The sequence below is a fragment of the Olsenella uli DSM 7084 genome (assembly GCF_000143845.1).
In the GTDB taxonomy this organism is placed as follows: domain Bacteria; phylum Actinomycetota; class Coriobacteriia; order Coriobacteriales; family Atopobiaceae; genus Olsenella; species Olsenella uli.
The window spans coordinates 173,015-288,357 of the sequence record NC_014363.1; the positions used below are offsets into that span (position 1 = coordinate 173,015).

Below are 115,343 nucleotides of genomic sequence, written 5' to 3' on the forward strand. Positions count from 1 at the left end.
GGTGCTCATGTGCGTGCTGGGCAGGACGGAGACGACTCGGCTCAAGGCCATCGTTGCCGACATCGATGCGGAAGCCATCGTGATCGTCTCGGAGGTGCATGAGGCCTTTGGCGAGGGCTTTAGCCGGATTGGTGGCTAGCCGAGATGCGATTTACGGGGTATGGCGAAAGCCCCTCGTCGACTCGTGGGGCCCATGATTCGTGAGCCCCATGACAAATGTACGGTCATTCTTGCGGTCACGTGAGGCGACAAGTCGTTTCAAGTTACAGTAGGGCAGACCCCATCACCTGTGGTCCGGGGCCATTCGTCCCCGGAAGGCTATCGGCGGCGCATGCCGTCTGGCGAAAGGAGAGCGTGCATGAAGTTCTTCATCGACACTGCCGACCTCGACGAGATCCGCGAGGCCGCCAGCTGGGGTGTCCTCTCGGGCGTCACCACGAACCCCAGCCTCTACGCGAGGACCGGCGGCAGGCTCGCCGACTTCGAGCCCCACGTGGTCAGGATCTGCGAGGCCTGCGAGGGCCTGCCCGTCTCGGCCGAGTCCACCGCCGAGACCACCGAGGGCATGGTCGCCGAGGGCCGCCGCCTCGCCGCGCTGGCCCCCAACGTCGTCGTCAAGCTCCCCGTCTGCGAGGAGTCGCTGCCCGCCTGCCACGCGCTCGCCGCCGAGGGCGTCCGCGTCAACATGACCCTCGTCTTCTCCGCCCCCCAGGCGCTGCTCGCCGCACGCGCGGGCGCACGCTACGTCTCGCCGTTCGTCGGCCGCTTCGACGACGTCGCCGACGACGGGCTGGCCCAGCTCGAGACCGTCGTCGACGCCGTCAGGAACTACGACTACGGCTGGTGGGACGAGGAGGGCGGCCCCGAGATCATCGCCGCCTCCGTGCGCACCCCCAACCACGTGACCCAAGCGGCCCTCATGGGCGCCGACATCGCCACCGTGCCCCTCGCGGCGCTCAGGAGGTGCGTCCGCCACCCGCTGACGAGCGAGGGCCTGGCGAAGTTCGCGGCAGATTGGAAGAAGGTCACCGAAGGCTAGCCCCTAGGTCCCTGTCCCGCCTTCTGCCTGAAGATTGTCTGACGCTTAGCCCCAGTTTCTGTGTGCTCCACCACGAGCAGAGAAGGGGGTGGCGGGTGCTTTGGTAGACTGTCAGGAAATCTGTCCGTTGCGCGATATAGAAAAAGGAGCTTTTGTGGCCAACCACTTTCGCAGCAGCGAGCGACAGGGGGACGAGGACCTGGAGCAGCAGGTCCCGCTGACGCAGCAGGATGGTCAGGAGGCGTCTGCCGACCAGTCCGTCGTGCAGGCTCAGCCAGCCGGTCAGTCTTCCTTCGACGCATCACAACCAGAATCGACATATTCAGGTCCGGCTCACTCGGCGCACCTCTCGGCTGCATCGTCTGCCGATTCGACGGCAGCGTCTTCCGATGACGTTGCCCCCGCCATGTCTGGACCGGCCTCTGTGGGGCAGCCAGACTCCGGTGACGTATCCGCTCCCATGAGCCAGTCCGTCTCATACGGGCAGCCCTCCCCGCAGGGGCAACCCGACACCACTTCCCAGGCGCCATTGCAGGACGCGGGCATCGTCGTCTCCGAGAAGGCGGCCCAGGAGCGGGACATCACCTCCCAGCAGGGATTCACGAGCGTCTTCGCGCCCCTGCAGGATGACCCCGCCCCGGTAGTGTCCCGTACGGGCAAGCCGACCATCTCGCTCAGGAGCGTCACCCTCATCTATCCGGCCCAGCCCAACAAGCCGGCTCTCGAGGACGTCAGCCTTGACATCTACCCCGGCGAGTTCGTCTTTGTGGTGGGGCACTCCGGTTCGGGCAAGTCGACCTTCCTCAGGCTCCTCACGCGCGAGCTGCGCGCCACGAGCGGCAAGGTCAACGTGGCCGGCCAGGAGCTTACGTCCCTGCGCAACTGGAAGGTCCCGTACCTGCGTCGCCAGATCGGCACGGTCTACCAGGACTTCAAGCTGCTTCCCGACAAGACCGTCTACGAGAACGTCGCCTTTGCGCTTGAGTGCATCGGCAAGCCCCGCTCCGTCATCAAGGCGCAGGTCCCCGAGGTCCTTCGCCTCGTCGGTCTGGCCGAGAAGATGGACAACTATCCCGACCAGCTTTCTGGTGGCGAGCAGCAGCGCGTCTCCGTCGCTCGTGCCATGGTCAACCGACCGCCGCTTCTGGTCTGCGACGAGCCGACGGGCAACCTCGACCCCGCGATCTCGTTGGGCATCATGAAGCTGCTCGACCGCATCAACCGCACGGGCACCACCGTCGTCATGGCCACCCATGACCGCGAGATGGTCGATTCCATGCGCAAGCGCGTCGTCGCCCTCGAGGGCGGTCACGTGGTGCGCGACCAGGAGAGGGGAGGCTACGGCTACTATGGTGCTCTCTAATCTTGGCTATTCCCTGCGTGAGGCGGGTCGCCACTTCCGGAGGAACTGGTCGACGGTCCTCGGTGCCATCGTGACCATCTTCCTGTCGCTGTTCGTCATCGGCCTGTTCGTCCTGGGCTCCGCCCTTGTCGGCAACATGGTGGGCAACGTTGAGGATCAGGTCACCATCCAGGCATTCCTGTCCGACGATGCCTCGCAGGGCGACGTCGATGCCCTCCAGGCGAAGATCGAGGGCTGGGGTACGGTGCAGTCCGTGACTTACAAGAGCAAGGAGGAGGCCCTCGAGGAGTACAAGCAGATCATGAGCAACCGCAATGCGGCTGACGCGGTGGCCGCTCTTGACGGCGAGAACCCCGTTCCCGCCTCGCTCGTCATCAACCTCACGGATCCGAAGGACGTCGAGTCGGTCGCCGGCGACCTCATTGCCGACAAGGGCTTCGAGAAGGTCGCGGATGACGCCGATGACCCCGCGTCCTCGGTCCAGTACGGTCGCGAGACCGTCGAGAGGCTCTTCTCGGTCACCTACTACCTGCGCATCGCGGCAATCGCGTTGGTCGTGATGCTCGCGTTCATCGCCTTCGTCTTCATCAACAACACGATTCGCCTTGCCATCTCGGCCCGCCGCCGCGAGATCGCGATCATGCGCCTCGTAGGCGCCTCGAATGGCTTCATTCGTGGGCCGTTCATGATGGAGGGCATGCTCGAGGCCCTCATCGGCTCCGCACTGGCGGTCATCGTGCTCAGCGCAGGCATGTCCGTCGTCATTCCCCGGCTTCAGAACAGCTTGCAGTTCCTGTCGTTTGACCTCCCACTCAGCGTGCTCGTTCTCACCCACGTGGCGCTGGTCGTCATAGGGCTGCTCATCGGTCTCTTCGGATCGATGATCGCCATGAGGCGTTACCTCAAGGTCTAGTGCGCCACAGAAGCATGACGCGCTCGCGAGGGGGGCGGTGCGGCCATCCAGCCGTGCCGCCCCTCTTGATGGGGGCATTCGTGGCATATGGGAGGCCCGCTGTGGTCGGGGTCCGTTACGAGGGGGGCATCGTGTCACGTAAGCACGCGCGCCGCAACGGCAGAAGGCGTGACGCCCTGCGGCGCCGCCAGCAGGGGGACGTCCTGACGGGAACGATCCACGTGTCCCGCCCTGGGGTCGCGACGGTGGAGACGGCCGAGGGCGTCTTCGCCGTGGGGCGTGGCGGCATACGCGAGGCCATGAGTGGCGACGAGGTCCAGGTGAGCCTCTCGAGCCGTCGGGGCAGGGAGAGGTTGGCCTACGTGCAGGGGGTCGCCCGGCGTGCCACGGCCACGTTTCTCGGCACGTTTCGCCGGGCTGAGCCCCTGGGCGTCGTAGTCCCTCTTGACGCTCGCATCCGACGTGACTTCTTCGTGCTTCCCACAGACGACAGCGCACATGCGCTGGACGTTGCGGACGGCGATGTCGTGGCCGGCCGCATCCTGGAATATCCTACGCGCAAAAGTGCCGGGGTTGTGACCATAGAGCGTCGCGTGGGCTCTCCGGTCGAGCTTGACATGGGCATCGAGGCAGTCGTTGCCTCGTATGGCCTGGTGGTGGAGCTTGCTTCGGCGGCACTCGAGCAAGCCGAGAAGATCGCGCCCAACGTGGCCGAGACCCTAGCCCTCGACCCTGGTCGCCGCGATCTCAGGCAGTCCTGCGTGATCACCGTCGATCCCAGTGACGCGCGCGACTTCGACGATGCCATCGGGGCACGTCGCCGCGCAGACGGCTATGAGCTTGAGGTCCATATTGCCGACGTCACGAATTACGTGTCCTGGGCCTCGCCCATTGACGAGGAGGCCCGCAGGAGAACCTGCTCGGCATATTTGGTTGACCGCGTGATACCGATGCTTCCCGAGCGCCTGTGCGACGACGTGTGCTCCCTCAAGCCGCAGGAGGACCGACTCTGCATGAGCGTGATCGTCCGCCTGGACCGCCGAGGCGAGGTGCTGGGGGCCGAAGTCCTGCGTACGGCCGTGCGCTCAAAGGCCCGGCTGGACTATGCGGCAGCCGACCGTCTGCTTGCAGGCGAGGCGGCACCGGACGACCTTCCTTGCGACAGCCGCTGGCGGCGCCCGGTCGCCGAGAGCCTTGCCGTGCTGGACGAGCTTGCGTCCCTGCGCCGAGAGCGGCGCGCGCGAAGGGGTTCCATCGACTTCGTGACGCGGGAGGCCAAGGTCATCCTGGACGCCGCCGGCCATCCCAAGGGCGTCAGCGTACGCGAGAGGACGCGTGCCACGAGTCTGGTCGAGGAGGCGATGCTGCTTGCCAATGAGTCTGTAGCCAAGCTCATCTCGGATGCAGGGCTGCCCTGTGCGTACCGCGTGCACGAACGTCCCTCGCCCGAGGAGCTCGAGGCGACGATTCCCGTGCTGCGCGAGTTGGGTTTGGTGCGAGGCTCCCAGGACCGTGCGGTCATCGCTGGCGACCCGCGCGCCATTCGCGCGGTCCTGGAGGCGGCGCGGGGGACGACGGGGGAGGTGCTGGCGAACTCAGTGCTCCTGCGGGCCCAGAAGCGTGCCGTCTACCTGCCGCATAACGACGGCCACTATGCGCTTGCGGCACCTGCGTACTGCCACTTCACCTCGCCCATCCGACGCTACCCCGACATCATCGTGCATCGTGCGCTGAAACTCCTGCTCGCGCGTGGGGAGGCGGGTCGCCCTGGAGGGGAGCGAGTCGCCCTGGGCTGTGTGCAGCGTGAGACGGAGCGCATCCTGCCGCAGCTGTGCCGGACCTGCTCCGAACGCGAGAGGGCGGCGGATGCGGCGGCGCATGCGTCCCAGCGCGTCAAGATGGCCGAGCTGTATGCCGCCCGCGTGGGAGAGGACTTCTCGGGAGTCGTCGTGGGCGTCGAGCGCTACGGCCTCTTCGTGATGATCGAGGAGAGCCGTGCCGAGGGTCTCCTGCCAACACGGTCACTTGGCAGCGAGCGCTTCATCTACGACGAGAGCCTCATGGCGCTTACTGGCGAGGAGAGCGGCGCCTGTTGGCGGCCAGGTCGGCGTATCGCCGTGCGCGTGGCGAGCGTGGACGTGATGCAAGGCCAGATAGACTTCGCGCTGGCGGGAGATGCCAGCGCATCGGGAACCCCTCGCAGGGGTAGGCTACACTAGGTCGGACGCACGGACGGGCCTCTGCCTGCAGGAGGAGCCACATGAACCAGACGAGCATGACCGATGACCTGATCGAGGCCGAGAGCCTGCTGCTCCAGGGGCAGGGCGAGCTCGCCCAGGAGCTGCTCTCGCGGCTGGCCGAGGACGCCGAGGAGTACGTCGATCGCAACTGCCCCACGACCGACGAGCTCCAATGGTTCAGCTTCCCGACGCTGTTCGAGAGGCTCGCCTATCGTCGCGTCGAGAGCGACCCACGCGAGCTGCGCGATCCCGGCGAGCCCATGGACCGTCTCTATGCCGACCTCGCGCTTGCCTGTGTTCACGTGGGCGACTACGGCATGGCCGTCGAGGCCCTTCGCCATGCCGTGCGCTGGAACCCGATGGGCTGCGAGCACCGCCTGAACCTGGCGGACCTGTACTACAACGAGGGCGACGTGCGGGAGTACCTGGCCCTCTCGTTCTCGGTCTTCGAGCGCGCGAGCGACGTGCGCCACCTTGCGCGGGCGTTCGCCAACTTTGCGGACTACTTCATCGTGTGCGAGAAGCCCCAGGCCGCCGCTGCCGCACTGCGTGCCGCACGGCGCCTCGACGCCAATGACGCGTCGCTTGCGGCCGCCCTCGACCAGGCGGCTGGCACCGACCACGACCCCGACCTCGTCGACGACCAGGAGTGCCACGACATCCTCGCCCAAGAGGGCCTGCCGGACGGCGCAAACGCCGAGATTGCCGTCTGCCTGCTCCTATGCGCCACCGATGCGGCCCGGTCCGGACAGCGCGACGTGGCGACGGACCTCACCGTGCGCGCTCGTGACCTGGTGGGAGATGACGCGGCGAAGATGCTGCTCGAGGCCATACGGGCGGATGACGAGGAGGGAAGCGATGGCAACGCACGCTAGCGCGAGCAAGTCTGGCCGCGGCAAGGGACCTGAGAGGGACAAGAAGACCATCTCCCGGAACCGCACCGCCCGCCATGACTACGAGATCGGCGAGACCTGGGAGGCGGGCATCGAGCTCACCGGCACCGAGGTCAAGAGCATCCGCGAGCGCCCGTGCCAGATTACGGACTCGTTCTGCATCGTCCGTGGTGGCGAGCTGTTCTTGGTGGGGGTCCACATCCACCCCTACTCCAACGGCGGGGTGTGGAACGTCGACCCCGACCGCCGCCGTCGGCTGCTGATGCACCGCCGCCAGATCGACCTGATAGACCAGAGGCTGCGCACGAAGGGCTCCTCCCTGGTGCCGCTCGAGCTGTACTTCGACGAGCGCAACCGCGTCAAGCTCCGTGTGGGCCTGGGCAAGGGCAAGAAGCTGTATGACAAGCGCGCCGACATGGCGCGACGTGATGCGAACCGCGAGATCCAGCGCGCGCTCAAGGAGCGCAGCCGGTGACTCGCGCCCGCTGCCATGCCGTGGCGAGGGGGTGGGGTTTTCCACTGCCCGTCGTCGTACGTCAAGTAGCCCACATGGGGTTCTTCTCGTCATCTAAAAACAGGGCCCTGAAGGACCCGCACTACGCTACCCTCTGAGTACCGGAAAAGGGGATTGCCTCGCGACATGGGGCGCAAGAGGAGAGGAACAAAGATGGCCGAGGAGAAGAAGACCTACAGGTTCGTCTGCACCGTCTGTGGCTTTGAGGTCGAGGTCGACACGCCCGAGCTGCCCGAGGACTATGTCTGCCCCGTCTGCGGCGTGGGTCCTGACATGTTCGAGCTGGTCGAGGAGTAGGTCCGACGGGCTCGAGGCATGAGCCCCGGGCCCGCTTCCCTTGCGGGCGTCATGTCCTTAGGCGGCGAACTTATCCTTGCGGAGCCGTTGCGCATCTCTCGCCGTCGTACTGGACTACCCAGGCCATCGGCAAGGCCTTTGCCCTGCAGCTCGCCTATACGGACGGCAGTGCCTCATATGCCGAGTGCGTGACGTTTTGCCAACGCGGCGTCGCCACGGCGTAGACTGCAGGCTATGAGACGCGCGCGCCAGACATCGGAGAGCCTCGAGCTATGCTTCCTTCTCGCCCTTTCGGGCGGGCTCATGGATGCGTACTCCTATCTTGCGCGTGGCAAGGTCTTCGCTAATGCCCAGACCGGCAACATGCTGCTCTTTGGCGTGGCCTGTGCCGACGGGGACCCCGAGCGCATGCTGCGCTACTCGCTGCCTGTCCTGTTCTTTGGCGTGGGCATTGCCGCCGCTCAGCTCACGCGCCATTTCTGCCACGAGCGTCACGTGCACTGGCGCCAGGTCTGCACCGCCGTGGAGGTCCTTCTCCTCGTCGTGGTGGCGCTCATCCCCGAGGACCACAACCTCGTGGCCAATGGGCTCACCTCCCTTGCCTGCGGCATCCAGGTGCAGAGCTTTCGGGCGTTCCACGGTCGCGCGCTGGCCACGACCATGTGCATCGGCAACCTTCGCGCGGGCACGCAGGAGCTTGTCAGCTACCGACTCACGCGCTCACGCGACCAGCTTGAGGGCATGGCCATCCACTACGGTGTCATCATCACCTTTGTGGCGGGCGCGATCATCGGCAGCCGCATGATCGCCCTCGTCGGCCTGCAAGCGATCCTTGCGAGCCCGGTCCTGCTGGCCATTGCCCTTGCGCTGATGTTCTGGGACCGAGAGGGAGCGGGCAACTCCCTGACGGGAGTTTGGGCGGCTGGCGAAGCGGCGGCGAAACGACAGCGACGCGATTAGTTTCTCCCTCGTACAAAACTGGGTATACTGTGCTCGCTGGTCGGTGGGCCGGCGTGTACGTTGACAGCTCGCATGGTGGCAGCAGCCCCATCGCCTACATGGGGGTGACTGGTTTCGACAGGGTAGGTCTGAGGTGGGCAGCAAGCCGTGGTCTCCTCGCCACGTAAAACTGGGGTGCCGTCAAATTTAATTGACAACGATTCTTACCAGGGCTCTTACGCCCTCGCCGCTTAATCTAAAAGTGGCCGTCTAACCAGGGGATTCTCCCGCTCCTGGGGTGACGTCATCCAAGGGAGATGCTCCTTGGGACGTAGTTGGTATGCCCGAGGCCAAGCCTGAACCAGCTGGGACGCAGAACGTGGGTCACGGGATGCGATGCGTCCGAGATCCAACCGGTGACTGAGCTTGGAGACACCTGCCAGGGATTTGCTTTGGACCGGAGTTCGACTCTCCGCACCTCCACCATGAAGGCTCTGCCCCTCATCTGCATCCGTGCAGGTGGGGGCTTTTCCTTTGCCGCGAATGCTGCTGAGCTACGCTCATAACGTCGCATATCCTCACGTAGGCTGTCATGGCGTTAGCCAATGGATAGGCAATGAGCGCCGCCTAGACCCTCGGCACCACGACCGCCATCCCGCGTGCCGTGTCGCTCCCGTCAGGACGGACATAGCGCCGGTAAGTGGTGATGATGTCCGAGTGCCCCAGGATGCGGGAGAGGTCCTCCACGCGCCCGCCCGCGTGGAGGTAGGACGTCGCGAAGCTGTGTCGGCAGTTCTCGACCGTCACGTGCGGCACCTCGCGCCCCTCCTCGTCGCACCAGCGCATAATAAGGAGTGAGCAGCAGCATCCAAATCGCCGTACACGACTGGGCGCTTTCGATATGGTCGTCAAAGAGGTTGGCGGGCCAATCGCCGAAGCGTGCTGACCATGCCGTGAGCGTACGAGCCGCTGTGACCTTTCACCCGACTTCGCCGTCTGACGCCGTTGCAAGGCCAAAGCTATAAAACCTCAGTTCAGGATCCACGTCAAGCACTTTTGACATGGGGGCGGGCCCTCTGTCGCCCCTATTTGATGGACAATCGCCCCGCACGGCCGTACCGTGTCCCCAAGGAGTCCAAGGAGGGGTCGCATGGAGATAGGGCAGAGGATGCGGGCGCTTCGCCAGGGGGCGGGCCTCACGCAGGACGAGCTGGCCGAGAGGCTCTATGTGAGCCGGCAGACCATCTCCAACTGGGAGACGGGTAAGTCCTATCCCGACGTGGAGAGCGTGTCCCTGGCCTGCGACCTCTTCGACGTGTCGGCAGATGCGCTGTTGAAGGGGGACATCATGGAGATGGGCAAGAGGGTCTCGGAGGAGGATCGCAGGCGCCTGCGCGAGGACGGCTGGCTGTTCGCCGTGCTGCTGGTGGCGGGCTGCGTGGGGCTGTCCTTCTCGCTGGCCCGTCTGGACTGGCTCTTCGTGGTCGTGTCGCTGATGGCCTTTGGTGCGGCGATCTTCCTGAGCACGCGCCTGGAGCGTGACAAGGAGGGCCATGACGTGCAGACGTTCCGCGAGGTCCTGGCCTTCTCGCGCGGCGAGGGCGTGGACGAGATACGCGACGCCCGCAGCAAGATGGGCAAGGTCGCGAGCATCGTCGTGCGTGTGCTCGTGGGGGCGGCGGCTGGCGTTGTCATAGGCGTGGTCGCGGGCAGGGTGGCAGGGATGTTCGTTTCGGCCCTGCCATAAGTGTCACAGGAGATACGCTGTCGAGAAGTCCAATCAGCAAGGAGTGCCCATGTACGACGCGCAAGGCCCCGCACTCGCGCTCGAGCACTAATGAACGACGATGCCAAGGCAGATGAGTGACGACAAGGAGCGACTGTATGTATTTTGATGACCTATGTAGCTCGCTCTCCAGACTCCCAGAGGTCGAGGCGATCGCCCTGGGCGGGTCGCGTGCGGGGGAGTGCTACGACGAGACCTCGGACTACGACCTCTATGTCTACTGCGCGCCCATACCTTCAGAGGAGGCCCGAAAGGCATTGCTGGGCGAGTGCTGCGCATACATGGAGCTCTCCAATAGCTTCTGGGAGCTGGAGGACGACTGCACCTTAAAGGATGGCGTCGACATCGACATCCTCTACCGTGACCTCGGCGCGTTCGCGCGTGAGCTCTCATCGGTGGTCGACGACTGCGTCGCACGCAACGGCTATACGACCTGCATGTGGCACAACCTGTTGAACAGCCGCGTGATCTTCGATCGTGCGGGTGACTATGGTCGGCTCCAGGAGCGCTACTCCGTAAGGTATCCCGAGCGACTGAGGCGAAACATCATCTCTCGGAACATGCGGCTGCTCACGGGAAACCTCCCCTCCTATGACAGTCAGATCCTGAAGGCCGTCCGCAGGGGTGACCTTGTCAGCGTCAACCACCGGACAGCAGCCCTCATGGAGTCGTACTTCGATGTCATCTTCGCCCTGAACGGCATGACGCATCCTGGGGAGAAGAGGTTGGTCGCCAAGGCCCTGGAGGGAGCGGATGTCCTGCCGGATGGGTTCGAAAGGGACGTCAAGGCCCTATACCAGGACCTGTTCAGCAGTCCCGCTGCGGTTGAGGGCGATGTCGGCAGGCTCGTGGGCAACCTCTCGTCGTGCCTTCTCGCCGCAGGTTATGAGGTGTAAGGAGTCCATACCCGCCTCTTTCGGCATGGTGCGGTCCCCGCTGCTGGGGGATAATCATCCCATTCGGCAGTCGGGACAGCGGGAGGCAGCGATGACCCAGGGAAATGCTCTGGTGCTTGAGGGTGGCGGCTTTCGGGGCATGTTCACGGCGGGCGTCCTGGACGTCCTCCAGGAACAGGGCATGTACGATTTCGCCAGCGTCTGGGGCGTCTCGGCGGGGGCCATCAACGCGGCAAGCTTCATGAGCCATCAGATCGGTCGCACCATGCGCATCATGCTGGCCTTCCGTGATGACCGCCGCTTCATGAGCCTCTGGTCGCTGGCCACCACGGGAGACCTCGCCGGTGGCGAGTTCATGTACGAGGAGATCCAGAACAACCTCGACCCCAGCGACGACGCGACCTTCAATGCCAACGAGACCCGGATGTTCGCCGTGGTATCGGATGTCGTCTTCGGCACCCCAGCCTACCTGCCGTGCCGTCGCTTCCCGGAAGATGTCGCCAACGTCCGGGCGTCGGCGTCCATGCCACTTGTCTCGCGCATGGTGGACATCGACGGCCATCGCTATCTCGACGGCGGCACCACCGATTCCATCCCCTTCGAGGTGGCCCTGGGCATCGGCGCGCCATGCGAGATCGAGGGACACGTCCCGGCGAGGCGGGCCCTCGTCGTGCTGACACAGGACCGCTCATACGAGAAGAGCGGCGCAGACGAGCAGCTGTCCGTGCGTTCCCACCGCTACGATGGCTACCCCTACTACATCGACGCGCTGCTGGGCCGTGCCGAGAGCTATAACGCCAAGCGCGAGCGCCTCTTTGACCTCGAGCGTGCTGACGAGAGCCCTGTGCTCGTGATTGCCCCCGAGAAGCCGGTTGAGGTCTCCACGAATGGCGGCGATGGCGGCGAGCTGCTGGACCTGTATCTGCAGGGACGTCGGCAGGCTGCCGATCGCCTGCAGGAGATCGCCTCCTTCCTTGGCGAGGGATAGCCCTGCTCGGCAGTTGCGTGTGCGGCATGGGGCGAGCGCTTTGGCACTCCGGCGCCGGCAGAGTCGGGGCGAATCTCCTCGGGACGTGCCCCGACGGCGTATGCCAAGCCGATGGCTCTCGTGTATGACCTGTGATGTGACGGGGCTTTTTCTCCACCCCGGCAAAACCGTTGTATACTCGGAAGGCTTTTCCACTGAGCCCCGTAACCTCAAAGGAAAAAGCGTTTCGTTTAGTAGCACATGGAGGAGTCAAGTGACTAAGTCGACTCATTACGCCAAGCCAGGCGAGGTCGAGCGCAGCTGGGTGCTCATCGACGCCGATGGTGCCACCCTTGGTCGCCTTGCGACCAGGGCCGCCATGATTCTTCGTGGCAAGAACAAGCCCCAGTACACCCCCAACACCGACACCGGTGACTTCGTGGTCGTCATCAACGCCGATAAGGTCCAGCTTACCGGCGTCAAGGCAGACCACAAGTCCTACTGGCGCTACTCCGGCTGGCTTGGTGGCCTCAAGACCGAGTCCTTCAAGGAGGCCATGGAGAAGCATCCCGAGCGTGTCGTCGAGCACGCCATCAAGGGCATGCTCCCCAAGACGACCCTCGGCCGCAAACAGGGAACCAAGCTCAAGGTTTACGCTGGTCCCGAGCACCCGCATGCCGCTCAGAACCCCGTCAAGATTGATCTGGAGGCTTAGACCGATGGCTGACAACACCGCTGTTTACACCGGCACCGGCCGTCGCAAGGAGGCCACCGCGCGCGTGCGACTGGTCCCCGGCACCGGCAAGGTCACCGTCAATGGCCGCGACGCCCTCTCCTACTTTGGCCGTCAGCAGCTCGTTGACAACGCAGTCGCCCCGTTCCGCGTCACCGACACGGTGGATCGCTTTGACGTCCTCGCCAACTGCGATGGCGGCGGCATCAACGGCCAGTCCGGGGCACTCCGCCTGGGCATCGCCCGCGCGCTTCTGGAGGCTGGCGAGTACCGTGCCGATCTCAAGAAGGCTGGTTTCCTCACCCGTGACGCCCGTGCCGTCGAGCGCAAGAAGTACGGCCTGAAGAAGGCTCGCAAGCGTCCGCAGTTCTCCAAGCGCTAGGGCCCTGGACCGGACGTCCTGGCACCTCTGGTGCCTTGGGACGCGGGCCCTGCAGGCTGGCAGCCTGATGACGCCCTTGTCGCTCGCTCGTAGCCTTACGGCATGTTCGGGGCCACTTCGGTGGCCCCTTCTTGTTAGATTTCATAGAAGGGAGCTGTAAGGTCCGTGCCTGACAAGAGGAAGAAAAACAGGCTGCTCCCCTCGCCTCGCCGCCTGCCGCCGGACTCTGCTGCCTCCTGTCGGGTTTCGCCGCCTGCTAGAATCTAGCCGACCGCGCCCTCGTCGCCGACCTTGTCCGGCAGGCGACCGCGCCTGACGACCCAGACACAGACTGGAAGGACCTCTCATGAAGTACTTTGGAACCGATGGCTTTCGCGGCCGTGCCAACGAGGGGCTCAACGTTGACCACGCCTTCAAGATAGGGCGCTATGTGGGTTGGTACTACGGCGCGCGCCGGGGCCGCAAGGCCCGCGTCATCCTGGGCAAGGACACGCGTCGCTCCAGCTACATGTTCGAGAGCGCGCTGGTCTCGGGTCTCGTGGCCTCGGGAGCGGACGCCTACACGCTTCACGTCATCCCCACTCCGGGCCTTGCCTTCGAGACGGCCGACGGAGGCTTCGATTGCGGCATCATGATCACGGCCTCGCACAACCCCTATTCCGACAACGGGATCAAGCTCGTAAACACCGAGGGCTACAAGATGGACGAGGACGTCCTCGAGAAGATCGAGGACTACATCGACGGCAAGCTGGAGGTTCCGCTCGCAACAGGTGACGCCATCGGCTGCACCGTCGACTACATGCAAGGGCGTAACCGCTACATCGCCCACCTGATCGCCTCCTGCGGCTTCTCGATGCAGGGCGTCAAGGTCGGCCTGGACTGTGCCAACGGCGCGGCGTCTTCGGTCGCCCGTCCGGTGTTCGACGCTATGGGCGCCGAGACCCACGTGATCAACAATGCCCCCAACGGCTTCAACATCAACGTCGACTGTGGTTCCACCCACATCGAGCGCCTGCAGGACTTCGTCGTGCGCAATGGCTTGGACGTGGGCTTTGCTTACGACGGCGACGCGGATCGCTGTCTGGCGGTGGACGAACGCGGTCATCTCGTCGACGGCGACCTCATCCTCTATGTCTGCGGTACCTACCTGGCAAAGCACGGACGGCTTGCCAAGAACACCGTCGTGCCCACGGTCATGAGCAACTTCGGCCTCTTCAGGGCCTTCGATGACGCGGGACTCTCCTACGAGAGGACTGCGGTGGGTGACAAGAACGTGTGGGCGTGCATGATGGAGCATGGCTACACGCTGGGTGGCGAGCAGTCGGGGCACGTCATCTTTGCCGACCTCGAGAAGACCGGCGACGGCATCATGACCAGCCTGCGCATCATGGAGGTGCTCCGCGCCGAGAGGGAGCGCCTCTCCGAGCTGACGCGCCCCGTCACGCTCTACCCGCAGCAGCTCGTGAACGTCCGTGTGGCCGACAAGGACGCTGCCATGAGCGCCCCCGAGGTCAAGGAGGCCATCGGCAGGGCCGAGGCCCTCCTCGAGGGCAACGGGCGCATCCTCGTGCGCGCTTCCGGCACTGAGCCCCTCGTTCGCGTACTCGCCGAGACTCCTCGGGAGGCCCTCTGCACCCAGGCGAACGACATCGTCCTCAAGGCGCTGGAGCCCTACCGCCAATAGCGTGTCTTTTTGCGAGGCCACGTCGGCGCCTGGCGAATCGCTGGTAGAATTGCCCAGACCATGAGGCAGGAGCGATGACACCAGGAGGCCCCATCATGTGCGGAATCGTCGCATACACCGGCAAGAACCAGGCAGAGGAGTTCCTGCTCAAGGGCCTGCAGGCGCTTGAGTACCGAGGCTATGACTCGGCGGGCATCGAGGTCGTCTCGCCGTCGGGCAACCTCCACGGCGTGAAGTGCGCGGGCCGCGTCCAGACGCTCGTCGATCGCTGCAAGACGGCAAATCCCGTGGGTACCACGGGCATCGCGCATACGCGTTGGGCCACCCATGGCGCCCCCTCCGACCGCAACGCTCACCCGCACCTGGACTGCTCGGGTCGCATCGCCATCGTGCACAACGGCATCATCGAGAACTACGCCGAGCTGCGCTCCTATCTCGCGCGCAACGGTCACACGCTTGTCTCCGACTCTGACTCCGAGGTCATCGCCCACCTTGTCGAGGATGCTTGGAAGGGTCCCGCAAGGGGCGACCTCGTGCGCGCCCTCAGCAACGCCGCCGAGCGCCTCACGGGCTCCTACGCCATCGCCGTCATCTGTGCCGATGCGCCCGACCAAGTGGCCGTCACCCGCAAGGGTGCGCCGCTTGTCGTGGCCAGCGCCGAGGACGGAGCCTATGCCGCCTCCGACGTCACGCCGCTCGCCTCGGTCACATCGCATGTCATCACCCTGGATGACGGCCAGCTTGCCCTGCTCGAGGGTTCCGGCGGGGTGCAGGTCTTTGATGCAGACTGTAACCCAGTCGAGCACCCTGACACTTTCGACATCGACTGGGACGCCTCTGCAGCAACGCTCGGCGGCTACCCGGACTTCATGGCCAAGGAGATCTCCGAGCAGCCTGAGGCCATCGAGCGCCTGCTCAAGGACCGCCTGGGCGAGCACGGCATCAACCTCGACGAGCTGAGCATGAGCAATGAGGAGCTTGCCACCATCGACCGTATCTACCTGGTTGCCTGTGGCACCTCCTACCATGTGGGGCTCATTGCCCGGGAGCTTGTCGAGCAATGGGCTAAGATCCCCGTCTTCTGCGAGTACGCCTCGGAGCTGAACTACAAGGAGCCCCTGGTCACTGCCCATACGCTCTGCGTGATCATCACCCAGTCCGGCGAGACGGCCGACACGCTCACGGCGGCGCGTCGCATGCGTGCCATGGGCTGCAAGGTCTTTGCCATCACCAATGTGCTGGGCTCCACGGCTGCGCGCGAGTCGGACGGCACCCTCTATGTGCAGGCTGGCCCCGAGATCTGCGTCTGCTCTACCAAGGCCTACACGGCGCAAATCGTCGCAAGCGCGCTCTTGGCCCTGCGACTCTCCCTGGCCAAGGGGCAGATGGATCAGGCGGAGGTCGAGCGTCACTTCCACGACCTCAAGCAGCTGCCTGACCTCATCCGCGAGGTGCTCAAGCGTGACTGGCAGGATCAACGCGCGGCATCCCTCTTCAGAAACGCCCGCTCCGCCCTCTTTCTGGGGCGCGGCGTCAACTCGACGACGGCCTACGAGGGTGCGCTCAAGCTCAAGGAGGTCAGCTACCTCCATGCGGAGGCCTACCCAGCTGGCGAGATGAAGCATGGGCCCATCGCCCTTCTGGAGCCGGGCTTCCCGGTGGTTGCCATCGTGCCGGCAGATCACGTCCATGACAAGACGGTCTCCAACATCCAGGAGGTCATTGCGCGCGGCGCTACCTGCATCGCCGTGGCAACCGACGGCGACGAGCAGGTGGCCTCCCTCTGTGAACACGTGCTGTGGATCCCGGCTGCGCCCGACGAGCGCCTGGCCCCGATCCTTGCCGTCGTCCACCTGCAACTCCTGGCCCGCTATGTGGCCCGCGCCCGTGGCTGCGACGTGGACAAGCCGCGCAACCTCGCCAAGTCCGTCACCGTGGAGTAGCACCGTGGCGAGGGCGGGCATCGGCGTGGACATGCTCGAGATCGCGCGCATGCGCCGGGCGATGGAGCGGCATCCCTCCATCCTGCGGCGCACCTTCACCGAGGAGGAGTGCGCCTACTGCGAGACGACGGCCCGCCCGGCGGAGCACTATGCCGCCCGCTTCGCTGCGCGCGAGGCGGTCCTCAAGGCGTTGGGTACGGGGTTCTCGGATGGCATCGGCATGAAGGACGTCTCCGTCGGGCGCGGTGACGACGGGCGACCCCGTGTCGTCCTCATGCGCAGGGCGGCCGAGCTTGCGCAGGCCCAGGGGGTCCAGGAGGTCGTGCTCTCCCTGTCGCATACGCGCGAGGTCGCCGTCGCCAATGCCGTGGCCGTCACGCAGGACGTGCGTCCGCAGGTCGATGACGTGCCCGATCCCGCCAGAGAGATGCAGGCCTCGTTTCGCGAGGCACGCTCGGTGATAGACGAGCTCGAGCGGCTCCAGGACGGCATAATGGATATCCTTGACAGTGACACCCCCAGCCAGGAGCAGACGGCGTCGGCACCCGCGTCGGGGGATGCGATGGGAGAGTGACGTGCTATGCAGCCTGTTCTCAACGTTGAGGACGTCAGAAGGGTCGAAGGTGGCCTGACGGAGGTGGGCGTCAGCATCTCCGAGTTGATGCATCGTGCCGGTGCTGCCGCCGCAAACGAGGTCCTCGGCATTGGTGACGTCGAGACGGTCGCGGTGCTCTGCGGCGTGGGCAACAACGGGGGAGACGGCTGGGTCGCATCCGAGGCACTTCGCAAGCGGGGCCTCACCGTCACGGTCGTGACGCCCGTCGAGGTCGAGGAGGTCCAGAGTGACCTAGCCCGCGTCGTCGCCAGGAGTGCGCAGGCGTCCGGCGTGAGCGTCCTTGTCGCTCCGCCACGCGACGAGCTCAAGGCGTTGCTGGCCTCCTCTGACGTGGTGCTCGACGCCATGCTGGGCACGGGCTTCCATGGCGGGCCGCGTGCCCCGTTCGATATCTGGATCGCCTGCGTCAATGGCTCGGGTGCCCGTGTCGTCTCGGTGGACGTGCCCTCGGGACTGTCCGCTCAGACGGGACTGGCGGACGGGGCCCATGTCATCGCGGACATGACGGTCACCATGCTCTCCCTGAAGCCGGGTCTGCTGAGCGACTGCGGTCGAGATGCCTGCGGTGCCATCGTCGTGGCGCCCCTGGCCGAGCAGACCGAGCGCCTCGTTCGCGAGGCGGATCCCGTCGCCTGGCGAGCCGATCTCGAGGACTATGCCGACGTGCTGCAGGCTCCCTCGAACGCCGTGGACAAGTTCACGCGCGGCTCGGTCCTGGTCGTCGGTGGCTCCCTGAGGTTCCCGGGTGCGCCCGTGATGGCGGCCCTCGCCGCCGCGCGTGCTGGGGCGGGCTATGTCACGCTTGCGGTGCCGGCTCCCGTGGCTCCCATCATCCAGCCCCATCTGCTCGAGATACCTGTCCTCGCCCTTCCGGCGGAGGAGGACGGCACCTTCTCCACGGGCTCCATCGAGCAGGTGGTCCAGCTGGCACAGAAGCGCACCGCGACGCTCGTGGGCCCAGGCATGCGGGTGAGCTCCGGGACGGCCGGCATCGTCTCTCGGCTCATAGCCACCGAGGTCCCGCTGGTCATCGATGCCGATGGCCTCAACTGCCTGGCGCGCCTGACCTCCAACCGTCTCGACGACTTCCCCGAGCTGCTGCGTCGCAACGCCCCCATCGTCCTGACGCCACACCGCCGTGAGCTGGGACGCCTCGTGGGACTCGAGGATACGCCCCCCGCCTCGCTTACGTCGGCGATGGAGGCCGCACGCCGTATCGTCTGGTCCGATGGCGGGAGCGAGATCACCGTCGTGTCCAAGGGCTCTGCGACCGCCTGCATCGGCACGGATGTGGCGATCCTACCCAAGCCGGGCCCCGCGTCCCTGGCGACCGCCGGCTCCGGTGACGTCCTCGCTGGCGTCATGGCATCGTTCCTTGCCCGTTCCAACACGGGCAACGAGGACCTGCCGCTGCTGGCGGCGCTCGCATGCGAGGTCCACGGGTACGCGGGCTCCATCGCCGCAGAGCGCCTTGGCTCGCGTGGGGCCATGGCCCGCGACATCATCGATGCGCTCGGCCTCGCCGAGGATGCGCTTGAGGAGCAGATAGCCTTCCCCGAGTCCGCATCGCAGGCCTAGGGGCCAGGGGGAGGCGGTCGCATGCCAAACGTGAGCTATCCCAAGAACCGTTGGGCTTGGGTCGAGGTCGACCTCAACGCCATTCGTAAGAACACGCGTGCCTTCAAGGCGCTCCTGGAGCCACGCACGCAGATGATGTGCGCCGTGAAGGCGGACGCCTACGGGCATGGTGCCGTCGAGTGCGCCAAGGCCATGGCGTCCTCGGGTGCCAGCCAGTTTGCCGTCGCCACGGTGGATGAGGGCGTCGAGTTGCGCAGGGGCGGCGTCGCGCAACCCATCCTCATGCTCAACGAGTGTCCCCTCGAGGGGATCGATGACCTTCTCGCCTTTGACGTCATGCCGTCGGTCTACACCTCCGGCTTCGCGCTCGCCTATGGCGAGAGGGCCGTGTCACTGGGCAAGGTGGGTCGCTACCACCTGGCCATCGACACGGGTATGAGCCGCATAGGCGTGCTCCCCGAGGATGTCGTCGAGTTCCGTCGCATGATCGACTTCCATCGTGGGCTCGAGTGCGCGGGCAGCTTCACGCACTTCGCCACCGCGGACGCCATCGGTGACTGGGACTTCCGCCAGCAGTCCCTGCGCTTCTCCGATGCCGTCTCTGCCCTGGAGGGCGCGGGACTCGAGGTGGGGCTCGTGCACTGCGACAACACGCCCGGCACGGTCCTGCATCCGGAGAACCACTTCGACATGTGCCGCGTGGGCATCGGGCTCTATGGGCTGCAGCCCTCCGAGACGACGGCTCCCCGCATCGCGCTGGAGCCCGCCATGAGCGTCCGCGCCCGCGTGACGCGCGTCGTGAACCCCGCCGTGGGGGAGGGTGTCGGCTATGGCTTCACCTACCGCGTGCCCAAGCCCAACATCCAGATCGCGACCGTGCCCGTCGGTTACGCGGATGGCCTCTCCCGCAGCCTTTCCAACAACATGGACGTCCTCGTGAGGGGTATGCGCGCGCGTCAGGTCGGACGCATCTGCATGGACCAGTTCATGTTTGCCGTGGACGTGAACGACATTCGCGCGTACCATCCCGCCACGGCCGTGGAGCGGGGCGACGTCGTCACGCTCATCGGTCGCGACGGTGACGACGAGATCAGCGCGGATGAGATGGCGGATCGTCGCGACACCATCAACTACGAGGTCGTCTGTAACTTCTCGCAGCGTCTTGACCGCATATTCACATAGGGGCTAGCCATGGGCGTCATGCACATTCCCGGACATACCCACCAGAGGCCTGGAGAGGTCTCCCTCGAGGAGATCCGCTCTCTCATGGGCAACTGTCAGCTCTGCGAGCTGGGACAGACCAGGAGCAACCTCGTCTTCGGCGTGGGCGACCCCCACGCCCGCGTCATGATCATCGGCGAGGGGCCGGGCAAGAACGAGGACCTGCAGGGCGAGCCGTTCGTCGGGGCGGCGGGAAAGAAGCTCGACGCCCTGCTGGGCAATGCCGGCCTCACGCGCGACGAGGTCTACATCGCCAACGTCGTGAAGTGCCGTCCGCCCTCGAACCGCAACCCGCGTCCGGCAGAGATCGAGGCCTGCTCGCCCTTCCTGCGCGAGCAGGTTCGCAGCATCTGGCCCGACGCCATCATCTGCCTGGGCAACTTCGCGTCGCAGTGGGTCCTCAAGACGGACCGAGGCGTGATGTCGCTGCGTGGCAGGCTCCACCAGCAGGGACACTTCGTCGTGCTACCCACGTTCCACCCTGCGGCCTGCATCTACCACAGCGAGTGGCAACCCCTGCTCGAGGAGGACCTCAGGCTTCTGGGCGCCTGGCTCAGGGAACATCCGGCGGGGGAGGCGTAGGCATGGGAGGCTTGCTTCGTCGAGACGCGCGGGGCACGTTCCTCTCGCCCGACACGGCATCGACCATCGAACTTGGATGCGAGCTGGGCCGCTGCCTCGGGCCGGGCGACGTCCTGGTGCTCACGGGCGACCTGGGGGCTGGCAAGACGCAGCTCACCAAGGGCATCGCCCGCGGCCTGGGCGTCACGGACGACGTGACGAGCCCCACCTTCACGATCGAGATGGTCTACGAGGGCTCCTCCATGCCGCTCTACCACTTCGATCTGTATCGCCTGAACGATGCCGCCCAACTGGAGGACACGGGCCTCTTCGACGTGCTGGGCGCCGACGGTCCCTGTGTGATCGAGTGGGGAGAGCAGTTCTCCGACGACATCGGGGAGGAGCGCCTCGACGTGTTCGTGACGCGCCTGGACGACGAGGCCGACCCCGGCGAGGAGCCGCCGCGCCGCGTGACGCTTGTGGCACGCTGTCCTCGCGCCGAACGCATCATCGACGCGCTCGGGTCACGTCTGGACGCCTAGCCTAGCCGCCGCGTCCGTCGGCATGGCCGTCCGCGCCGTGCATGCACGTCCGGCCGACAGGTGCCCGGACCCCATGTCGCCGATGCAATCCGAACCGTTCCCATCCACAGGGAGAGACATCCCATGAGTGACAGCCCCATCCAGAACAGCCGACCCCGTCTCGTGCTTGCGATCGACACCTCGACGGACATGCTCGCCTGTGCCGTTGGCACCCTGGTGCCCCAGGAGGGCGGTGGCCTTGCCGTCGAGCTCCTCTCCTCGGGTGACCACCCGTGTCGCCGCCAGGCCAACATCGAGATTGCAAGCACCGTGCACGCCTGCGTCGAGCGCTCTGGCCACGTGATGGCCGACCTCGACGACGTGCTCGTGGGGCGTGGCCCTGGATCGTTCACGGGCGTCCGCATCGGCATCGCCACGGCGAAGGGCCTGGCCTGCGGCTTGTCCAAGCCGCTGCTGGGGGCCTCGACCCTCGATGCGACCGCGTGGGTCGCATGGCGCTCGGGCATCCGCGGCAAGCTCGCCGTGGCCGCAGATGCCATGCGCGGAGAGGTCTATCCGGGCATCTACCTGCTGACGGATGTTGGCTGCGAGCGCCAGTTCGACATAGAGACCGTCATCAAGGCCGACACCTGCATCGAGGAATGGTCCGCATGCGTCGACCGTCACGAGCTCGTCCTCACTGGCAACGGCCTCAAGAAGTACCGCGAGCGCTTCGAGGCGGCTGGCTTCGCAAACTTCGCGGACGAGTCACTCTGGTTCCCCACAGGAGAAGCCCTCCTGCGCGCTGCGGCGGAGCATCCCGAGTCCTGCGGAAACGGGGACCCGGCCCTGGTGCTGCCCGTCTACACGCGCCTCTCTGACGCTGAGGAGAGCGAGCGCCGCCGTCTGGGCATCCAGGCGCCTGCCTCGGTCGAGGCGACGGGTGTGGACGAGGCCCTGGCCGACCGCCACCTGCAGCTCCGCCCCATGTCCGTGAACGACCTGCCTGCCGTAGCCGCGCTCGAGGCGCGGGCGTATGCGGGGACTGCGCACACGCCCTGGGGCGAGCGCCTCTTTGCCGCGGAGCTCGAGCAGCCGGGACGATCCTGGTGGGTCGCCCACGACCTAGGCCAGGTCATCGGCTTCGCCGGAGGGCAGATGGCCGGAGACGACTTCGAGATCACGGACGTCGTGGTGGCCCCCGACCGCCGTCGCGCGGGCATCGCGAGCCGTCTCGTCGCACGCATCGCCTACGACGCCCACGTGCTGAGCGCACGAACCGCCTCGCTCGAGGTGGACGAGGGCAACGAGGCTGGCCGTGCGACCTATGCCTCCCTTGGCTTCAAGGGGGTGGGGCGCCGTCCTGACTACTATGGGGCGGGCCATGACGCCCTCATCCTCAAGGCGACGCTGCCGCTCACGGCAGATGCCGAGCATGCGCCCGAACGCATCGAGCCAGCCGCGTCCATTCGCCCGTGGCCTATCGTGGCGGGCCCGCGCAGCGTCGAGGCCCGCGCGTCCCTCGACGCGGCGGGGGACCTCATCCTGGCCATCGAGTCCTCCTGTGACGAGACGGCCATGGCGGTCATCGACTCGCATGGCGTGATCTGCGCCAACGTAGTGGCCACCTCCATCGACTTCCACGCCCGCTTCGGTGGCGTCGTGCCCGAGATAGCCTCGCGCAAGCACGTAGAGGCCATTGTCGGCGTGTTCGAGGAGGTTATGGCCCAAGCGGGGGCGCACTTTGGCTGTGACGCCCTCGTGCCGGCAGACCTGGCGGCTGTGGGCGTCACGGCAGGCCCCGGCCTCGTGGGCGCCTTGGTCGTGGGCGTGGCCTTCGCGAAGGGGCTCTGTGCCGCCGCCGGGCTGCCCCTCTTGGCGGTGAACCACCTCGAGGGGCACCTGCTCGCCAACCTCTTCGAGACGCCCGACCTGAGGCCGCCCTTCGTGGCCAGCCTCGTCTCGGGCGGCAACACCATGCTCGTCCATGTGCGCGACTGGGGCGACTATCAGGTCATGGGTGCCACGATCGACGATGCCGTGGGCGAGGCCTTCGACAAGGTGGCCAAGGCCCTGGGCCTGGGCTACCCCGGCGGGCCCGTGATCAGTCGGCTTGCGGCGCAGGGCAACAAGGGGGCCGTCCACTTCCCGCGCGCCATGATGCACAGCCATGACTACCGCTTCTCGCTCTCGGGCCTGAAGACCGCAGTCATCACCTACATCGAGGGGGAGAGCAGGGCCGGTCGTCCCATCGACCTGCCCGACCTGGCTGCCTCCTTCGAAGCGGCGGTCATCGACGTCCAGGTGTCCAAGGCCCTGACGGCCGTGGACGAGACGGGCGTCAGCGACTTCTGCGTGGGCGGTGGCGTGGCTGCCAATCCTGAGCTTCGTGCTGCGTATCGCAGGGAGTTCGGCCGTCGAGGCGTGCGCGTCACGGTACCTCCCCTGGTGGTCTGCGGAGACAATGGGGCCATGATTGCCGTGGCGGCGCTGCGCAACTGGAGGGCCGGAGTGCTCGCGCCGCTCACCCAAGACGCGGACCCCAACGCCAAGCTGGGCTGCTGGAGCTCGTCCGAGCCGCCTGTGGTCGGCGAGGGATGGCCGTCAAAGTAAGGCACGGCGTTACCACGTGCCATGGCTGGTGCCACAGATGTGCTGGGGCCAGACGGCATCAATCAAATCTGGCTGGACGCAACGCGAAAGGTTGGCGACCCCGGCTATGTGAAGCATCCCCAGATCACCTGGTATGACGGTCACCCCGTCATGGGGTAAGGGTTTTGCGGCTGCCAGGGGTTGGTCTCCCAAAAAGACAGGCTGTTACGTAGCTGTTTCCAGAGAGGAGGCCATGGGGGCTAGCGTCCGCAGCCTGTCCTAAGCTGACCCCTAGCGTACGGAACTTTCTCGCATTCGGTTGCAAGGGGGAGGGGAATGGGTCCCCTCCGGTTGTGTACGCGGAAGGGGTCTTAACAGGCAAGGTTTGCAGAAAGAGGGAACGATCATGGCAACCAATCCCCACACAGGTGTCCATCAGACGACAAACGCCCCCATGGATGGCAAGGGCGGCTGCTCTCGTCGTGACTTCCTCAAGCTCTCCGGCCTGACCACCCTCGCAGTCGGCGGCACCGCCCTGCTTTCCGCCTGTGGTCCCGCCGCCCAGGGGACCACAGACGGCATGGACGGCACCTCCTCAGGCTCTGATACCGGTACCCTCGGTGACGGCAAGACGATGCGTGTCGGCATGGAGGCCGCCTACGCTCCCTACAACTGGCAGACCGCCGAGTCGACCGACTACACCATCCCCATAGAGAACGTCGACGGTGCCTATGCCGATGGCTACGACGTGCAGCTCGCCAAGACCGTCGCGGATGCCCTTGGTATGGAGCCCGTCGCCGTCAAGATGAGCTTCACTGGCCTCATCGACGCGCTCAACAACGGCCAGATCGACATCATCATGGCCGGCATGTCAGCCACGGACGAGCGCAAGCAGGCGGTTGACTTCTCCGAGCCCTACTTCGTCGGGGGCTTTGGCCTGCTCGTCAAGAGCGACTCACCCTACGCCAGCGCGACGTCCCTCAGTGACTTCTCGGGCGCTGCGGTCCTCGGGCAGAAGGACACCCTCCTCGACACCGTCATCGACGACATCCCGGGCGTCAACCACCTCACCCCGGTCGACTCGGTCCCCTCGCAGCTCTCCCAGCTCAACCAGGGTACCTGCGACGCCATCACCTTCAACACCGAGAACACCAAGGGCTTCCTGCGCGCCAATCCCGGCCTGGTCGCCGTCCAGCTTGCGGATGGCAGGGGCTTTCAGGAGACCGTCCCCTGCAACGCGGGCATCAAGAAGGGCCAGGAGTCCGTCCTCGCCAAGATAAACGATGCCATCGCGACGGTACCCGACGACAAGCGCCAGGAGATCTTCGACGCCTGCGTCGACCGTCAGCCAGCCTAGCCAGCGCCGACAATCGCGACGCCCAGAGGCACATGCCCCGTGTGATGTGCGCGGAGGCGCGTGTCGCGTCTGCCCTTCACCGACCAAGGAGGTCTCCTTTCGATGAGTGCCAGCCAAGAGGGGCCTGAGCCTGCCAACGATCCTGCCGCTATGCCCATACCACGAAGGGACGGTCCCGTCGGCTTCGTGCTCGCGGACCATCGCTACGTGTTCCTGGGGACCAGCGTCATCGCGCTCGCTGGCATGTGGCTCTCCATGCAGCCACGCTCTCACATGAGCTTCCTTGCGGGCGTCTATGCCGTCGAGGTCGGCATGTACTACGCGCTTCTGGCATTCCTCGCCGTAGCGGGGGTGGCGCTTGCCAACAAGCTCCTGCGCTGGCGCGACTATGCCCGCACCTCGCCCTTCGTGCGGCCCGCCGCTCGGAGGGCAGAGCGCATTGCCTCCTGCCTCGTGGTGCTCATCACCTGCGTGCTGTTCGTGGACCGCGTGGTCATGGGCTTCTCGGCCATCGTGTCTGCGGCCATCGCGTCCGACACCAACCCGCAGGACTTTCTCTCCGGTGCGGTCTACATGGTCTTCGAGGGCCGTGCCATCTTCGCCCAGGGCATCGCGACCACCGTCGAGCTTGCCCTCTTCGGCACCGTCATCGCCTTCTTCCTGGCGATCTTCTTGGTGTTCCTGCGCATCCAGCAGATCGACCGGCCGGACAACGATGCCGTGCGCTTCCTCAAGGTCCTGGGCGTGGGCTTCGCGCGCGTCTACTCCTCCGTGGTGCGCGGCACGCCCATGATGGTCCAGTCCCTGCTCATCTACTTCGCGGGTTTTGCCGTCCTGCGCGGCACAGGCATGTCCACGACGCAGATCGGCTCCGTCTGGACCACCTTCGTGGCGGGCCTGGTCACCATCTCGCTCAACTCCACCGCCTACATGATGGAGGTCCTGCGTGGTGGCATCGAGGCCGTCGACGCCGGGCAGACGGAGGCGGCCCGCTCGCTCGGTCTCTCGCAGTGGCAGGCCATGACCAAGGTCGTGTTCCCCCAAGGCATCAAGAACGCCATCCCCGCCCTCTCCAACGAGCTTGTCGTCAACATCAAGGATTCCTCGGTCCTCTCGGTCATCGGCGTGTTCGACCTCATGTTCGCCACCACGACGGTCGCCGGCATCTACTACCGCCAGCTCGAGGTCTACGCCGTTGCCACCCTCTGCTACCTCATCCTCACGATGATCGCCTCCAAGCTGCTCTCCATCATGGCGCACCACCTCGACGTCTCCGCGCCGGGGCCGGTCCTCAGCACTTCCGACGCGACCTCGACCGCCGGCACCGCAGGGGGCAAGGCCGATCCCAACAAGGTCAAGCTTGCCGTCGCCCACAAGAGGGCCAGACGCCGCGGTGCTGGCATCACCGCTCCGGGAAGGTAGGCGAGAAACGATGACAGGCGATCCCAACACCACCACCTCCGCCGAGCCGATCATCCGCGTCGAGGGCCTGCGCAAGTCCTTCGGGAGCCATGAGGTCTTGAAGAACATCGACTTCGAGGTCATGCCCGGCGAGGTCGTCACGGTCATCGGGGCCTCGGGCTCCGGCAAGTCCACGCTCCTGCGCTGCATCAACCTGCTCGAGACGCCGGACGCGGGCCACGTCTGGTTCCGTGGACAGGACCTGGCGGCCGAGCATGTCAACGTCAATGCCCTGCGCGAGAGGATTGGCATGGTCTTCCAGGGCTTCAACCTGTTCAACAACCTCAACGTGCTCGACAACTGCACGCTTGCCCCCATCACGCTCAGGAGGGCGACCAGGGCCGAGGCCGAGGCGGAGGCCCGACGCAAGCTCGAGGCCGTCGGCCTGCTCGAGTTTGCCCAGGCCCCCTCGGCATCGCTCTCCGGCGGGCAGAAGCAGCGCGTGGCCATCGCGCGCGCCCTCTGCATGGAGCCGGACCTCATGCTCTTCGACGAACCCACCTCTGCGCTTGACCCCGAGATCGTGGGCGAGGTCCTGGGCGTCATGCGTGACCTCGCGGCCGACGGCATGACCATGGTCGTCGTCACCCACGAGATGGACTTCGCCAAGAACGTGTCCGACAAGGTCGTCTTCATGGACCAGGGCGTCATCGCCGAGCAGGGGAGTCCCGAGCGGCTCTTCACCCGACCCGGGCACGCGCGCACGCGCGAGTTCCTGGCGCGCTACCTCGAGGATACCGGCGTCGCGCAGGGGGTGTAGCCATGGCGGACGTGTGGCGGTTCTTCTCGCATGAGGACGACTACGCCGACCTGGCGCAGGACGAGCTCTGCGCACGTCTTGGACGGGCCCTCGCCATCCGCACCGTCGGCGGGCCCACGCGCGAGGAGACCGACTGGGCCGCCTTCGACGAGCTCGAGGACCTCTTCCGTGACTCCTACCCCTACGTCTTCGAGTCGGCGTTGGTCGAGAGGATCGACCATTCCCTGCTGCTGACCCTTGAGGGCACGGACGAGGACCTCGACCCCGTGATGCTCATGGGCCACATGGACGTCGTCTGTGTGGTGGAGGGGACCGAGTCTGACTGGACCCACGACGCCTTCTCCGGCCACGTGGACGGCGAGTGCGTCTGGGGCCGTGGTGCCCTGGACATGAAGGACCAGGTCGTCGGCGAGCTCGAGGCGGTCGAGTACGCGCTCAGCCACGGATGGCGGCTCCGGCGCACCATCATGCTGTGCTTCGGTCAGGACGAGGAGACCTTCCAGTCCGGTGCCCGTGCGTTGGGGCGTACGCTCGAGGAGCGCGGCATCCGCCTTGCCTTCGCGGTGGACGAGGGGGACTACCGCATCGTCGACACCGCGCCCCTCGGCGCCCCGGGGCACCATGGCATGTGCGTCGGCCTTGCCGAAAAGGGCTACGCCGACGTTCGCCTGACGGTCCGCAGCCCGGGAGGCCACTCGTCCAACCCCTTTGGCGGCACGTCGCTGGCCATCCTCGCCAGGGCCATAGACCGCGTCGCAAGTGCCCCCTGGCCCGTCGAGCTCATCGAGCTGGAGCGCCAGGCGCTCTCCGTCCTGGCGCCGCACGTGAGCCAGGATCCCCTGGCCTCGCTCGTCGCGGGCGGCCGTGCCTCCATTGACGCGAACGCCGAGAGGATCGCCACCCTCTTCCTCGCCGACCGCGACCTGTACCCACTCGTCACGACGACCGTGGCGCCCACCATGGTCGAGGGCGGCTCCCAGCAGGCAAACGTGATGCCCCAGGACATGTCGGCCACCATCAACTTCCGCATGCTGCCGGGCGTCAGCTGCCAGGACGTGCTCGAGCGCGTGCGTACGCTTGTGGCGGACCTTCCCGTCGAGGTGGAGCTGCTTGCGGACGTGAGCAACGACCCCAGTCGTGTCTCGCGCGCGGATGGTCATGGCTTCTGCAAGCTCGCGGATGTCGCGGGCCGCTACTTTGTGGATCCCGATGACGGTGAGCCGCTCACGCTCATTCCGTCGCTTGTCGTAGGGGCCACGGACGCCCGCATGTACGAGGGCGTCTGCGACAGCTGCCTGCGCTTCTCGGCTTTCGTGGCCGACGACGGGGAGGTCGGGCGCGGCGTGCATGGCACCGACGAGCGCATCACGAGGCGCGCCTACCTCCAGGGCGTGCGCTTCTTCATCCGCCTGATCGAGGAATGCTGCCTGTAGGGGTGCTTTGGGGCCACTATCGTCGACGGTGCCATTGCTGCGACCTCAACCAGAATCTCAAGCGGTACTTAGCTGGTATTTGCTGAGCTTGCATGGCATGGCACACGTTGGCGGCGCGGCGATTCGAGCCTTGCCGTCCAGTGTCCAAAATCGACCGTTCGCCAGAGGGACCGTGGCTCTTGACACAGCACCTGCGGCCGATGGCATTGTGGCGATGACGGATGGATTGGGGCGGCAGGGCTCTCGGCGACCCGTCTACCAGTCCGTTTCACCCAGCTTCGCACTGGGGTGAATGAGCTGATTACTTTTTCTAACTAATCTGCATCACTTAGAAATAAAACGCATAAAAAATTAAACATATTCGCTATATCATCCAAACATGTACCAGCGGGAGGGAGCCGATGACCTATTGGGTCCCAGACTGTGCCAGGGGACATCCGAAAGGAGCTGGTTTTCATGAGTTGGAAGATCACGCGCAGGAACGAGGCCACGTTCTACGAGCCGCCGGCCCACTTTGACGTGCGCTGCACCCGCCTGAACAATGCCGACGAGGTCAATGACGGCAGGGTTGTCTTTGGTCTCTCGCACTTCCTGCCCGGTGGTGGTTGCGAGTATGGCTCAAACCCCTGCGAGAGCATCTATTACATCGTCGAGGGCGAGATGGACATCACTACCGATGACGGCAAGACGACGACCCTTCATAAGGGCGACTCGTACCACTGCGGCCCCGACACCGAGAAGGGCATCAAGAACAATGGCCCTGTCACCTGCCAAATGCTGACCATCATCGTTCCCCCCGCAGCCAAATGAGGCCGCTCCGAATAGTTCGGAAGGGTGTCGGCGTACGCCTGATGCATCTCGATCGCCATCCATGGAAGGAGTACCGCAATGACCGACCTATTTGATCTGACAGGTAAGAAGGCTGTCGTCGTCGGTGGGGCCGGCGGCATCGGACAGGCCATTGCCGAGGGGCTTGGCGAGGCGGGTGCCCAGGTCATGATCACGAGCCGCAAGGAGGAGTCCCTCAAGCGCGCCCAGTCCGAGATCAAGGAGAGCTCCGGTGTCGACGTCCTGTACCACGTCGCCGACGTCACTGACGAGGACGCAGTCGAGAAGCTGCTCGATGCCGCGGTCGACGAGATGGGGACGGTGGACATCCTCGTCAACTCCCAGGGCTACAACAAGAAGTTCCCCGGCACGGAGTTTCCCGTTGACGAGTGGAACAAGCTCATGGACGTCAACGTCAAGTCCCTGATGCTCACCTGCAAGCACTTCGGGAAGTACTGGAAGGACAACGACAAGCAGGGCAAGATCATCAACGTCGGCTCCGTGCGCGGCATCCGCGCCGTGGGCAACGGCGGCATGGGAAACGTCGGCTACTGCTCGACCAAGGGTGCCGTCGAGATGCTCACCAAGGCATACGCTTCCGACCTTGGTCCTAAGATCCAGGTCAACTGCATTGGCCCCACCATCACCTACACCCCAATGATGGTCGGCCTGCTGCCGGATGACGAGACCACCCGCAACGCCATCGCCAAGGCCATGCCTGCCAAGCGCATCGGCTACCCCGATGACTGCAAGGGCGTCTCCATCTTCCTGGCCTCAAAGGCCTCGGACTTCATCACCGGTTCGTCAATCTATCCCGACGGCGGCCTGAACGCCGTGGGCTAGGTCCGCTTACGGCGGCGAGGTCGTCTTGCCACCCTGCTGCCCTTTGGATGGGCATCGCGCACGTCACTGCGTACATGAGAGAAGAGACATATGGGCCTCACGTTTGAGAAGAACAAGATATACGAGATGCCAGTCTTCTTCGGACCCTCGCCCGATCCGAAGAACCCCCGCCCGGACGGCACGATCCTCAACAAGCCGGCTGACGTCGAGGCGGCCACGGTCATGTTCGAGACTGATGCCAGCATGCTCGAGGCACTGCTCCCGGATGGCTTCTCGCTGGCAGAGCCCGTCCTTTCGGTGGCGCAGTGCGAGTTCAAGCACATCGGCAACTTTGCGGGCAACTCCTATACGCTCATCAACATCTCGGTTCCCGCGAGGTTCGATGGCGAGCGTGACCATCTGCGTGGGGACCTTGTGCTTGCCATGTACGAGAATCACGCCGAGCCAATCATCGGCGGTCGCGAGCTTCTCGGCTACAGCAAGATCTACGCAGACATACCCCGTCTTGCCGAGCATGACGGCATTGTGAGGGGCCAGGCCTCCGACTGGGGCTTCAAGTTCCTCGACCTCAGGCTCGATCTGAACAGGCAGCCCGAGGACGGCGAGTACATGAGTCGGATCACGGGCGAGTCAGAAGCGAAGTTCAACTACAAGTACATCCAGGCGTGCCCCGAGAAGGGGCAGAAGCCGTGGGAGGCTGCGGTGGACGCGAGCTATCCCGTCGCCAACCCGACGATCGGCTGGGAGGCGCCCGAGGGCTACCCCTACACGCTCGCGGAGCCAAGGAGGCAGCCCTGCGCAGGTACGGTCGAATTTCATGCCCCTACAGGCGAGGACATGCCCATGTCCTGGTGGATTCCCGCCTACCTTGCCAAGCTCCCTATCAAGCGCTATGTCGGCGCCTCGCATGCGTTCTACACCGATCCCGCCGACTACACGCGGATCTACCGGCTGCGCTGATCGCATCCTGCAGGCTGGCACCTCCCCGGTCACATCTGCCTGCGGTCCCACCATCGACGAAAGGAATCTCACAACATGTCAGTCAAGCGAAAGGGATACTGCGTCAACGGCGAGTGGAAGACGTCTGCGACGGACATCTACACCAAGGTCACCGACTCCAGTACGGGCGAGATCATCGCGGAGGTACCCCGCTGTACCAAGGAGGAGGTCGACGAGGCCATCGCCTCGGCCGAGGCGGCATTTCCCGCGTGGTCGGCGCTCTCCCTCTCCAGGCGTGCCCAGATGATGTTCAGGTGGCGCGACGTCCTCGTCGACCATCTCGACGAGCTCACCCTCCTGTGCGCAAAGGAGCACGGCAAGAACCTCAACGAGAGCCGAGGCGACATTCTGAAGGCCATCGAGCCCACCGAACTAGCCTGCTCGCTACCCTACGCCATACAGGGTTCGAATGCCGTGCAGGTGACGACGGGCTTCGATTGCTCCACGTTCCGTCAGCCGCTCGGTGTCGTGGCCGGCATCGTGCCCTTCAACTTCCCGGCCATGATTCCCTGGGGCTGGATGGTGCCCCTGGCCATCGCCTGCGGCAACACCGTCATCCTCAAGGCCGCCACGCCCACTCCGCTCACCTCGATGAGGATCCTGGAGCTGTTCTACGAGGAGGCCCACTTCCCCAAGGGTGTCGTCAACCTCGTCACTTGCACACACAACGAAGCCGACATCCTGCTCACGGACGAGCGGATCAAGGCCGTGACCTTCGTGGGTACCACCGGCGTTGGCAAGCAGGTCACCGCGACGGCGGCTGCGCATGGCAAGCGCGTCCAGGCGCAGTGCGAGGCCAAGAACCACGCTCTTGTGCTGGCGGACTGCGACCTCGAGGCCACGACCAACGCGGTCATCAACTCCGCCTTCGGCTGCGCGGGCGAGCGTTGCATGGCGCTCCCTGTGTGCTGCGTCGAAGAGTCCATCGCCGACGAATTCGTGGCGATGCTCAAGCAAAAGGCGGAGGCCATGGTCATCGGACGCGCCTACGACTCCGAGACCAAGCTTGGTCCGCTTGTCTCCGCCGAGCACAAGGCCCGCGTCGAGGGCTGGATCGCCAAGGGCGTCGAGGAGGGTGCCCAGCTCGTCCTCGATGGGCGAGGCCGCGTCATCGAGGGTTCCGAGGGCGGGTTCTACCTCGGCCCCACCATCTTCGACCACGTCGAACCTGGCATGACCGTCGGCGACAGGGAGATCTTCGGACCGGTCGTGTGCATCAAACGCGTGCATGGCTACGAAGAGGGCATCAAGATCATGAACGCCAACCCCTTCGCCAACGGCTCTTCCATCTTCACACAGGACGGCTACTGGGCACGGCGCTTCAAGCTGGAGACCGATGGCGGCATGGTGGGCGTCAACGTCGGCATCCCCGTCCCCACAGCCTACTACCCCTTCAGCGGGAATAAGCAGTCCTTCTTTGGCGACCAGCATGTCCTCGGCCTTGACGGCTACCGCTTCTACACCAGGGCCAAGACCGTCACCGAGCACTGGTTCGACGAGAAGAGCTCCACAAAGAAGCTCGACAGCTGGGAGGGCACGGTCGAGCGCGCCTAGCGCCACGCCCGCAGGGGGCCGTGGCTCCTCGCCGCCGCGGTTCCCTTCCCACGTGACAGGAGGAAGTCGTCGCAATGTCAACACAAGGCAGCGGGCGCAAATGGCTGGGGTTCGCCGTCCTGATGCTTGCCGGCATCACGATCAACGTCTCCCAGCTCAAGGTCGTCCCCATCAACAACGACATCGTCACCGAGCTCGACGTCGACCTCACGAGCACGGCGTGGCTCACGAGCGTCTTTACCATCGCCGGCATCTTCCTCGCACTTCCTGGTTCTGGGATCATGACGCGGGTCGGTCCCAAGCGCATGTTGGTTGCCCTCCTGGCGTGCCTGCTGGCCGGCAACCTTCTCGGCATCCTCGGCTTCGCCGTCTCGTCCTACGTCGTCGTTCTCGTCTCCCGCATCATCGAGGGCATCTCGTGCGCCCTGATCATACCCTGTGGCCTGAGCCTGCTGGCCTTCTGGTTTGGCGGCATGTCGAGCATGGGCCTGGCGACGGGCCTGTTCACCATCGCAAATCCCGTCGCCAACTTCGTCGTCATGAACGTGAGCCTGCCCATACTGGTGACCACGGGCAGCGTTACGGGGTGTTGGTGGTTCGTCGTCATCTTGGCGCTCGTCAGCCTGGTCGGCTCCGTGGCGCTCGTCGATGACGGTACCTCTGCAGGCGAGGGGCCAGACGCGTCCGAGAAGGTTTCCATCGCCGACGCCACCATCAACAACAGGCCGCTCGTGACCATCTGCATCGCCATGTTCTTCCTCTCGTTCTGCCTGATGGGCGTCGTGACCGACTACCCGACGATCTTCACCGTCGCCCACGGCCTCGACCAGGTGACGGCGAACTTCTACACAAGCCTCAACGGCTTCATAGGCATCCCGGCAGCCATTGTTCTGGGCTGGGTCATAGGCAAGACTGGCAAGCCCTTCACGGTGGCCCTCGTCGGCGCCATCGGGACGCTCCTGGTCGACCTCGGCCTCCTCTGGCTGAACCCGGCAACCTATCTCCTCAACGTGATGGCCGCGTCCATCTTCACGGGCGGCTTTGCGGTGACGGCGTTCTTCGAGATCACGCCTCAGCTGGCGGAGCGCAAGGAGTACGTCCCCCTGGCGTCCGGTGCGCTTAACACCTTCTACTACCTCGGCATCTTCCTCTCCACGCCGTGCCTCACGGCCCTGTCTGCGGACGGCACCGACTGGACGGTCCCGGCGCTGCTCATGGCCTGCTCGGCCGCAGTGCTCTGCGTGCTAGTCGTGGTTACGAGGCACCTGGCAGAAAGAGAGGGGATTGAGGTCCACTAGCACAGCGCTGCCAGTCCCGCCTGCGTTCTGTCCGCCTTCGTTAGCATCAAGGCGCTTCGTGCTCTCCCGCCCGTGCGCCCCTGGAATATAGATCGTGCCGTCAGGCACAGGCAAGCAAAGGAAAGAAGGTCGCATCATGGGTACGCCCCTAGCAGACTATGTCAAGCTCCCACAGCTCGAGGAGTATAAGGAGTGGTTCAAGGACTTCGCCGACCTCTATCGTGAGGACGGGATCCTTCAGGTCACGTGGAAGACCAACGACGGGCCGATGTGCCACTCCGGCATGAGCCATCGCGCCTGCAGCCAGCTCACGCGCGTGCTTTCCCTCGACTGGAAGAACGAGATCATCATCTTTACCCACATCGGCGACAGCTGGATGACCGAGAGCGACCCCAACGGCTGGGACACGTATGCCGAGCTTCCCATCCAGCGCTTCCAGCACCAGTACTTCGATGACACGAACCTCATCAAGAATATGGTGTTCGACCTCGACGTACCCACCATCGGCGCGATTCCTGGCCCCGGCTTCCACTGGGACTCCGCAATGCTCTGCGACATCACCATCGCCTCCGATGACACGTGGATGGAGGTCCCCCACGCCCATGGCGGGCTCGTTCCCGGTGACGGCATGGGGCTCATGGCCCAACACTTCTTCGGCACCAAGCGCGGCAACTACTACGCCATGACAGCCCGCCAGTGGACGGCCCAGCAGATGCTGGACTGGGGCATGGTATCCGAGGTCGTCGAGAAGGGCACGGTCATGGACCGCGCATGGGAGATCGCCCGCATGCTCAAGACCATGCCCTATGAGAACCGCACCATCATGTCCAACCTCGCGAAGCGCCCCCTTAAGAAGCTCTTCGTAGAGGACCTCAAGCTGCACACGGTGTCCGAGCAGTACGCCTCCCTGTTGCGCATCGCCGCAGGGGACTTGGGTGACACCAACGCCGGCCAGCAGGACGAGAAGTACATCAGCCAGACCAACGACTGGCGCTACTGCCATGACTGGATGCAGCAGCCCCCAACCCGCGAGAGCTGGGAGGGCTTTCGCACCAAGCCGTTCGAGTGGGCGAAGGAGGTCGAGGAGGGTAAGGCGACCAACCCCTTCACGCCGAAGCCGACCGAGCCGTACAGGCCCAAGAAGGTATAGAATGATACAATTCGCATGATTTCTGGGGGAGGGGCCCTCGCCCCTCCCCCCGCGCTGCTCTCGGGCCACGTCCATCACGGCTAATGAGGGGCATATGGAAATCAGACAGTTGCGCTACTTCGTGGCAGTTGCAGAGATGCAAAGCTTCACCAAGGCAGCCAAGATGCTCTTTGTCTCCCAGTCCGCGCTCTCTCAGCAGCTGGGTAAGCTCGAGGATGAGACTGGCCTGCACTTGGTGGATAGGACGACGCGTGCCGTGAGTCTGACGGATGTCGGGAAGAAGGTCTTGCCGTCCGTCCGTCACATCCTGCGCGAGGTCGACAACCTCGCCTCTATCGACGAGGCTTCCAGTGGACTTCTGCTGGACGGGCGACATGAGGTCCGGATCGGCTTCGACCTTCGTGGCATGTACAACCGCGACCTTCGCCACACGATCACCGACTCCCTCTTCAAGCTGCGTGCGCTGGTACCGGACCTGCACGTGAGCTTCGCGGCGCTGAACCATGAGAACCTCGTCAGCGAACTGGAGGATGGGCGCGTGGACCTGGGCTTCTTCCTTCATCAGGACAGGCGGTTGCATGGCAGCAACGCGCTTGAGGTCAAGTATCTCGGCCAGGATGAGATGGTCATCGCGATTCGCTCGGCAGAGGACGTCGGGGAGGGTCCGGATGCGGCCAGGCATGTCCTGAGGAAGCATGACGTCTGCCTGCTCGACCGAGAGAGCACGGGATCTTACCAGTCAATCAAGATCTTCGAGGAGCTTGGCGTCGAACCGCGGCTCTACTTTGCCTCGAGTCGAGAGAGCATGCTGATGCTGCTTGACAGCGGGGAGTGCGCAAGCGTGTTGCCCCGTGGGGTCATACTGCGACACGATCGCAGCAATGTCCGCACCATCAGGCTCGATATGGGCGACGCAACGCTGTATTGGCTCGCCGCTTGGCACAAGGACGGTGACAGCCGCATCATCGACGCCATCCTTGATGCCATCTCGTGTCGGGAGGACCTGTTCTTCGCGTGAGCCCTTCCGCTCGACTTCTCGCGCGCATTCTGTAGAGTGTGGGTGAGAAAGCTTGCCCGGAGGTTGCCGGAGGAACCCGCAATGAACAGTGAGGCCAACAGCGAGGCCGTCGCGCTCGCGTCCAACCACGTCTTCGTCAGCGCACGGCGCCCCGACGAGGCCGCAACCCTTGTGCTGAGGGGCGGCTGCGTCGAGCGCCTGCTTCCCCGCGAGGCGGCCTCGGATCTTGCGGCAGCAGGGATCGAGGTCCGCGACTTGGGCGAGGCCTTCGTGACGCCGGGATTTCACGACGCCCACCAGCACGTGTTCCATGCCGCCCTCTTTCCCTCGGGACTTGCCACGGAGTATCGTGGCACGAGCGAGCGGGACGTGGTCGACCACATGGTCTCCTTCGCGCGCACGCGCCCGGGAGATGGCTGGCTTCTGGGGCATGGCTGGCGCGAGACCTTCTGGAATCCCGCGCAAGCGCCCACGCGCAGCTCGCTTGACGCCGCCTTCCCCAATCGCCCTGTGGCGCTGTACTCCGGAGACGCCCACACCCTCTGGGTGAACTCGGCAGGCCTGCGGGAGCTGGGGATAGACGAGGGAACCGAGCCTCCCCAGGGCGGCAGCTTCGATCGCGACGACGAGGGGCGCCTGACGGGCGTCCTGCGCGAGGCCGCGGGTATGTTCTATGTGGCGCGTGTCCTGCGCAGCCTTCCCCTCGACGAGATGAAGGGCATCTACCGCTCCTACTTCGTGCGCCTCAATGCCATGGGCGTCACGAGCGTGTGCGACATGGCGCTCTCCCTGGTGCCCGGTGCAGATGGCATCAACCCTGCCGTGTACGAGGCGCTGCTTGCTGAGGGCGACCTCACGCTGCGTGCCCACCTGTTTCCCACGCTCTCGGAGGACGAGTCCAACCTGGAGGGGCTCCAGGCCCGCCTCACGGGCGACATGCTGCGCGCTCCCGGCTTCAAGCAGTTCTTCGATGGCGTGAGCAGCCAGCATACTGCCTGGGTCACGGACGAGTATGCCAACCCCCGCTTTGCCGGTGACGTCGGGCGGCCGACCGTCGCGCCGGAGCGCATGCGCGCCCTCGTGCTCGCCGCCGCGAGCCGAGGCCATGCCGTGCGCATCCACACCATCGGCGACGAGGCCGTCCGCCAGGCCATCGACATCTTCACGGAAGCTCATAGGCGCTACGGCGACCCCCACCAGGGCGCCAACACGATGGAGCACGTCGAGGACATCCACCCCGAGGACATCGCCCGCATGGCCGCGGCCCACGTGGTCGCATCGGTGCAGCCGCCCCACGTCACGATCGACGTCACGCAGCCTGCACGCGATCTGGGCGAGTGGCGGGCGCGGCGCATGTGGCCCTTCGACCAGATGCTGCACCAAGGCGTGACGTTGGCGTTCGGGACGGACGCGCCGGTCGTCGCACCGAATGCACTCGACGTCCTGTGGTGCGCGACCGAGCGCTCCGACCCCGACGCCCACGAGCCGGCCTCCGGCTGGCATCCCGAGCACCGCGTCTCGCGCATCCAGGCCATTGGGGCCTACACCGCCGGCTCCGCCGCTGCCGTCGCCCGTGCGGGCGAGCTGGGCACCCTCGAGCCAGGCATGCTTGCCGACCTCGCTGTCTGGGACACCAACCTCCTGACGGTGCCGTCCGAGCGCCTCCAGGGGTCGCGGGTCCTCGAGACATACGTAGGGGGTTGCCGCGTCTGGTGCGCCTAGCACCTGGGCCCTGAGGTCGCGGACGCAGCGCTCGAAATCACGCATGATCTCGCCGCCTATGGCATGGAAGACGAGGCACAGATGCATACGATGCGGACGCCGGACTCGATTGCCAACGCATTCGATGCCCTCGAGGTCGCCCGCCGGCGAGGGGTCACGCGTCGTGACGACCTCTATGAAGAGCTCTATCGACGGCAGCGCATCGAATGGGCGAGGAGAGAGGACGAGAGGCGCTCCTCATGGGGAGGCTATTGCTAGACTGTGGTGGGAGCGCTAGCCGTTCGCCCAGAAAAGGCATCACGTCGAGAGGGCATGCCCATGCAGGATGGATTCGTCAAGGTTGCCGCCCGCTCGCCCAAGGTGAGCGTGGCCGACGTGCACGCCAACGTCGACGCCTGTGTTGCCGAGGCTGCTGATGCCGTGCGGTCCGATGGTGCCAAGCTGGTGGTGCTGCCCGAGCTCTGCGTCACGGGCTACACTTGCGAAGACCTCTTCTGGCAGGATGAGCTCCTCGATGCCGCCGAGCGTGGCCTTCGGACGCTGGCCGAGCGCACGACGGTGCTTGACGCGCTCGTGTTGGTCGGCATCCCTGCGCGCGTGAACGACAAGCTCTACAACTGCGCCGCTGCTCTCGCGCACGGCGAACTCCTAGGCCTGGTGCCCAAGCGCAATATCCCTAACTACAACGAGTTCTATGAGGCGCGCCACTTTGCGGCTGGGCCCACGGATGTGTCGCACGTCCGCTTCGCAGATTGGGAGAACATACCCTTTGGTACGTCCCAGCTGTTTGCCTGCAGCACTCTTCTGCAGCTCAAGGTAGCCGTGGAGGTCTGTGAGGACCTCTGGGTTGCCAGCCCGCCCTCCATCGCCCATGCTCAGGCGGGCGCCACGGTCATCTGCAACCTCTCCGCCTCCAATGCCGTGGTGGGCAAGGCGGACTACCGCCGCGAGCTTGTGGTGGGCCAGAGCGCACGCTTGGTTTCCGCCTACGTGTACGCAAGCGCCGGGTGGGGGGAGTCCACGCAAGACCTCGTGTTCTCCGCACATGACCTCATTGCCGAGAACGGCGTGCTTCTCGCGCAGGCCAGTCCCTTTGGCGAGGCTGCCGTTACCACCGAGATAGACGTGGCCTCGCTTTCCGCAGAACGTCGTCGCCTCTCCACGTTTGGCTGCACGCCAACGGCCCAAGACGCAGGCTACGAAGTCACGACCTTTTCGCTCGCCACGGCAGACACGCGTCTCACGCGACGCGTCGATCCGCACCCCTTCGTGCCGGCCAATCCAGCGCGCCGCGCCGAGCGCTGTGAGGACGTGCTCTCCATCCAGTCGCATGGCCTTGCCAAGCGCCTCTCGCACACGCGCTCCGACTGCGCCGTGGTGGGCGTATCCGGGGGGCTCGACTCCACGCTGGCACTGCTGGTCTGCGCCCGGGCCTTCGACATCCTCGGGTTGGATCGCTCCGGCATCCTCGCCGTCACCATGCCGGGCTTCGGCACCACAGACCGCACGCACGGCAACGCGACCGTGCTCGCCGACACCTTGGGCGCAACGCTCCGCGAGGTTGACATCACGACCGCCGTGCTCCAGCACTTCTCCGACATCGGCCACGACGAATCCGACCACTCCGTCACCTACGAGAACGCCCAGGCCCGCGAGCGCATGCAGGTCCTGATGGATATGGCCAACCAGGAGGGTGGCCTGGTCGTAGGCACCGGAGACCTCTCCGAGCTGGCGCTGGGCTGGGCCACCTACAATGCCGACCACATGAGCATGTACGGCGTGAACGCCGGCATCCCCAAGACGCTCGTGCGTCATCTCGTGCGCTATGTGGCGGACATCACCGCCTCCGACGGCCTCTCGCGCGTGCTGCTGGATGTTCTCGACACGCCCGTCTCGCCCGAGCTTCTGCCGGCGACGGCGCACGGCACCATCTCCCAGCGCACCGAGGACCTTGTCGGCCCATACGAGTTGCACGACTTCTTCCTCTACCAGGTCCTGCGTCGAGGCTTTGCTCCGCGTAAGGTGTACCGTCTCGCACGCTACGCGCTGGGGGAGGGGACGGCTGCTGGCTACGATGACGCTACGATCCTCAAGTGGCTGCGCACGTTCTACCGCAGGTTCTTCTCGCAGCAGTTCAAGCGCAGCTGCCTGCCCGACGGCCCTAAGGTAGGCTCGGTGGCGGTGAGCCCACGCGGGGACCTGCGCATGCCGAGCGACGCCTGCGCCAATTCCTGGCTGCGTGAGCTTGCCGGACTGGGGAAGTAGCAAGACGACAAGGCCCAGCCACAGGACCCTGCTCTCGCATGAGCACGCGGGCAGTACAAAATCTAAGTGTCATCACGAAGATTTTTTCTCTCAGGGTGGTATAAGGCTTGCGCGCTGGGTATCATCTCCAACGTTGGAAACGCTCGGGGCCCGGTGGGGCCACCAGCGCAAGTCTTGCGCCCCGTCGGCGCACGAGAGGGAGGTACCTCGATATGACTCTTAAGCCTTTGGGCGACCGCGTCCTCGTCAAGCCTGCTCCCAAGGAGGAGAAGACCGCCAGCGGCCTCTACATCTCCTCTGGCGCTCAGGAGAAGCCGCAGCGTGGCGAGGTCATCGCTGTTGGTGCCGGCAAGCTCAACGACAAGGGCGAGCGCATCGTCCCGGACGTCAAGGTGGGCGACCAGGTCTACTACGGCAAGTTCGGCGGCAACGAGATCAAGGTCGACGGCGAGGACTTCCTGCTCCTGCGCGCCGATGACATCTACGCGATCGTTACTGAGTAGCAGGATCGTCTTCGCACTCTGACACCAACCACTTCTTTGGAGGTTACGCACAATGGCCAAGGACATTGCTTTCGGCACCGACGCCCGCGCCAAGCTCGCCAAGGGCGTGAACACGCTGGCTGACGCCGTCACCACCACCATGGGCCCCAAGGGCCGCTACGTCGCGATCGAGCGCTCCTTCGGCGCCCCCACGATCACCAACGACGGCGTCTCCGTCGCCAAGGAGATCGAGCTCAAGGACCCGATCGAGAACATGGGTGCCCAGCTGGTGAAGGAGGTCGCCACCAAGACCAACGACACCGTGGGTGACGGCACCACCACCGCGACCCTGCTCGCCCAGGTCATCGTCAACGAGGGCCTGCGCAACGTCGCCGCCGGCGCCAACCCCATCGCCATCCGTCGTGGTGTCGACAAGGCCGTCACCGCTGCCGTCGACGAGATGAAGAAGGCCGCCCGCGACGTCTCCACCTCCGAGCAGATTGCCTCCGTCGGCACCATCTCCGCCGGCGATCCCGCGATCGGGGCCAAGATCTCCGAGGCCATGGAGGTCGTGGGCAAGGACGGCGTCATCACCGTCGAGGACTCCCAGACCTTCGGCATCGACATCGACACCGTCGAGGGCATGCAGTTCGACAAGGGCTACATCTCCCCGTACTTCGCCACCAACAACGAGAACATGACGGCCGAGCTCCAGAACCCCTACATCCTGATGACCGACCAGAAGATCTCCAACATCCAGGACATCCTGCCGGTCCTCGAGGCCATCCAGAAGAGTGGCTCCCCGCTGCTTCTCATCGCCGAGGACGTCGACGGCGAGGCCCTCGCGACCCTGATCCTCAACAAGCTGCGCGGCACCCTCAACGTCTGTGCCGTCAAGGCCCCCGGCTATGGTGACCGTCGCAAGCGCATGCTCGAGGACATCGCCATCCTCACCGGTGGCCAGCCTGCCATGAAGGAGCTCGGCGTCGAGCTCACCGACGTTACCGCCGAGATGCTCGGTCGCGCCAAGTCGGTCAAGGTCACCAAGGACGAGACCACCATCGTCGATGGTGCCGGCTCCAAGGAGGCCATCGAGGAGCGTCTGGGCCAGATCAACTCGGAGATCGAGAACACCGACTCCGACTTCGACCGCGAGAAGCTTCAGGAGCGCAAGGCCAAGCTGGCCGGCGGCGTTGCGGTCATCAAGGTCGGCGCCGCCACCGAGGTCGAGCTCAAGGAGGTCAAGCACCGCATCGAGGATGCCCTGCAGGCCACCCGCGCGGCCGTCGAGGAGGGTATCGTCGCCGGCGGCGGCGTCGCCTTCCTGCAGGCCACCAAGGCCCTGGACGACGTCGACTGCGCCGACAACGACGAGCGCATCGGCGTCGAGATCATCCGCAAGGCCCTCTCCGCGCCTGTGAGGACCATCGCCCAGAACGCCGGCTTCGAGGGCTCCGTCGTGGTCGAGAAGATCAAGGGCCTGCCCGAGGGCGAGGGCCTCGACTCCGCAAACGGCGAGTGGGGCGACATGATCGAGATGGGCGTTCTCGACCCCGTCAAGGTCACCCGCACCACGCTGCAGAATGCGGCCTCCGTCTCGGGCCTGATCCTCATCACCGAGGCCACCGTCTCTGACGAGCCCAAGGACACCTCGATCGAGGATGCCATCTCCCGTGCGGCTGCTGCCGGCGGCCAGGGCGGCGGCATGTACTAAGCCATCCGCTCTTACCGAGCTGCTTGCTCTCACAGCCGAGTGACATGCCAAGACGCCCTGTCCCTCATGCGAGGGTCAGGGCGTCTGTCTCTGCCGGTCCGCGTCCATCGAGGCAGCCTGGGTGCTCCAAGGAGACCGACAAAGGAGGAGCTCGCAGGTCTCACTCGCGTCCCTTCTCGCGTCCCTTGGTGCCGCCCCTCTTGGCATCGACCTTCGCGGCTTGGCGTCGTCTCTCGGCCCCCAGAAGTGTGCACCGCTTCGCCAGAAGTGAGTACTTTTTCGTCCTTTGGAGAGGAGTACAAAGCCCGATCGACATGTGCCCCTCGACATCATCGCAGGTACAGTGGCTGCCGAAAAAAGCAGAGGTGGGCGCAGGCACACACTTCCACAGCACAGGCACACACTTCCACAGCACGGGTACACACTTCTGGTGGGTCCGGCGTGGCAGTGTCGCTTGGCCTACAGGCTTAGGCGCCATCGGTCGCCCTAGCTCCAGGTAACGACCGCCACCCCTAGGTGGTGACCACCTCCCCAAAGCCGACATCGCGCGCGCGGCGCTCCAGCTGCGCCATGCGCTCGTCGCTGGGCGAGGCCATCGAGGAGAGCTCGCCGATGACGCCAAAGCGCCGAAACCGGATGAGCTTCAGGCGCTGCCTGCCGACCAGCTCGCCCAAGGTATCCGCGATGCCGTCGATGGCGTCCTCGGGGTCGTTCCAGCCGTCCACCACGACGACGCGTATCTCCTCGAGTTTGTCCCGCTCGCCCAAGAACGCAAGGTTCTTCAGGACGGTGGCGTTGCCCGAGCCCGTCAGGCGACGAAAGAGCCCGTCGTCCCAGGCCTTCACGTCGAGCATGACGCCATTGGCCACGGCAAGGAGGTCCTCGTGTCCCTCGAAGTCGATGGTGCCGTTGGTGTCGATGAGCGTTTCCAGCCCGATGCCCCGGCAGCGCTCAAAGAGCCCCTTCAGGAAGCGAGGGTGCAGCATGCACTCGCCGCCCGAGGTGGTCACGCCGCGGATGAAGGGCACGTAGCCGCGCACGATGCCAAAGACCTCCCCGGCGTCCAGGAGGCGCACCTTGGGGGAGGCCCTGTGGCCGCAGACGTGGATGCACTGGTCGCAGCCAATGCACGTGGCCTCGTCCCACACCACGCGCCCCTCGCGCAGCGAGAGTGCGCCCGACGGGCAGCCGGCAACGCAGTCCGTGCAGTTGATGCATGTCGCCTGGGTCTCGGGGTTGTGGCAGTAGGCACAACGGATGTTGCACCCCTGTAGGAAGACGGAGCAGCGCGAACCCGGGCCATCCACCAGGCTGAAGGGGATGACCTTGTTCACCATCACGCGCTCGGATGTGCGCTCGGATGCCCGCCTTCCCAATCTGGGGGCGGCAGCGTCGTCAGCTGGCATCACCCGAGGCTGACCTTGCGGTCCGCGAGGTGGTTGGCGGTGTAGTTGCCCAGGCCGTCGTGGGCGGTGTCCTGCAGCACGGCGCCGCCGCCCTGGAAGCGCTCCATCTCGGAGCGCTTGGCCAGGAAGCCGGTGATGCGCACGAGGTCGCTGTCAGACGAGTAGAACGAGAGGTACTTGTCATCCAGGGCAAAGGCTCCCTTCACCACATCGAGCAGGGCGTCGGGGTTGCCCTTGGCCGTCGGCTCGATGGGGAAGATATCCGAGACGCCCGTGTTGAAGAAGCGGTGCATGCGCGCCTGCATGCGGATGTGGTCGAAGAGGCTCTCTGGCTCCTCGCCCACGCGGATGCGCACGCCGGGCGTGACGCCCTTCTGGTCAGAGAAGCCCGCCTGCGCATGCATGAGGAAGTGGCCGCCGGCCACCTCGGAGTAGACAGCGTCGAAGCCGGCCACCTGGGAGCAGATCCTCTCCATGATGCGCTCCGCGAGGGCATTGGCCTCGGGGTCGGTGCCATAGACGTGGTTGCCGCCAGGGGAGAGGAGCCGCTCCACGCATTCGCTCATGCCGGCGACGCCAAACATGCCACAGAAGCGCTCGCGCTCGATCAGGCCCTCCCTCACGAGGAAGGAGCTTTCGAAGAAGTGGGAGCGTTCTACGATGAAGCGCACGCGCTCGTTCATGAACTCGAGCAGCGCGCCTGTGGCCTCGGGAATCAGGTTGTCCATGAAGTCGTCCACGCCCGTGGCGAGCTCTGCCAGATGTGGCAGCAGGATGCGGTCGAGGCAGTAGGCCCCGCCGCGCAGGGGCAGTACGTTGTAGCAGCTCACGACCGTGTAGTCGTCAGGATAGGTCTCTCGGTGGATGCGGTCGTTGGCGAAGGCGGGGTTCGAGCAGAGCATCGTGGTCTCGAGGGCGAGGCGGGCGTAGCCGTCGGGCGTTATGGCAGGGTCGTACTTGAGGGTGAAGTTGGGCACGGCGTTCTGCAGCCTCTGCTCGACCCTGAGGAGCAGCTCTCCGGCGCGGGTGTACTCCGGGCCGATGTTGGCATGGCAGTAGCCGCTGGCGACGGTGCGGTCGACGTAGTCGAGGAAGCGGGCGAGCCTGTCCATGACCGACTCATCGTCGAGGTTCGCGATGAAGGGCTCGATGACGCGATCGAGCTGGCCCACGTAGACCGGTCTGCTCGTGACGGAGGGGACGTTGTCGTAGAGCATGGCCAGGCCCCAGAGGAGGTCGTCGAGGTCCTTGGGCGCGTCCAGACGCAAGAAGTCGCTGCCCTGCTCGGCAAAGAGCTGGTAGTCGGGGGCGATGTAGCGGGGTCGGTAGGGAGCGTTGCCCTCGCACATGTCATCGATGGCATGTGCGGCGAACAGCCGGTCGAACTCCTTCGTCGTCTTGAGGGGATGTTCGCTGTTCTCAGCGGCCTGCGCCAGGTGCAGCACCTTCTGCTTGTAGGTGAGGTTTCTCGCCGTGATGATGTCCATGAATCCGCTCATCGCGCCTTCCCTTCGTCGTTCGCTCCGGTCGCCCTCCCCTGCTTTGAGGCAACAAGCTGTCAGCCCCATCTTATGGGAGCGAGCCAAGGCAAGACGAGGACATTTGTCCACTTTTGCGAGAAAATCGCCAGCTGCCTTGCCAGCTGCCTTTGTGGTGCCCTTCGCTACGGGGCGTCAAGGGGAAAGGGCGCACCCCTGATGGGATGCGCCCCCCGCCTGCCACGTCCCTCGGACGCTACGCCCTGCGTGCGCAGAGCTCCTTGGCGACCTCGGCACCCAGCGCGACGTTGTTGTACACCAGCTGGATGTTGGCCTCGAGGCTGGCGCCGCCGGTCATCTTCTGGATCTTGTCGAGGAGGTAGGGCGTTATATCCTTGCCGCGCACGCCCAGGGCGCCCGCCTCGGCGACGGCCTCATCGATGGTCTGGTTGATCGCGTCCGCATCCATGGAGTACTGCTCGGGGATGGGGTTGGTGACGAGCAGACCGCCCCTGAGGCCGACGGCCTCCTTGGCATTGAAGATGCCGGCGAGTTCGGAGGCGGTGTCAACGCGGTAGTCGACCCCGAAGGCGCTCTCGCGGGTGTAGAACGCGGGGAGCACGTCGGTCTGGTAGCCCAGGACGGTGACGCCCTTGGTCTCGAGGTACTCGCGGGTGAGACCGAGGTCGAGGATGGACTTGGCACCTGCGCAGATGACCATGACCGGCGTCTGCGCGAGCTCCTCGAGGTCGGCGGAGACGTCCATGGTGGTCTCGGCCCCGCGATGGACTCCGCCGATGCCGCCCGTGGCGAACACGGAGATGCCCGCCAGGCTGGCGATGATCATGGTCGCGGCGACGGTGGAGGCGCCGTCTGCCGCACGCTCGATGAGCACCGGGAGGTCCCTGCGGCTCGCCTTGGTCACCTCGAGGCCCTTCTTGCCCAGGCGCTCGATCTGCTCGGCGGAGCAGCCGGCGACGAGCTTGCCGCCGATGATGGCGATGGTGGCGGGGACGGCGCCGTGGTCGCGGATGATCCTCTCGACGTTGAGGGCGGTCTCGACGTTTCTGGGGTAGGGCATGCCATGGGAGATGATGGTGGACTCGAGGGCGACGACGGGCCTGTTGTTGTCAAGCGCCTCCTGGACCTCAGGCGAGACGACCAGGTAATCCTTGAGGTTCTTCACGGTACCTCTCCTTCCTTCTTGCCCCGCAGGGGGCACGCGTTCCTTCGTGCTATGTCGAGCGGGCCGTCGCGGCTGCGGTCGCGACCGTCGCGTCACTCCGTCGTGCAGGTCTCCATGCGGGCGAGGAGCGCGTCCTCGCTCATGGAGGCGCTGATGGTGTCGGGGCTTTCCACGCAGATGGCCGCCGCCGCGATTCCTGCGCGGCCGCCTTCCTCGAGGGAGTGCCCGCAGAGCCAGCTCCAGGTGATGGCCGCCATCATCGCGTCCCCGGCCCCCGTCGTGTTCGCCACCCTGGTCTCGAGGGGGGGGAGCAGGGTACGATGCGTGTGGTCGGCACAGAGGACGCCCTCGCTTCCGAGTGAGACGAAGACGCGTTCGAGCCCCGTCCCGAGAAGCCTGTCCACTGCTCTATCGAGTGACGTGCGGTCGCTGATGTGCACGCCCGTGAGCACCTCCGCCTCAAGACGGTTGGGCTTGAGCGTGTGGAGCCTCCCGAGGACACCCCCGAGCTTCTCGGCCTTTGCCGTGGAGACGGGATCGCAGAAGAGGGGCGCCCGCACGTGCTCGGAGAGGTAGCGGATGGATGCCACGGGCAGGTTGGCGTCGATGACGCAGACGTCCGCGCGGTCGAGGGCATCGAGGTGGCGCTCGAGGAAGGCGGGCGTGAGCTCGTCGAAGATGCGCATGTCGGCAACGGCGACGCTCATGTCCCCCCTGCGGTCCGCCACGAAGAGGTAGGTGGAGGTGGTACCGCCGCTTACGGTGAGGGAGGATGAGATGTCTATGCCGGCGCTGCGACAGGCTCCCGTCAGCAGGGCCGCGCGCTCGTCGGTGCCGAAGGCGGAGACGAGACGTACGTCCTGCCCCAGGAGCGCGAGGTTGTGGGCGATGTTCCTGCCCGCCCCACCGGGTGAGGTGGTAACGCTGCCTGGATTTGAATCGCGTTGACGGAGCTCCTGGAAGGGACGTCCGCCGATGTCGAGGTTGGCTCCGCCCACGACCGTCACGTAGGGGGCCTTGCGCACCACGTAGCGCCTCCCCAGTATGGCTCCCTTGCGCATGAGGCTCGAGACGTGCACGGCCACGGACGAGCGCGAGATGCCTGCCCGCCCGGCGAGTTCGGACTGTGTAACGGCAGGGTTCTCCTCTATCCAGGAGAGGATCTGCCGCTCTCGCTCTGTCAGGGAGTCCATGTGCCCTCCGCTCCTGCTGCGTAATTTAAGCATATGATTATATATATAAGCACCTGTTTAAAATAGTGAATCGAGACGAGTCCTCTGTCAAGGGACTTCCGTCGGCCGGGGCGATTTCGGCCCTCACGGCGCCTTTGTCCACAGAGCGAACATAAGCTGCCTCTCGAATACAACCGCTTACGACGCGATGGGCCCCGTCTGCTTGCGATCGACCGAAGTCTGGCCTGCGAGACGACAAACTGTCCTATCGTCTTCTCTGTTATTTCGTACGTGTTTCGTGGCTGCCCCCATGACGCGCCGGGAGATGGGTGCGCGTGGGGGCGCAGGAGTTTGGGAGGTGGGGGATGGGCAGACGTGCGTTCCTGGTCGTGCTCGACAGCTTTGGCATCGGCGAGGCGCCCGATGCGGCGGAGTACGGTGACGAGGGCAGCAATACCCTGTGCGCCTGCGCGACAAGTCCGCACTTCTCGATGGACAATATGCGCGACCTGGGGTTGTTTAACATAGAGGGTGCGCTGGACTCCGTCTATGACGTGCACCTCTCGCCCACGAGCGCTCCCCAGGGCGCCTTCGCGCGCCTGCGCGAGGCGTCCAAGGGCAAGGACACCACGGTCGGGCACTGGGAGATGGCAGGCGTCATCTCGCCCAAGCTCTTCCCCACCTACCCCGACGGCTTCCCTGCAGAGGTCATAGAGGAGTTCGAGCGCCAGTGCGGTCGCAAGGTTCTCTGCAACAGGCCCTACTCGGGCACTGACGTCATCCGTGACTTCGGGGACGAGATGGTGGAGCGGGGCGCCCTCATCGTCTACACCTCAGCCGACAGCGTGTTCCAGATCGCCGCGCACGAGGACGTCGTCCCCTGCGAGAAGCTCTACGAGTACTGCCGCATTGCCCGCGGGATACTGACGGGCGCCCACGGAGTCGCCCGCGTCATAGCTCGCCCCTTCGTCGGAGAGAGCGGCAGCTACGTGCGCACGCCCCGTCGTCACGACTTCTCGCTGGAGCCGACGGGCACGACCATGCTCGACCGGCTGACCGAGGAGGGCGCAGACGTCATCTCCGTGGGCAAGATCTTCGACATCTTCGCCCATCGGGGTATCAAGGAGTCCATCCCTACCACGGGCAACCCCGAGGGCATCGAGCGCACCATCGAGCTGCTCGACCGCGACTTCGAGGGCCTGTGCTTCACGAACCTGGTGGACACGGACATGATCTACGGTCACCGCAACGACGTCGACGGCTACGCCAAGGCGCTCGCCTACTTCGACGCGCACGTCCCCGCCATCCTCTCCAAGCTGCGCGAGGACGACCTCTTCATGATCGTCGCCGATCACGGCTGCGACCCTGTGACGCCCTCGACCGACCACTCGCGCGAGTACGTGCCCTGGGTCATCGCTGGGCCGCGCGTAAGGGCAGGGGCGGACCTTGGCACACGTCCGACCTTCGCGGACGTCTCGGCGACCATCCTCGACTATCTGGACGCGAGCCCCCTTGGCGTCGGCGTCTCTCATGTCAGCGAGATTCTGGAGGTACGTGACGATGGCTAGCGTTCCCACGCCCCACAACGACGCCCTCGAGGGGCAGATCGCCCCGCTCGTCCTCATGCCAGGCGACCCCCTGCGCGCCCGTTACATCGCCGAGGGCTACCTCGAGGATGTGACCTGCTTCAACGGGGTCCGCAACATGCTTGGCTTCACGGGCACCTACCAGGGAAACCCCGTCTCCGTCATGGGCAGCGGCATGGGCATGCCCTCCATCGGGATCTACTCGTACGAGCTCTACAACTTCTACGGCGTGGACGCCATCGTCCGCATCGGTAGCGCTGGTGGCATCGGTGACGGGCTCAGGCTGCGCGACCTCGTCATTGCCCAAGGGGCTTGCACCGACTCCAACTACGCGCGCCAGTTCGCCCTGCCGGGGACCTTCGCCCCCATTGCGGACTTCGGCCTGCTCCGTCGTGCCGTGGAGTCGGCCGAGCGCCTGGGCGTGCCCGTGCGTGTGGGCAACGTGCTCTCAGAAGACGCGTTCTACTCGGCAGATGAGACGGGTGCCGCGCGCTGGGCGGCCATGGGAGTGCTTGCGCTCGAGATGGAGGCCGCAGCCCTCTACATGAACGCCGCCCATGCGCACAAGCGTGCGCTGGCGATGCTCTCCATCTCGGACCTCGTGTTCACGGGCGAGGCACTTCCCGCCTCCGAGCGACAGACCAGCTTCACGCAGATGATGGAGGTGGCGCTCTCGCTCGCCGTTCCCGAGGCAGAAAAGTAGGGCCTCGTGACGTATGGTGTTAGTGGATAGGCCTGCGGGTAGACCCCGCGGGCAGTGGGTGTCGCGCGGACGAGGGTCCGCGCGAGGAGATAGGAGAAGGAGAAGAGCATGAACATGAACCTCTCGCGCAGGCAGTTCATGAGGGGGACGGCCGCGCTCGCCGTCACCCTGGGCCTTGGTGGCTGTGGCGGCACCAGTGGCGGCACCGACACCGGTGCCACCGACAAGGCCTCCGAGGCCAGCTACAAGATCCAGATGGTCACGGACACGGGCGGCGTCAACGACCAGTCGTTCAACCAGCTCGCCTGGGAGGGCCTGCAGAAGCTCAAGGACGAGCGCGGCTGGGACATCAGCTACCTCGAGTCCAAGCAGGAGTCCGACTACGCCACCAACCTCGACAAGGCCGTGGACGACAACGCCAACCTCGTCTGGGGCGTTGGCTTTGCCATGGCAGACGCCGTCGAGAACAGCGCCAAGTCCAACCCCGACGTGCAGTTCGCCGTCATCGACAACGCCTACGAGAACCCGCCCTCCAACCTCGTGGGCGTCTGCTTCCGTGCGCAGGAGCCCTCGTTCATGGTCGGCTACATTGCCGCCTGCACCACCAAGACCGGTCAGGTCGGCTTTGTCGGTGGCGTCTCCAGCTCGATCATCGACCAGTTCGAGTGGGGCTACAAGGCCGGCGTTGCCTATGGTGCCAAGGAGAAGGGCACCGAGGTGACGGTCTCGGCCCAGTACGCCGACAGCTTCACCGACTCCGCGAAGGGCAAGGCCATCGCCTCGAAGATGTTCTCCGATGGCTGCGACGTGGTCTTCCATGCTGCCGGTGGCGTGGGCACGGGTGTCATCGAGGCAGCCAAGGAGGCCAACAAGTACGCCATCGGCGTCGACAAGGACCAGGCCTACCTCGCCCCCGACAACGTCCTGACCTCCGCCCTCAAGCGCGTCGACAAGGCCGTCATCGAGGTCTCGCAGAAGATCGAGGCCAAGGAGGTCTCCGGTGGCGACAACATGAGCCTGGGCATGTCCGAGGAGGCGGTCGGCATCCCCGAGGACCACAAGCTCATGGGTGAGGATGTCTACAAGGCCGCCATCGAGCTCGGCGACAAGATCAGGGGCGGCTCCATCGTTCCTCCCGCGAGCGAAGCCGACTACGCCACGTACGTCGCTGCGCTCTAGAGGCGCATCGAATCGATTCCCAACCGTTGCCTTGTGAGGGGGAGCGCCCGTTTCGGGTGCTCCCCCGCTGCAGGGCCCCAGGAGGGCGAAGGAGGTAATGCATGGAGGCATGCTCCGAGTATGCCGTGCAGATGCACGGCATCACCAAGACGTTCGGCACGTTCACGGCTCTCGATGGGGTTGACCTCGACGTACGCAGGCAGACGGTCCACGCCATCCTCGGCGAGAACGGTGCGGGCAAGTCGACGCTCATGAACGTGCTGTATGGTCTCTATCAGGCAGATTCCGGTGAGGTCTACCTTGGCGGCGAGCGCGTGGAGATAGGCGGGCCCAGCGATGCCATCAAGCGCGGTATCGGCATGGTCCACCAGCACTTCATGCTCGTGGAGAACTTCACCGTCACCGAGAACATCATCCTCGGCGACGAGGTGTGCGGTCCTGCAGGGACGCTTGACATGAGGCGCGCCCGCGAGGACGTCGCCAAGATCGTCGACGAGTACGGCTTCGACATCGACCCCGACGCCAAGATCGAGGACATCACGGTCGGCATGCAGCAGCGCGTGGAGATCCTCAAGGCCCTCTACCGCGGTGCCGACACCCTGATCCTCGACGAGCCGACGGCGGTCTTGACGCCCCAGGAGATCGAGCAGCTCATCAGGATCATGCGTGACCTCGTGAGCAAGGGCAAGACGATCATCATCATCACCCACAAGCTCAAGGAGATCATGTCCTCGGCGGACGTGTGCACGATCATCCGCAGGGGACAGTACATGGGCACCGTCGATGTCGCCGACGTCGACGAGGCCGAGCTTGCCGCCAAGATGGTCGGGCGCCGCGTCAACCTCACGGTCGAGAAGGCCCCGGCCACGCCGGGCGAGACCGTGCTGTCCATCCGAGACCTCCATGTGAAGGACGAGCGCGGCATAGAGCAGGTGACGGGCCTCTCCCTCGACGTGCGCGCCGGGGAGATCGTGGGCATAGCGGGAGTCGACGGCAACGGCCAGAAGGAACTCGTCGACGCCATCACCTGTCTCGTCAAGGTCGAGTCGGGAACGATCAGCGTGCAGGGGACCGAGCTGCAGAACACGAGCCCCCGCTACGTCCTCGACCACGGTGTCGCCACGGTCCACTCGGACCGCCACCGCTTCGGCATGGTGCTGCCCATGACCGTGGCCGAGAACATGGTGCTCGAGCGCCATGGCGAGGAGCGCTTCGGCAAGGGGCTCATGCTCGACTATGACAAGATGCGCTCGTTCACCCGCGAGCTGATCGAGGAGTTCGACATTCGACCGTCGGGCTGCGAGGATAGCGTCGCCAAGGGCCTCTCGGGAGGAAACCAGCAGAAGGCCGTCATCGCACGCGAGGTCTCCGGGAGCCCGGAACTGCTCGTTGCCGTCCAGCCCACACGTGGCCTGGACGTGGGTGCCATAGAGTTCGTGCACAAGACGCTCGTGCGCGAGCGCGACAAGGGGAAGGCCGTCCTTCTCATCTCGCTCGAGCTGGACGAGGTGATGAGTGTCTCGGACACCATCGACGTCATCTACGGCGGGAAGATCGTAGGCAGCTTCGAGCAGGGAAGCGTGGGCGAGGAGGAGCTTGGCCTCCTGATGGCGGGAGGCGGTAGCAAGTGAAGACGCTCATCAGGATCATGAGGAAGCCCATCACCTCCTCGTTGGTCGCCATCCTCGTCGGCTTCGTCGTCGCGTCCATCGTCCTCGCGGCTGCGGGCTATGACCCCCTGGCCTCGTTCGCGGCCCTGTTCAACGGGATGCTCGGCAAGCCCAAGTACATCTCCAACGTGGTCATCAAGGCCACGCCGCTTTTGCTCACGGGCATCGCCGTCGCCTTCGCGTTCAAGGTGGGCCTGTTCAACATCGGCGCCGAGGGGCAGTACATCATCGGCACCATCTGCGCCGTGATGGCGGGCACCACCCTCAACCTCCCGGCCCCCATCCAGGTTCCCCTCGTGGTCCTCGCGGGCATGCTCGGGGGCGCGGCGGGAGGGGCCTTCGTCGGGTGGCTCAAGGCGCGCTTCGGCATCCACGAGGTCATCACGAGCATCATGATGAACTGGATTGCCCTCTACCTCTGCAACTTCGTGGTCAACACGAGCGCGTTCCACCAGCCGGACTCGACGGCGAGCTATCCCGTGAACCCCTCGAGCTATACCATGGTCCTACCCAACTGGAAGCTCTCCGAGGCGGGCATGGACACGCTCAAGGACGTGCCCTGGCTTTACGACGTGCTTGTCAAGACGGACGTCAACGTGGGCATCCTGGTGGCCATCGTGGCGGCGGTCCTCGTCGCCGTCCTGCTCTCGCGCACCAAGAGCGGCTATGAGATGCGCGCCGTGGGCCTCAACCGGGAAGCCGCCCGCTTCGCGGGCATCAGCGTCGAGAAGAACATCGTCCTGTGCATGCTCATCTCGGGTGCCCTCTGCGGCCTTGCGGGTGCGCTGACGATCACGGGCACCGCCCCGCACAGCCTGTCCATCCTCGCCGCCTTCGAGAACGCCGGCTTCAACGGGCTCTCCGTCGCCTTCATCGCGGGATGCTCGCCCATCGGCTGCATCCCGGCGAGCCTGCTCTTCAGCGGCCTCATCTACGGTGGCCAGACAGTCCAGCAGGTCATGGGGGCACCGTCTGACATCATCAACATCATGATCGGGACCATCGTGTTCTTCATGGCTCTCGGAGGAGTCATCCCCATGCTCGCCGCACGGCTCGAGAAGAGGGAGAAGGAGGCCGCACATGCTCAGTAATCTGCTTCTCCTCGTGGGGATCACGCTCATGTACTCGACGCCTCTCGTGTTCGGTGCCCTGGGAGGCGTAGTCTCGGAGCGCTCGGGCGTCACCAACATCGGCATCGAGGGCATGATGTCGGTTGGTGCCATAGCCGCAGCCTCCACCAGCTACTTCACGGGCAACCCCTGGCTTGGCTTTTTGGCTGCCGGCATCGCGGGCACGCTCATCGCGCTGCTGCACGCCATCGCCTCGGTGACGTTCAATGCGGACCAGACCGTCTCGGGCGTGGCCATCAACCTGCTTGCGCCTGGTGTGTCGCTGTTCGTCTGCCGCAGGCTCTTCGACAACGCGGCCATGACCCCTCCCGTCACCACGCTTCCCAAGCTCTTTGGCGAGGGGGCCTTTGCGGGCACGGAGTTCTCCAACCTCAACGTGGACGTCACGGTCATGCTCGCGCTCGTGGCGGCACTGGTCGTCTGGTTCGTGCTGTACAAGACCAAGTGGGGACTGCGCGTCCGTGCCGTGGGCGAGCACCCGGCGGCTGCCGACACCCTTGGCATCGACGTGGGACGCACCCGCTACGTCTGCGTGCTCGTCTCGGGGCTTCTGGCAGGGTTCGGTGGCGCGTCGGTGACGCTGGCCATCATCTCCCAGTTCACCCAGACGGCCATCAGCGGCCAGGGCTTCATCGCGCTCGCCGCGGTCATCTTCGGCAAGTGGAAGCCGCAGGGTGCCTATGGCGCCTGCCTGCTCTTTGGTCTTGCGCAGGCCCTCGCGGTCATCCTCGGCGGTGGAGCGACCCCCATCCCCAGCCAGATCGTGGCCATGTTCCCCTACGTCATGACCATCGTCGTGCTGGTGCTGTTCGTGGGCCGCTCCGAGGCCCCCAAGGCGGACGGCGTCCCCTACATCAAGGGCGGGCGCTAAGGCAAGGCACGTATGCTACCAGGAGGGGCCCGCCAGCGCGCCATGCCCTGTGGGCCCCTCCTGACTCATTCTTTCCGGAAGGAGCGATGGGGGATGGAAGACAGCGAGCTCGTGCGAGAGGCTATCGTTGCCCGCGAGGGCGCGTACGTGCCCTACTCGCACTTCTCCGTCGGCGCCGCGCTGCTGGACGCGGACGGGCGCGTGTGGCATGGCTGCAACATCGAGAACGCGGCCTACTCGCCAGGTAACTGCGCGGAGCGCACGGCCATCTTCAAGGCGGTGAGCGAGGGGGTGCGAGGCTTCGTGGCCATCGCCGTCGTGGGCGGGGCCGAGGGCAGGCCCATCAGCGACTGGTGCGCCCCCTGCGGGGTGTGCCGCCAGGTCTTGCGCGAGTTCTGCGATCCCGGGAGCTTCAGGGTCGTGCTTGCACGTTCGCCACAGGACATGCGGGGCTATCTCCTCAAGGAGCTGCTGCCGATGGGCTTTGGGCCCGAGGACCTCAGGCGTGCGGATGACAACGGGGAGGCTGATGCACAGTGAGGATGTACGACGTCATCGAGCACAAGCGCAATGGGGGGGAGCTGAGCGACGAGGAGATCAGGTTCTTCGTCGACGGCTACTCCTCCGGCGAGATTCCCGACTATCAGGCCTCGGCCCTGTGCATGGCCATCTACTACCAGGGCATGACGGAGCGCGAGACGGCCAGCCTCACCATGGACATGGTGCGCTCGGGCGACGTCGTGGACCTGTCGGGCATAGACGGCGTCAAGGTGGACAAGCACTCCACGGGTGGCGTGGGTGACAAGACCTCGCTGGCGGTCGCTCCCATCGTGGCCTCGCTCGGCGTGCGCATGGCGAAGATGAGCGGACGTGGCCTGGGCCACACGGGTGGCACCCTCGACAAGCTGGAGTCCATCCCCGGGCTCTCCTGTGACATAGATGGTGCGCGCTTCGAGGAGATCGTGAGGACGGTGGGCGTCGCCATCGTCGGACAGACGGGCAACCTCGTGCCCGCAGACAAGAAGCTCTACGCGCTGCGCGACGTCACGGCGACCGTGGACAGCCTGCCGCTCATCGCCTCGAGCATCATGAGCAAGAAGATCGCCGCAGGATCCGACAAGATCCTGCTTGACGTGAAGTGCGGCAGCGGCGCCTTCATGAAGACCGTAGATGACGCCATCGCGCTTGCCAAGTCCATGGTCTCCATCGGAGAGCACGTGGGGCGCACCACCGTCGCCCTCATCACCGACATGGGCCGGCCCCTGGGCAACTGCATCGGGAACGCCCTCGAGGTGAGCGAGGCGGTGGCCACCCTCAGGGGAGAGGGTCCGAGGGACCTCACGGACGTCTGCGTGGAGCTGGCGGGCAACCTCCTGTTCTTGGCGGGGAGGGGCGAGCTGGACGCATGCCGCCTTCTGGCCCGTGGACAGATCGCCAACGGGGAGGGCCTCGCGAAGCTCAAGGAGATGGTCGCTGCCCAGGGGGGAGACGCCTCGGTGCTGGACGACTGCGCCTCCAGGCTCGTGGAGCCGCGGCTGTCGCGCGAGCTGCGCGCCACGCGGGACGGACACCTCTTCTCGATGGACACGGAGCGCTGCGGCATGGCGTCAGTCGCCTTGGGCGCGGGTCGTGCCCGCAAGGAGGACGCCATAGACCACTCTGCCGGCATCGTCCTGGCGAAGAAGACGGGTGACAGCCTGGTCGAAGGCGATCTTCTCGCCACGCTCTTCGCGGCGGACGAGGGCCTGCTCGACGAGGGGGAGCGCGTCTTCCGCGACGCGCTTGACATCCGAGACGAGCCTCCTGCGGCTCCGCCGCTCTTTCATGCGCGCGTGTCGTGCGAGGGTGTGGAGCGCACGGACGCGTGAGGTACGAGGTTCGCGTGGGAGGGGCCTGCCGCGGGTGGCGTGCCCCCTCGCCCCTTCCTTCGGCGGTGGATGGTAGGATGATACACTGCAACCTCACGCACGTAGGCCCCATGGGGAGAGGGAAGTATGGCGGACAAGCGCGACATGCTCGATGACCTCATCGACATCCAGCGCGATTGGCGGAAGGTCTCCAATCCGCTGGGCGACCTCGCCCGCGGGCTTGCGGCCGACCCCAGCGGGGTCAAGACCTTCAACCCGGCAGACTACAAGGAGCGCCCTCGTGCGAACTCCGTGTTCTGCCTGGACGTCGCATCCAAGCGGCGCGACGTGTGCCGCCGCTGCCTAGACGTCTGCCCTGTCGACGCCATCGAGATAGGCGAGTCGTCGGTGAGGGTTGCGGATGGCTGCCGCAAGTGCGGCCTCTGCACCATGGTCTGCCCCACCGAGGCGCTGCCCGTCCAGAGGATCATGGCCAAGGCGCTCTACGACAAGGTCGCTCGGGCCGCCCAGATCCACGAGCGCTGCTACCTCACCTGCACCCGCGCCCTGGGACGTCTTCCCAAGGACAACGAGATCGTGTTGCCCTGCGTGGGGGCCGTGCCATCGGAATTGTGGTTCTCCCTGCTCGCGGAGTACGATAACGTGGACGTCTACCTGCCCCTGGGCATATGCGACCGTTGTAGGACCACGACGGGCGAGGAGGCCTACGCCACCCAGATCGCCAGGGCCGAGGAGTTGACGGGCGCTTCGGTGGGCCTTGAGGTGGAGGAGGGGGACCTCAACCACGAGCAGTCGCGCGCCTACAAGCGCAGCCAGTTCATGGGGCAGATGGTGCGTGCGGGGCAGTCGCTCGCCGCGACCGCGAACCCCGCCCTGGGCGGCATCCAGGCCGTGGCACGGCGCATACAGCAGCACTCCAACCAGATCTACGAGATGCAGCGCTCCCTCGAGCGGACCGTGGGCGGCAAGACCTCGGGAAACCGCAGGCGCATCCTCACCCAGAAGCGCAAGATGATGCTCACCGCCATCCAGCATCATCCGGGCCTCTCGAGGGACCTCGAGCTCAGGGTGCCGGTCTGTGACCCCACGCTCTGCACGATGTGCGGCGCCTGCGTCACGGCCTGTCCCCCGCATGCCTGTGACCTGGACGAGCGCGGACACTTCTCGGTGGAGCCCGCCTACTGCGTGAACTGCGGCGCCTGCGCCACCGTGTGCCCCGAGCATGCGCTCGCCATGGAGCCCTGCGACCCGCAGGACCTCGTCATCCGCGACGAGGAGGCGGAGCGCAGGAGGAAGGCTGCCGAGCGGCAGCGCGCCCAGGTGGCGCTTGCCAGAGAGAGGGGTAGGCGCCGGCTCGAGCACGGGCTCGATGCGCTCGAGCGCCTGGCCGACGAGTAGGTGCCGACAGTCGGCTAACACGACGACGGACGGAGATGAGGACGTGTCACTTTCGATTGGTATCGTAGGCCTGCCCAACGTCGGCAAGTCGACGCTCTTTACCGCACTCACCAAGAAGGGCGGCCTGGCGGCCAACTACCCCTTCGCCACGATCGATCCCAACGTAGGCGTCGTCGACGTACCGGACGAGCGCCTGCAGCGGCTCGCCGAGATGGCGAACCCGGCCAAGGTCGTTCCGGCGACGGTCGAGTTCGTGGACATCGCCGGCCTGGTCAAGGGAGCCAACGCAGGGGAGGGACTGGGCAACCAGTTCCTGGCCAACATCCGCAACTGCGATGCCATCTGCGAGGTCGTCCGCTACTTCAAGGATCCCGACGTCGTCCACGTCGATGGCCGTGTCGACCCTGCGTCAGACGCCGACACCATCATCACCGAGCTCATCCTCGCGGACCTCGGATCCCTCGAGCGTTCCATACCCAAGCTCGAGAAGGAGGCCAAGCGTGACAAGGACAACCTTCCCAGGCTCCAGATAGCCAGGCGCCTCCAGTCCTGGCTCGATGAGGGCAACCGTGCCGCCACGCTCGACATGACCGACGACGAGCGTGCTGCCGCCCACGACCTCTTCCTGCTCACGATGAAGCCCATCCTCTACGTCGCCAACTGCGACGAGGACCAGCTGGGTGACAGGCCGCAGATCGACGGTACGCCCGCCATCCCCATCTGCGCCAAGGTCGAGGCGGAACTCTCGGAGCTGGAGCCCGAGGAGGCAAGCGAGTACCTGGAGTCACTGGGTCTCGAGCGCTCGGGGCTCGAGACGCTTGCGCAGGCGGCCTATCGCCTGCTGGGACTGCAGAGCTTCTTCACGGCCGGTCCGAAGGAGGTCCGTGCCTGGACCGTCCGCATCGGAGCGAAGGCGCCCGAGGCGGCCGGCGTCATCCACTCCGACTTCGAGCGCGGCTTCATCAAGGCCGAGACCATCGGTTACGACGACTATGTGTCCCTCGGTGGGGAGCAGGGTGCCAAGGAGGCGGGACGCCTGCGCATGGAGGGCAAGGATTACGTGGTGCAGGACGGCGACGTAATGGTCTTCCGCTTCAACGTCTAGCACGTCGTTGCGTACGGGCCCCCGCGCGCGGGGGCCCGTACGGCCGACGGTCGACGCTAACGTGCGCGGTCGGTGCCCAAGACGACGATGACGTCAGCGTCCTTCTCGTACGAGCCGTCGTTCTGACGTGCCGAGACCGAGAGGCCCAGCGTCTCGATGACGCCCTGGGCCTTGTCGGCGGCGCCCCCGTTGTAGATGACCTTCGACGTGTCCGTCCTGGACGACGCGTTGTCGGCCTGGGCGGAGTAGCCCCTCTGCGTGAGTTTGTCGGCGGCACTGCCCGCAATGCCCGCAACGCCCGAGGCGTTGTAGACCATGACGGTGCCCGAGTAGTCGGCTGCGACCTCGGTTGCGGAGGAGGTGGCATCCGAGCTCCCGTCGCCTCCTGCGCTCACGCCGACGGAACCCGCGATGCCCGCCGTGGAGTCCTGGCTCGCGTCCGCGTAGGGCGGCAGGCCCTGGTCGACGCGCTCCATGACGGACTTCCATGCGGCGGTGTCGCAGATCTCGTACCAGGTGGCGTTGACGTACTTGGACTCGGTCGGCATCTGCCCGGAGTAGATGTCCTCGTCGACGTTGATGCCCACGAACTTGGACGCTATGGAGAGCATCGTGCTCACGTCCATGTCCGTGGTGACGTGGCCCGCCATGGTCGAGACGGTGCCGGCCATGGTGATGGGGTCGGACGCCAGGACCTTCTTGACCACGGCCCCTATGAGCATGCGCTGGTTGGCGGCGCGGTAGAAGTCGCCTCCACCGTAGCTGTCGTAGGCGTGGCGCGTGCGTCCCAGCAGCGCGGCCGTCTGGCCGTCGAGCGTCTGCTCGCCGGCCGGCAGGTCAAGACCCGTGTATTCGGGGTCCCTGACCGGTACGGGCAGGTCGATCGTGACCCCACCCACGGCATCGACCACCTGGGCGAAGCCGTCCATGTCGACCTCGGCGTAGTGCGAGATGGGGACGCCTGCGAGCTTGGAGACGACCTTGGTCGCGTAGGCGGCCCCCCCGAAGGAGTAGGCGGAGTTGATCTTGCCCCTGCCATGCTCCTCCATGTCGACGTAGGTGTCGCGTGGTATCGAGACGAGAGTGACCTTCTTGTTCTTGGGGTCGACGCGCGCAAGGATGATGGTGTCGGTGCGGTAGGCGCTGCTGTCCGATCCGTACTCGCTGCCCTGGGCGCGCTCCTCGTCCTTGTCTATGCCCAGGAGCAGCGCGTAGAAGGGTTCGTTGTCCTGCGCATCGGTCAGGACGGAGAGGAGGTCCGAGCTGACGTTGCCGTTTATCTTGGCGTTGATGTGCGCGACATAGGCCGCCAGTGCGATGCCAGAGACCAAAAAGACGCTGGCAACGGTGATGAGTGCGGCGCGCAGGCCACGAGACAGCCTGGGGCGACGCCTGCGGCTGCCATAGTACGCGAGGGCGTTGCCGCGCGAGAGGTCACTGGCAGACGGTGCCCCGCGATCGAGGCCATGCCGTGCGGCCGAACGCGCGCGCTGCTCCTCGCGCGTCATGGACTCGTGCTTTCTGTGCAGTGCCAAGATGCCTCCTTGCGGCAGCCGGACGGAGGGGGTCAGATGGCCTCGCCCCCCGTTCGGCTGCGTCAGGCTAGTTTGTGTCCGTGCCCAGAACCACGACCACGTCGGTGCCGGTAGGCTGGGTGCCGTCGTTGGGCTCTGCCGTTACGCCCAGACCGAGGGTCTGGACGACGCCACGTGCGGCGGCCTTGCCGTCTCCGTTGTAGTACACGTGCGTGGTCTCGGACACCACGCCCGCGCTTTGCGCGCTTGCCGTGAATCCGACCCCCGAGAGTCTCGTTGCGGCGTCGCCGGCGACGCCATCCGTGGTCGAGGCGTTCACGACCGTGACCGTCCCCTTGAGGACGGCCTTGTCGCCGTCCGCGGCTTCGCCGGTAGGTGACGCCGACGAATCGGACGTCGGGGCCTTCTCGGTCGAGGTCTGGTCGGCGGACTGGGCGGAGACGCCACTGGATAGGTCGGAGCTGGCGTCCTCGTAGGGGGAGAGACCCTGGTCGACACGCTCCATCATGGCCCTCCAGGCATTGGTGTCACAGAGCTCGTACCAGGTGTCGTTCTGGTAGCGCGAGGTGGTGGGCGCCATGCCGGTCAAGATGTCGGTGTCGGCGTCCATGCCGCTGAACTGCGTCGCCAGCGAGAGGATCGAGCTGACGTTCATGTCGGTGTTGACCATGTCGGCCATGGCCGAGACGGTGGCGGTCATGGTCGCCAGGTCGCTGCCCAGGACCTTCTTTACCACGGCGGCGATGACGCTGCGCTGGTTGGCGGCGCGGTACACGTCCCCGTCACCATAGCTGTCGTAGGCGTGGCGCGCACGGCAGAGGAGGGCTGCCGTCTGGCCGTCGAGCGTCTGCTCGCCGGCGGGCAGGTCTAGGCCGGTGTAGCCGGGGTCCCTGACCGGAACGGGCAGGTCGACCGTGACGCCTCCCACGGCGTTGACCACGGCGGCCATGCCGTCCATGTCGACCTCGGCGTAATGTGAGATGGGGACGCCCGCGAACTGGGATATGACCTCGGTCGCGTAGGCAGCGCCACCGATGGAGTAGGCGGCGTTGATCTTCTGCTTGCCATGCTCTCCCAGGTCGACGAGGGTGTCTCGGTGAATCGAGACGAGCGTGGCCTTCTTGTTCTTGGGGTCGACGCGCACCAGCATGATGGAGTCCGAGCGGTATGCGCTGTCGGACGAACCGTACTCGCTGCCCTCCGCGCGGCCCTCGTCTTTGTCTATGCCTAGGAGCAGCATGTAGAAGGGATCGCCAGGATCCTGCGCGGTGGCGGACTCAAGTGTCTGCCTGAGCTTTGGGTCTATGTTGCTGCCCAGGCGTTGGTTGATGTTGTTGATGTAGGCCCAGGCCGCCCCGCCTGCGCCGAGGAGGAGAGCCGCGAAGACACCAACGATGGCGCCGACGATGCGCCGCCGCCTGTGCCTGCGCTTCAGGTTGGCCTGCGCGTAATGCTTAGCAGCCCGTGCACGAGAGAGCCTCTCCGCATCCGAGGCGAGGTCCTCCCCGCTCATGTGTTTACGCGCCAAAGCTGGATCCCATCGACGTGGCCGTAGCTGGCACAGCAGGTGGTGGCAGCCTCCTAACTCATAAATAGTAGCCGCAAGGCCCCGTTCTCGCATGAAGTTCACAAAAGGGCGCCGCGTCTGAAGGTGGGGAGCGCGTGAAAGTGCGAGAAGTGGCACGGGCGCATGTGAGTGCATCGAGGGCGGATGCATCGAGGGGCACGCAATGTCTGTTAATCTGCGATACGGTCCCAAGGCACTGCCGAAGCGTGGCATCATGGCAGCGTGAGACCCTTGGCCCGGCGCCTCTGACGTCGGGTCGGCCCAGACAGGCTTTGAACCAATCCCATGACGTGGAGGACCCCATGCAGACTTCCCGGCCCCAGCAGTTCGTCGCTGTCTTCGACTTTGGCGCCCAGTATGGCCAACTCATCGCACGTCGTGTGCGCGATCTCAACGTCTACTCGGAGATGGTCCCCTGCGACATCTCTGCGGACGAGCTGGCCGCCATGGCACCCGCCGCAATCATCCTATCGGGTGGCCCCGCCTCCGTGTATGCCGACGATGCGCCGGACATGGACGGGCGCATTTTCGAGCTGGGCGTTCCTATCCTGGGCTTCTGCTACGGGCAGCAGATCATGGCCGTCAAGCTGGGCGGCAAGGTCGGCCATACCGAGAAGGGCGAGTACGGTCCCGCTGAGCTCTGCCGCTGCGGGGAGAGCCGCATCCTCGCTGGCACGCCCGGCAGCCAGACCGTGTGGATGAGCCATCGCGATGCCGTCAGCGACGTGCCTGCGGGCTTCTCGGTCACCTCGACCACCGAGACCTGTCCCATCGCCTCCATGGAGGACGCGTCGCGTCGCTTCTATGCCACGCAGTTCCACCCCGAGGTGCGTCACACCGCCTGCGGCCAGGCCATGCTCGAGAACTTCCTCTTTGGCATCTGCGGCCTGGGGCGCAGTTGGACCATGGACAACATCATCGATGAGAAGGTCGCGGAGATTCGCGAGCAGGTGGGCGGACGCAAGGTCATCTTGGCCCTTTCCGGCGGAGTGGACTCCTCTGTGGTGGCGGCACTTGTACACCGTGCTATCGGCGATCAGCTGACCTGCGTCTTTGTGAACCATGGCCTTCTGCGCAAGGGTGAGCCCGAGATGGTGGAGGAGGTCTTCCGCGAACAGTTCAACGTGCCACTGGTGCACGTGCATGCCGAGGAGCGCTACCTGCGGCTGCTTGCCGGCGTAAGCGACCCCGAGCAGAAGCGGCGCCTCATCGGAGGCGAGTTCTGGAAGGTCTTCTTCGAGGAGGCCCAGAAGATCGGTGATGTGGAGATGCTCGCGCAGGGCACCATCTATCCCGACATCATCGAGAGCGGCGCGCGCAAGACGGGCGGCAAGGCCTCGACCATCAAGAGCCACCACAACCTGATTCCGTTCCCCGAGGGGGTGCGCTTCGACCTCATCGAGCCGCTGGATCACTTCTTCAAGGACGAGGTCCGCGCGCTGGGCATTGCCTTGGGCCTTCCCGCCAAGATGGTCTGGCGCCAGCCCTTCCCCGGCCCCGGCCTCGCCATTCGCATCATTGGCGAGGTCACGTCCGAGAAGCTCGACATGCTGCGCGAGGCGGACGCCGTCGTTCGGGAGGAGCTCGACGCCTACAACGGGCGCCTCTTCGAGGAGACGGGAGACCGCAACAGCGAGCACAGCTGCTGGCAGTACTTCGCCGTGCTGCCCGACATCCGCTCTGTGGGTGTGATGGGAGACGAGCGCACCTATGCGCGTCCGGTCATCGTGCGTGCCGTGGAGTCGAGCGACGCGATGACCGCAGACTGGGCAAAGCTGCCGTACGAGGTGCTGGGCAAGATCAGCAGCCGCATCGTGGGCGAGGTGGATGGCGTGAACCGCGTGGTGTACGACGTGACGCCCAAGCCACCGGCGACGATCGAGTGGGAGTAGGCTGATAGGGTTCTGACCTGTATTTTTGAGTACCGCACTGTGCCGCCGAGTTTCGTTTCGTACGAGAGTCATGGCAAAGCCGCCAGCGACGGCAGTGAGTAAAAACGATTTCCTAGCCTCCGTTCCCGAGTTGGGACGGAGGCTTTTTTCTTTGCCGTTTTACTCCCTTTCACCTGCGATTATTTTCTTTTAGGAGCTTGCGTGCTATTCAGGAGTGAAAAGATCCGACAGTGGTCTGACATTAGAAGCCCCACGCCCTTAGTGTGGGACGAGCGCAGCCTTTGCCGACCCTTCCGATAATAGGGTGGCGGCCAAATACAGCTGTTTACCTCGGGGTTATAATCGCCTCAACCATTAATTTCCTCTAGATAGGTTGCCCATGATGTTCAACACCGCCGAATCGGTTCTTATTGTCGAGGCCGGAAACACCGGCAAGTTCTCCAAGCTTCTCTACAACATGATTGGAAAGAACGATGACACAGAGGCTGGTCCGACCGGCCCCGTCGACGGCAGCGTCGATGCCTCCATCTTCAACGAGGACCAGTTCGCTCAGACCGCCATCTCGTCGAGCCAGAAGGTCGTCTTCATCGGCTGGCCGGAAGGCGCCGGAGACTACATCGACGCGATTCGGCTTGACAACCCCGAAGCCATCGACGAGGAAGGCGTCTACATCGGCGTGAGCGGGAACCACGCCTGCATCACGGTGAATACCGAGCCGCCTTCCAAGGAGGACTATTGGAAGTTTCTCGAAAGGGCAAGAGAGCACGGCATGGAGTTCGATGACCTTCTCGCAGCCCTGCGCCCCGAAGAGGAGGCGGCGGAACCCGAAGAAAGCAATGATTCCAATCCCGTGCTTGGTTTTGCCAAGATGGTAGGCAAGACTATCGGGAGGGCTGCCGCCGATGGCGCGAACGGCATCAACCAGGCCGTCGTCCTCCATCAGAAGGCGGGCGAGATCCGCGAACAACGCTACCAGTACGCTGTGAAACGCTTCTACTACGAGAAGCTCAAGGGCTTCGTCGAGGCTTAGTGATGAACGATTTCGACAAGGGGTTCGAGTTCTCCGCGCGCCATGCCGCTGCCGTGCCCGCCGGGATGGATGCCACGAGCTGGGTGAACAGCGTGGAGGCCGCCATCGAGGAGCTGTACTCCGCGATGGACTCCTACGACCACTACAAAAACAGCAAGGCGGCGCAGGACTCCCTCAAGGGATTCCTAGCAGAGGAATGGGCCTTTGGGACGGCGAACGTCGACGCTGCCGTTAAGAGGGTCGACGCCAAGGGTATCAGGCTCGACTCGCACGACCTCGGGTCTGCGGATGTGGCCTGGGGCGCTGACCAGTACCAGCTCAAGTTCCTGACCGACCCGAAGAATATCGCGCGCAAGCTCGCGACGACGCTTCGCGATTCGTACAATGGCAGGCCGAAAAGATATGCGGATCTTTCTTTTGACGAGTGGGCCGTTGAGAAGGGCTTCGCGGGCAAGACCCCAGACGACTTGCTCTACGGCGACATGGGGGGCCTGATCCCGTCGGACAAGCTTGAAGCAGCCAAGCAGTACACGCTGATGCGCATCGAGTGCGCGAAAGGCCGCGGCTTGGACGAAGAGGTGCGGCGGTGGACGAAGGTGCGCGACAATCTGACGGACCGAATCAAGACCCCTGAGGGCGTCGAGGGCAGGCCCGCCACGAACGAGGAGATGCGCCGAAAGGCGGCCGACGTCTCGAGCAAGAAGAAGCTCGACCCTGCGGACGACGGCATGACCACGTCCCAGCTAATCGCTGCGAGCGACATAGTGAAGCAATCGCTCAAGGCTGGCGGCACAGCCGCTGCCCTGAGCGCTGCTCTGAGCGTTGCCCCCGAGATCTACCGTGCCATCGATTACCTGATTGCAGAAGGAGAAATCGACGACGAGCACTTGAAGTCCATCGGGACGGCGGCATGCGCCGGCGCCGCCAACGGGTTCGTGTCCGGATCGGCGACCGCGGCAATCACGGCCGCCGCAGCAAAGGGCACCTTCGGCGAGACGGTAAAGGCCGCCGCAATGGGATCGAGGGGCGCGAACGTCATCGCGTCACTCGTCGTGCTAACCATGGAGACGTGCCGAAACTCCTATCTCGTGGCGTCGGGGCAGATCGAGCCCGTCGAGATGGCGAACAACATGGGCCAATCTGTGTTCTCAACCGTCATGATGCTCGGCGGAGCCGCTGTCGCGACCGCCCTGACAGGCGGGGCAACTTTCCCTGTGCTCATCGGGTCCTTCGTCGGCGGAGCGGCGGGAAGCATGGCGTTCAAGCCCGTCTCGTCTTGCGTCATGAAGGTGTGCGTCGATTCCGGCGTCACGTTCTTTGGCCTCGTCGAGCAAGACTACGAGGTTCCCAAGCACCTGCTCTCGATGCTCGGCATCAAAGGGGCAAACATCAAAACGGCGAACATAAAGATGGCCGGCGTTTCTACGGCGCCGCGGTTCTCTACACCCTCTGTGAAAACGGCGAGCCTGCACACCGCAAACGTCGCCTTCTTTGAACGAGGACTCGTCGGAGTCAACAAGGTCGCCTATTCGTAAGGCGAACCGGATGTGCAGTCTTTTATAACTCAGCGATCTCTGAAGAAGCGCTTCCATTGAGCAACTGGGGCTGTCTTACGGGTATTCGGAATAGGGCTAATAGCGTATTGCCGCTCATGCTCCACAGGCAATCTGCTGCTGCGCGCGAAACGGACCTGCTGTTTTGCAAATCAATTGAGTCGTTCCAAAATCGTGAACCGAGGGGTTGATTCGTCCAAGTCGCGTACGAATCAACCCCTCGGCGTGGTGCGACACGCAACGGCAGCGCTCGTATTCAATTAGTCAAAGAGCGGGAACGTCGCGTTGGATTCGATAACGGGCTAAAGTCTGATATGGATGACGCCGATACTGCTGGCGATCAGAACAAGAGCTATCAAGGCTACAACGGCTGCCAAAACTACGTGCAAAGGCTTCATTTATGTCTCCTGCCAAACATGATAGAAACGAATAAAACAGCTGCTGATAAAATACCATCAGCAGTCAAACCACCCAACAGCATGAACGAGGCTTGTTTTGGAACAGGACAAACACGAAGAGGGCGTTCGTCACAGATCCGCCTCCGAGCACGATGAGCGTCAAGGGCAATCTCTAGAAGAGGCGGCTCAGAAGGAAAAAGGGCGAGGAAAGAGCGTCTTCGGCTTTTTCGGAAAGCTCTCACTCAAAGCCAAGCTCGCCGTGTTTGCCGTAGCCGCAGTGATCGCCATCGGCTTCTTCGGCTTCGCCCTCCCTTGGATGACAGACAACCACGAGACGCAGTACCTCGCGACATCGGACCTCAAATCGGCCGTCGACATCGACAGCCTCTCCACGATCGACTACACGTACCACGGCATCGCCGAGAAGCACGGTAAGTTCCTCTGGCAGGATCGCGTGGACTATCGCGTTAAATACGAGGCTCACATCCGCGCATCCTACACGCTGAGCGACATCCAGTTTGGGATCAACGAGGAGGATAAAGTCGTCACCGCGTATCTCCCCGAGGCGCAGATTGGCGACCCCCAGCTCGACAACAGCAAGTTCGGCTACCTCCCCGAGAGCGCAACAGCGGACATGAAGGACGTCATCGCGCTTTGCCGCGAAGACGCCGCGAACGACGTCGACAAGGAAGAGATAAAGGAGCAGGCGGAAGCGAGCCTGAAGGACACCGTCAAAGCGCTGACCCTGCCGCTTCTCGGCGATGAATACCAGCTCGAATTCAAGCCGATCGCCGAGTACAACGAGGGGGCCGATCTCAATGCGTAAACCATGGCTTGCCTGCCTCGCCCTCGCAGCAGCGCTGTCGCTCTCCGCGCTTTCCGGTTGCGCCAAAAGCAGCGAAACGCCCGATTTCTCGGGCTATACCGAGATCGCGGAGCTCGCCACTGTCGAGTGCACGTTCCACAACGTCGCTGAAGTCTACAACGACGGCACAAACATGCTATTCGGGATAAACGTGGGATACAAGAAGGCTTGGTTCGAGTACGACGGAACGGTCCAGCTGGGCGTCGATGTCTCCAAGGTTCGAATCGACGGGCCGGATGCGAACAACGTCGTCACCATCACGGTTCCCAACGCGCAGGTCATCGGCCAGCCACAGGCCGACGAGAGCACCTTCTCCGATATCCACAGCGACACCGGGCTGCTGACCCCCATTACGACGGTCGACCAGTCTATCGCGCTGGAAGAAGCGCAAAAAGAGATGAAGGAGAGTGCCGAGGCCAATTCGACGCTGATGAACGGCGCCCGCGAAAGGGCGAAAACACTTCTGAGCCAATACGTCACAAAGATTGGCGATCTGCAAGGAGTGAAGTACGAGGTCCAGTTCAAGGATGCCGAATAGGTTGGCTTTAGGGCTAAGTCGATCTTGAGAGGGACTGCGAAAGCGGCCCCTCTTTTTCAGTTGCCAACTGATTTGCGGGCAGCTTGAAATAAAGCGGCAATAAGGCCTCCTAGCTCGGTTCTTTCGCTCGGTTTCTAAAGCGCTTTGAGGTCGTGCATAAGGTCGAAAAAGAAGCCGCCTGCTACGATTCTTTCAGTTATCGCTCTTACGCATCCCATCTGACCTGCGGAAATACAAGACAATAAAGCCGCTGGCTACGATTCACTTAGTTAAACAGGTGCCGATGAAGAAAATCAGCCATTTTGGCATCCATTTCAGGCTGTTCTGAACCTCAAAACCTGCCCGTTTTTGTCCCTGGACAAAAACGAAACTGCGGGCTCGCGGTTTCGAAATGGTTTGCGGATTTGTCCCAGGATTTGTCCCAAACGCCCACGCGAAGCCACGCGACGGGATTTGACGGCAAGACACCTAAAGCTGACGACCCAACTGGAGTTGACTGGAATGGCACAACGGCAAACGAACGTGAAAGAGTGGGAGTAGGGAAATAGCCCATTTCATCTGGTCTCATCCTGTACGCCTGGTAGCGGTGGCTAGCAACCAGTGCCCTGTATTGGACGAAGCCACCGGGACTTTTGGGGAGTGACAGACGCGAATAAGCCCCGAGACCTTCGGATTTCGGGGCTTATTTCATGGGTGTTAACCTGCGGAAATAATCTTCATACAGCGATTTGAGTGTGACTTACTACTCTTACCCACCAGTTGTACATTCATGCTTAATATTAGATAATATTAAGCGCGTTAGTACACATGTGAGAGGAGAAAAGACGGACACTCTGTTGGACATAGCCACAAGCTGCAACGGCTACGTTACCTCTGCGCAGGCAACAGACGCCGGTATCCCCCGACGCAAGCTTACAGATGCCGTGAGCGCTGGCAAGCTCGTTCGGGTGGATCGCGGCCTCTACGCGCTTCCTGATGTATGGGAGGACCCCCTCTACATCACCCAGCGCCGCTTCTCCCGCGGCGTCTTCTCAGACGACACGGCGCTCTTCCTCCACGGCATGACGGACCGTGCACCATTCGCGCCGACGATGACCTTCCCCAGGAGCTACAACGCAACCGCAGCCAGGGCAGCTGGAATCATATGCCGCACCTGCGCCGATGATGTCCTCGATCTGGGGCTCTGCGATGTAAAGACTGAGTACGGTAACGCGGTCAGAGCCTATGACGTCGAGAGGACGCTCTGCGATCTTGTGCGCGGCCAGGGCACTCCTGATGCCCAATTGGTCACCCCAGCGATGAAATCCTACGTGCGAAGCAAGATCTGTGACCCCATGAAGCTCGTCGAGTACGCGCGTGCTCTCGGCGTTGAGGCAAAGATCCGGAACTACCTGGAGGTGCTGCTGTGAGGACAAAGAACGCGATGCAGCTCAAAGCGCGCATCAACGCCCGAGCGAAGAATGTAGGCATTTCCGCGCAGTCCATGATGCAAAACTACCTTTTCGAGAGATTCCTCGAGCGCCTCTCGAAATCCAAATGGCGCAGCAACGTCGTCATCAAGGGCGGCATGCTCATCTCCTCTCTCGTGGGGGTGGCATCCAGGACGACGATGGACCTCGACACAACCATCACCGGCTTCACGCTGACGCATGAATCTGCCGAGAAGGTTTTTCGCGAGGTGGCCGCCGTGAGCGTGGATGATGACTGGAGCTTCGAGTTCGACCGCACCGAGGACATCAGGGAGGCCGACGACTACCCGGGCATACGCATACATCTCAAGGCGATATATCCACCGATGTCGGTACCACTCATGATTGATGTCACCACGGGCGACAGCATAATCCCGGGCCCCATCGCCTACAACTACCCGCTCCTGTTCGACGAGGGAAACGTTCGGCTGATGTCCTACCCGCTCGAGACGGTGCTCGCCGAGAAGCTCGAGACCGTCGTTTCGCGAGGCGTGACCAACACCCGCCCGCGCGACTTTTACGACATACACCTGCTATGGCGAACCAAGGGTGACAGTTGCGTTATCTCGACATTGTACGAAGCGCTCGAGGCCACGTGCGCTAAACGCGGCAGCGCCGAGCGGATGAAGCGTTGGCAGGTAGTCCTCGACGAAGTCTCAGCCGACCAGACGATGCTTGCGCTCTGGGGCAAATACATGAAGAAGAACCCCTACGCATCTGGCATAGAGTTGGCGCAGTGCTGCGAGACCGCGAGGAAGATACTAGGAGCGGCAATATGAGCGGGAGTGGCCAGATAGACTATCTTAATGAAGAGAGAAACAGGAATCCTCAGTTATGGCCGATAATTAAAGGGCTACTGGCCCTGCTTGTGATTGTGCTTATCGCTGCATGTGGAACTGCAGTCCTGATTAATCTTGCTGGCCCTGGAGTCGCGGCCTTCTTTGCATCTCTTTCGACTCTGGACTCTGCAATTGTAGTCGCGCTAATAACCGCAACGGTATCCGTGATTACGTACGTTTCTGGTAACGTTGCGAGCAATATCATGAAACGCAACGAGTATTTGCGTATGCATCGTGAAAAGCCATACATGCAGCTCATTTCGATGTTCTACGACTTTCAGTCCCAGACCAAAACGGGCAAGGAATTCACTCAAGAAGAGCTGATCAATCTATTCAACCAGTTTACGAAAGAGTTGACTCTTTGGGGCTCTTCCAAAGCGATTAAGGCTTGGGGGAATTGGCGGGTTGCCTCTTCTAGGGGTCATAATGACCCCAACGACTTGTTGTTCGGAATGGAAAAGGTCCTTATACAACTCAGAAAAGACATGGGGCTGAAGCGAGGGATTGCAGAGGGGGATTTGCTTCGTTTGACCGTAAATGACATTGATGATTACATCGGCCAGAACAGGCGTGATTGATTGGCCAATAACAGTATCGCTTTTCAGTAGTCTTCCAATTCTTATGGTGGGGATCTTCTGTCGCTCGGTGGGCCTGTAGGCCGACGTCTTTGACGCGCGCGGGTAGCCCGCGACCTGCGGCACGTTCATAGGCCGTCGGGCAGGTCGTTCGCTTCGGATGTCGAGGAGGCGGTAGGTCCCCGCATCCCCGCCCCGGCATTCTCGCGTCCTTCCGCATCATTATCCGATATTCCCTGATGAACCGGGAACGCTTCGCGTGGCATCTGGAGGATGTCGCCTTTCATGGAGTGGCTTACCGTCCTCTCGTCTTGCATCTGGTGCACTTAGGTCGCAAGTAGGCCCAAGGGGTCGCGTCCCCTGGACGGACAAGCAGAGAGATGCCTGTTGGGAGGCGCGTACGCAAAGACACGCGGGGCGTTAGGCCACGCTAAGGCTCGCTAGGTTGTGGATCGGTGAAAAGAACGAGTCTATGAAACTGCCGCTCGGCGCCATCTCCATGTTGCGATATATGAGCGGCGGTAAAATTTTGAATGTGAATACTGACAAACAATGGGGGCGTCTATATGCAGAGGAAATCTATGCTCGCAAAGCAGCATTCACAAGTTCCACCTCAAGGTGGTGTTCATAATGCCGTTTCCCACGTTGGAGATTTTTTTGCTGGACACTGTACAAGATGCGGTCCACGATCGGCTGAACGATGAGGTCTTGGACGCGAGCAATAGGGTTTACGAGGAATGCCTATCTCGCCAAGATTGTTAACGCGCTTCGTGTGCATTGGGATCTTAATGAGGAAGAAGCCATCGATTGCCTAGGGTATGAAAAGACCGAGGGAAAGCCGAACCGAAATCAAGAGAGATACCTGCTGCTGGAAGTCGGTCTTAAGCGGGATGAAGCTTGCGAGATTGCATTAAGGAGTCGCGAAATTTTTGATGAGGATTTAAGCCTGAGCACGCTAAGTGCCGAGGAGCTGTATAGGCGCATTCAAGAAAGGGCTTGCTATGAAGATTAGAAGCGTCGAGATAACGAATTTTCGCGGATATGCAAGCGAAACCGAAGTTGCAATGGATGACCTCACTGTTTTCGTAGGGAAAAACGATATTGGCAAATCATCTGTTCTGGAGGCGCTTGATATTTTCTTCAACGACGGTAAGGGCGCAGTGAAGTTCGACAAATCAGATATTAACGTCGAAAACCAAAAGGGCGGCGACCAGGAGGCTTCCATTGCTGTCGTATTTGCAGATCTTCCAGACGAGATTGTTATTGATACGACAGCAAAAACAAACTTAAAGGATTCGTATCTGCTCAATGGCGAAGACAAGCTTGAGATTGTCAAAAAGTACAAGGGGACTGGTGCCCCAAAGGTCTACATAAAGGCATTGCACCCTACGAATTCCGGGTGCTGCGACTTGCTTCTAAAGAAAAATGCCGATCTAAAGAAGCTAGTAAAGCAATACAAGCTCGAGGAAGAGGTGGACACAAAGAGCAATGTCTCAATGAGGGCTGCCCTTTGGAGTCACTTCTCAGACGACCTCAAACTGCAGGAAATCGAAATCGATATCTCAAAAGAAGATGCGAAAGCAATTTGGAGCAAGCTTTCAACTTATATGCCCGTTTATTCCCTATTCCAAGCTGATCGCGAAAACAGCGATAGCGATAGCGAGGTGCAAGATCCGCTTAAGGAGTCGGTCAAAGAAGTCCTGAACGACCTAGCCTTGAAAGAGGAGCTTGACGAAGTGGCGCAAAAAGTCCGAGAAAAGCTGCAAGAGGTAGCTAATCGTACCGTAGACAAGCTGAAGGAAGTTGATCCTGAAGTCGCGAGTAGCCTTGATCCGGTAATACCCGCAACGGAGAGCTTGAAATGGGCGGATGTCTTCAAAAATGTCTCTATCACTGGGGATGGAGACATTCCGATAAACAAGCGTGGCAGTGGCACTAAGCGTTTAATCCTGCTGAGCTTCTTCCGCGCTGAGGCGGAGAGAAGGCTTGCCGAATCTGAGACGAACGGAGTGATTTACGCGATTGAAGAACCAGAAACGGCCCAGCACACCGAAAATCAGAAGAAACTAATAGAGGCACTCCAAGAGCTGTCAAAAATTGATGGCGTGCAAGTCATACTAACGACCCACAGCCCTTACATAGTCAAACACTTGGAGTTTGAAAACCTCAGGCTGATTGCGAAGGGCAACAATCCTGGTGATAGGAAAATTTCCAAGGTGCTACCTGGGCAGCTGAGGTATCCATCACTAAATGAGGTTAACTTCATTGCCTTCAACGAATCGACCGAGGAATATCATGATGAGCTGTATGGAGCCATCGAAGAAAACGAATGGTTGGGGGAATATAAGAGCAACAAACAGCTGGTCCCTTACAAGAAAGTTTGGAAGGGTTCAGTAATGCCTATGGAAATACCTTTAACGGAATACATCCGCCATCAGATTCATCATCCTGAAAACAAGGAGAACGAAAGATATACACTCGAACAGTTGCATGAATCGATTTGTATGATGAGAGATTTCATTAAGCAAAAGCGAAGCGAGAGCGACGAGGAATCAGCAGAGTAACTTAATCAAAATCGTTCTATGGACCTGTCGTTTATCATGCCTGGACACTTACTTTGGTCGGTGTCCAGGCATTTTAAGAGAGCTGTCATATGTGTTCAATATTGTCTATGTAGTTACCCCGGACGCGCAAATTAGCGCCCCCCAGTTCAGGGCCGTCACTCTTCACTCAATACCCGTCACTCTTCGGTCGGCATGCGCCCCATCCCGCCGGTGCCGTTTCCACCCATGCAGTCAGTTGCACGCAATAAAATGCGTTTGAGCAGATCAAGCATGCCACTCTTAGTTCGGGCGAAAACATTCTCCCCAGGTGACTACGGAGCATGTAGCCACCGCCGACTACAGGGTGACCACACTGTTTTCACGATAGGCGAGTGGAGGAAACCCATCTCAACCAATCCGTCGGCTATATAGCGATCGAGTGGGAATAGATTTTTTGTCCAAAAATCATCTGTTAAGGGGGTACTTTTTACGATTTTCTAAAAAAGTACCCCCTTAAAAAGCCATTCAACTATCTTCCAGTGCGAGTCCGCGGACTTTGCTTACAGGTCTCTGCTATCTGCATCTTCAATTGATACTGACTCGAATACTATCTATAATTCTGGCTAACAATATAGGAGGTCAGAAATGACGGCATTGACGATGGGGCTCTCAGAGGCCAAGAATAATTTCTCTCGTGTGACGGCAGAGGTGAACAGGACGGGCAAGTCAGTCACCATCTTGAAGAACAACAAGCCCTGGGTCGTAATCCAACCGGCTCGGGAGAATAGCAACGCCACGGACGTGGCAGTCGACTTTATGGACGAGTACGCAGATGTGTTCGAAGAGCTTGCCAAGTGAGCGTCCTAGCCTTCTCCAAAGAAGATGTCCTGGCTATCCACGCGTCTGCAATCGAGCGGTTTGGCGGGCTTGATGGCTTACGCGACGAGGGGCTCCTCGACTCGGCGTTAGCGCAACCGCTCCAAACCTTCGGTGGAGCAAACCTGTACCCAAGCGCTATCGACAGGGCGTGCAGATGCGCCTTCGGCATCATATCCGACCCCCGTTTCTCGATGGCAACAAGAGAACAGGCGCCGCCCTGCTCGGCACATACCTCAGGATGTCTGGCATTGGCTTCAGGCCTGACCACGCAGCCTTCCTCAAGGTCATGCTAGGTGTTGCGGATGGGTCGGTAGGCTACGATGCGCTCGTCGATTGGGTTGAAAGCGTAGTGGCATAAAGCGCTCCGTGACCTGCGGCACATCCATGAGGCCATTCGCCAGGTCGCTTGCTTCGGATGTCGAGGAGGCGGCAGATCTTTAGTTTCTCTGCCCCGGCATCCTCGCGGCCTTCCGCATCATCATCCGATATTGCATGGGGTGCCGGGAACGCGCCGCGCGGCATCTGGGGGACGCCGCCTTTCGTGGGATGGCGAACCGTCCTCTCGTCTCGCATCCTTTGCCCTCGGGTCGCAACGAGGCCCAAGGAGTCGCGTCTTTTCGACGTGACAAGCAGAGAGATACCTGTTGGGAGGCGCGTGCGCAAAGACACGCGGGGCGTTAGGCCACGCTAAGGCTCGCTAGGTTGTGGATGAGCGGATATTCAGCTATCTACCGACGAGATAAAATTAGATTCGACGAATAAAAGAAGGGATTGTCTTGGCTAAGACTACGAACAAAACGAGCAGTCTCACAAGCGAGGAGATCCTTGGGCGCTTCGTTGTACGCGCGCGGAGAGTCGAGGATCATTCGCTAGTCAAAAATGGGGATATCGAGCGCTACGCCACTCCCAGGATGACGTTTAGCGTAACCGAGACTGGCAGCGCGAGTACTCAGCATCACGTATGCACCGATGAGAAGGCTATAGAATCACTTGCGACGAGGCTGCGTCCCTTCATCGTAAGGAGCGAGCCGATATATCTGCCAAAGATACTCGATGCCATTTGCGCTCAAGCGCCCGGCGAAGCACTCTCGGAAAACGAAGCCGAGGTTTTGGAAACCACGAAGAGCTGGTTCTCCCATCGTTACGAGAAAAAAGACAGCGAACGCTACGGGGTCCAGCTTATAGGGAGAGACGGTGAGCTCCTGACTAGCCTGCTCTCTGACGCGCTACTTGCAGAGGCCTGGATTTACACGGATGCAGTGCACGCCGACCCGAAGGGAGAAAAGGCAGAGGCGCAAAAGCTTAGCTACTCTGATCGCTATAGGGCAGCTTCCTCGTACTCCTGCGAATTTGCCAGTGTAATCGTAAATTTGCTCAACCTTGTTCGCTCGCTCTCGGAAAGGAGTCTGCTTCAAGTGCCGGATTCTGCCTGGACCGAACCCGCGTCTTATGCCGAAGCGGATAAAAACGACCAAGAGCAGATTGCCGCGGGTTCAGCGTATGTCTTTCCAATAGGGACCGAAATTCCCGCAGGAGCTAATCCCGAAGACATCCCAGGTGCGCGCAAGGCGACTCCTGCAGTGATGCTCAGACTGCAGCATCCTGAGAGCTCTGCGACCGTAATATCGTTCGATATTAGCCAGAAGCACGCAAGCTGTTACGAGGCGATTTACAGCAGTAAAGACGGGTTTCTGGTGTTTTGCATCGATGAAATCGGCAAGCTGATGATTTCAAAGGAGGCTATGGCTCAAGGAGGCGGGCCAGTTGGTTCAATTTCTTTTGCAGCAAGCGAGTCGCACCAATCTGAGGCTCACGATTTCCTCGCATCAATAGCTCCACCAAACATCTTCGGCCTTAAATTTATATTTGAGGGAAAGCCGATATTTGCGCTTTTGCAGCCGTCGAAACGTATTGCGGCAACAACAAAATAGGATTTATTCGAACCGTGATATAGCTTGAACAATTGGTGTAGTCACTTCGATGTCGCCAAATTGCATTCCCCAGCCCAGAGGCGTCGCTCTTCAGTCGGAAATCGTCACTCTTGGGTCGGGGAGCGCCCCACCCTGTCGGCGCCGTTTCAGCCCATATAGCCAGTTGCACGCAATCTAACTGCGTTTTCGCAGGTCAGGGCTGTCACTCTTCGGTCGAGCAAAAATACTCTCCCCAAGTGACTGCACGGTTTTCGCGACAGCAGAGCGACAATAACCGCAGGTCAGACGATGTGCTGACTACACGGAAATGGCTGATGTAACCATCGAGTGGGAGTAAACCGTTTACTATATTCCTTTAGCTTAGCAACTAGTCGCATCTTTTAGCATCTATTCGATTCGGCAGTCTCGTCTCGGGGCTGCCATTTCTCATTCAAGCACATTTCGATTTTGCGAGCTTGCGGCGCGAGGCGCTAGATCGCGGCGAGCCTACTGTAAGCCACCTTTGGCCAAAATAATTAACATGGCGTTCCAGAACTGGGAGGGCTTTGTTCTTTCACTTCGCCTTCGAGCGATATAATGAACGTGTCATATTTGCCTTGTCGAAGCATGTCGACATTAACGGTTGCTGGCCATGAAGCATGGACATATCGATTCGCTTGATCGCTTCGTCTGGTTTAGACTGGCTTTCGATTCTACCAACAATGACAAAATTCAAATTTATGGGAGTAAATAGTGTTGAAGGCATTAGTTGTATATTATTCATATTCAGGAATAACAAGAAGATTAGCTGAAGATATTGCGTTGATTACAGACGGAGAATTGAGAGAACTGAAACCACAAAAACCTTATTCATTTTCATACAATACAGCTGTAAAAGAAGCGAGAGAAGAAATTGAAAAAGGGTATTGCCCGCCGCTTGCAGAAGGGGTGGAACCAGTTGAGGGTGCAGAAGTAATTTTTATAGGCTCACCGAACTGGCTCAAAACTTTTGCGCCACCTGTTTTGACATTTTTGAAGACGGTTGATTTGAGCGGAAGAACAATAATTCCATTTTGCACTCATGGTGGTGGAGGTTTTGGGAGGATGATTGAGGACTATAAAAAAGAATGTAGAAATTCAATCATAAAAGAAGGGATAGCCTTAAAGGGAGACTACAGTTTTGATGAGCTTCAAAGCTGGTTAAATAATAATTTGTAAATCTCAGTTTGCCTCACATGTCACGTAGTCGTTCATGGCGGAGACAATCCGTGCTGCAACTCTTCTGCCGGGCGAAACCACTCTTCGCAAGTGACTACATGGTTTTCGCGATAGTAGAGTGACAATAACTGCAGGTCAGATGATATGCTTGCTACATGGAAACGGGCCATGCAACCATTGAGTGGGAGTAGCGGAATATGGGAATTCAATTCCCATATTTGACAGTACTGGATACCGATGGGCAATGGCCTCCCGTTGCCGGGAGGCCATCTTATGTACAAGACCCTCCCGCCCATCATCGACGAGGTGCAGCGCGCACCGGAGCTCTTCTCCCCGGTGAAATGGGTCGTTGACCAATCGGAGGAAAGGGACCGCATCGTCCTCACCGGTTCGCAAACATACCACCTCATGAAGGGCGTGAGCGAGTCTCTAGCAGGAAGGATGCGGATTCTGGAGATGCCCAGTTTGAGCCTGAGGGGGCTCTCCGGCAATTCCTCCAACCCCCATCCCTACTCGCCGACTACCTTGAGTCAGCGGAAATCAAGGATGGAGGAACCGAGACGGTGGCCGTCCGATGCGAATGCCCTCTCAAGCTGGATCTGAGGCTGCAGAAGTCGTTCAGGACGGACGGCGAGGAGGCCGTCGATGTGGAAGAGGGAAGCGATTGGATGGAAGGTATGGGATATGAAGACCTTGATCAAGGGAGCGTTCGATTCGACATTAACGAGAAGGCCCCCTCGCGAGAATCGCCGCATCAACCCGTGTAGGCCTCGTCTGCTCGATTGGCGAAATCCTGGGAAGCGAGCCATGACTCTTCTTCAGGGGTCTCCGGAACGTCGATCCTCTCGATCTTGAATATCACCGGCCTCGTGCCGTCGTTGCAGCAGGCGATCATCATGCGCTCGTCGTTTGTCCAGCGATGCATGATAGACCCACCTTGGAGCGCGGTGTAGACGTAGCGGCTGATCGCATCCCATGCCTCGCCGCACGGAAAGTCCCCACCGCCTGCGAGCGTCCCTTTTCCCAGACGGTAGAAGCTATCGTTCTCCGGCGTCCGCTCGAAGGTGAAGACCTGCCCCGCTTCGAAGCAGGGGCATGGGCCGCTTTGCGGATTCGCCAGGTACTTCTCCTGCAAGTCGGGAAACACCTTGGTCTTCAGGACCGTCACCTTGCATTTGTACTGCATCGATAGACCCCTCGTCAGTCAGTTTGCGCTACTCTTAAATGAAGCTTGCAGGGCCGTAAATGGGTTTCTTCAAGACCTCTTTACCCGTCATCGTGACTCGAAAAAGCGCATTAGGGGGGCGCGGTCCCTGGAGTGGGAAGGGTAAATTGGACACCAAGTCATCTTAACCTCTCCGACCTCCCCGGACCTTCGCGGTCCAAGTTTCCGTCCGCATCCCATTTGTTAGATTTTTATATCATATTGACTGTTGAAAAGCTTTCTTTGCTTTGACACTGTAACCCCTGAAAGGATGTCTTACGAAACGGCGTCAAATGCTGTTGGCGTGCGCACCTACTCTGGTGATTTCCGTAACAGCAGCACTCACCGCATGTTCCTCGGAAAACAAGGAAACCACCGCTGAGAGCAACAGTTCAGCCGAACAAGTCGTAGGCGTTTGGGAGGCATATGATATTTATGATCCCAAGCAAGGCACTATGACCGAGGCAGGATACTCTAAGATCAGCGAATAGTTCCAGGCAATATATGCCTTTAATTTCGCTGAAGACGGCACCGGTTCGTTCATTCGCTTCGGTGTACGGAAACCATTTACTTGGACTGTTGACGGTGACGGCAAGATCACCGTTACCCTTGAAGGAACCGCAGGCGCTTTCACAGGTCAGATCGATGCAAGCACAGGTAGGCTAAGACTTAAGGGCCCGGATGAGACGGATGCCGAGCTTAAGCAAGTTTCAAAAACTCCAGGGCCTCTTGTGAGCCCTCAGGGCCGGAGCGTTTTGCGATACTCGCTGGGGAGCATACCGACCTCACGCCTGAACAGCTCCGAGAAACGGCTTGTGCACGTGTAACCTACAGAGCGCGCGATCTGCTCGATGGTGAGATCAGGCTGTCTGAGCAGAAGTTCGGCCTGCGACATCCTCCGTTCCTGGACATAGCCCGTCACAGTCTTGCCATTCGCCTTCTTGAACGTCTCCTTGAATTTGGTGGGGCTCATGCAGGCTATGGCCGACAGGTCGGCAATGCGCAGGACAGACGAGCAGTGGTCGTCGATATAGCGCACGACATCCTGGATCCTCGCCCAGTCAGATGAGCTGACGGGCTTGCGGGTGCTTGCGCGCGGCTGCCTCGTGCCTTCCACGATAAGCCCCATCGCCTCGAGGACCTTACCCTCGTAGTACAGCGCGCTGTGGCTCTGACCACCGGGCACAGGCCATAGCTTGGCGAGGAGAGCCTTCAATTCCAGATGCTCCCCATCGTTTCCGAGCGAGACGAACGCTTCCTCGACGCTCGCGAACCCGCCGGGATACTCTTTTTCGAGGAACCGCCTGGAAAACTCATGCGACACCTCGATTGAGATGCTTTGAACGGGTATGCCGGCATGCGCAATGCCCTTCCATGGCTCTCCCTTGAAGCTCTGGCCCCAGAGGCTGTTCGGCCTGAGCTTGCGGTAGGGGTTGAACTCCTCTCCTGAAATCGACTTGAAGCATGTGATCGTGAGATAGTCAGAGGTCTCGGAACTCATGACGAAGTCGTCGTCCATGACGAAGTCGTGGATGCTGATGCTCCAATCGGCTTCTTGAGGCGACAGGAAATGAAACCATCCTCGACATGCGCCCTGCCCAGACCGGTACGATCTCCACAGCTCTTCGAAGCCATCGGGCGACGGCACGGGCGAGAAGCCGGTATCTCCCAACATCTTCTCCTGAAACGCCTTCTCCATTTTCCGTCCCTTCGTCATGTGGCGTTGAGACAGGACTTCACGTCGATCAGACGGAAAATCAGCCTAAATACCCGATAGACCATGCTCAAACATATACTCGCAAGATAAAGATAGCCAAAGCTAATATTTTTTGAAAGGACAGAGATGGGCCAGCAAGAAACAGCGGGGAAGGGCACGGGAAGGCTTGCGGCACGGGACCTTGTCACGGTGGGCATATTCACGGCGCTCTACCTGGTGTTCATGATGGTGGGCGGCGCGTTCTTCGCCCCCAACCCCGTGCTCACATTCTGGATGCCGGCTGCGGTGGCCTTGCTCACCGGACCGATCTACCTTCTGCTCATTGCCAAGGTGCCCAAGCACGGGCCGCTCATCGTCGTGGGCGTCGTCGAGGGGCTGCTCCTTTTTGCGACGGGCATGTACTGGGGCTGGGCGGTGGCCTGCGTCGTCCTGGGCATAGCTGCCGATATCATAGCCGGCATCGGCCGGTTCAGGAGCAAGGCGCTCAACTTCACGGCGTTCGTCGTCTACTCGCTTTCCCCCATGGGATCCTATCTTATGCTCTGGGCCAACCCGACGGGCTATGCTTCATACCTGGTGGGCAAAGGAGCCGAGCAAGCCTATATGGACACGATGATGTCCACGGCGACCGACTGGATGCTGCCTGCGATGGTGCTTGCCACCGTGGCCTGCGCCATCATAAGCGGGCTTCTGGGTATGCGCCTGCTGCACCGCCAGTTTGAAAAAGCCGGAATCACAGCCTAGGCGCACGCGTATGCCCAAAACGCGGAAGATTCCTGGAGCATCCCTGAGAAGAGATGGGACGCCGGGGAGGGGCGTGCGCCTCGATCCACGCGCCAAGCTCGCGTCAATCGCCGCCATGGCCGTCGCGGTGGCGCTGGCACCGAATATGCTTTGCGACTTCGCGCTCATGGGATTTGCCTTCGCCTTTGGAAGCATGTTGGGGCAGCTCCGGGTCTCTGCGGCCATGCTCGTTCTATATGCGCTGTTCATAACGCTCGCGCAGTTCGTCCCATACTTGGATGACGTGGGCCTGCGCACCATGTTCTCCTCGTTTCTTCTCCTGATGCGCAAGGTGTTCGCCTGCGGGCTCATGGCGTACGCCACGGTGAAGACCACGCACATAGACGAATTCATGAGCGCGCTGACGCGGATGAGAGTGCCCCGTGCGGTGACGATTCCTCTGGCCGTCGCCCTTCGCTACGTGCCGACCGTGCGCGAAGACTGGGGGTTCATCAAAGACGCCATGCGCATGCGCGGCATATCGCCAAGCCCGCTGGGGTTCATCCAGGCGCCGATGCGCACCATCGACTGCATCTACGTCCCCCTGCTCATGAGCGCGAGCCGCGCCGCCGACGAGCTTTCCATGGCCGCCGTGGCACGTGGCATTGAAAACCCCGTGGCGCGCACCTGCTATCTGCATATAGAGCTGCGGCGCGCGGATCTCCTGACGTTCGCGGCATCCCTCGCCGTCGTTGCGAGCATGCTCGTGATCAGGGCGGGCGCATGATCTCCTTCAGGCATGTCTCCTTCTCCTACGGCACGTCCCCCGCGGCCGATAACGCGGGGGTCAGGGACGTGTCGCTGTCCGTTGCTCCCGGCGAAGTCGTCGTGCTCTGCGGACGGTCGGGCTGCGGCAAGTCGACCCTGCTCAGACTCGCAAACGGCCTCGTGCCTCGCTTCTTTCCAGGAGAGAAGACCGGCCACGTCATGCTCGACGGCACCGACGTGGACGACCTTGCCACCTGGGAGATAGCGCAGCGGACGGGCTCGCTCTTCCAGAACCCACACACCCAGTTCTTCAACGTGGAGACCACGGGCGAAGTTGCGTTTGGGCTGGAGAGCGCGGGGTGGCCCGAAGGGAAGATCCGCCCCCGCGTGAGCGAGACCTTCGAGGAGCTTGGCCTTTCCACGCTGGCAGACCGCAGCATCTTCGAGCTTTCGGGCGGCGAACGCCAGAAGATCGCCTACGCGAGCATCTGGGCCCAACATCCCGCGAACCTACTGCTGGACGAGCCCACGAGCAATCTCGATCTGACCTCGATAGACGCCATGACGGCATTCGTGGGACACGCCAAGGAAAGAGGCTGCGCGATTCTCGTTGCCGAACACCGGCTCTCCTGGCTCGCCAACATCGCCGACAGGTACGTGTACCTGGAGAAAGGGAGCGTGGGGCGCGTCATGGAAGCGGCGGAGTTCGCGTCGCTCGACGCCCGGGAGGTCGAACGGATGGGGCTGCGCGCCCGCAGCACAGGCGAGATAGCCCCGCGCGCGAACCCTTCCGTGAACACGGATTCCCCTCGCGCGGGCGACGCGCTGCTCGCGACGCGGGCTCTCTCGGTCTCCTATGGTGCGGCCCCCGTCCTGCGCGGCGCGGCACTGGAGCTGCGCGCGGGCGAAATCGCGGCGCTGGTCGGCCGCAACGGAGCGGGCAAGACCACGCTGTGCCGGGTATTGTGCGGGTTCGAGCGTCGGACGCGGGGAGAGATCCTGCTCAATGGCACGACCGCCGCGCGCAGGGAACGCGTGCGCGTCTCGTCGATGGTGTTCCAGGATGTCAACTACCAGCTGTTCGCCGAGAGCGCGACCGAAGAGGTGACCTTCGGCCTGCCTCGGCGCAAGGCCGAGAGCGTGGACGTTGCGCGCGTCCTGTCCGAGCTCGACCTCGTCGCCTTGGGCGATCGGCACCCGGCCACCCTCTCGGGCGGGCAGAAGCAGCGTCTGGCCGTCGCGGCGTGCGTCGCCGCAGGAAAGCGCGTGCTCGTGTTCGACGAGCCCACGAGTGGCCTCGACCTCGACGGCATGCGACGTATAGCCCGGCTGCTCAGACGGCTCGCGGATCAGAGCCGTGCGCTCCTGGTGGTAACGCACGACCTGGAGCTCGTCGCGTGCGCCTGCGACCGGGTGCTGTGTGTGGAAGACGGCGCGCTACGCGCTCCGCTCGCGACCGCCGAGCAGTTCGATGCCGTGAAAGCTCTGATGGGTTCGGTCGTTTCCCGGTAAGGAGGATCTTCGTGGAAATCAGGAGGGGGGCAGACCCCGTCGCCCTCGTGTTCGCGTGGGCGGGGCGGCACCGGAGGTACCTGGTCGCCTCGGTTGTGTGCGCCACGCTGTCGGGCCTCTTGGTCGCAGTGCCCTATCTCGCCGTGTTCGATGTCATGAGCGCCGTCTACGGAGGCACGGCCACGGCCGACGCGATAGCGGTAGACGTCGCCATTCTCGCCGTGGGAATAGCCCTGCGCTTCGTCCTCTTCGCCTTCGCGGGCACGCTTTCGCACAAGGGCGCCTATGGGACGCTCTTCGACGTGCGCTGCCGCATCCTCGAACGTCTCTCGAAGGCCCCGCTCGGCGAGATGGACGAGCGCAGCACGGGCAAGATCAAGACGGTGCTCTCCGACGACGTGGAGAACCTCGAGCTCCTGCTCGCGCACAACCTGCCCGAGGCCTTGATGTACGGCGCAGGGCCCGTCGCGACCTTCGCCTTCCTGCTCTTCGCGAACGTGCCGCTCGCCTTGGCCACGCTCATCCCCGCCATTGCGGCGCTGGCGGTGCTCGTGTCGCTTTTCAAGGTCATGAGCTCGATCATGGGCCGTGCGACGAAGTCGCTCGAGGACATGAACTCCGTCATGGCGGAATACGTGAGCGGCATGCGCACCGTCAGGGCGCTCGACATGGGCACGCGTTCATTCGGGCGTTTCAGGAAGGCGGTGGACGAGGAAAACGCCGTGTGGTGCGAGATATCGCGTAAGACCGGCCCGGGATTCGCCTCCTACGTCATCATCATCGAAGCCGGGTTGCTCATCATGGTGCCGGCAGGGGCGTTCATGTTGACGAACGGCGCCATCGATGTCTCCACCTATCTTCTGTTCGCGTTCGTCGGATCGCTCTACCTCACCGAGATAAGGCTCCTGCAGAGCTTCGCCAACAAGCTCTCCCAAGTCTCCGCCAGCGCCGAGCGCGTTCAGGAGCTTTTGGATATCCCTGTGTTCGGCGGAGGCGTTCCGTTTCCTGACGACGCCTCCATCCGCCTCGACGGAGTGTCGTTCTCCTATGCCGATGACGCGCCCGAGGTGCTGCACGATGTCTCGCTCGACGTGGCGGTGGGCGAGCGGATCGCCATCGTGGGCGCGTCCGGCTCGGGCAAGTCGACCCTCATCCAGCTGATAGGGCGTTTCTACGACGTGACGTCGGGCAGCGTCTCCATCGGCGGTATCGACGTGCGACGCATCGACTACGACGACCTGCTGGCCCACGTGTCGGCGGTGTTCCAGAAGACCTTCCTTGCCAGCGGAACCATCCTGGAAAACATCCGTATGGGATCGGATGCCACGCTCGACGAGGTGCGTGCGGCCGCGCGGCGCGCGCAGGCCGACGACTTCATCCAGGCGCTGCCGCAAGGCTACGACACGCGCATGGGCACGTTGGGAGGTCGCCTTTCCGGCGGAGAGCGCCAGCGCATCGCTATCGCCCGCGCCATCTTGAAAGACGCCCCCATCCTGATCCTCGATGAAGCCACAAGCGCCGCCGACCCGGAAAACCAGGTGCTCATCGACCGGGCGATCGACAACCTGTGCGAAGGCAAGACGGTGCTCGTCGTGGCGCATCGACTCGACGTGGTTGACGGCTGCGACGCCGTCGCCGTGATGGAAGACGGGCGCATCACCTGCATGGGTCCGCACGACGCCGTGCTCGAGACAAGCTCCTATTACCGCAGCGCATGGGCCGCCTGGACGCGCTCGCGCTCCATGAGCTACCGCATCGGCGAAAAGGAGGGGCGCCATGTCCGATAAGGCTCGGGATGCTGCACGCAACCCGTTCGCGAAGAACCGGGATTTCTACCTCTCGTGCATCTGCACAATCGCAGAGGGCCTGCTCGGCGGTGCGAACTTCGTGCTCATCTGGATGGTGATGCACCAGGTGTTCGCAGGCGCCGTCGAGCTCGCTGCCCTTCTGCAGATCACCGGGATGCTCGTCGTCGTCTTCGCCGCGCGTCTTGCAATCTACCGCTTTGGATACGTACGCGGGCAGGTGGGCGGCGCCCACGTGAGTCACGACCTGCGCATCGCCTTGGGCGACGCCATCAAGCACATCCCGTTGTCGCATTTCGCGAAGCGCTCGAGCGGGCAATACCTGCAGGCGCTCACAGTCAACGTGAACGATTACGAGCAGATTCTCACCCACCGCACGGGTGACATCGTGAGAGGGGCGGTGCTGGCGACGACGGTCTGCGCGTTCACATTCTGGCTCTATGCGCCGGCTGGCATCGTGATCGCATGCTCGTTCCTATCGCTCGTCCCCGCTGTCGCGCTCTCGTGGCGCCAAGTCAGGGCCTTCGGACCCCGCAAGGACGAGGTGCGCGCGAGCAGTTCGAGCGCCATCATGGAACACGTCGATGGCATGCAGACCTTGCGCGCCTACGGGGTCGCGGGCGTGCACAACCGCTCCATCGTGGAGAGCATGCGTGCGTTCTCGCACGTGAGCTACGTATACGAACGAGCGATCATCCCGGTCGGGGCCGTATGGTCCATCTTCGCGGGCCTTGCCCAGCCCCTCCTCGTGTGGATGTGCTATAGCGCATGGACGGCAGGGACGCTGCCCGTCGAATCTTTTTTGCTCATCGCCATGTTGCCCCTGTTCACCCTCAAGCTCGGAAGCGCCCTGTTCATCGACCTGACCGCCTACCGCAACCTCGAGATCGCCAGACGCAACATCGCGTCCGTGCTTGAAGAGCCTGAGGAGACTGGCAGTTTCGACGACATGCCTATGCAAGGTACGGGCATCGAGCTTGCGCACGTGGGGTTCTCCTATGGGGATGGCCCGGCCGTGCTCGAGGACTTTGATCTGACCATCCCCGAAGGAAGGCTGACGGCGCTTGTGGGCGATTCGGGCTGCGGCAAGTCAACGGTGCTCAACCTGGTAGCCCAGCTGTACCGACCCCAGAGCGGGACAGTGAGCTTCGGGGGCGTGGATGCGAGCGGCTTTGCGCCCGAGAGCGTGCTGCGCAACGTGGCGCTCGTCGACCAGGACGTCTTCCTCTTCGACGACTCGGTGATGGACAACGTGCGCTACGCCCGCCCCTCTGCAAGCGACGAGGACGTGCACGAGGCGTGCCGCCTGGCAAACGCCGACGCGTTCGTGCAAGCGCTGCCGCAAGGCTACGACACGCGGATAGGCGAGAGGGGCGGCAAGCTCTCCGGCGGCGAGCGCCAGCGGCTTTCGATTGCCCGCGCCATCCTGCGCGATGCGCCCATCGTGCTTTTGGACGAGGCCACATCGAACCTCGACATAGAAAACGAGCTCGCCGTGCGCGAGGCCGTCGCAAACTTGCTCGCCCACCGCAAGACCGTGGTGATGGTGGCTCACACGCTGCCCATTGTGCGCACGGCCGACCAGATCGCCGTCATCGACGGCGGACGAGTCGCTGAGCTGGGATGCCACGACGAGCTCATGGTGCTCGGCGGCAAGTACGCCCGCATGTGGGCGGCATCGAGCAACGGGTAGCTAGATGCCGCCCTCGCGTCGGCAAGAAAACGGCGACCCGATCCCGAAGAACGTGCGCAGGCGCAAGACGCCTTCCTCGTCGAGATCGTATTGGCCGGCGACCCCGCCCCCTCTCATCTCGGTCACCCGGTCTCCGATGATCCGCGCAAGTTCGTAGTCGTGCGTCACGACGAGAACGAATATCCCGGTGCCGGCCAGTTCCCTCAGCAACTCCGCCGTCTGCGCCATGTGGGCGTAATCAAGCCCGCTCGTCGGCTCATCGAACGCGATCACCCTCTTTCCGCAGAACACGGCGGCTGCTATGGCGCAGCGCTGCTTCTGCCCGCCCGACAACGTCAGAGGATGGCGGTCCCTCACATCCCGAAGATCCATCCGGTCAAGCACCGACTCCAGAGCGGAAGCATCGGGCCGAGCCGCCCCGAGGACGACCTCGTCCTCGACGCTGTCGCAGAACAGCTGATGGTTGACTTCCTGCATCACCTCGTAGCTGATCGGCAGCCGCTTTCTCGCTTTGGTCGACGCACCGCCAATCGCTATGGTTCCGCGCCTCTCCTTGGCAAGTCCGCATATCACCGAGGCGAGGGTCGACTTTCCCGCCCCGTTGTCTCCCACGATCATCTCGATGTGGCCCGCGCCGAACCGTGCGTCGCCGACGGAAAGGGAGCACTCAGAGCGCCGGGAGTACGAGAACGCGAGATCGCGAAGATGAATCTCGCAGGAACACGGGGGCTCTGTCGGCGCGCTTGTCCTCGGGATGTCGAACGCATCCAGCCTCACAGGTCGTATGCCCGTCTCAAGGCGCTGCTCGCGGGTAAGGCCGGCAAGCTCCTCCATGGCGTAGCTGCCGGCGACCCTCCCGCCGTCAAGGTAGACCGCACGATCGGCGATGCCTTCGAGGTACCAGGTGCGATGCTCGGCAACGAGGATCGTCTTTCCCTTCGCCTTCAGCAGGCTCAGGATGCGCTGCAACTCACGAATCGCAGGAAAGTCGAGGTTCGCCGACGGCTCGTCCAGAAGGAACACATCAGGGTCCGAGGCATAGACGCTCGCGACGGCAAGACGCTGCTTCTCACCGCCCGAGAGCTGGAAGATGCTGCGATTCATGAGGCTTTCTATTCCCAGTTCTTCTGCCGCGTTGCCGACTCTTCGAACAATCTCTGCGCGCTCCAGTCCTTGATTCTCGCAACCGAAGGCCACCTCGCTCGTGGTATTAAGGGTATAGAACTGCGTGCGCGGGTTCTGGAAAACGGTTCCCACGCTGCGGGCGATCTCGTACTGCGGGCACGATGCGGGGTCCATGCCGGCGACTTCCACCTTCCCGCTCGCCTCGCCATCGTAGAACTCGGGAATCATGCCGTTCAGCAGGCGAAGGACGGTGGATTTTCCACAGCCGCTCTTGCCGCACAGAAGAACGCATTCGCCTGCTGCCACATCGAGCGACAGAGACGAGAGGCTCGGGACGCCGGCGCCTCTATACGAGAACGTGACATCGGCTAACGAGACCGCAGACTCCTCCATCGGACTCAAAACCCCTTTCCGGCGAGGGCGAATGCCGTCACGACCAGCACGCCTGCGGCCACGAGCGCAAGGACGATCCGGTCCTGGGCATGAAAGCCTATCTCGGACAGGCTGGTGTGCGGTCCCGGGTCGTCCAGGCCGCGGCACAGGGCCGCAGCCGCAAGCTCGTCGCTTATCGTCGCCACCGAGGCGAAGAGCGGCACATAGAGGCAGACCAACGTACGGACGGGATGAACGATCCAGGCGGACGGCCCCGTCCCGATACCCCTCATCTTCATGGCCGACCGTATCGCACGCCACTCCTCGCCGATCGTCGGAAAGCAGCGGAATATCACCGATGTCGTGACGATGGCGTTCCGCGGCACCCTGCTCTTCCACAGCGCCGCCGAGAATTCGCCGACACCGGTCGTCTCCACGACCCAATACGCGACAAGGACGCACGGCAGGACTTTGCGAACCGCCACCGCTAGAAACTGCGCAAGGGACAGCGCCAAGCTCTGGCCCATCACGGGCCCGATCACGTGCTGCAAGGCCACGAGCAGGGCGAATGCCACGCAGGAGCGAAACGAGACGCCGGCCATGCCGCCGACGGCCACGAGCAGGGCGCATATGAGAAAGACCGCGCATTCGTACGGCAGCGATCGCCCGAGGAACACGGCTATGTCGAGCAGCACGAGCAGGGCCAGCTTCGTTCGCGGGTCGAACCTGAGCCCTTGATGCTCGCGCCGCTTGCCGTAAATCCTGTCAAGAACGCTCACAGGATCCCGGCGCTCTCGAGCCTGCCCGCCAGCAGCTTGCGCGCGATCAGCGACCCTGCCAGCGAGAAGACGACGATGGCAAGCATCATCGCAAGAAACATCCAATCGGGAGTGAGCGCATAGAGAGTATCGCAGAAGTCAGCGCTCATACCACGCTCGAACGTATCCTGGAAGAAGTAGTCGCGCATGAACCAGATGGGCACGAAGCCGCCAAGCAGGTTCCACGAAAAGACGGCATGGCTTGCAGCGTTCCATCTGAAGCTCTTGTACTGCCCCTTGCGGGCGATGAGCACGGCCGCGATGCCGACGGGAACCGAGACGAGGGGTGCGATGGGGATGTGGCCCGAGGCGATGAGAATGAGGCTCGGCAGGATGGCGGCGATGAAGATGGGCGTGCCCGAAGGCGACTTGGAGAGCATCGTATGGTAGACGGGCGCCGCGACCAGCGCGACGAGCTCCGGCATGAGCAGGAACAGGATCGGAACCGGCATGCATGCGACGCCGATGATGACGTAGACCGCCAGGTAGAGGGCAATGAACACGCCGGCCGATATAGCTCCCCTCGATGAGCTGTGCTTCTTCTGAGAATCCATGTCGATTTCCTTTCTCTAGGCTGTCAAATCAAGATGCTGCAGTCGATTGGCCTGTGGAATCCGTCATCGTTGCACCGCGTATACGCGTCACTCGTAAGCTCCTTCCTACCGTCCAGAACGAATTCGTTCCGATTTCCCGTTAAACGCACCGGCGGGAGCGTCCTCTCGGATGCTCCCGCCGTGGAATGATCGGCCTCACTCGCCGCTCGCGACGTCTGCTTTCCGCTCACCTCCGTCAATGAAACAGCTCCTGCGCTATCTCGAAGGCCTCTTCGGGGGAATGCTGCCCGCACTCCGGAGCGAAGCGCCCGTTATACATGACGCCCCAAAGCCCATAGAGCACGAACAGCGCACACGCCTCGGCGCTCTCCTCGTTCACGCCGAGACGGTTCTTTATCTTTTCGGTTCGCACGCCCTCGAGCATGAGCTTGGCGTAAGGGCCTGCCATGCGATCGAGCATCTGGACCATGTCCCAAAGCTTGTACGAGGCATCGGGAACCGATTCCCCCGGCTCAGGGTCGAATGACCTGACATACTCGTCGACATCATCCTCGACAAGGCTGCGCAGCACGGAGATTCTCTCGTCGAACGACCGCTCGTCGTCCTCCATGATCTCGCACTTGCGGCTCATGCGCTCGGAGATGAAATCCTCCATGACGGCGACGTAGATATCCTGCTTCGACTTGAAGTAGTAGTAGAACATGCCCGGCGCGCCCCCGACGGCATCCAAGATGTCGCGGACCGACGCGTTCTCATAGCCCTTCTCCGCGAAGAGATGTGCGGCCGCGTCCACAAGCTCCTTGCGCCGTTCGGCCGGTTTCTTGCTGTTCCTCTTCACGCGTAACCCTTCCGATCCTTCGCTCGATGCGGATAGCTGTACATTAAAGAGCAGAACGAATGTCGGTCTAAGGTTATCCTAGACTAACTATTGCTGTCAAATTGCTGCCAACGACGGCGCATGCTGCATGGATGCAAGATCGGACGAACGCCTGATTACCGCCATTGTCGGTATAATAATGGCGGTAATGAAAGGACGGGGTATGCCATACGAACCGCCATTCGAACGCAACGACGCAATAGATACGCTCTGCATGGAGATCGCAGAGCTCGTGGGCATGCTCTCCCCGCAAGCGCCCCTGGCGAAAAGCCCCACCCTGCACCGAGAGCTCAGGATCAAGACGATCCGCTCCTCCCTCATGATCGAGGGAAACAAGCTCGATGAGAAGACCGTGACCGCGATCATCGACGGGAAGCGCGTCCTCGGCGACATCCACGACATCCTAGAGGTCGAGAACGCCAAACGCGCCTACGACCTCATCCCCGAACTGAATCCGCACTCCATCGACGACCTGCTGAGAGCGCACCGCACCATGATGGACGGCCTGGTTTCCGAGGCGGGCCGTTTCCGCGGAGGCAATGTCGGCGTGTTCGACGGCGACGCTCTTATCCACGCAGGCACTCCTGCGGCCTACGTCCCCGAAGTGATGGCCGATATCTTCGGTTGGCTGGAAGAGACGAGCATGCACCCTTTGCTTGCCTCCTGTGTCTTTCACTTCGAGTTCGAGTTCTGCCACCCCTTCTCCGACGGAAATGGAAGGACGGGAAGGCTATGGCACACGCTGCTCCTGTCGAAATGGAGACCTGCGCTCGCATGGCTTCCCATAGAAAGCACGATCAGGCGGCGGCAGGCGGGCTATTACGAGGCTTTGGCGAAATCCGACGCCATCGGGTCGAGCGAACGATTCGTCGAGTTCATGCTGGAGGTGATCAGGGATTCGATCCTGCCGTTCTCCAAGCCTGCAAACGAGAGGGAGCTGACACGGGCAAGGGTGCTCGACTTCTTCAGGGAGCATGGCGGCGGAAACATCTCCCAGCTTGCGGAGAACCTCGGATGTTCGAAGCGAAGCGCCGAGCGCATTGTTGCCGAACTGAAAGAAGAAGGCGTTCTCTCAAGACAAGGAAGTCCCAGATCGGGCATCTGGGTTGTTGGGGAATAGGGAATGGATTGCGTGCCGTTATGGACAGGCAGGAATTGGCATATGGACTATCGCATCAGGCGCATCGCGCAATGCGAATGCGCGTTGCTCGAAGACTTCCCCTATGAGGCGATATCCATCCCCGAGGGTTTTGAGGGAGAAATCCCGCGCGGCATCATCCACGACGACCCCAAGTGCCGAGCGGCTTTCGAAGAGCTTGGAGCCCTGCCAGGCGACCGCGCGCTTGTGGCCGAAGTCGACGGAGAAATCATCGGTGCATGCTGGGTGCGCACGACCACCGGATACGGTCACATCGACTCGAACACCCCATCCCTCTCGACCCGTAAACCGACTGTAGCGCCAGCGCTGTCAGCTCCATTAAAAGCGTGTCTAGAATCGGTCAGCCACAGCAAGTCTGTCACTATTTATTCTCGCGGCGAGCAACGGCGAGCAACAACGATGATTACGAGTGCAGCGACTGCAACAAGCGCTATGGCCGTAACCGGAGTCGCATCACCTGTATCCGCTATACGCCGTGCAACCTGATCGACTGCAGCCGCAGGGGCCTGGGCGTGCCACGCCGCTGTGAACGTATGGTCGCCTTCAACCTGGTATTCATCTCCTGGCTGGTAGCTGGAACCGTGCCATTCGACAAACCTGTAACCGTCGCGAACGGGGGCTTCAGGCAGCTTGATCACTTGGCCTTCGCGCACCCGCCAAACAATCGGACCTTCGCTGCCGTTAAGCGTGCCGCCACCAAGGTCGAAGGTGATGGTGCGCATCGGCAGAGCATCATTCGTGATGGTCAACGTCCCAGGCACGTAGACCACGTTGTAGACGCCCTGAACGCTATCGCCTGTGACGGTGATCCGATAGACGCCCTCGACCTCGCCTTCCTCACGGGAGAATTCGTATTCAACGGTATCGGAACCCAGCGTGCCGACTACCTGAGCGGTGAACTCCGGGTCTTTCGCGCCGACAGGCTTGACCAGGTTGTCGGCGGCCACCACCACAGTCACGGGTTCGTCAGGCGCCGTCACGACAAGCTTGCCCTCGGCGGTCTTGGCGTTGTAGCCGAATGCGGAGGCGCGAACGGTATAGTCCACCTCGCCGACGTCTTTGATGGAGGGAGTGGTAGTGCTCCACGTGGCTCCGCCATCCACGCTGTACTCGAACGTGGCGCCGTCCACGTTGGCGGTGCATTCGGCCGCGTGGGTCTGGCCGTCATAGACGGCCGAGTAGTTGCCGGCCGTGACCGCAAGTGCGTCGGATGCCTCAACCGTCAGCGTGCCGACCTTGTCGCGTATGCGGTAGTTCTGCTCTTTGGCGGTCCCGTCCCACGTCAACGTATAGGTATCAGGAGTCGAGCCCGGATCGGTCAGGGTGCCCGTGGCCGTAAGGGTCGCGGTCTCGGAGCCTATCAGGCCGTCCATGGACGCCGAGCCCACCAGCGGACTTCCGTCGTACGCTTTGGCTGCCGAGGTGGTCTCGATCAGCAAACGAGCCGGCTTGATCTCGTACGTCGCAGAAACCTCGCCCGTATACGCACCCGCGCCCGTAGCCGTCACCGTCACGCTGCCTGCGTTGGTGGTGTCGCCGTCGTAGGAAAGCGTGTAGTCGGTGCCTGCAACAAGCTTACGGCCGTCCTCGCCCGTCACGGTCATGGTCTGCTTGTGCGACCGGCCGTCATACGTCACGTCATCCGGGGCGCTTACGCTGAAGCCCGAGATGTCGTTCCCCAAGACCGTGAGCGTGCCCACATCCACGTTCGCGCGGTAATTCATGCGGTTGGCGGTGCCGTCCCACGTCAGCTCGTAGCTGTTGGGAGACGATCCCGCCTCGGTCTGGGTGCCTGTAGTCTTGAACGTAGCCGTCTCGCCCGCCACAAGGCCGCTCATGCTGCCTTCGGCAGTGAGCGCAGACCCGTCGTACAGCTTGGTCGCACTGGGCGTCTTGATGGCAAGCTCCGCCGGCAGGATCTCGAGCCTGCGCACCACGGACCCCGTATAGTTGCCTGTGCCCGTCACCACCGCGAGAGCGGTGCCGGCATTCGTCGCATCTCCCGCAACCGCCACGTCGTAGTCGGATTCGGATAAGGGCGAAGCGGAGCTTGCGCCCGCTTTCGTATCAGTTACCTGGATGTCGGATTTGGCGACGGTATGTGCGCGGCCGTCGTAGACCACCGGGTCGACCTGGCCCACGGACACGCGCGATGCATCGCGAAGCGAAGCCGGCGTGACCGTCAGCGTACCAGGGGCGAACGTCACGTTGTAGTTGGCGGATTCGCCGCCGGCAGCCGCAATTTTGCCCTCGTACGTGCCTGCATCAAGATCCGCGAACCCATCCGGGCCCGAAACCGCGGGAGCGGTGGTGAACATGCTGGTCACGGTATCAAACGAAGCCATTCCCGCATCCGCTTGCCGGTTGGCGGGCAAGCCGGCGTCATACGTGAGCGAATATGCGGGTTCCACCCCGCCGTATACGCCCGTCGCGTCGGCTGCCGAAATCACGACGCTGCGCTTGGCAACCTGCACGTGGGCCTGCGTCAGCGTAAGCCGGTAGTCCGCCAGGTCATACGTTGCGCTTGTGCCACCTCCGCCGCCTGCGCCGGCCGTGCGCCTGGCGATCTTGACGACAGCCGTGCCCGCAGGCGTCGCCGCATCCAAAGGCTGCGCTGCAAGTGCGTCGCGTATGCGAGCAGCTTCAGCGTCCGTGGCGTTACCGATTGAAAGCACGTAGCGGGAAGGGTCAGTCGGGATGGAACCGTACACGACGCTTGCCTGAGGCGTGCTTCCCGCTTCATCCATCAGCTGAGACGCAACGGTGATCGCCTTTTTGGCAACGCTGATCTCGACGATCGCCTCGGCCGGTTCATACAGACCGTCCGTGCCGTCCGTCAGCGTGACCTTCACAAGGGCGTGGCCGGCATGCTTGATCGAAACGTTGCCCTCGTCGTCGACGGCAACGACCGCCTCCTTTCCATCATCGACGACCTCGTACGTCCAAACGTCATGATCGGTAGCGGGGACGGCCTGGGCGGAAAGCTTGAAGTCGGCATCGCCATACGTCTTGCCGTACGGTGAATCCACGTCTAACGTGCGAACGCTCTTCTCCTTGTCAAAGGTGCGCTCGGTCTGAGACGTCACGTAATTGGGAGAAGCGAACGTAGCGCTTATCTTGTACGTTCCCGCAGGCACGTTCTCGACTGTGAATTGAGCCGTATACGTATTGTCGGGCCCCGCCGCGACATCGACCACGCGCGTTTCGCTCGAACCCTCGACGGTAAACGTCACGCTGCCGGCAGCCTCATGCAGCCCTGAAACCGTGGCTGTCACGGCGGAGGCGGCGCCGGACTCGTGCGCCGTCAAGACGACAGCGGTCGGCGCAGGCGAAATCACGAAGTCCTCACTTATGCTCGCTTCGGAATAGCAGCCTGACGCAGCCACCTTTGCCGTCACGGTGTAGTCTCCCGCTTCGGTCGGAGGCACGACCGCGTTGTACGTCTTGCCGGATGCCGTGTGCCCTTTATATCTCAAACTCACATCACCAGGACTGTTCGTATAGACCTCAGGATGTGCCGCCGGCTGTCCGTCATACGTTTTCGAGGGCGAATTCATGAAGCTGATGAACGTATCGATGGCCTCTACGTTGCCGGTATAGGTTGCCTTATGGTTCCAATAACGCTCATCATCCTGATCAGCGGTCGTGCTCTCGGCGGTAACCGTATACGGACCTGCCGCCGTAGCGGTCATATCGACGCTCGCGCCAGGAGATGCGGTCGATGCCGCACCCGCAACGCTTGCGGCGCCCGTGGACGTGAACGTCCAGCCCGTATCGCCCAGCGATGCATCGTCGAGGCTGAGCGTGAAGGGATTGCCCACGGTGATCTTCTTCGAAGGCGGAATGAACTCGGCCGTGCCGCCCGTCTTCAGCCAGCCGGAGCCGTCCGTCTTGGTGGTGCCCCAGAAGTACTCGCTTTCCGGGATGCCGTCACCGAAGCGCGAGTAGTACAGGGTGACGTGTTGCGCACCTACGTCGGATGCAGGCAGATACGGCCATACGCGCGAACTGTCGAAGTGCGAGTACATATCGTTCGTTCCGTAACGCGCAACGGTCGCGATGCCATCCGGATCAACGGGTACGTTGGGTGCGATCGCCTTCAGCGTGGTTTGATACACGCGTTCGTCAGCGGAGTTCTTGGCGCCCGTCAGCTGAGCGCTGATGCTTCCGCCATCGATGATCGGCGTATCGACGTTCCATGTATCGGCAAGAATGGTGCCACCCGTTACGTTCCAGACACCGGTACCCTTGTTTTCAGTACCGACGCCGCAACCGATATCGTCAGCGCCGGAGCCGCCTGCAACTGCTTCGACATAGCCGCCGATCACCGTGAATCCGTTGATCCTGTCGCTATGCGACTTACCCGAACGTGCGGCGCCCACGCCGATGCCGGGGCCTGCTCCCGCAGCACCGGCTCCGCTCCCACCACCCTTGGCGTATACGTATCCACCTGAAACGGCAACCGACACGCCTTCGGAGCCGGGCTGTACAGCCCCCTCGGTCGCTGCGCCCGAACCGATGCCGGCGGCACCTTTGCCGCCCGTTGCCTTAACGAAATTGGTGAACCCATGGTTGCTGGGAACTTCCGGGTCCTGGATCGTGGCGAGGGAGATGTCTATCGCTCTGACCGCCGCGCCGAAGGATCCGCCGATGCCCGCACTGCGATCGCCGCCCGTTGCCGTCACTTGGCTTGCACCCGAAATGGCAATCGTATGATCCATGTAGAGGGAACCCGTGACAGCGGTCTCTCGGCGACTCGCGCCGATGCCGGCGCCATCCCCTCCGCCCTTGGCGTCGACCACGCTGTCCGCGATCGTGATGTCTCCGTCGACCGAGCCGTTGCGGGCGCCGCCGATGCCTGCGCCGCCATAGCTTCCGCCATGAGCCGTCACGTTGGAATCGGCGATCGAGATGGTGCTCGTCTTGATTCCAGCCGTCTTGATGATGTTGGCGATGCCCTCGCTAACGTCATACACCTCAAGCATACGAGTATCGATGCCGCCCGAGCCGATGCCCGCGCCCGTATGCTTGCCCGTTGCGACAACCGTGGAATCGGAAATCTCTATAGGCCCGCAGTTCGCAAACGAACCCGCGCCGATGCCTGCGGCGCCCTTGTATTTGTCGCTGCCTGCAGTCGATGTGACGGTGCTGCCCTTGATAGCGATCTTGTCCACATGCGAATTCCCGCCGCACCCGATGCCGGGAGACGCGGCAATGTAGTAAACCCAGATGCCTTCATTAGGGGGCGGTGCCTGCACCTTGCTTTCGCCGCCAACGGAACCGGTGGCCGTCACCGTTGAATCGTCGATGACAATGGAGCCTGTGCTGCCATTGTGTATGGCCGTGATATCGGTGGCCGCCTCATTGAGCGCACCGCCGTTGCCAATGCCCGGACCTCCGCTGATGCCGTTCGCCACAACGGTGGAACCGGTAATGCTGATGCTGCCGGCGCTACCTTCAAGGCCGGCACCGATGCCGGTTGCGGCTTCGCCCTCGTCGTTTTTAGCCAAAACGGGCTGGACGGGGGTGGCCGTGATGTTGCTGTCCGTAATGGTGATGGTCCGCACGTCGCCATGGTAGCCCACGCCGATGCAGGTTCCCACGTAATCCGTGTCGGAAATGACAATGGATCCGACATCGCTCCTTTGTCCGGTGGCGCCGATACCCACTTGCCGACCCTTGCCGTTGGTTATGGCATATCCGTCCTTGTCGCGCTCTTGAGTCTTGATGTCGCAGTTATCGATCGTGATCGTGCCGATATCGCCATGTTCGGCGGTTCCGATTGCTGCCGCATGCGTGGATGGCGTAGCTGTGATGGTTGCGTTTTTCAGGGTGATGTCACCGACATCTCCGCTGCCACCGCCGATTGCCGCGCAGCAATCCGGATGGTCGTTGCCGCTGTTTCTGTAGGACGTTGCGTTTACGATCAGCTTGCGGCCGCCGGCAGCGCCTTCTATGGTAATCGCACCGGCGGATTCCGCATCGGCAGACCCGATGCCGGACGCATAGTCGTCACCTTCGGCGTTTATCGTGCCCGTTCCGGAGATGGAGATCGCTCCGGACTCGTCGTTGCCCGATCCGATGCCTGCACCGTCGTTCGTGCCCTTTGCGTTGATGGTGCCGCCGTCCATGGCGATCTCGATTTCGCCCGATTCGCCATTGCCCGAACCGATGCCCGCGCCGTTTTCTCCACCTTGTGCGTTGATGGTGGCCGAATCTGCGGTCGAGATCTTGATGGGGCTCTTGCCCGTTGGATAATTGCCCGCAGCGCCGCCGATGCCCGCGCCGGACTCTCCGCCATATGCGGAGATGGTGCTTTCGCCCTTGGCGGAAACGGTAATGGTTCCGAGCTCTGCGCCGACGGTCAAGCCGATGCCGGCTGCCTCTTCGTGCGCACGAGCCGTCACGCTGGCCGTGCCGGATGTCGTGATGGAAATGGAACCGACGCGCCCATCATCCTTGGGCGAGCCGTCCGAGGTGCCGATGCCCGCAGAGTCGTCGCCCTCGGCCGTGGCGGTGATCGAGCCGCCTGTGATGTCTATCTCGATCGAACCTACCGAACCCTTGTACGCGGCGCCGATAGCCGCTGCGTCCTCATGCGTGGTCTTGGCCGTCACAATGGGGGCACCCGTGATCTTGATAGAGCCAAGGTCGGAGTCGCGGCCGGTGCCGATGGCGGCGCCGTCTTTTTCAGGAACGTCCGCGTCCACGGTGCCACCCGTTATGGCGATGCAGTCGTTTTCGTCCCAATGGGCGTCGTCATTGCCGGACTTGTAGTCGTCGCCCGTGCCGATGGCCGCGGCTTGGCCCGACCCGTGAGCGTTAATGGTCGGAGCGCCATCGACGTCGGAAATCGCAAGCGTGCCGCAGCCCTCGTTATGCGAGCCGCCGATGCCCGCACCGCCATCGGAACCGGACGTCCCGCTCTTCGAATCGTCGCGACCATGGGCATTCAGCGTTCCCGGACCTGTGATGGTCACGTGAGACCCCGCCGTGCGCAATGCCGCGCGGCCGTAGTCATCAATCGCAAAGCCATGTTTGGCACCGCCCTTAAGCGTGGCGGTGCAGCCATCGTCCAGCATGATCTTCGCGTACGAGCCGCTCTCGACGTTGACGGCGGACTTGTCTTCGTCCGACATGTCAAGCAGTAGGTTCTGCAGGTGCACTACGATCGGGTCGTCCTCGGTACCGCCCTTTACCGTCAGGTTGTGGTCGTGGCTTTCGCCCTTGACGTAATACACGTCAGACGGATTGTCCGCGGTGTAGTCCTTATCGGTATCGTCGAAATCGATCGTAACGTCTGACGCCAACGCCATGTTCGGCGAGACGGCCACCATGAAAAGACTCAGCAGTGCCGCGAAAACCACTGCTCTGCCCATCTTGATGAGCTGCATGAAATCTACCCCCAAAAAGGCATCTCTGTCAGAGAATGATTTTACAATGTAAAGGCAGGTTTAAGTTCGAAAGGCTCGGATGCCGGCATGCCTGGGAACTCGATCAATTTGATCCCCACACTTTGCAGATAGTCGGCGGGGCTGAAGTAGCCCAATCGCCTCCCAGGAGCCTCGCTGCATGCCTTTTCGAAACTGCGAAGGCCGCGACTCGGCAGAGCCTAGGGGACGCAAGGCATATCGACAAAGGGAAATGCACTTGACGATAGGGGGCCTAGCTACGCTCGGCTGACGAAACTATCTGCATATCCGTCTCGTGGCAGTCATGGCCCGGCGGGATCGAGGAGGCATGGGCGGGCGAGCGCACATATCATCGAGGCGGACGGCGAGTGCCGGCTGCCGCTGGAACCACAACTCCGCGTACTACTCCGAGCTGGTCTCGGACGCCGCACTGAGGGGCGGAGTTGCCCTCGACGTGGGTTGCGGGGATGGGGCGCTCCTGGAGCTTCTGGCCGGAGTCTGCAGGCACGTCGTGGGGGTGGAGGCGGACCCCGCCACCGCGCGGACGGCCGCCGGCAGGGTCGCAGGCAGCGGCACCGTCATCTGCGGCGATTTCATGGCTGCCCAGGATTTTGCCCCGGAGGAATTCGATACCATAACCTGCGTCGCGTGCCTGCACCACATGCCGCTCGAGACGGCGCTCGTTCGGATGGCGGAGCTGCTGCGGCCCGGCGGCAGGCTGCTCGTCGTCGGACTGTCAGCGAACAAGACCATTGCAGACTGGCTGCTCTCCGCTCTCATGGTCGTCTCCGCGAGGGTGTCCGGATGGCTCCACCGCGAGGGTACCTACCGGGGGATGAGGGTTGCCCGGCCCTGTGAGTCCCTGGACGAGATTCGCGCCGTTGCGGGCGAGCGACTCCCCGGCGCACTTGTCAGGAGGCGTCTTTACTGGCGCTACTCCCTCGAGTGGACGAAGCCCCTTGCCGTGCAACCCTAGGGCCTGCGTCCTGTTTCGGGCTCCGTTCCGTGGCCTAGCTTTCCTCTCGGGAGCACAGCCCGAGCTCCTCGATGGTCAGCCTGGCTCACAGGAGGGAGCCGGCCGATCCCGCAGCGACGACGCGCTGGCCCGCGACGGTCGCACGCGATCACCCCGAGGGAGAGTGTCGCCCATCTCGAGAACAGCGCGCTCTTCGAGGCGTTAGGAGGGTCGAGGCCTCCGGGATGTCCGACGGGAGCTGACGGACCGTGCCGATCCAGAAGAGGGTCATGGTCCTCTGCAGGAAGCTGGGCTTCGACCCGGCGGACTCTCTGTTCGACGGGTCGTCCGATATGCTAACCTGACTTCTAAGCGCTACAGCTCAATTGATTGAACGGCGTGCGTCGCGCACATCCGATGCCGGGGAGAGGCCATGGCCGATGTGGGTTCGATAGTCTCGAACGTTGCGCAGACCCTTGCCGACGCAGTGGGCTTGGAGACCAGCGTTGGCTCGTACGGTGACGCCAAGTTCTCGAGTTGTGCGGAGGACTCCGACGGCACGCCGCCGGCGCAATGCGACAGCGCATGGCTGCGGGCGCGATAGAGGCGGCAGACGCTGCCGCGTTTCCGGAGGGCAACACGCTGATTCGGCAGATGTCCGATGAGATTTTGCAGGGATTCCAGCGTCTTGGCCATGCAGAGGAAGAGACGCAGGAGAGCTTGGAGCATGAGCTGCGCTCAGTCAGAAGTCGCATGGATGCGGAGGAGGAGTCCTACATGCGCGCCGTGCGCAAGGCGGATGAGGAAAGCGGTGAGTGGCGATGAGGTCAAACGTGGGCGCTCTCATGATTGACCTGAGAAACAACTCACTGGCGGCAAACGGTGCCTGTGATGAGGCGAGCCTTCAGACGTCGGCCCTGCAGGAGGTCATAGACGACACCTCCGCAGGCGAGTCTGCCGCCTACCGGAGCATGCGTGACTACCTAACTCAGGTGAGGATGCCCGCCATAGTCCTGCAGGACGACTTCCTGCTTGCCTTCGTGAAGGACGTATACGCTGACATGGGGCAGGTGGGCGAGAAGCTCCTGCCGCTTGGTCCCGTGGTCGACACCGATGCGCTTGCGGATTCGGTGGCCCAGCGAAGGTTCTGGGCGAACACCCTGTACGGGCAGGCGGATAGCCTACCGGCCGCCGTGCCGCTACTCGCCGACGGGCTCAGGGGGTTTGCGGACATGGTCATGGGCCAGGCCGACGAGCTGCAGAGACGCCTCGACCTTGCGCTGGAGTACCTGGGTGACGGCAGCATCTATGCCGCGAGCTCGGCATACGCAGGCTCCCTCCAACGCCAGCAGGACGCCCTGGCGTCCGTGGGCCGCGACCCTGTGACGGGTGCGTTTGACATATCGGGGCTCGACCTGTCGTGGGTGCCTCAGCTCGATGAGGGGTGGCAGCGTCGTCATAACCGTGCGGTGCTCGAACGCTACTTCACGCTGGACGATGACGGCAACATCACGGGCGTGCGCCCTGGCATGGAAGCACGCCTCGGTGAGCTTCTAGACATCGTCAGGCAGAGCCTCCTTGGGGATGGCGCGCCCGCGGAGATCGGGCGTCTCACCGCCGACGAGCGCTATGTCCTGCTCTACCTGGCCATAAAGGATGGTCCGCAGATGCTGTCGAGGGAGAGCTCTGCCATGCAGAGCGCAATAGGCGCTTTGGCTGGACAGTTTAGCGTGCAGGACATCATCTCGCACATCGAGGACTTCTCAAATATGGTTGATGGCAACGATGAGAACCCGCTGACCCAATACCTTGCGTTTACGACCGACGACGGCATCTTCTATGGCAAGGACATGCGGACGAGCATCCAGCACAAGAGCGGCTTCGGGGACTGGATCGAGTTCTTTGGGCCGTTTCTGGGAATGGACCTCGACACCGACATCACGACGTTCGCCTATGGCGGCAAGGAGTATCGCATCCAGACCTGGGACGGCACGTACGGCGCGGGCGTTGCCTATGGCGGGGAGGTCGCCGTCTACACGCGTGATGCCCCGACGTCCCCCAGTGACGAGTACCTGGCCATGACGTCGCAGGAGATCAGGGACAACCTGGACGTACTCAGCGCGCGGCAGACCAAGAGCATCTTCACGACGTATGAGTCGGCGGAGGGGAGCGATGTGCCGAACATCCATATCACGGTGAACACAGGTGGAGCAGATCATGTTGATCGAGAGGCTGGAAAGGGGAACTGGACTTTCGATAGCAAGATTGTTCCAAGATATGATGATGGTAGCATAAAGCCTGGTTATAAGAAGCAAGATACCTCGGTAGAAGCGTCACTAGTCTTCGAGGACGAGGGTCTGCAAGAGGCAGCAATGAATGCTCTCATGGAAGATGGCGTTAATGTTACAGAGAAAGGTGACAAGCTTGTTGTCACCTGGTCGAAGTGAGGTTGCCGATGATGACGAGGAGGGGCCTGCTCGCCGCGTCCCTGGCGCTCGCCGGGGGAGCCCTCGGCCTCGCGGGCTGCGGCCTGCTCAGGAGGGAGGAAGAGGTGCCCGACGTCACGGTATCGAGCGGGGAGGACGCGCTCGCCTACGCGCTCCAGGCGCTCGGTGAGCGCTACGGGGAGGGGTTCTCGCAGGCGGAGGGGACGGAGGTGACCTCCTACGAGCCGGACTACACGGGGAGGCTCATGTACGAGCTCTGTGCCAGGCCGGACTCCGATCCGGGGAAGGTCTTCGGCTGCGGGGTCTCGACCGAGAAGGAAACTGGGAAGCTGGCGTACGCCCTCATGGAGGACTACACCCAGTACCTCTTCAAGGGCCAGATGGAGGGGCCGTTCCTGGAGGTCGTGCGGGGGCTCTCCGGCCTCGCGGGCTACAGCGTGCAGATGGCGGAGCCCTACGTGGGCGACCGCGACTGGCGGCCCGACGAGCTGGACGCCTACGTGAACAACGGCTTCACCCACCCGCGCGTGGACGTGACGCTCATGATGCCCGCGGACGGCACGGAGGGCGAATGGGCGGGTACGATCCACGAGTGCCTCGAGGGGATATGGGGGCTCGGCCAGCGCATGTACGTGTACGCGGGGCTGGAGGGCTACGACCCGTACTCCGCGCAACTCTACATCCTCGACTCGACGCAGAACGAGGTCCGGGGCCGCGACCCCGAGCCCCCGTCCGTCGACCGCATCCTCGAGCTGATGTGGCCGGACGTGGTCTACAGGGACGGCTCCGAGACCTGGGACGGCACGGGGGACGCCGGGGGACCCGGGCTACGTCAAGCACCCGCAGATTACCTGGTACGACGGGCACCCCGTGATGCCGTGAGCACCGCCTGGGGCGGCCCCACGGACCCGTCGATTGTGACTACGCTCCATCCCTTCGGATTTATAGCGCTCTGGCAGGAGAGCGCTGCTTGCTGTGTAGGCCATCCCCAATTTATATGAATAGGCTGGGGGAGGGGAAGGTTTGACGCGGAGCGATCGCGAGGCCGTGGCGACAGGTTGCGTCAGAGGCGTGGCTCGCCTCATGCTCCAGCCCCTATGTTCTCTCGATGGGCGCCCACAGCTCCATCTCGTAGCCGTCTGCATGCATGTCTCCGGGGCCATATGCCTCGAAGTCCGGTGCACACCAGGTAGTTGATTTGTCTCCGGGCACTCCGAGCTCTCGATGGCCTCCCGTATGAGACCCGCCACCGTGAAGGTGGGCTTTCTCTGGATGCTGACCTTCATCTCTTCTCCTCCCCTGACGCTGAGCGCCAGCCGCAGTTTGGACATGGCCCGAAAGGGCCTCCCGTCCCTCACCTCGGAGGGGGTGCGGCCATGGAACTCCTTGGATGCCGCAGCGAACGAGTCCGGCGAACCGAAGCCGTGGCGCAGTGCCACGTCGATGACCCGCTTGCCGGACGAGCGCAGGTCGAATGCGGCTTCCGCCAGCCTGCGTCCGCAGATGTACTCCGACAGCGTCATCCCCGTAAAGATGGAGAGGACCCTGCTGAACATCGCGCGGGAGTATCCCGATAGGCGACGTATCTCCCTATCATCCGCGCTCTCGCCCAAGCTCGCATCTATGTGGTCCACCGTCCGGTTGAAGTCCTCCATGATGTCCATCTCCCACCTCCTCGATAAGGACTGTACGCGCGTCGGCCTCCGCTGTCCCGAGCCGTTCCGTACGAATCGCAGGGGGGGTAGAGGTGATATCGCGGGCAATGGGTTCGATCTCCATCACCCTTCCCCGGAGCAGCCTTGAAACGCCGCTTCGTATCCAATTTTTATCGGAACCCGCGGGCCCTTGAGTTTTGCACAATATTTTATAAAGGTACAGCACTTGATAAAAGTACCCACTATGGGTACATTATGGGTATATTAATTTAGGAGGAAATCATGACGACAGCGACCATGCCGCGCAAGGCGGAGATAAAGACCAGGACGACCGATCAGGTGAAGAAAGACGCTATGAACGTCTACTCACGCTGGGGCCTGAGCCTTTCCGATGCCATAAACATGTTCCTCATCAAGTCCATCGAAGTGGGTGGCCTGCCGTTCGATCTCCGTGTCGAGAAGCCGTCCTACGAGGCGCTTTCCGCCAAGGCGTACCATGCTGAGCTGAACCCTGACGGCATCGCCGTCCTGCCAGCCGAGTGGGACGACGATGACGAGTAGCGGAGTTCCCCGGCCTTGGGAGATATGGCACGCACGGTTCGATTTCTCCGAGGGCAAGGGCTACAAGTACAGGCCAGTGATCGTCGTGGACGTTGCGGAGGACGGCTCCATCGTCATGATGGTCACGTCCGCCACGAACAGGCTGCATCTGGAGCACGACCATTTCATCAGCGGATGGCAGGCTGCAGGGCTCGAGAAGCCCTCCATCGCTAGAGCGGACAGGATCGCCCAGATTCCTGCTGACTACCTGGGTACCGCAGGGCGCATCGGTCGTCTCGACGGCGCCGACATCCAGGCGATAACCAGGATCCTTGCCGAAATCGCCGAGGGCTGAATAATCGCCGGCGGTGGCGACGGTGAATCTCCGATGGAGGCGACGCTTCGAGAGACGAGAGGGGGGCCCAACGTTGTACTCGAAAGCACAGTGCGACTTCCCTCGACGGAGAGAGAAAGGTCGAGGCATGGAAAAAGAGCTGTCCAAGATGACGCTGGAGGAGCTCTGGGAGCTGTTTCCCACATTCCTCGTCGAGCATAAGGACGCATGGGACTCGCGCTACGACGAGATGGAGGCCCGGCTGCGGCATGTTCTGTCCGAGTGCCCCGTGAAGGTGATCAGCCACGTGGGAAGCACGGCGATTCCCGGGATATGGGCGAAGGACATCGTTGACATCCTCGTCGAAATAGCAAGATTGTTCCGAGGCGTCATGACGGTAGGCCGAAGCCCGGCTACAAGAAGGGTGATTTGTCTGTTGCAGCAACTTTAAACTTTGAAGACGAAGGCCTGCGGGATGCGGTGAGAAACGCCCTCGCGGGGGACGGCATTAGCGTTGAGGAAGATGGCGACGGGCTCACCGTCACCTGGTCGAAGTGAGGTTGCCGATGATGACGAGGAGGGGCCTGCTCGCCGCGTCCCTGGCGCTCGCCGGGGGAGCCCTCGGCCTCGCGGGCTGCGGCCTGCTGAGAGGGAGGGAGGAAGAGGTGCCCGACGTCACGATATCGAGCGGGGAGGACGCGCTCGCCTACGCGCTCCAGGCGCTCGGTGAGCGCTACGGGGAGGGGTTCTCGCAGGCGGAGGGGACGGAAATAACATCTTACATGCCCGACGACACGGACCTGACCTACGAGCTCTGCGCCAGGCCGGACTCCGATCCGGGGAAGGTCTTCGGCTGCGACGTCTCGACGGACCGGGAGACCGGCAGGCTGTTGGACGTCCTCGAGGACGACTACACCCAATACCTCTTCAAGGACCAGATGGAGGGGCCGTTCCTGGAGGTCGTGCGGGGGCTCTCCGGCCTCGCGGGCTACAGCGTGCAGATGGCGGAGCCCTACGTGGGCGACCGCGACTGGCGGCCCGACGAGCTGGACGCCTACGTGAACAACGGCTTCACCCACCCGCGCGTGGACGTGACGCTCATGATGCCCGCGGACGGCACGGAGGGCGAATGGGCGGGTACGATCCACGAGTGCCTCGAGGGGATATGGGGGCTCGGCCAGCGCATGTACGTGTACGCGGGGCTGGAGGGCTACGACCCGTACTCCGCGCAACTCTACATCCTCGACTCGACGCAGAACGAGGTCCGGGGCCGCGACCCCGAGCCCCCGTCCGTCGACCGCATCCTCGAGCTGATGTGGCCGGACGTGGTCTACAGGGACGGCTCCGAGACCTGGGACGGCACGGGGGACGCCGGGGACCCGGGCTACGTCAAGCACCCGCAGATTACCTGGTACGACGGGCACCCCGTGATGCCGTGAGCACCGCCTGGGGCGGCCCCACGGACCCGTCGATCGCGGCCCCGCTCCAGCCCGCCCGGGCCCATGGCGCCCTGGCAGGAGATCCTCGGTCGTCTGGATGCCAAGATCGCGCGCTATGGCGAGCTCGTCGCAGAGCGTGGGGGTGGAAGCCGGGGTTGACCATCGCGATGATGCGACGGGAGCGCGTGGCGGAAGACGGGTTCTGCGCACGGGGGATGTGAAAGAGGCTGAAAAAAAGAATTCTCTCACATGCATCATAGGAGCCACCAGGGCCTGCTGGAGGACTCGGGAGCCCTTGGAGAGGAAAGGAGCGCATGAGGTACCGAAGCGCGGGGGCGCTCGACCTGGCGGTCAAAGTCGCTGCTTACACATCTGCCTTCTTACGAAAATAGCCTTCCGTTTAGTCGATCGCCGTGATGACCGGCGCGGTCCAGGTCTTGATCGCATCCATATCCGGCGTATAGATGCGCATATACAGATGGAAGCCGCCGTCGCCGATCGGGAGCCAGTTCGTCGCATCCGCCGGCGCGTCCTTCGAAAGGATCACATCCACAGAGCCATCGGCACTCACCCTCAGGCCGGAACGGTCATTGATGCAGTAGCGGTCGATTGGATTGTCGATCAGGAAATCATCGTCGCCGTATGCGGTGATCGACCAGAAGCCGCCGTCAAGGACCTGAGGATAGCCTTCGAAGTGGAGCATATAGGACTTCTCTCCTGTCAGGACGTTCCCGTCAGCATCCTTCTCCGTCCTGGGATACAGCGCGACCTCCACGGTATTTGCCCCAAGCCCCGCGATCGCCACCAGCGCACGGTAGGCGTATTCCGTACCGAAATCTCCGATCGGCGCGCCGAAATAACTCCACTGCCCCAGCTGGTTCGAAAACCTCATGCCCTCTGCCGCGAGCTTCGGCCGGAGGCCCTTCAACATCTTCCGCCAGCTTGCCTGAATGTCTCCGGTCAGAACAGATGCGTCGAATTCCATACCGGGACCCACATGGACTGCTGCGAGCTTTTCCAGCATTTCCGCGTCGGTGGCGAACGGCGGATTCTTCTCCATCAGCGCATTCGCCTTTTTGAAGAACGTGACGGGATCCAGAGAAAGGACCTTGTCTATGGGAACGTAGTCGTTCTCTTCCCGATAGCTCCCCTTCGGGGGCCGATATGCCCCTCCTCCCAGGTAGGCGGAAAGCGGCCTGAGGAGCATCTTCGCCTGAACGGCATGCACGTTCGGGAGGTCCGCCTCGCCGGAAAGCACCGTCCTGGTGATGGACCATGCCATGGCGGTGGGGACGTCGATGCGGGTCACATCATCCGGTAGGTCGCCGCTCCAGGTAGAGAGCGTGATGGCATAGGTTCCGGCCCGATCAAGGACGGCAGCGGTGTTCGTCCATGCGTCAAGCACCTGCACCTTGCAGAAGCGGTCTGTTTCCGGAAGCACATAGACGATTGGCTCTTCGCTCAGGTCGTACCACACCTGTGAATAGACGGTATCCACATTGGGGCTTACTACATTTTTGAACTGCGCGTTGGCCAGCGCTGCACCGTGCATGAACTGATTCACGGGCGCTTTGCCGGGTACGGCTCCCTCCGTATTCGTTGCGGAAGCGCGTGTCGCGTCCATCAGCACCAGGGGAAATGCATAGATGTAAGCCGCTTCGATGGTTTCCCACACGTTCTTCTCCTTTCCCTGTATGGAACATCTTGATCGGCAGCTTCAACTGTGATGAGCTTGTCGGTATTTTCCTGATTTCTGCTCGTCATGGCAAATGCCCATGTAATGTTCGGGCATCACTTGGCTCGTACAGGCGGGCATCGCAACCCGTGCGCCTCAGCCTGTCGAGCTGTCGTGGGCGGGGGTGGATGAGGAGCGTGCCCCCTTTTGCGATAGCCCGGTACCACCCTGAGCCTGCCATGCCGCTCCATGTGGCCCGAACAGGTAGACGATGCCGAACGCAACCCCGAGCACCAGGCCGATCATCCCGCCGGATGACGCATCGAAAAGGTAGCTCAAGACGATGCCCGCCAATACGCTGATCATTGCCACCAGCGGCGATATCCAGAGCATGTGCTTCATGTCGTCGCTTATCAGACGGGCGGTCGCGCCGGGCACGATCAGCAGCGACACCGAGAGGATGACACCGACGGCCTGCAGCGAGATGATGATGGCCAGGGCAAGCGCCACGAGGAGGAGCCCCGAAAGGAAGCGCACGGGAATGCCCATCGCCTGGGCATGCGACGAATCGAACGCGATAAGCGTCAGGTCGCGCCGCTTCAGCAGGAGTATGGCAAGGATCGGCATCCCGACGAAGAGCACCTGCTGCATATCAGCCACCGTCACGCCCAGAAGGTTGCCGAACAGGATGTGGGAGAGATTGATCTGGCTAGGCACCTTGGAGATGAGCACGGTTCCCAGCGCAAAGAATGCGGTGAACACGATGCCGATGGCAGTATCGGGTTTGATGACACGGCTTTTCTTCACCTGCCCCACTAACGCTACGGTGACAAGCGCGAACGCAAGCGCCCCGACCACGTATGGAATGCCCACGATGTGCGCTAGGACGACGCCGGGGAGTATGGCGTGCGAGATGGCATCGCCCATGAGCGACCAGCCCATATGCGTTATCCAACAGCTAATGACCCCGCACACGAGTGCCGTGACGACGCCGGTGGCCAGCGCACGCTGCATGAACGCGTACTGGAGTATCTCGAACTCGATACCGCCCATCACGCAGCTCCCGTCTCTATTGGAACCATGTGTGCCGCGGTGCCGATGCCGGCCTCCGATAGGCCGAAGGATTCAAGCAGGTTGCGGTCGCCGAGGACCTCCTTTGCGGATCCCTGCGCGATGATGGTGCCGTCAATCGCCAGGCAGCGATCGAAGAACTCGCGTGCCATGCGCAGGTCGTGGATGGCGACCAGGATGATCGCGCCCTCGGAGGCCAAGCTGGCGAGTAGGTCGCAGATGATGCCCTCCGAGCGCTTGTCCACGCCGGCGAACGGTTCGTCGAGCAGCATGAGCCTGGCCTGCTGGGCGATGCCCCGTGCGACGAACACCCGTTTGCGCTGTCCACCAGAAAGCTGGGAGAGGGGACGGTCGGCGAGATCGGAGAGCCCTACACGCCCGAGCGCGTCCTCTACGGTGTCCCGATCATGCTTCGAGGGGCGGCGCGTGAAGCCAAGGTGGCAATAGCGTCCCATCATGACGACGTCGCGGACGCGCAGCGGGAACATCACGTCGATGTCCTCCGACTGGGGAACGTAGCCCACGAGTCCCGCCTTGCGCGCAACAGGCAGGCCCTCGCCCGCAAACGAGCAGATGCCCTGGGAGTGCACCATGCCCATGATGGCCTTGAACAGGGTCGACTTCCCCGCTCCGTTGACGCCGACAAGCGCGCACAGATCTCCGCGCGAAAGGGTGAAGGACACGTCGTGGAGCACCTGGGAGCTTCCGTACCACGCCGAGAGGCCACTTACCGAGAGGCCGGCGGAGATATCAGGGCATGCGACGTCGCTGACGCTCATTTCGACTCCTTTCCCGTCAGGCCCTCGACGATGACCTTGGCATCGTGAGAGAGCAGCTCGAGATAGGTGGGTACTGGGCCGTCCCCATCGGAAAGCGAGTCGACGTAGAGCATGTGCTCGGCATCCGCTCTCAAAGAGGCGCCAGTCTCGTCGGCTACCTGCCGCATCGCCTTGGGGCTGACAGTCGACTCGCAAAAGACGGCCGGGATGCTCTTGTCTCTGACCGCCTGCACCACCTTCGCGATCTGCTGTGGCGTCCCCTCTTCCGCGGAGTTGACGGGCCACAGGTAGATCTCGTCCAGGTTTGCGTCACGGCAGAGATAGGAAAAAGCCCCCTCGCAGGTCACAAGCGTACGCTGGTCCGTGGGAAGCTCATCGAGGCGCTGGATGAGCTCGGAGGAAATCTTCTCGAGACTCTCCTTGTAGGACTTGCCGTTGCTCTCGTAGTCGGAGGCGTGGTCTGGGTCGAGCCTGCTGAATGCGGCAACCATGTTGTCGACGTAGATCTGCCCGTTTTTCGGGGACATCCACGCATGCGGGTTCGCCTCCCCAGCGAAGTCGCCCTCTGAGATGGAGATGGGATCGACCCCTTTGCTCAGATCGACGCGCTCGGCATGCGAATCGGTGGCGAAGCGCTCGAACCAGCGTTCAAGCCCCAGGCCGTTGTTCAGGATGAGCGCTGCCCCCTCGGCCTGCTTGATGTCCTCGGGAGTCGGCTCGTAATCATGGATCTCGGCACCGGCCTTGGTGATGGAACGGACGTCGAGGAAATCGCCGGCCACATTTGCCGCGATATCGCGGGTGACGGTGAAGGTGGTCAGAACAAACGGCTTCGAGTCCGCATCGGAGGAGGCCCCCTCATCCATGGAGCCCGTCTTCGCTCCCATTTTCGAGCAGGCACCGAGCCCGACGAGTGCAGCCCCTGCGAACAGACCGAGGGCACTGCGGCGCGTGTAGAGGGCAGGCGGGGTAAGGCCAGATCGACCGGAGGTGATCGGGGACGTGTGCTTGGAGATCATAGGCATGCCAGGACCTTTCTGTCCGATATCCATCTTCATTCCCTACCATCTTATCCCATAAGTTAGTCTAGGTAAACTTTTAGTTAGATAAAGTGAGCCCGTCCATACCTGGCATCGGCAACCTCTCCCATGACTCCTGCTCCGGTTGAAGCAACTGGCAGAGAGTGTGGCCACATACTAATATGTAGAGAGCCACCCACACATAGTTCGGTGGGCGGCGAGGCGACGCGGTGTCGCGCGGACTCCTAGAGAAGGGATACCCTCATGGCAGAAGACAAGTACATGCACCTTGTTATCGTGCGTCACGGCGAGTCCGAATGGAACAAGCTCAACCTCTTCACCGGCTGGACCGACGTTGACCTCACCGAGACCGGCCACGAGGAGGCAATTGCCGGCGGCAAGGCCCTCCATGAGGCCGGCTACGATTTCGACGTGTGCTACACGTCCCTCCTGAAGCGTGCGATCCACACGCTCAACCATGTGCTCGATGAGCTCGATCGCAACTGGCTGCCCGTTCACAAGACCTGGCGTCTGAACGAGCGTCACTACGGCGCTCTTCAGGGCCTCAACAAGGCTGACGCAGCGGCGGAGCATGGCGAAGCCCAGGTCAAGATCTGGCGTCGCTCCTTTGACGTCCAGCCGCCAGCCCTCGAACCCGGCGACGAGCGTGACCCTCACGTGCAGGAGATGTTCCGCGATGTTCCCAAGGGGGACCTGCCCTACACCGAGTGCCTGAAAGACACCATCGCTCGCGCATGGCCCTACTTCGAGTCCGAGATCAAGCCTCAGATGGAAGCCGGCAAGCGCGTTCTCATTGCGGCCCACGGCAACAGCCTCCGCGCCCTCGTCATGCAGTTCGAGCACCTCACTCCGGAAGAGATCCTTGAGGTCAACATCCCGACCGGCATCCCGTGCTCCTACACCTTTGATAAGGACTGGAACGTTGTCGACAAGCACTACATCGGCGATCCGGCCACCATCGAGGCAAAGATCAACGCCGTTGCCAACCAAGGAAAAGTCAAGAAGTAGCCGTTTTTCTCGAAACGCCGCTCCTCTCGACGTCGTTTTGGGGCAGTGCCGTCTTGACGGCGACCATGCTGGCGCATTCATGGAGCTGCACGTCGAGGACGTCGAGGACGTCCTCATGGCTGCTCGATAGCCATCGAGTTCTGCGGGGCCTGTCATTCGAACGACAGGCCCCGCAGTTCCTGCGACAGGTGTCGCTCACGGGTAGCATCCCCTTCAGGGTCGCGCTACCAGAGGTCCGACGGTCGGTCGATGCGGGCGCGATGACCGACGAGCAGCTCCGCGGGGTGCTTCTGGGGGTTCTGCGCGAAGCCGGGGAGGATGAGGGAACCGAAGCCTCGGCCGCATTCTCCCAAATGAGGAATGAGCATCCTCGATGCATGAGCACGAGGTGCGCATCGTGCCTACGGCCATGGCGCAGATCTCGGACGCAGTCATGCTCCTGTACGAGCTTGCCTGGGTCCGCTACTTCAGGGGAGGGGAGAAGCTCGCCGGTATGTACGCGTCCCTCGGCCCCATTCCCGTGCCCCTGGCGTCTCTGCCTGTGGCCGCGTTTGGCCTCCTGGGCGTCTGGTGCCAATCACCGGTGGCGGTCATCTCTGCCGTCATCCTTGGCATCGGCCACATCGGCATCGACCTCGGACACCTGCCAGTACACTAGACCGTGCCTACGTGCGCCGTGGACATGCAGGGAATCTTCGGCTTCAATCTGAAATTTCCGCAACAGTGTTCATAAATTTCAGATGAGGTTGTCATGATCATAAGTCGTCCCAGCTACATGCAGAAGCTCATCTCTGGAATGGGGTCGGATCAGGTCAAGGTCGTTACGGGCATCAGGCGCTGCGGCAAGTCGTTTCTGGTATTCAACCTGTTCAAGGATTACCTGCTCAAGCGGGGTATCCCCAAGACCAACATCATCGAGATGGCGTTCGATCGGTTCAGCAACAGAAGATATCGAGACACCGAGACCTTCTATTCCCATGTGACGGGGGAGCTCGGTAAGACAAGCGGGAAACGTTACGTGCTTCTGGATGAGGTGCAGCTGCTCGACAGCTTCCCTGAGGTTCTTATGGACCTCATTGCCATGCCTGACGTTGACGTGTACGTGACGGGTAGCAACGCGCGGCTGCTGTCCAAGGACGTGGTGACCGAGTTTAGGGGACGTGGCCAGGAGATAGCGATGGCACCATTGAGCTTCTCGGAATTCATGAGTGCATATGGTGGCGACAAACACGACGGCTACGCCGAATATGCCACGTATGGCGGGCTTCCTGCGGTGCTTTCCAAGAAGATGACCCAAGAGAAGGCCGATTATCTGTCCTCTCTCTATGACGTGCTCTACATTCGCGATATTGTCGAGCGCAATGGCATTCGCGACACGGGAAACCTTGAGGAGCTTATAGAACTGTCCTCGGCAATCGGGTCGCTCGTGAACCCCTCCAAGATTTCGGCGACTTTCAGGAGCGAAAAGAACACGACGATTGCCCCCGAGACCGTTGATCGCTACCTATCGCATTTAGAGGACGCGTTTCTTGTGAGCCGTGCGAAGCGCTACGACCTGAAGGGCCGGAGGTATATCGGCACCCCATTCAAACTCTACTTCTCGGACCTGGGGCTGCGCAACGCGCGCATGAACTTCCGACAGATGGAGGGCTTCCATATCATGGAGAACGTCATCTACAACGAGTTGAGGGGTCGAGGCTTTGGTGTCGATGTCGGAGTTGTGCCCACGGGCGTCAGGGGCAAGGATGGCAAGGTGTGCCGTACCCAGCTTGAGGTTGACTTCTAGGTTTTTGTTCTATCTATACTAGTACAGATATGATAGAATCAGGCCGTCCGGCGGGGACAACTCCAGAGGAGGCCATGCAATGGTCGCAGGCGGCATGCGCCAGTCGATCAGCCCGATTCTCGCCGTCGAGGGCTACTCCAAGAGCTACGGGAAAAAGAGGGTCGTGGAAGATGTAGCGCTCTCGGTCCTCCCGGGGAGCATCTTCGGCTTTGTGGGGCACAACGGTGCGGGCAAGACGACGCTCATCCGCTCCATCGTGGGTGCCCTCTCCTTCGATGAGGGCGACATCCGGATCTGCGGGAAATCGGTCCGCACGGATCCCGTCGCCTGCAAGCGGGTGTGCGCCTACGTGCCCGACAACCCGGACGTCTATGGCTTTCTCACAGGCATGCAATACCTCGACTACGTGGCGGACCTGTTCTGCGTTGGTTCCGATGAGCGGGTACGGCGCATAGACGGCTTCGCCAAGCACTTGGGGATGGAAGACAGGCTTGGCGAGATGGTCTCCGCGTATTCGCACGGCATGAGGCAGAAGCTCGTTTTGATTGGAGCCTTCCTTCACAAGCCACGGCTGCTCGTGCTCGACGAGCCCTTCGTCGGGCTCGACCCCGAGGCGGCATACGAGCTGCGCGCCATGATGTACGAACTCACGTCGCGCGGCAGCGCCATCTTCCTCTCGAGCCACGTGCTCGACACCGTGGAGAGGCTCTGCGACACGATCGCGATCATTCGCCAGGGCAATATCATCCG

The 115,343-nt window shown here is 62.8% G+C and carries 100 protein-coding genes, 1 other RNA gene and 1 pseudogene (2 of these 102 running past the window's edge); 82 read left to right on the forward strand and 20 right to left on the reverse strand.

What is annotated here, in order from left to right:
- The 10 genes from OLSU_RS00770 to ssrA all read left to right on the forward strand — a co-directional run.
- Positions 1-139, forward strand: partial view of a YitT family protein gene (locus tag OLSU_RS00770; RefSeq protein WP_013251031.1) — the 3' end only. 776 nt of this gene lie to the left of the window's left edge; 139 of the gene's 915 nt are visible here — the last part of the coding sequence; the start codon falls outside the window, past its left edge; the stop codon is at positions 137-139.
- Between the two features lie 219 nt (positions 140-358).
- On the forward strand, positions 359-1,039 hold the full coding sequence (locus tag OLSU_RS00775) for a transaldolase family protein (RefSeq protein WP_013251032.1): 681 nt from the start codon (positions 359-361) through the stop codon (positions 1,037-1,039).
- Positions 1,040-1,193: 154 nt separating this feature from the next.
- The gene (gene ftsE / locus OLSU_RS00780; protein WP_013251033.1) at positions 1,194-2,402 is read left to right on the forward strand and encodes a cell division ATP-binding protein FtsE; all 1,209 of its coding nucleotides are present in this window, start codon (positions 1,194-1,196) and stop codon (positions 2,400-2,402) included.
- The gene (gene ftsX, locus OLSU_RS00785; RefSeq protein WP_013251034.1) at positions 2,389-3,315 is read left to right on the forward strand and encodes a permease-like cell division protein FtsX; all 927 of its coding nucleotides are present in this window, start codon (positions 2,389-2,391) and stop codon (positions 3,313-3,315) included. Before ftsE ends, ftsX begins: the two co-directional genes overlap by 14 nt.
- 131 nt (positions 3,316-3,446) lie before the next feature.
- Positions 3,447-5,534 (forward strand): ribonuclease R family protein, encoded by a 2,088-nt coding sequence (locus OLSU_RS00790; RefSeq protein ID WP_236697240.1) that lies wholly within the window; start codon positions 3,447-3,449, stop codon positions 5,532-5,534.
- Positions 5,535-5,575: 41 nt separating this feature from the next.
- Complete coding sequence (locus OLSU_RS00795) at positions 5,576-6,430, forward strand: hypothetical protein (protein WP_013251036.1); 855 nt, start codon at positions 5,576-5,578, stop codon at positions 6,428-6,430.
- On the forward strand, positions 6,414-6,923 hold the full coding sequence (gene smpB, locus OLSU_RS00800) for an SsrA-binding protein SmpB (protein WP_013251037.1): 510 nt from the start codon (positions 6,414-6,416) through the stop codon (positions 6,921-6,923). Before OLSU_RS00795 ends, smpB begins: the two co-directional genes overlap by 17 nt.
- 192 nt (positions 6,924-7,115) lie before the next feature.
- A complete protein-coding gene (locus OLSU_RS00805) occupies positions 7,116-7,259 on the forward strand; it encodes a rubredoxin-like domain-containing protein (protein ID WP_013251038.1) in 144 nt (47 codons plus the stop codon).
- A gap of 234 nt (positions 7,260-7,493) precedes the next feature.
- Complete coding sequence (locus OLSU_RS00810) at positions 7,494-8,219, forward strand: YoaK family protein (protein WP_013251039.1); 726 nt, start codon at positions 7,494-7,496, stop codon at positions 8,217-8,219.
- A 100-nt stretch (positions 8,220-8,319) separates the two neighbouring features.
- Positions 8,320-8,684, forward strand: a transfer-messenger RNA (tmRNA) gene (gene ssrA / locus OLSU_RS09255).
- A gap of 141 nt (positions 8,685-8,825) precedes the next feature.
- On the opposite strand, the gene OLSU_RS00815 is transcribed toward ssrA, so the two are convergent.
- Positions 8,826-9,044 (reverse strand): tyrosine-type recombinase/integrase, encoded by a 219-nt coding sequence (locus OLSU_RS00815; RefSeq protein WP_081439213.1) that lies wholly within the window; start codon positions 9,042-9,044, stop codon positions 8,826-8,828.
- Between the two features lie 304 nt (positions 9,045-9,348).
- Here OLSU_RS00815 and OLSU_RS00820 point away from each other — a divergent pair, with 304 nt between their 5' ends.
- From OLSU_RS00820 to groL, 29 genes are all read left to right on the forward strand, one after another.
- Entirely contained in the window at positions 9,349-9,945 is a 597-nt protein-coding gene (locus tag OLSU_RS00820) for a helix-turn-helix domain-containing protein (protein ID WP_013251041.1), read from the forward strand.
- 137 nt (positions 9,946-10,082) lie between these two features.
- Entirely contained in the window at positions 10,083-10,880 is a 798-nt protein-coding gene (locus OLSU_RS00825) for a nucleotidyltransferase domain-containing protein (protein WP_013251042.1), read from the forward strand.
- Positions 10,881-10,971: 91 nt separating this feature from the next.
- Positions 10,972-11,868 carry a patatin-like phospholipase family protein gene (locus OLSU_RS00830; protein ID WP_013251043.1) on the forward strand — a complete coding sequence of 299 codons (897 nt, stop codon included), beginning with the start codon at positions 10,972-10,974 and terminating at the stop codon, positions 11,866-11,868.
- Positions 11,869-12,121: 253 nt separating this feature from the next.
- On the forward strand, positions 12,122-12,562 hold the full coding sequence (rplM, locus tag OLSU_RS00835; RefSeq protein WP_013251044.1) for a 50S ribosomal protein L13: 441 nt from the start codon (positions 12,122-12,124) through the stop codon (positions 12,560-12,562).
- 4 nt (positions 12,563-12,566) lie between these two features.
- Positions 12,567-12,962 (forward strand): 30S ribosomal protein S9, encoded by a 396-nt coding sequence (gene rpsI / locus OLSU_RS00840; RefSeq protein WP_013251045.1) that lies wholly within the window; start codon positions 12,567-12,569, stop codon positions 12,960-12,962.
- A gap of 346 nt (positions 12,963-13,308) precedes the next feature.
- Positions 13,309-14,646: a phosphoglucosamine mutase gene (glmM, locus tag OLSU_RS00845; RefSeq protein ID WP_013251046.1), complete on the forward strand. Its 1,338-nt coding sequence runs from the start codon at positions 13,309-13,311 to the stop codon at positions 14,644-14,646.
- Between the two features lie 95 nt (positions 14,647-14,741).
- Entirely contained in the window at positions 14,742-16,589 is a 1,848-nt protein-coding gene (gene glmS / locus OLSU_RS00850; RefSeq protein ID WP_013251047.1) for a glutamine--fructose-6-phosphate transaminase (isomerizing), read from the forward strand.
- Positions 16,590-16,593: 4 nt separating this feature from the next.
- Positions 16,594-17,163 (forward strand): holo-ACP synthase, encoded by a 570-nt coding sequence (gene acpS, locus OLSU_RS00855; protein ID WP_013251048.1) that lies wholly within the window; start codon positions 16,594-16,596, stop codon positions 17,161-17,163.
- 6 nt (positions 17,164-17,169) lie between these two features.
- Positions 17,170-18,783, forward strand: a complete 1,614-nt coding sequence (locus tag OLSU_RS00860) for a bifunctional ADP-dependent NAD(P)H-hydrate dehydratase/NAD(P)H-hydrate epimerase (protein WP_013251049.1) — start codon at positions 17,170-17,172, stop codon at positions 18,781-18,783.
- A gap of 21 nt (positions 18,784-18,804) precedes the next feature.
- A complete protein-coding gene (alr, locus tag OLSU_RS00865; RefSeq protein WP_013251050.1) occupies positions 18,805-19,965 on the forward strand; it encodes an alanine racemase in 1,161 nt (386 codons plus the stop codon).
- A gap of 9 nt (positions 19,966-19,974) precedes the next feature.
- Positions 19,975-20,586 (forward strand): uracil-DNA glycosylase, encoded by a 612-nt coding sequence (locus OLSU_RS00870; protein WP_013251051.1) that lies wholly within the window; start codon positions 19,975-19,977, stop codon positions 20,584-20,586.
- 2 nt (positions 20,587-20,588) lie between these two features.
- Positions 20,589-21,107, forward strand: a complete 519-nt coding sequence (tsaE, locus tag OLSU_RS00875; RefSeq protein WP_013251052.1) for a tRNA (adenosine(37)-N6)-threonylcarbamoyltransferase complex ATPase subunit type 1 TsaE — start codon at positions 20,589-20,591, stop codon at positions 21,105-21,107.
- A gap of 123 nt (positions 21,108-21,230) precedes the next feature.
- Positions 21,231-23,699, forward strand: coding sequence for a tRNA (adenosine(37)-N6)-threonylcarbamoyltransferase complex transferase subunit TsaD (gene tsaD, locus OLSU_RS00880; protein ID WP_013251053.1), 2,469 nt, complete (start codon positions 21,231-21,233; stop codon positions 23,697-23,699).
- A gap of 385 nt (positions 23,700-24,084) precedes the next feature.
- Entirely contained in the window at positions 24,085-25,035 is a 951-nt protein-coding gene (locus OLSU_RS00885; RefSeq protein ID WP_013251054.1) for a transporter substrate-binding domain-containing protein, read from the forward strand.
- 102 nt (positions 25,036-25,137) lie between these two features.
- Positions 25,138-26,457, forward strand: coding sequence for an amino acid ABC transporter permease (locus OLSU_RS00890; RefSeq protein WP_013251055.1), 1,320 nt, complete (start codon positions 25,138-25,140; stop codon positions 26,455-26,457).
- Between the two features lie 10 nt (positions 26,458-26,467).
- Positions 26,468-27,256 (forward strand): amino acid ABC transporter ATP-binding protein, encoded by a 789-nt coding sequence (locus OLSU_RS00895; RefSeq protein ID WP_013251056.1) that lies wholly within the window; start codon positions 26,468-26,470, stop codon positions 27,254-27,256.
- A gap of 2 nt (positions 27,257-27,258) precedes the next feature.
- Positions 27,259-28,689, forward strand: a complete 1,431-nt coding sequence (locus OLSU_RS00900; protein WP_013251057.1) for a M20 family peptidase — start codon at positions 27,259-27,261, stop codon at positions 28,687-28,689.
- A 456-nt stretch (positions 28,690-29,145) separates the two neighbouring features.
- A complete protein-coding gene (locus OLSU_RS00905; RefSeq protein ID WP_013251058.1) occupies positions 29,146-29,499 on the forward strand; it encodes a cupin domain-containing protein in 354 nt (117 codons plus the stop codon).
- 78 nt (positions 29,500-29,577) lie between these two features.
- Positions 29,578-30,360: an SDR family NAD(P)-dependent oxidoreductase gene (locus OLSU_RS00910; protein WP_013251059.1), complete on the forward strand. Its 783-nt coding sequence runs from the start codon at positions 29,578-29,580 to the stop codon at positions 30,358-30,360.
- Positions 30,361-30,450: 90 nt separating this feature from the next.
- Complete coding sequence (locus OLSU_RS00915) at positions 30,451-31,320, forward strand: acetoacetate decarboxylase family protein (RefSeq protein WP_013251060.1); 870 nt, start codon at positions 30,451-30,453, stop codon at positions 31,318-31,320.
- Positions 31,321-31,395: 75 nt separating this feature from the next.
- Entirely contained in the window at positions 31,396-32,913 is a 1,518-nt protein-coding gene (locus OLSU_RS00920) for a CoA-acylating methylmalonate-semialdehyde dehydrogenase (RefSeq protein ID WP_013251061.1), read from the forward strand.
- A gap of 74 nt (positions 32,914-32,987) precedes the next feature.
- Entirely contained in the window at positions 32,988-34,211 is a 1,224-nt protein-coding gene (locus tag OLSU_RS00925; RefSeq protein WP_013251062.1) for an MFS transporter, read from the forward strand.
- A gap of 136 nt (positions 34,212-34,347) precedes the next feature.
- The gene (locus tag OLSU_RS00930; protein ID WP_013251063.1) at positions 34,348-35,361 is read left to right on the forward strand and encodes an enoyl-CoA hydratase/isomerase family protein; all 1,014 of its coding nucleotides are present in this window, start codon (positions 34,348-34,350) and stop codon (positions 35,359-35,361) included.
- 94 nt (positions 35,362-35,455) lie between these two features.
- On the forward strand, positions 35,456-36,379 hold the full coding sequence (locus OLSU_RS08990; RefSeq protein ID WP_013251064.1) for a LysR family transcriptional regulator: 924 nt from the start codon (positions 35,456-35,458) through the stop codon (positions 36,377-36,379).
- 81 nt (positions 36,380-36,460) lie between these two features.
- A complete protein-coding gene (locus tag OLSU_RS00940; RefSeq protein ID WP_013251065.1) occupies positions 36,461-38,101 on the forward strand; it encodes an amidohydrolase in 1,641 nt (546 codons plus the stop codon).
- An 81-nt stretch (positions 38,102-38,182) separates the two neighbouring features.
- Positions 38,183-38,359, forward strand: a complete 177-nt coding sequence (locus tag OLSU_RS09570; RefSeq protein WP_156407865.1) for a hypothetical protein — start codon at positions 38,183-38,185, stop codon at positions 38,357-38,359.
- A 60-nt stretch (positions 38,360-38,419) separates the two neighbouring features.
- Positions 38,420-40,366, forward strand: a complete 1,947-nt coding sequence (locus OLSU_RS00945; RefSeq protein ID WP_013251066.1) for an NAD(+) synthase — start codon at positions 38,420-38,422, stop codon at positions 40,364-40,366.
- Between the two features lie 212 nt (positions 40,367-40,578).
- On the forward strand, positions 40,579-40,869 hold the full coding sequence (locus tag OLSU_RS00950; RefSeq protein WP_013251067.1) for a co-chaperone GroES: 291 nt from the start codon (positions 40,579-40,581) through the stop codon (positions 40,867-40,869).
- Positions 40,870-40,921: 52 nt separating this feature from the next.
- On the forward strand, positions 40,922-42,562 hold the full coding sequence (gene groL / locus OLSU_RS00955; protein WP_013251068.1) for a chaperonin GroEL: 1,641 nt from the start codon (positions 40,922-40,924) through the stop codon (positions 42,560-42,562).
- 512 nt (positions 42,563-43,074) lie between these two features.
- On the opposite strand, the gene OLSU_RS00960 is transcribed toward groL, so the two are convergent.
- From OLSU_RS00960 to OLSU_RS00975, 4 genes are all read right to left on the reverse strand, one after another.
- Positions 43,075-43,968, reverse strand: a complete 894-nt coding sequence (locus OLSU_RS00960; RefSeq protein ID WP_013251069.1) for a YjjW family glycine radical enzyme activase — start codon at positions 43,966-43,968, stop codon at positions 43,075-43,077.
- Complete coding sequence (locus tag OLSU_RS00965) at positions 43,968-45,467, reverse strand: YjjI family glycine radical enzyme (protein ID WP_013251070.1); 1,500 nt, start codon at positions 45,465-45,467, stop codon at positions 43,968-43,970. The genes OLSU_RS00960 and OLSU_RS00965 overlap by 1 nt, the downstream gene beginning before the upstream one ends.
- Positions 45,468-45,702: 235 nt before the next feature.
- Complete coding sequence (locus OLSU_RS00970; RefSeq protein ID WP_013251071.1) at positions 45,703-46,632, reverse strand: pseudouridine-5'-phosphate glycosidase; 930 nt, start codon at positions 46,630-46,632, stop codon at positions 45,703-45,705.
- Between the two features lie 92 nt (positions 46,633-46,724).
- Positions 46,725-47,825 carry a PfkB family carbohydrate kinase gene (locus OLSU_RS00975; RefSeq protein ID WP_013251072.1) on the reverse strand — a complete coding sequence of 367 codons (1,101 nt, stop codon included), beginning with the start codon at positions 47,823-47,825 and terminating at the stop codon, positions 46,725-46,727.
- Between the two features lie 344 nt (positions 47,826-48,169).
- Between OLSU_RS00975 and OLSU_RS00980 the strand changes: the two genes are divergently transcribed.
- From OLSU_RS00980 to ychF, 10 genes are all read left to right on the forward strand, one after another.
- On the forward strand, positions 48,170-49,372 hold the full coding sequence (locus tag OLSU_RS00980; RefSeq protein WP_013251073.1) for a phosphopentomutase: 1,203 nt from the start codon (positions 48,170-48,172) through the stop codon (positions 49,370-49,372).
- Entirely contained in the window at positions 49,365-50,093 is a 729-nt protein-coding gene (gene deoD, locus OLSU_RS00985; protein WP_013251074.1) for a purine-nucleoside phosphorylase, read from the forward strand. The genes OLSU_RS00980 and deoD overlap by 8 nt, the downstream gene beginning before the upstream one ends.
- 108 nt (positions 50,094-50,201) lie before the next feature.
- Positions 50,202-51,272: a BMP family ABC transporter substrate-binding protein gene (locus OLSU_RS00990; protein WP_013251075.1), complete on the forward strand. Its 1,071-nt coding sequence runs from the start codon at positions 50,202-50,204 to the stop codon at positions 51,270-51,272.
- 101 nt (positions 51,273-51,373) lie between these two features.
- On the forward strand, positions 51,374-52,903 hold the full coding sequence (locus OLSU_RS00995) for an ABC transporter ATP-binding protein (protein WP_013251076.1): 1,530 nt from the start codon (positions 51,374-51,376) through the stop codon (positions 52,901-52,903).
- Positions 52,900-54,033, forward strand: coding sequence for an ABC transporter permease (locus tag OLSU_RS01000; protein WP_013251077.1), 1,134 nt, complete (start codon positions 52,900-52,902; stop codon positions 54,031-54,033). The genes OLSU_RS00995 and OLSU_RS01000 overlap by 4 nt, the downstream gene beginning before the upstream one ends.
- Positions 54,023-54,943, forward strand: a complete 921-nt coding sequence (locus tag OLSU_RS01005) for an ABC transporter permease (protein ID WP_013251078.1) — start codon at positions 54,023-54,025, stop codon at positions 54,941-54,943. The genes OLSU_RS01000 and OLSU_RS01005 overlap by 11 nt, the downstream gene beginning before the upstream one ends.
- A gap of 93 nt (positions 54,944-55,036) precedes the next feature.
- Positions 55,037-55,483 carry a cytidine deaminase gene (locus OLSU_RS01010; RefSeq protein ID WP_013251079.1) on the forward strand — a complete coding sequence of 149 codons (447 nt, stop codon included), beginning with the start codon at positions 55,037-55,039 and terminating at the stop codon, positions 55,481-55,483.
- Positions 55,480-56,811: a pyrimidine-nucleoside phosphorylase gene (locus tag OLSU_RS01015; protein WP_013251080.1), complete on the forward strand. Its 1,332-nt coding sequence runs from the start codon at positions 55,480-55,482 to the stop codon at positions 56,809-56,811. The genes OLSU_RS01010 and OLSU_RS01015 overlap by 4 nt, the downstream gene beginning before the upstream one ends.
- A 126-nt stretch (positions 56,812-56,937) precedes the next feature.
- The gene (locus OLSU_RS01020) at positions 56,938-58,209 is read left to right on the forward strand and encodes a 4Fe-4S binding protein (protein WP_013251081.1); all 1,272 of its coding nucleotides are present in this window, start codon (positions 56,938-56,940) and stop codon (positions 58,207-58,209) included.
- Between the two features lie 43 nt (positions 58,210-58,252).
- A complete protein-coding gene (gene ychF, locus OLSU_RS01025) occupies positions 58,253-59,314 on the forward strand; it encodes a redox-regulated ATPase YchF (protein WP_013251082.1) in 1,062 nt (353 codons plus the stop codon).
- A 56-nt stretch (positions 59,315-59,370) separates the two neighbouring features.
- Here ychF and OLSU_RS01030 read toward each other — a convergent pair whose 3' ends face one another.
- Positions 59,371-60,849: an LCP family protein gene (locus tag OLSU_RS01030; RefSeq protein ID WP_013251083.1), complete on the reverse strand. Its 1,479-nt coding sequence runs from the start codon at positions 60,847-60,849 to the stop codon at positions 59,371-59,373.
- Positions 60,850-60,916: 67 nt separating this feature from the next.
- The gene (locus OLSU_RS01035) at positions 60,917-62,362 is read right to left on the reverse strand and encodes an LCP family protein (RefSeq protein ID WP_148219028.1); all 1,446 of its coding nucleotides are present in this window, start codon (positions 62,360-62,362) and stop codon (positions 60,917-60,919) included.
- A 356-nt stretch (positions 62,363-62,718) separates the two neighbouring features.
- Here OLSU_RS01035 and guaA point away from each other — a divergent pair, with 356 nt between their 5' ends.
- From guaA to OLSU_RS01105, 14 genes are all read left to right on the forward strand, one after another.
- On the forward strand, positions 62,719-64,308 hold the full coding sequence (gene guaA / locus OLSU_RS01040; protein WP_013251085.1) for a glutamine-hydrolyzing GMP synthase: 1,590 nt from the start codon (positions 62,719-62,721) through the stop codon (positions 64,306-64,308).
- 379 nt (positions 64,309-64,687) lie between these two features.
- Positions 64,688-65,338, forward strand: a complete 651-nt coding sequence (locus OLSU_RS01045; RefSeq protein ID WP_013251086.1) for a hypothetical protein — start codon at positions 64,688-64,690, stop codon at positions 65,336-65,338.
- A 92-nt stretch (positions 65,339-65,430) separates the two neighbouring features.
- On the forward strand, positions 65,431-66,873 hold the full coding sequence (locus tag OLSU_RS01050; RefSeq protein ID WP_148219029.1) for a hypothetical protein: 1,443 nt from the start codon (positions 65,431-65,433) through the stop codon (positions 66,871-66,873).
- Positions 66,874-67,386: 513 nt separating this feature from the next.
- Positions 67,387-68,115, forward strand: coding sequence for a DUF4230 domain-containing protein (locus OLSU_RS01055; RefSeq protein ID WP_013251088.1), 729 nt, complete (start codon positions 67,387-67,389; stop codon positions 68,113-68,115).
- Complete coding sequence (locus OLSU_RS01060; protein WP_013251089.1) at positions 68,108-68,692, forward strand: DUF4230 domain-containing protein; 585 nt, start codon at positions 68,108-68,110, stop codon at positions 68,690-68,692. The genes OLSU_RS01055 and OLSU_RS01060 overlap by 8 nt, the downstream gene beginning before the upstream one ends.
- Positions 68,693-69,528: 836 nt before the next feature.
- Positions 69,529-70,101 carry a type IV toxin-antitoxin system AbiEi family antitoxin domain-containing protein gene (locus OLSU_RS01065; RefSeq protein ID WP_201781605.1) on the forward strand — a complete coding sequence of 191 codons (573 nt, stop codon included), beginning with the start codon at positions 69,529-69,531 and terminating at the stop codon, positions 70,099-70,101.
- Positions 70,098-70,940 (forward strand): nucleotidyl transferase AbiEii/AbiGii toxin family protein, encoded by an 843-nt coding sequence (locus OLSU_RS01070; RefSeq protein WP_013251091.1) that lies wholly within the window; start codon positions 70,098-70,100, stop codon positions 70,938-70,940. The genes OLSU_RS01065 and OLSU_RS01070 overlap by 4 nt, the downstream gene beginning before the upstream one ends.
- Positions 70,937-71,578 carry a hypothetical protein gene (locus OLSU_RS01075; RefSeq protein ID WP_013251092.1) on the forward strand — a complete coding sequence of 214 codons (642 nt, stop codon included), beginning with the start codon at positions 70,937-70,939 and terminating at the stop codon, positions 71,576-71,578. Before OLSU_RS01070 ends, OLSU_RS01075 begins: the two co-directional genes overlap by 4 nt.
- Before the next feature lie 998 nt (positions 71,579-72,576).
- Positions 72,577-74,139 carry an ATP-binding protein gene (locus tag OLSU_RS01085; protein WP_013251093.1) on the forward strand — a complete coding sequence of 521 codons (1,563 nt, stop codon included), beginning with the start codon at positions 72,577-72,579 and terminating at the stop codon, positions 74,137-74,139.
- Positions 74,140-74,763: 624 nt separating this feature from the next.
- On the forward strand, positions 74,764-74,976 hold the full coding sequence (locus OLSU_RS01090) for a type II toxin-antitoxin system Phd/YefM family antitoxin (protein ID WP_013251094.1): 213 nt from the start codon (positions 74,764-74,766) through the stop codon (positions 74,974-74,976).
- Positions 74,973-75,290 (forward strand): type II toxin-antitoxin system death-on-curing family toxin, encoded by a 318-nt coding sequence (locus OLSU_RS09870; protein WP_407635716.1) that lies wholly within the window; start codon positions 74,973-74,975, stop codon positions 75,288-75,290. The genes OLSU_RS01090 and OLSU_RS09870 overlap by 4 nt, the downstream gene beginning before the upstream one ends.
- A 483-nt stretch (positions 75,291-75,773) precedes the next feature.
- Positions 75,774-76,928 carry a hypothetical protein gene (locus OLSU_RS01100; protein ID WP_013251095.1) on the forward strand — a complete coding sequence of 385 codons (1,155 nt, stop codon included), beginning with the start codon at positions 75,774-75,776 and terminating at the stop codon, positions 76,926-76,928.
- Positions 76,929-77,660: 732 nt separating this feature from the next.
- Positions 77,661-78,125, forward strand: coding sequence for a flavodoxin (locus OLSU_RS09260; protein WP_407635717.1), 465 nt, complete (start codon positions 77,661-77,663; stop codon positions 78,123-78,125).
- Between the two features lie 273 nt (positions 78,126-78,398).
- Entirely contained in the window at positions 78,399-78,728 is a 330-nt protein-coding gene (locus OLSU_RS01105) for an AAA family ATPase (RefSeq protein ID WP_236697238.1), read from the forward strand.
- A gap of 151 nt (positions 78,729-78,879) precedes the next feature.
- On the opposite strand, the gene OLSU_RS01110 is transcribed toward OLSU_RS01105, so the two are convergent.
- Positions 78,880-79,311, reverse strand: coding sequence for a TIGR04076 family protein (locus OLSU_RS01110; RefSeq protein ID WP_013251098.1), 432 nt, complete (start codon positions 79,309-79,311; stop codon positions 78,880-78,882).
- A gap of 757 nt (positions 79,312-80,068) precedes the next feature.
- Entirely contained in the window at positions 80,069-81,028 is a 960-nt protein-coding gene (locus tag OLSU_RS01115) for a helix-turn-helix transcriptional regulator (RefSeq protein WP_013251099.1), read from the reverse strand.
- A 144-nt stretch (positions 81,029-81,172) separates the two neighbouring features.
- On the opposite strand from OLSU_RS01115, the gene OLSU_RS01120 reads away from it, so the two are divergent.
- The 5 genes from OLSU_RS01120 to OLSU_RS01140 all read left to right on the forward strand — a co-directional run bounded on the left by OLSU_RS01120 (position 81,173) and on the right by OLSU_RS01140 (position 87,547).
- Positions 81,173-81,790, forward strand: coding sequence for an MptD family putative ECF transporter S component (locus tag OLSU_RS01120; protein WP_013251100.1), 618 nt, complete (start codon positions 81,173-81,175; stop codon positions 81,788-81,790).
- A 73-nt stretch (positions 81,791-81,863) separates the two neighbouring features.
- A complete protein-coding gene (locus OLSU_RS01125) occupies positions 81,864-82,556 on the forward strand; it encodes an energy-coupling factor transporter transmembrane component T (RefSeq protein WP_236697237.1) in 693 nt (230 codons plus the stop codon).
- The gene (locus OLSU_RS01130) at positions 82,553-84,049 is read left to right on the forward strand and encodes an ABC transporter ATP-binding protein (RefSeq protein ID WP_013251102.1); all 1,497 of its coding nucleotides are present in this window, start codon (positions 82,553-82,555) and stop codon (positions 84,047-84,049) included. The genes OLSU_RS01125 and OLSU_RS01130 overlap by 4 nt, the downstream gene beginning before the upstream one ends.
- A gap of 11 nt (positions 84,050-84,060) precedes the next feature.
- Positions 84,061-85,836 carry an ABC transporter ATP-binding protein gene (locus OLSU_RS01135; RefSeq protein WP_013251103.1) on the forward strand — a complete coding sequence of 592 codons (1,776 nt, stop codon included), beginning with the start codon at positions 84,061-84,063 and terminating at the stop codon, positions 85,834-85,836.
- Complete coding sequence (locus tag OLSU_RS01140) at positions 85,826-87,547, forward strand: ABC transporter ATP-binding protein (RefSeq protein ID WP_013251104.1); 1,722 nt, start codon at positions 85,826-85,828, stop codon at positions 87,545-87,547. Before OLSU_RS01135 ends, OLSU_RS01140 begins: the two co-directional genes overlap by 11 nt.
- On the opposite strand, the gene OLSU_RS01145 is transcribed toward OLSU_RS01140, so the two are convergent.
- The 4 genes from OLSU_RS01145 to OLSU_RS01160 all read right to left on the reverse strand — a co-directional run bounded on the left by OLSU_RS01145 (position 87,548) and on the right by OLSU_RS01160 (position 91,254).
- The gene (locus OLSU_RS01145) at positions 87,548-89,065 is read right to left on the reverse strand and encodes an ABC transporter ATP-binding protein (RefSeq protein ID WP_013251105.1); all 1,518 of its coding nucleotides are present in this window, start codon (positions 89,063-89,065) and stop codon (positions 87,548-87,550) included.
- 5 nt (positions 89,066-89,070) lie between these two features.
- Positions 89,071-89,823 carry an energy-coupling factor transporter transmembrane component T gene (locus OLSU_RS01150; protein WP_013251106.1) on the reverse strand — a complete coding sequence of 251 codons (753 nt, stop codon included), beginning with the start codon at positions 89,821-89,823 and terminating at the stop codon, positions 89,071-89,073.
- Complete coding sequence (locus OLSU_RS01155; RefSeq protein ID WP_013251107.1) at positions 89,820-90,416, reverse strand: MptD family putative ECF transporter S component; 597 nt, start codon at positions 90,414-90,416, stop codon at positions 89,820-89,822. Before OLSU_RS01155 ends, OLSU_RS01150 begins: the two co-directional genes overlap by 4 nt.
- 235 nt (positions 90,417-90,651) lie before the next feature.
- Positions 90,652-91,254 carry a TetR/AcrR family transcriptional regulator gene (locus OLSU_RS01160; RefSeq protein WP_013251108.1) on the reverse strand — a complete coding sequence of 201 codons (603 nt, stop codon included), beginning with the start codon at positions 91,252-91,254 and terminating at the stop codon, positions 90,652-90,654.
- 127 nt (positions 91,255-91,381) lie between these two features.
- Here OLSU_RS01160 and OLSU_RS01165 point away from each other — a divergent pair, with 127 nt between their 5' ends.
- Entirely contained in the window at positions 91,382-92,413 is a 1,032-nt protein-coding gene (locus OLSU_RS01165; protein ID WP_201781603.1) for a Fic family protein, read from the forward strand.
- A 404-nt stretch (positions 92,414-92,817) separates the two neighbouring features.
- Here OLSU_RS01165 and OLSU_RS09820 read toward each other — a convergent pair whose 3' ends face one another.
- Complete coding sequence (locus OLSU_RS09820; protein ID WP_013251110.1) at positions 92,818-99,846, reverse strand: MBG domain-containing protein; 7,029 nt, start codon at positions 99,844-99,846, stop codon at positions 92,818-92,820.
- A gap of 346 nt (positions 99,847-100,192) precedes the next feature.
- On the opposite strand from OLSU_RS09820, the gene OLSU_RS01175 reads away from it, so the two are divergent.
- The 5 genes from OLSU_RS01175 to OLSU_RS09745 all read left to right on the forward strand — a co-directional run bounded on the left by OLSU_RS01175 (position 100,193) and on the right by OLSU_RS09745 (position 104,267).
- Positions 100,193-100,840: a class I SAM-dependent methyltransferase gene (locus tag OLSU_RS01175; protein ID WP_013251111.1), complete on the forward strand. Its 648-nt coding sequence runs from the start codon at positions 100,193-100,195 to the stop codon at positions 100,838-100,840.
- Between the two features lie 412 nt (positions 100,841-101,252).
- The gene (locus OLSU_RS09575; RefSeq protein ID WP_013251112.1) at positions 101,253-101,423 is read left to right on the forward strand and encodes a hypothetical protein; all 171 of its coding nucleotides are present in this window, start codon (positions 101,253-101,255) and stop codon (positions 101,421-101,423) included.
- Complete coding sequence (locus OLSU_RS01180; protein WP_041548767.1) at positions 101,405-101,644, forward strand: hypothetical protein; 240 nt, start codon at positions 101,405-101,407, stop codon at positions 101,642-101,644. Before OLSU_RS09575 ends, OLSU_RS01180 begins: the two co-directional genes overlap by 19 nt.
- Entirely contained in the window at positions 101,641-103,266 is a 1,626-nt protein-coding gene (locus tag OLSU_RS01185; RefSeq protein ID WP_013251114.1) for a DUF4474 domain-containing protein, read from the forward strand. The genes OLSU_RS01180 and OLSU_RS01185 overlap by 4 nt, the downstream gene beginning before the upstream one ends.
- Positions 103,267-103,274: 8 nt before the next feature.
- Positions 103,275-104,267, forward strand: a complete 993-nt coding sequence (locus OLSU_RS09745; protein ID WP_148219030.1) for a hypothetical protein — start codon at positions 103,275-103,277, stop codon at positions 104,265-104,267.
- A 360-nt stretch (positions 104,268-104,627) separates the two neighbouring features.
- Here the strand turns inward: OLSU_RS09745 and OLSU_RS09875 are convergent.
- A pseudogene (locus OLSU_RS09875) lies at positions 104,628-104,930 on the reverse strand (helix-turn-helix transcriptional regulator); the annotation flags it as partial.
- Positions 104,931-105,203: 273 nt separating this feature from the next.
- Here OLSU_RS09875 and OLSU_RS01200 point away from each other — a divergent pair.
- The 4 genes from OLSU_RS01200 to OLSU_RS01215 all read left to right on the forward strand — a co-directional run bounded on the left by OLSU_RS01200 (position 105,204) and on the right by OLSU_RS01215 (position 107,234).
- Positions 105,204-105,482, forward strand: coding sequence for a type II toxin-antitoxin system RelB/DinJ family antitoxin (locus OLSU_RS01200; protein ID WP_013251116.1), 279 nt, complete (start codon positions 105,204-105,206; stop codon positions 105,480-105,482).
- Complete coding sequence (locus OLSU_RS01205; protein WP_013251117.1) at positions 105,472-105,816, forward strand: type II toxin-antitoxin system PemK/MazF family toxin; 345 nt, start codon at positions 105,472-105,474, stop codon at positions 105,814-105,816. Before OLSU_RS01200 ends, OLSU_RS01205 begins: the two co-directional genes overlap by 11 nt.
- A gap of 127 nt (positions 105,817-105,943) precedes the next feature.
- Positions 105,944-106,246 (forward strand): GrpB family protein, encoded by a 303-nt coding sequence (locus OLSU_RS01210; protein WP_013251118.1) that lies wholly within the window; start codon positions 105,944-105,946, stop codon positions 106,244-106,246.
- Between the two features lie 115 nt (positions 106,247-106,361).
- Positions 106,362-107,234, forward strand: a complete 873-nt coding sequence (locus OLSU_RS01215) for a hypothetical protein (RefSeq protein ID WP_049765130.1) — start codon at positions 106,362-106,364, stop codon at positions 107,232-107,234.
- Between the two features lie 400 nt (positions 107,235-107,634).
- On the opposite strand, the gene OLSU_RS01220 is transcribed toward OLSU_RS01215, so the two are convergent.
- The 4 genes from OLSU_RS01220 to OLSU_RS01235 form a co-directional block, all read right to left on the reverse strand.
- A complete protein-coding gene (locus OLSU_RS01220; RefSeq protein ID WP_013251120.1) occupies positions 107,635-108,909 on the reverse strand; it encodes a DUF1254 domain-containing protein in 1,275 nt (424 codons plus the stop codon).
- A gap of 156 nt (positions 108,910-109,065) precedes the next feature.
- The gene (locus OLSU_RS01225) at positions 109,066-109,962 is read right to left on the reverse strand and encodes a metal ABC transporter permease (protein ID WP_013251121.1); all 897 of its coding nucleotides are present in this window, start codon (positions 109,960-109,962) and stop codon (positions 109,066-109,068) included.
- A complete protein-coding gene (locus OLSU_RS01230; protein WP_013251122.1) occupies positions 109,962-110,759 on the reverse strand; it encodes a metal ABC transporter ATP-binding protein in 798 nt (265 codons plus the stop codon). The genes OLSU_RS01225 and OLSU_RS01230 overlap by 1 nt, the downstream gene beginning before the upstream one ends.
- A complete protein-coding gene (locus OLSU_RS01235; protein WP_148219088.1) occupies positions 110,756-111,646 on the reverse strand; it encodes a metal ABC transporter substrate-binding protein in 891 nt (296 codons plus the stop codon). The genes OLSU_RS01230 and OLSU_RS01235 overlap by 4 nt, the downstream gene beginning before the upstream one ends.
- 396 nt (positions 111,647-112,042) lie before the next feature.
- Here OLSU_RS01235 and gpmA point away from each other — a divergent pair, with 396 nt between their 5' ends.
- Positions 112,043-112,807: a 2,3-diphosphoglycerate-dependent phosphoglycerate mutase gene (gene gpmA, locus OLSU_RS01240; RefSeq protein WP_013251124.1), complete on the forward strand. Its 765-nt coding sequence runs from the start codon at positions 112,043-112,045 to the stop codon at positions 112,805-112,807.
- A gap of 224 nt (positions 112,808-113,031) precedes the next feature.
- On the opposite strand, the gene OLSU_RS09825 is transcribed toward gpmA, so the two are convergent.
- Complete coding sequence (locus tag OLSU_RS09825) at positions 113,032-113,160, reverse strand: hypothetical protein (RefSeq protein WP_269083699.1); 129 nt, start codon at positions 113,158-113,160, stop codon at positions 113,032-113,034.
- Between the two features lie 20 nt (positions 113,161-113,180).
- Here OLSU_RS09825 and OLSU_RS01245 point away from each other — a divergent pair, with 20 nt between their 5' ends.
- From OLSU_RS01245 to OLSU_RS01255, 3 genes are all read left to right on the forward strand, one after another.
- On the forward strand, positions 113,181-113,465 hold the full coding sequence (locus tag OLSU_RS01245; protein ID WP_049765131.1) for a hypothetical protein: 285 nt from the start codon (positions 113,181-113,183) through the stop codon (positions 113,463-113,465).
- A 93-nt stretch (positions 113,466-113,558) separates the two neighbouring features.
- Entirely contained in the window at positions 113,559-114,593 is a 1,035-nt protein-coding gene (locus OLSU_RS01250) for an ATP-binding protein (protein ID WP_013251125.1), read from the forward strand.
- Positions 114,594-114,672: 79 nt separating this feature from the next.
- Positions 114,673-115,343, forward strand: partial view of an ABC transporter ATP-binding protein gene (locus tag OLSU_RS01255; RefSeq protein ID WP_013251126.1) — the 5' portion only. Its footprint extends 85 nt past the window's final position; only the first 671 of its 756 coding nucleotides appear in the window; it begins with the start codon at positions 114,673-114,675; its stop codon lies off the right edge, out of view.

Coding starts and splice junctions, on each gene's coding strand:
- OLSU_RS00775 (WP_013251032.1), top strand. CDS start 359: ATGAAGTTCTTCATCGACACTGCCGACCTCGACGAGATCCGCGAGGCC.
- ftsX (WP_013251034.1), top strand. CDS start 2,389: ATGGTGCTCTCTAATCTTGGCTATTCCCTGCGTGAGGCGGGTCGCCAC.
- OLSU_RS00795 (WP_013251036.1), top strand. CDS start 5,576: ATGAACCAGACGAGCATGACCGATGACCTGATCGAGGCCGAGAGCCTG.
- smpB (WP_013251037.1), top strand. CDS start 6,414: ATGGCAACGCACGCTAGCGCGAGCAAGTCTGGCCGCGGCAAGGGACCT.
- OLSU_RS00805 (WP_013251038.1), top strand. CDS start 7,116: ATGGCCGAGGAGAAGAAGACCTACAGGTTCGTCTGCACCGTCTGTGGC.
- OLSU_RS00810 (WP_013251039.1), top strand. CDS start 7,494: ATGAGACGCGCGCGCCAGACATCGGAGAGCCTCGAGCTATGCTTCCTT.
- OLSU_RS00815 (WP_081439213.1), bottom strand. CDS start 9,044: ATGCGCTGGTGCGACGAGGAGGGGCGCGAGGTGCCGCACGTGACGGTC.
- OLSU_RS00820 (WP_013251041.1), top strand. CDS start 9,349: ATGGAGATAGGGCAGAGGATGCGGGCGCTTCGCCAGGGGGCGGGCCTC.
- OLSU_RS00825 (WP_013251042.1), top strand. CDS start 10,083: ATGTATTTTGATGACCTATGTAGCTCGCTCTCCAGACTCCCAGAGGTC.
- OLSU_RS00830 (WP_013251043.1), top strand. CDS start 10,972: ATGACCCAGGGAAATGCTCTGGTGCTTGAGGGTGGCGGCTTTCGGGGC.
- rpsI (WP_013251045.1), top strand. CDS start 12,567: ATGGCTGACAACACCGCTGTTTACACCGGCACCGGCCGTCGCAAGGAG.
- glmM (WP_013251046.1), top strand. CDS start 13,309: ATGAAGTACTTTGGAACCGATGGCTTTCGCGGCCGTGCCAACGAGGGG.
- glmS (WP_013251047.1), top strand. CDS start 14,742: ATGTGCGGAATCGTCGCATACACCGGCAAGAACCAGGCAGAGGAGTTC.
- OLSU_RS00860 (WP_013251049.1), top strand. CDS start 17,170: ATGCAGCCTGTTCTCAACGTTGAGGACGTCAGAAGGGTCGAAGGTGGC.
- alr (WP_013251050.1), top strand. CDS start 18,805: ATGCCAAACGTGAGCTATCCCAAGAACCGTTGGGCTTGGGTCGAGGTC.
- OLSU_RS00870 (WP_013251051.1), top strand. CDS start 19,975: ATGGGCGTCATGCACATTCCCGGACATACCCACCAGAGGCCTGGAGAG.
- tsaE (WP_013251052.1), top strand. CDS start 20,589: ATGGGAGGCTTGCTTCGTCGAGACGCGCGGGGCACGTTCCTCTCGCCC.
- tsaD (WP_013251053.1), top strand. CDS start 21,231: ATGAGTGACAGCCCCATCCAGAACAGCCGACCCCGTCTCGTGCTTGCG.
- OLSU_RS00885 (WP_013251054.1), top strand. CDS start 24,085: ATGGCAACCAATCCCCACACAGGTGTCCATCAGACGACAAACGCCCCC.
- OLSU_RS00890 (WP_013251055.1), top strand. CDS start 25,138: ATGAGTGCCAGCCAAGAGGGGCCTGAGCCTGCCAACGATCCTGCCGCT.
- OLSU_RS00895 (WP_013251056.1), top strand. CDS start 26,468: ATGACAGGCGATCCCAACACCACCACCTCCGCCGAGCCGATCATCCGC.
- OLSU_RS00900 (WP_013251057.1), top strand. CDS start 27,259: ATGGCGGACGTGTGGCGGTTCTTCTCGCATGAGGACGACTACGCCGAC.
- OLSU_RS00905 (WP_013251058.1), top strand. CDS start 29,146: ATGAGTTGGAAGATCACGCGCAGGAACGAGGCCACGTTCTACGAGCCG.
- OLSU_RS00910 (WP_013251059.1), top strand. CDS start 29,578: ATGACCGACCTATTTGATCTGACAGGTAAGAAGGCTGTCGTCGTCGGT.
- OLSU_RS00915 (WP_013251060.1), top strand. CDS start 30,451: ATGGGCCTCACGTTTGAGAAGAACAAGATATACGAGATGCCAGTCTTC.
- OLSU_RS00920 (WP_013251061.1), top strand. CDS start 31,396: ATGTCAGTCAAGCGAAAGGGATACTGCGTCAACGGCGAGTGGAAGACG.
- OLSU_RS00925 (WP_013251062.1), top strand. CDS start 32,988: ATGTCAACACAAGGCAGCGGGCGCAAATGGCTGGGGTTCGCCGTCCTG.
- OLSU_RS00930 (WP_013251063.1), top strand. CDS start 34,348: ATGGGTACGCCCCTAGCAGACTATGTCAAGCTCCCACAGCTCGAGGAG.
- OLSU_RS08990 (WP_013251064.1), top strand. CDS start 35,456: ATGGAAATCAGACAGTTGCGCTACTTCGTGGCAGTTGCAGAGATGCAA.
- OLSU_RS00940 (WP_013251065.1), top strand. CDS start 36,461: ATGAACAGTGAGGCCAACAGCGAGGCCGTCGCGCTCGCGTCCAACCAC.
- OLSU_RS09570 (WP_156407865.1), top strand. CDS start 38,183: ATGCATACGATGCGGACGCCGGACTCGATTGCCAACGCATTCGATGCC.
- OLSU_RS00945 (WP_013251066.1), top strand. CDS start 38,420: ATGCAGGATGGATTCGTCAAGGTTGCCGCCCGCTCGCCCAAGGTGAGC.
- OLSU_RS00950 (WP_013251067.1), top strand. CDS start 40,579: ATGACTCTTAAGCCTTTGGGCGACCGCGTCCTCGTCAAGCCTGCTCCC.
- groL (WP_013251068.1), top strand. CDS start 40,922: ATGGCCAAGGACATTGCTTTCGGCACCGACGCCCGCGCCAAGCTCGCC.
- OLSU_RS00960 (WP_013251069.1), bottom strand. CDS start 43,968: ATGCCAGCTGACGACGCTGCCGCCCCCAGATTGGGAAGGCGGGCATCC.
- OLSU_RS00965 (WP_013251070.1), bottom strand. CDS start 45,467: ATGAGCGGATTCATGGACATCATCACGGCGAGAAACCTCACCTACAAG.
- OLSU_RS00975 (WP_013251072.1), bottom strand. CDS start 47,825: ATGGACTCCCTGACAGAGCGAGAGCGGCAGATCCTCTCCTGGATAGAG.
- OLSU_RS00980 (WP_013251073.1), top strand. CDS start 48,170: ATGGGCAGACGTGCGTTCCTGGTCGTGCTCGACAGCTTTGGCATCGGC.
- deoD (WP_013251074.1), top strand. CDS start 49,365: ATGGCTAGCGTTCCCACGCCCCACAACGACGCCCTCGAGGGGCAGATC.
- OLSU_RS00990 (WP_013251075.1), top strand. CDS start 50,202: ATGAACATGAACCTCTCGCGCAGGCAGTTCATGAGGGGGACGGCCGCG.
- OLSU_RS00995 (WP_013251076.1), top strand. CDS start 51,374: ATGGAGGCATGCTCCGAGTATGCCGTGCAGATGCACGGCATCACCAAG.
- OLSU_RS01005 (WP_013251078.1), top strand. CDS start 54,023: ATGCTCAGTAATCTGCTTCTCCTCGTGGGGATCACGCTCATGTACTCG.
- OLSU_RS01010 (WP_013251079.1), top strand. CDS start 55,037: ATGGAAGACAGCGAGCTCGTGCGAGAGGCTATCGTTGCCCGCGAGGGC.
- OLSU_RS01020 (WP_013251081.1), top strand. CDS start 56,938: ATGGCGGACAAGCGCGACATGCTCGATGACCTCATCGACATCCAGCGC.
- OLSU_RS01035 (WP_148219028.1), bottom strand. CDS start 62,362: ATGAGCGGGGAGGACCTCGCCTCGGATGCGGAGAGGCTCTCTCGTGCA.
- guaA (WP_013251085.1), top strand. CDS start 62,719: ATGCAGACTTCCCGGCCCCAGCAGTTCGTCGCTGTCTTCGACTTTGGC.
- OLSU_RS01045 (WP_013251086.1), top strand. CDS start 64,688: ATGATGTTCAACACCGCCGAATCGGTTCTTATTGTCGAGGCCGGAAAC.
- OLSU_RS01060 (WP_013251089.1), top strand. CDS start 68,108: ATGCGTAAACCATGGCTTGCCTGCCTCGCCCTCGCAGCAGCGCTGTCG.
- OLSU_RS01075 (WP_013251092.1), top strand. CDS start 70,937: ATGAGCGGGAGTGGCCAGATAGACTATCTTAATGAAGAGAGAAACAGG.
- OLSU_RS01085 (WP_013251093.1), top strand. CDS start 72,577: ATGAAGATTAGAAGCGTCGAGATAACGAATTTTCGCGGATATGCAAGC.
- OLSU_RS01090 (WP_013251094.1), top strand. CDS start 74,764: ATGACGGCATTGACGATGGGGCTCTCAGAGGCCAAGAATAATTTCTCT.
- OLSU_RS01105 (WP_236697238.1), top strand. CDS start 78,399: ATGTACAAGACCCTCCCGCCCATCATCGACGAGGTGCAGCGCGCACCG.
- OLSU_RS01110 (WP_013251098.1), bottom strand. CDS start 79,311: ATGCAGTACAAATGCAAGGTGACGGTCCTGAAGACCAAGGTGTTTCCC.
- OLSU_RS01115 (WP_013251099.1), bottom strand. CDS start 81,028: ATGGAGAAGGCGTTTCAGGAGAAGATGTTGGGAGATACCGGCTTCTCG.
- OLSU_RS01120 (WP_013251100.1), top strand. CDS start 81,173: ATGGGCCAGCAAGAAACAGCGGGGAAGGGCACGGGAAGGCTTGCGGCA.
- OLSU_RS01130 (WP_013251102.1), top strand. CDS start 82,553: ATGATCTCCTTCAGGCATGTCTCCTTCTCCTACGGCACGTCCCCCGCG.
- OLSU_RS01140 (WP_013251104.1), top strand. CDS start 85,826: ATGTCCGATAAGGCTCGGGATGCTGCACGCAACCCGTTCGCGAAGAAC.
- OLSU_RS01145 (WP_013251105.1), bottom strand. CDS start 89,065: ATGGAGGAGTCTGCGGTCTCGTTAGCCGATGTCACGTTCTCGTATAGA.
- OLSU_RS01155 (WP_013251107.1), bottom strand. CDS start 90,416: ATGGATTCTCAGAAGAAGCACAGCTCATCGAGGGGAGCTATATCGGCC.
- OLSU_RS01165 (WP_201781603.1), top strand. CDS start 91,382: ATGGATGCAAGATCGGACGAACGCCTGATTACCGCCATTGTCGGTATA.
- OLSU_RS09820 (WP_013251110.1), bottom strand. CDS start 99,846: ATGCAGCTCATCAAGATGGGCAGAGCAGTGGTTTTCGCGGCACTGCTG.
- OLSU_RS01175 (WP_013251111.1), top strand. CDS start 100,193: ATGGGCGGGCGAGCGCACATATCATCGAGGCGGACGGCGAGTGCCGGC.
- OLSU_RS09575 (WP_013251112.1), top strand. CDS start 101,253: ATGGCCGATGTGGGTTCGATAGTCTCGAACGTTGCGCAGACCCTTGCC.
- OLSU_RS01180 (WP_041548767.1), top strand. CDS start 101,405: ATGGCTGCGGGCGCGATAGAGGCGGCAGACGCTGCCGCGTTTCCGGAG.
- OLSU_RS01185 (WP_013251114.1), top strand. CDS start 101,641: ATGAGGTCAAACGTGGGCGCTCTCATGATTGACCTGAGAAACAACTCA.
- OLSU_RS09745 (WP_148219030.1), top strand. CDS start 103,275: ATGATGACGAGGAGGGGCCTGCTCGCCGCGTCCCTGGCGCTCGCCGGG.
- OLSU_RS01200 (WP_013251116.1), top strand. CDS start 105,204: ATGACGACAGCGACCATGCCGCGCAAGGCGGAGATAAAGACCAGGACG.
- OLSU_RS01205 (WP_013251117.1), top strand. CDS start 105,472: ATGACGAGTAGCGGAGTTCCCCGGCCTTGGGAGATATGGCACGCACGG.
- OLSU_RS01210 (WP_013251118.1), top strand. CDS start 105,944: ATGGAAAAAGAGCTGTCCAAGATGACGCTGGAGGAGCTCTGGGAGCTG.
- OLSU_RS01215 (WP_049765130.1), top strand. CDS start 106,362: ATGATGACGAGGAGGGGCCTGCTCGCCGCGTCCCTGGCGCTCGCCGGG.
- OLSU_RS01225 (WP_013251121.1), bottom strand. CDS start 109,962: ATGGGCGGTATCGAGTTCGAGATACTCCAGTACGCGTTCATGCAGCGT.
- OLSU_RS01230 (WP_013251122.1), bottom strand. CDS start 110,759: ATGAGCGTCAGCGACGTCGCATGCCCTGATATCTCCGCCGGCCTCTCG.
- OLSU_RS01235 (WP_148219088.1), bottom strand. CDS start 111,646: ATGGGAGCGAAGACGGGCTCCATGGATGAGGGGGCCTCCTCCGATGCG.
- gpmA (WP_013251124.1), top strand. CDS start 112,043: ATGGCAGAAGACAAGTACATGCACCTTGTTATCGTGCGTCACGGCGAG.
- OLSU_RS01245 (WP_049765131.1), top strand. CDS start 113,181: ATGCATGAGCACGAGGTGCGCATCGTGCCTACGGCCATGGCGCAGATC.
- OLSU_RS01250 (WP_013251125.1), top strand. CDS start 113,559: ATGATCATAAGTCGTCCCAGCTACATGCAGAAGCTCATCTCTGGAATG.